The following is a 113105-nucleotide window of genomic DNA, read 5'->3' as shown; positions in this document are numbered from 1 at the left end:
CCAGGCAAACATCACTCAAGGCCCAACGCCGGGCATCAATCGCCATCTCGACCGGGCACACCCCCTGCATTCGAGCCGTGATGACGGCAATTCACCATTGAGGTTCCACATGTCAGTAGCATCCGGGTACGTCCACATCTCCCTCCGCAATCCCCAGGGCCGAGGTCCGCTGCGGCAGCAGCCCGCCGGGTTCCCCCGGCCCTACGCTCCCGCCTACGGCGCCCCCTCTTACGGCCAGCCCGCCTTCTCCGGGGCGGGGCCGGACCTGCCGGGCAACAGGTTCCCCGGAGCCGCCCGTGCAGAAGGTCAGCCGATGACCGCCCCAACCCCCGTTATTGCCCCGCAGGGCGTGCCCGGCCCTCAGCCGGTGGCCGCCGACACCGTGGCGCGGGGGTTTGTCATTTATGTGGGCCTGGATGAAGAGAGCGCAGCAGCCGCCGGCACCAGCCTCACCAAGCTGGCACAGGAGCTGCGGACCTACGCGCAGACGCTGGTCCCCAACGCGCAGAGCCACGCCGCCGTCGCCCTTGCTCCGGCTGCGGCCCCCGGCACCGACCTTGAAGTGGTGCGCCAGGCCCTCGGCGATCCCACCGTCAGCCGCCGGGCACGGGTCGAGCCCCCTGTGCCCGCTCCGCCGACGCCGGCTGCCCAGCGGCCCTCCGGCGTGCTGATCGACCTGTCCCGCCGCGAAGTGCACCTGGACGGCGAAACGCTGAACCTGACCTTCAAGGAATTCGAGCTGCTCAACTACCTGGTGGAGAACGGCAGCCGCACGGTCGGCCGTGAGGAGCTGCTCAGCGGGCTGTGGCGCAACGCCGAGGAAGTCCCCAACGAGCGCACCATCGATGTGCACATCCGCCGGCTGCGTTCCAAGCTGGGCCGGCTGGCCAACACGGTGCGCACCGTCCGCGGACAGGGTTACCGGTTCTATGAGCATCCCGAAGTGGTCGTCTGGGCCGCTCCGGAATACAGCATCTAGCCGGTGGCCGCCGGGGCAGCCGCAGCTGCCCCGGCGGTGCCCCCGCCCGATGCCGGCCGCCCGTACGACGCCGATAGACTGGCCGGATGGACGGCCAAACCAAGACGCTGATGCTGCTGCGCCATGCGAAGGCGGACTGGCCGCTGGGGGTGGACGATTTTGAACGTCCGCTCTCGGGCCGCGGACACCGGGACGCCCCGACGGCCGGCACCTGGATGATCGATAACGGGCACGTTCCGCACTACATCCTCTGCTCCTCGGCGCTGCGCACCCGGCAGACCTGCACCTGGGTGTGCCGGGAGCTGGGTGACAAAGCCCCCACCCCGCGCCTGGAAGGCCGGCTGTACGACGCCGACGCCGCCACGGTCCTCGCCGTGATCAACCACGTCCCGGAGACCGTGCGCACCCTGCTGGTGGTGGCGCACATGCCCGCCGTCCAGGAGGTCGCCATGCGGCTCGCGTCCGTGGACTCCGACGAGGAGCCGGTCATGGAACTGGCCACGCACTACCCGACGGCCGCCCTGACGGTGCTGCAGACCGACCGCCCGTGGGCGGAACTGGACGGCCGGGACGCCCGGGTCACCGACTTCGTGATCCCGCCCGGCCGCTGACGGGCACGGCTGTCCGCTTTCCAGGCGGCGCCGCCTAGAGACCGTATTTCTCCAGCAGCCTCAGCCACACCTCGCTGACCGTAGGGTAGGCGGGCACCGCGTGCCACAGTCGGTCCAGGGGCACCTGCCCCACCACGGCGATGGTCGCCGCATGCAGCAGTTCCGACACGCCCGGCCCGGCGAAGCACATGCCGAGGATCACGCGCCGGTCCTCATCGACCACCATCGAAGCCCAGCCGGAGTACTCCCGGCGCAGCAGGGCCGCGCCGGCGACGTCGATGTCCAGGGCCGTCTCGGACGCATTGAAGCCCGCGGCGCGCGCGGCCGACAGGTCGAGGCCCACCTGGGCCACCTCGGGATCGGTGAAAACCACCTGCGGCACCGCCCGCTCATCCGCGGTGGCCGCCTCGGCGCTCCAATCCGACGGGCCGCCCTGCAGCTTACCGCGGGCCCGGGCCGCGATCGCGGAGCCCGCAGCCCGCGCCTCGTACTTGCCCTGATGGGTCAGCAGCACCTTGCCGGCGGCGTCGCCGACGGCGTACAGCCAGTCCGTTCCGGCCGCGAGGCCGGACGGATCGGTGACCAGGACCCCGTGCCGGGGATCAGCCAGTTTCGGATCAGCGGGCAGCGCCCCGGTGTCCATCAGCTTCTCCAGGCCCAGCCCGGCGAGTGCAGGGGTCCGCCCCGTGGCCACCAGCAGCTTCTCGGTGAGGAGCGTGTCTCCGTCATCCAGCGCCAGGCTGATCCCGCGGCTCGTCTCCTGCACTCCGGTGGGGGAACACTGCAGGCGCAGGTCGACGCCGTCGGCCTCCAGTGCGGCCCTGACCAGTGCCCGCGCCGGTTCCGGAAAGGACCCGAGGATATCGTGCCGGGCAATGAGGGTGACCCGGGCGCCGAGCCGGGCCCAGGCCTGCGCCAGCTCGGTGCCGGCCACGCCGCCTCCCACCACGGCCAGGCTCTGCGGCACTTCCTGCGCGGAGGTGGCTTCCCGCGTGGTCCAGTAGTCGACGGTGTCCAGGCCCGGAATCGGGGGAGGGGTGGGATAGGAGCCGGTCGCCAGCACCACGGCGAAGCGGGCATGCAGGTGCACCACCTCGCCGTCGCCGGTGCGGACCTGAACGTCGCGGGGCGCCGTCAGCACTCCGGTGCCGCGGATGAGGCGGATCCCGGCTCCGCGAACCCAGTCCGCCTGGGAGGTGTCGTCCCAGTTGGAGGTGAAGCCGTTCCGCCGGGCCAGGACCTCCCTGACATCGAGGTCACCCGTCACGGCCTCGGCGGCACCGGGCAGGCTGCGCGCGGCGGCCAGCGCGGCGCCGGGATGCAGCAGCGCCTTGGAGGGCATGCACGCCCAGTAGGAGCATTCCCCGCCGATCAGGGAATTCTCCACGAGGACGGTGTCGAGCCCGGCGGCGGCCGTGCGTCCGGCGACGTTCTCGCCGACGGCGCCGCCGCCGATCACCACGACATCGACCCTGCTCCCGCTGCTGCTGTTGTCGGCATTCATGTCCCCGACCCTGCCAGCCGGGCGAAGGGCGGCACAAGGGAGGGGATGCAGGTGGATAACGAAAAACCCCGCCTGACTGGTGGAAACCAGTGCAGACGGGGTCTGTGTGGTGCGCGCGAAGGGATTCGAACCCCCAACCTTCTGATCCGTAGTCAGATGCTCTATCCGTTGAGCTACGCACGCATTCGGAATATTCTTCAATTTTCCGTTCCGGCGTCCGGTCTGTCAAAAACTTCCCGGGCCGCTCGGCCTTCATCAACTATACGGGGTTCTGGAACAAACACCTAATCGAGAGAGTGTGACCTGTGGAACTAGACCGGTCTATATGACCTTAGTCACACGAGCAGGGGCGGGGAGGGGGCGAAACCCCGGAATTTCAAGGAACGTGGAGGGGATCACGGGGCATTAGTAACACCTTTGTCTCAGCCGTCACAGGGCGGACAACTAGCATCGGAACACACCACTGACCCAACGAAGGGAAGAGTCATGGGCGATGACGCGCGTCAGCTAGTTCTCGATGAGGACGGCAAGAACGCTGCTCCGGCCGCGCCGGAGCGGACCACTGAGGGAGCCTCCGCTCCCACCACCCACCGTGCCCTGCTGGACTGGGTACGGGAAGTCGCCGAGCTGACGCAGCCGGACCGCGTGTACTGGGTCAACGGATCCGCAGAGGAAAACAAGGTGCTGACCGACGAGCTGGTCGAGTCCGGCACGCTGATCCGCCTGAACCAGGAGAAGTTCCCCAACTCCTTCGCGGCCTTCTCCGATCCCAAGGATGTGGCCCGCGTCGAGGAGCAGACCTTCATCTGCTCCGAAAAGGAAGAGGACGCAGGTTTCACCAACAACTGGATGGAACCGGCCAAGATGCGCGAGAAGCTCAAGGGCCTGTTCTCCGGCTCCATGCGCGGCCGCACCATGTACGTCATTCCGTTCGTCATGGGCCACCTCGAGGCCGACGATCCCAAGTTCGGTGTGGAGATCACCGACAGCGCCTACGTGGTCGCCTCCATGCGCATCATGGCCCGCATCGGCACCGACGTGCTGCGCAAGATGGAGGAGCTGGACGCGTTCTTCGTCCCCGCCCTGCACTCCGTGGGTGCGCCGCTGGCCGAGGGCGAGCAGGACGTGCCCTGGCCCTGCAGCGACGAGAAGTGGATCGTGCACTTCCCCGAGGACCGCTCCATCTGGTCCTACGGCTCCGGCTACGGCGGCAACGCCCTGCTCGGCAAGAAGTGCTACGCCCTGCGCATCGCCTCCGTCATGGCGCGCGACGAGGGCTGGCTGGCCGAGCACATGCTCATCCTGAAGCTCACCAGCCCCGAGCAGAAGAACTACTACATCTCCGCGGCCTTCCCGTCCGCCTGCGGCAAGACCAACCTGGCCCTGCTCGACCCGACGGTGGAAGGCTGGAAGGCCGAGACGCTGGGCGATGACATCACCTGGATGCGCTTCGGCAAGGACGGCGAACTGCGCGCCGTCAACCCGGAGGCGGGCCTGTTCGGCGTCGCCCCCGGCACCGGCTGGAGCACCAACCCCAACGCCATGCGTGCCATCGCCAAGGGCAACTCCATCTTCACCAACGTCGCGCTCACCGACGACGGCGGCGTCTGGTGGGAGGGTATGACCGACGAGGTGCCGGCACACCTGACGGACTGGCGCGGCAATGAGTGGACGCCCGACGCCGGCCACCCGGCCGCGCACCCGAACTCCCGGTTCTGCACCCCGATCGACCAGATCGACATGCTGGCCGAGGAGTACCACTCCCCGAACGGGGTGCCGATCTCGGCCATCCTGTTCGGCGGACGGCGCAAGACCACGGTTCCGCTGGTGACCCAGGCCCGCGACTGGGCCAGCGGCATCTTCATGGGCTCCACGCTCTCCTCCGAGACCACCGCGGCCGCCGCCGGCCAGGTCGGCGTCGTGCGCCGCGACCCGATGGCCATGCTGCCCTTCATCGGGTACGACGCCGGTGACTACCTGCGCCACTGGATCGAGCTCAGCAGCAAGGCCAACCAGGAGAAGCTGCCGAAGATCTTCCTGGTCAACTGGTTCCGCCGCACCGCCGACGGCGGCTTCGCCTGGCCCGGCTTCGGCGACAACTCCCGCGTCCTGAAGTGGGTCGTGGAGCGACTGGAAGGCAAGGCCGACGCCGTTGAAACCCCGATCGGCTACGTGCCCACCGGAGACGCGCTGGACCTGACCGGCCTGGACATGACCCCGGCCGACGTCGAGGTGGCCGTCCGCGTCGATCCGGAGGAATGGGGCGCCGAGCTCGCCGGAATCGAGGAGTGGTACGCCCAGTTCGGCGAATCCCTGCCTGAGCAGCTGAAGGACCGGCTGGCCGAACTGCGCGAGCGCTTCGCCGCCGCAGCGTAGCTTCGCCCGCCTGCCTGGTGGCCCCTGCCGGTTTCGGCAGGGGCCACCACCCGTTTAACCCCGGTGCCGGACGGGTGCCACGTGGTCTGTTTTTTAATCCGTTGTAAAAAACGTCGTCCGTTCCTACACTGATCCCACACCGCCGGATCAGCGAGGATCGGATGGACCAATGAAGCAGCCCCAGCGGAGCATCTACGACGCCGATCACGAGGCGTTCCGAGACATCGTCCACCACTTCGCCGAGAAGCACGGGCGCCCCAACGCCGAGCGGTGGGACGCTGAAGGCAAGGTCGACCGGTGGGTATTCGCCGAAGCCGCCGAAGCGGGCATCCTCGGCTTCGCCATTCCGGAGGAGTACGGCGGCGCCGGGATGGACGACTTCCGCTTCAACGCCGTGATGGGCGAGGAGCTCGCCCGCCATCCGGTCAGCTCCGGGCTGGCCTGCATCGCCCTGCAGAACGACATCGTGTTCCCCTACTTCCTGGACCTCACCACCGAGGAGCAGAAGCAGCGGTGGCTGCCCGGCATCGCGGCGGGCGAATCCGTCACCGCCGTCGCCATGACCGAGCCCGGCACCGGCAGCGACCTGGCCGGCATCCGCACCACCGCCGTGCGCGACGGCGACGCGTACGTCCTCAACGGCTCCAAGACCTTCATCTCCAACGGGCAGAACTGCGACCTGGTGGTGGTGGCCGCGCGCACCTCCCCGGATCGGCACCGCGGCCTGAGCCTGTTCGTGGTGGAGGCGGACAGCGAGGGCTTCTCCCGCGGACGGAACCTGGACAAAATCGGCCTGCACGCCCAGGACACCAGCGAACTGCACTTCACCGACGTCCGGGTGCCGGTGGAAAACCTGCTCGGCGAGGAAGGAGCAGGGTTCCCCGGACTGATGGCGAACCTGCCGCAGGAACGGCTGTCCATCGCGGCCGCGGCGGTGGCAGCCACCGAAGGAGTGCTCGAACGGACCCTTGACTACGTGAAGGAACGCACCGCCTTCGGCCGGCCGATCGGCTCCTTCCAGAACTCCCGGTTTATCCTCGCCGAAATCCGAACCGCCGTCCTGGTCAGCCGCACCTACATTGACGACTGCATCGCCCGCCACGTCGCCGGCGAGCTGGGCGCGGAGGAAGCCGCGGCCGCCAAATGGTGGTGCACCGAGCAGTACGTGGACGCCGTGAACCGCTGCCTGCAGCTGTTCGGCGGCTACGGCTACATGCGCGAATACCGCATCGCCCGGGACTTCGAGGATGCCCGGATCAGCACCATCTACGGCGGCACCACCGAAATCATGAAAGAGATCGTCGGCCGGAGCATGGGCCTGTAACCGCCCGTGCCACCTTCATCCCCCGCCACCAGCCGGAACCGGAGAACCGCACATGCCTGAAGACGTCTATATCTACGATGCGCTGCGGACCCCGCGCGGCAGGAACAAGGACGGCGCCCTGCACAGCGTCAAACCGGTGGACCTGGCCGCCGGCCTGCTCCGGGAAGTGCAGTCCCGCAATCCCGGCCTGGATCCGGAGGCGGTGGACGACGTCATCCTCGGCGTGGTCTCGCCCGTCGGGGAGCAGGGCGGCGACCTGCCGAGGGCGGCGGGGCTGGTCGCGGGACTGCCCGAGTCGGTGCCGGGCGTCCAGGTCAACCGGTTCTGCGCCTCGGGACTGGAAGCGGTGAACCTCGCCGCCTCCAAGGTGGCCAGCGGATGGGAGTCCCTGGTCCTGGCCGGCGGGGTGGAATCCATGTCCCGGGTGCCGCTCGGCTCCGACGGCGGCCCCTACGCGCAGGACCCGACCACGGCCTACGACAACTACTTCGTGCCGCAGGGGATCTCGGCCGACCTGATCGCCACGATCGAGGGCTTCAGCCGGGCGGACGTCGACGGGTTCGCCGCCCTGTCCCAGGACCGGGCGGCGAAGGCCTGGGCCAACGGGTGGTTCTCCCGGTCCGTGGTGCCCGTCCGGGACATCAACGGAGTGACCCTGCTGGCCGCCGACGAGCACATGCGCCCGGGAACCACGGTCGAGTCCCTGGCCCAGCTGCCGCCGGCCTTCGAAACGCTCGGCGGGCGCGGCGGCTTCGACGCGGTGGCGCTGCAGAAGTACCACGCCGTGGAGCGCATCCGGCACGTGCACACCGCCGGCAACTCCTCGGGCATCGTGGACGGCGCCGCGCTGCTGGCCATCGGCAGCGCGGCAGCGGGCCGTGCCGCGGGCATGGCCCCGCGGGCCCGCATCACCGCGACCGCCGTCGTCGGCAGCGAACCGACGATCATGCTCACCGGCCCCACCCCCGCCACCCGCAAGGTCCTGGCCAGGGCGGGCCTCGACGTCGGCGACATCGACCTGTTCGAACTCAACGAGGCGTTCGCCGCCGTCGTGCTCAAGTGGATGCGGGACCTGGCCATTCCCGCCGAGAAGGTCAACGTCAACGGCGGAGCGATCGCCATGGGCCATCCGCTCGGGGCCACCGGCGCCATCATCCTGGGCACGCTCCTCGACGAGCTGGAACGTCGTGACCTGCGCCGCGGCCTCGCCACCCTCTGCGTCGGTGCCGGGATGGGCATCGCCGCCATCATCGAGCGCGTCTGAGCAATGAAGGAGACTCCCATGCAGGACGGCAGCAGCACGGCGATCCACTGGCAGCGCGGCGACGACGGCGTCATCACCCTGACCATGGACGACCCGGACAGCAACGTCAACACCATGAACGACGCCTGGGCCGAGTCCCTGACCGCCGTCGTCGACCGGCTCGAGGCCGAGCGGGAGACCATCACCGGCGTCCTGCTGGCCTCGGCCAAGAACAGCTGGTTCGCCGGCGGAGACCTGAACCGGCTCAGCTCCGCCGATCCAGCCCGCTCCGCCGAACAGACGCAGCACATCAATGCGGTCAAGGCGGACCTGCGCCGGCTGGAGACCCTGGGCAGGCCGGTGGTGGCGGTCCTCAACGGCACCGCCCTGGGCGGCGGCCTGGAAATCGCCCTGGCCGCCCACCACCGGATCGCCGCGGACCTGCCGGGCGTCCGGTTCGGCCTGCCCGAAGTCAGCCTGGGCCTGCTGCCCGGCGGCGGCGGCATCAGCCGGACCGTACGGATGCTCGGGCTGCAGAAGGCCCTCACCGACGTGATCCTGCCGGCCCGGCGGTTCACCCCGCAACAGGCGCTCGAGCTGGGACTGATCGATGAGGTCGTGGACGCAGTGGAGGAACTGGAACCGGCGGCCCGCGCCTGGATCGCCGCCCACCCCGCCCCCACCAAACCTTGGGACGAAAAGGGCTTCCGGATACCCGGCGGCGGCCCGGCCGCCCCTTCCGTGGCGGCGATGCTTCCGGCGCTGCCGGCCAACCTGCGGCGCCGGCTCAAGGGCGCCCCGCTTCCGGCCCCGCGCGCGGCCCTCGCCGCCGCCGTCGAAGGCGCCTGGGTGGACTTCGACACGGCCTGCGCCATCGAGACCCGCTACCTGGTGCACCTGACCAACGGGCAGGTCGCCAAGAACATGATCTCCGCCTTCTTCTTCGACCTGCAGTCCATTTCCTCGGGCGCCAGCCGGCCGGCCGGCTACCCGCAGTTCACCGCGGCCAAGCTGGGTGTCCTGGGCGCCGGAATGATGGGCGCCGCCATCGCCTATGTGGCCGCGAAGGCGGGCATCGACGTCGTCCTGCGCGATGTCAGCCTCGACGCCGCCGCGAAAGGCAAGCAGTACGCGGAGGGCCTCGAGGCGAAGGCCGTCGCCGCCGGGCGCACCAGCGCCGAAGCTTCGGCGGCGCTGCTCGCTCGAATCCGCCCCAGCACGGACCCGGCGGACCTGGCCGGCGCGGACATCGTCATCGAGGCGGTGTTCGAAAGCCCGGAAGTGAAAATGCAGGTGTTCCGGGAGATCGAAGACCTGGTTGCTCCGGACGCGGTGCTGGGCTCGAACACCTCCACCCTGCCGATCACCCTGCTTTCCGAAGCAGTGAAGCGGCGCAGCGACTTCATCGGCATCCACTTCTTCTCACCCGTGGACAAGATGCCGCTGGTGGAGATCGTGCGCGGCCGGCACACCTCCGACGAGGTCCTGGCGAAGGTCTTCGACTTCGTCCTGCAGATCCGCAAGACGCCGATCGTGGTTAACGACGGCCGCGGGTTCTTCACCTCCAGGGTTATCGGCACCTTCATCTCCGAGGCGGTTGCCGCGGTCGGTGAAGGCGTCGAACCAAGCAGTGTGGAGCAGGCGGCGCTGCAGGCCGGCTACCCGGCCGGGGCGCTGGCCCTGCTCGATGAGCTGACACTGAGCCTGACCCAGCGGATTCGGCGGGAAACCCGGACGGCGGAGGAAGCCGAGGGAAAGCGGTGGCAGGCGCACCCCGCCGAGACCGTCATCGACCGGATGGTGGACGGGCTGGGCCGCCGCGGGCGCTCCACCGGCGCCGGTTTCTATGACTACGACGACGACGGCCGGCGGGTGGGCCTCTGGCCCGGGCTGCGCACCGAGTTCGGCTCAGGCAGCCGCGAGATCCCGCTGATCGACCTGCAGGAACGGATGCTGTTCGCCGAGGCGCTGGAGACCGTGCGCTGCTTCGACGCCGGCGTGCTGGACAGCGCCGCCGACGCCAACATCGGCTCGCTGTACGGCATCGGCTTCCCGGCCTGGACCGGCGGGGTGGTGCGCTACATGCACCAATACCCCGGCGGGCTGCCCGGCTTCGTGGCCCGTGCCCGCGACCTGGCGGAGAAGTACGGCAGCCGTTTCACGCCGCCGACATCACTGCTGGAACAGGCCGACGCCCCGCCCATTCCGGCATAGCTTACGACGACGGACAGGACAGACCATGCTGAGCACACGATTCACCCGGACCTTCGGGATTGAGCACCCGGTGGTGCAGGGCGGCATGATGTGGGTGGGCCGCGCCGAGCTGGCCGCGGCCGTCAGCGAAGCCGGCGGCCTGGGCATGATCACCGCCCTGACCCAGCCCACCCCGGCGGACCTGGTCCGAGAAATTGAGCGCGCGCGGGCTTTGACGGACAAGCCGTTCGGGGTGAACCTGACCATCCTGCCCTCCATCTCCCCGCCGCCCTACGACGAGTACCGCCGGGCGATCGTCGACGCCGGCGTCACCATCGTGGAAACCGCCGGTTCCAATCCCGAGCCGCACATGGAGATGTTCCGGGACCGCGGCGTGCGGGTCATCCACAAATGCACCAGCGTCCGGCACGCGCTCAAGGCCCAGGCGGTGGGCGTGGATGCGGTGAGCATCGACGGCTTCGAATGCGCGGGCCATCCCGGCGAAGATGACATTCCCGGCCTGGTCCTGGTGCCGGCCGCCGCCGATGCGCTGGAGATTCCGTTCATCGCCTCCGGCGGGTTCGCCGACGGCCGGGGACTGGCCGCCGCCCTGGTGCTGGGCGCCGACGGCATCAACATGGGCACCCGTTTCATGTGCACCGAAGAGTCCCCGATCAGCCCTGCCGTCAAGGACCGGATCGTCGCGGCGGACGAGCGGGACACCGAACTGATCTTCCGGACCCTGAACAACACGGCACGGGTCGCCGCCAACAGCGTGAGCCGCGAAGTGGTGCGCGTCCTGAACGACGGCGGGGACTTCCCGGCGGTACGCGAACTGGTGGCCGGCGCCCGCGGCCGGCGGGTCTTCGAGACCGGCGACGTCGAGGCAGGGATCTGGAGCGTGGGCATGGCGCAGGGACTCATCCACGACATCCCGGCGGCGGGAGAGGTGGTCCGCCGGGTTGTACAGCAGGCCGAGGCCGTGCTGCGCGAACGGCTGGCCCTGTTCGTTCCCGGGGTCAGCGCCTGAGCCGGCCCGCTCAGGCCTGATCGCCGGCACCACCGGCACCGAACGACGCCGGGTTGCCCATGCCGTAACGGACCATGTCCTGCGAGGCCTTCACCAGGTCCTCCAGCGATCGGGTGTGCGGATTCCACCACTCCGCGGCCCAGTTCATCGACCCCAGCAGCAGCAGCCTGGAGACGTTCACGTCGAGGCCCGGCCGCAGCTCGCCCGCCTCCGCCGCCTGCCGCAGCAGCCCGGTCCAGATCCGGCTGTACGCCGCCTCCTCCGCCGCCGGGCGGGTGCGCAGCTGCTCCGGCACCTGCCCCGCATTGCGGATGGACGCGGTGGTGTAGTCCGAGATCTGCAGTTCGTAGCGCAGGTGGGCCTCCACCGCGGCCAGGATGCGCTCCATAGCCGACGCGGAAGCCGGCAGCCCGGCCAGGACCCCGCGGACGTGCTGATGGACCCGGAACACCCCCACCCACATGACCTCCTCGATCAGCCCGTCGCGGGAGGGGAAGTAATAGTAGATGGCCGGAGCCTGCACGCCGGCCTGGGCGGCGACGTCGGTCAGCCGGGTTCCGGCATAGCCCTTGCGGCTGAGCACGTGCGCGGCGGCGTCGAGGATGCGCTCGCGGGTGAGGGAGGACTTCTTGGCCGGTCCGGCGTCGGAGGAAAGGCTCACGGAGGAATCCACATCTGCTTCAGGGGCGTTCTTCCTCCGAATCTAGCCCCTACCGCTCCGAATCCGGCATACCGCCCCGGCGCGGCCCGCCGCAGCGGTGCACCGGGTTTCGGGGCACCCTTGTCCGGGTGCGGCGCCGGCCGTACCCTCGGACCCAGCCTGTGAACGGCGGTTAACATCCAAGGTGCCGCCGTCCGCCTCGCAAGGAACATCCCCGACACAGGAGCGGCCCCATGAGCAGCACAGCGCAGAGCATCCCGTCCCCCCTCGAAGCCACCGCACCGGCCCCCGCGGCCGGCCGCAGCGACGGACCCCGCGCGGTGGCACCCGCCGTCGCCCGGGCGGCCGAAGCGGCCCGATGGTGGCGGGAGAAGGGCTTCGCGGGGCGGAAGGAACTGCTGCAGGCCTGGAAGACCGCGATTGCCGACGACGCCGACGAGCTCGCGGCGGTCATGGCGGCGGAGACCGGCAAGCCCGTGGACGACGCAGTCCTCGAGATCATGCTCGCCCTGGGCCACCTGGACTGGGCCTCAAGGCACGCCGGGCGGGTACTGCGCCGGCGGATGCGCCCCGCCGGCCTGGTCGCCGCGAACCAGCTCGCCACGCTGGGCTACGAGCCGTACGGCGTCGTCGGCGTCATCGGCCCGTGGAACTATCCCCTGTACACCCCGATGGGCTCCATCGCCTACGCCCTGGCCGCCGGCAACGCGGTGGTCTTCAAACCCAGCGACCTGACGCCCGGAACAGCGTTGTGGATCGAGCGGAAATGGCAGCAGATCGGCCGCGGCCAGCGGGTCTTCCAAGTGGTCACCGGGGGAGGGGAAACGGGGCGGGAACTGACCCGCTCCGGCTGCGACAAGATTGCCTTCACCGGCTCCACGGCCACCGCGAAGCAGGTGATGGCCGCCTGCGCCGAAACGCTCACGCCGCTGGTGGCCGAGTGCGGCGGCAAGGACGCCATGCTCGTTACCGCCGACGCCGACCTGGAGGCCGCGGCCTCCGCCGCGGTTTTCGGGGCCATGGGCAATGCCGGACAGACGTGCGCGGGAGTCGAGCGCGTCTACGTGGACCGGGCCGTATACGAGCCGTTCCTGGATCTGATGGTGTCGAAAAGCCGGGGCCTGGTGGCCGGAGCGGGGACCGGAGCGGACTACGGGCCGATGACCCTCCCCGCCCAGGTGGACGTCGTGGCCGGGCACATCAACGCCGCGCTCGAAGCCGGCGGACGCGCGGTGCTGGGCGGCCCCGACTCCGTCCGGGAGGACCGGACGATCGAGGCCGTCGTGCTGACCGGGGTTCCGGAAAGCAGTGAGGCGGTGCGCCGGGAGACCTTCGGCCCCGTCGTCGTCGTGAATCCGGTGGAGGACATGGATGAAGCCGTGGACCGGGCGAACGCGACCAGCTACGGGCTGGGCGCCTCCATCTTCAGCGGCAGCCGGGCCGCCGCCCGGAGTCTGGCCGCGCGGCTCGAGGCCGGGGTGGTGACGGTGAATTCCGTGCTGGGCTTCGCCGCCATCGGTGCGCTGCCGTTCGGCGGCGTCAAGGACTCCGGATTCGGGCGGATCCACGGGGCGGACGGGCTGCGGGAGTTCAGCGTGCCCAAGGCGATGACCGAGCAGCTCTTCTCCCCGCCCCTGGACCTGCTGCGGATGCGCCGGCCGGAGCGGGACATGAGGATCGCCCGCACCATGCTCGGCCTGCTGCACGGCAGCCGGCGCCGCCGGACCGGCCCACGCTGACGTCCGGCGGCCGGGGCGGCTGCGGCGCCCTGTCGTCCGGCGTGCCGTGGTCAGCCGGGAACTCCCAGCGCCTGCAGGATCAGGCCGGTGATCCGTTCCCGGTTGGCCGCTGACTGGTCAAAACGGGTGAAGCGGCCCAGATCGGCGGTCATGTTCAAGGCGCCGTGAACCAGGAAGCGGACCTCCGCCGCCCCGAGCTCCGGGCGCAGCCGGGCCAGGAGCCCGACCCAGATACGGATGTGCCGGCGCTGCAGGATCCGCAGCTGGGCCCGTTCCGCCTCGGAAAGGTTAAGGGCGTCCGCAAAGTAGACGAACATCAGTTCGTGATGGGCGAAGGTGTGCCGCACGTAGGCGCCGATGAGGGCCACCAGCGCCTCCTCCGGGCCGTGCGCGGGAGCCAGCGCCTCGGCGGTGGCCGCGGCCAGCCGGTCCGCGGCCCGGTGGCAGGCATGCAGCAGCAGGGCGGACTTCCCGGGAAAGTGGCGGTACACGGCTGAGGCCGTCACCCCAGCGGCGGCTCCCACCTCTTCGATGCCGGCCTCCCGGTAGCCCTTCCGGTAGAACAGCCGCACAGCCTGCGTGAGCAGCAGTTCCTTCCGCGGCGGGGCGGGCGGTGCCTCCGTCGAGCCGGCGGAAGCGCCGGCCGTGCCGGCCCCGTTGGAACGGCCCGGTTCCCCGAACCTGCCGGAGCCGTACCGCTGGTTCCCGCCGCCGCATTCCTCATCCGGTGGGGGAAAACGCAGCACCGCTGCCGCCGATGCGCGCAGGACGGCTTCGATCCGGCGCGGAGCCAGCACCGTGTGGTGGGCGGTGATGCTGGCGATCATGCCGAAGGCCCCGACGGCCAGGAAGCGGGCCTGCGACTCGGTGAGCTGCGGCCGGACGGCGGTCAGCGGTACCAGCACGCGGCGGGTCAGCTCGTCGAACCGGGCCCACAGCCGGGCGTGGTCGGCGGCGCTGAGATAGCGGGCTTCGTGCCGATAGATGCTGCCGGTGCCGCGGTTGGCCAGGGTCACGGCGATCACGGCGTCCACCAGGTGCTCCAGCCGTTCCTCGGGGCCGGCAGCCGCCGGCAGCGCGTCCTCGGCCGTGGCGTCCAGGAGCTGCTGCACCATCTGCAGCGCGGCTTCCAGGAAGAGCTGGTACTTGCCCGAATAGTGCCGGTAGAGCGCCGGTGCAGAGATGCCGACCTCGGCGGCGATCTCCTCCATGCTCACCCCGTGGTAGCCGCGCTCGCTGAAGGCCAGCGCCGCGGCCCGGGCGATGAGCAGGCGGCGGTTCCTGGGCCGTGCGGCCCGGACCGCGGGCGGTTCCGGGACGGCACGGGGTTTTGCGGGCAGCGGCATGCGCCCCAGCCTAGCCCGCCGAAGAGGCCGGGAATACCTGCCCGCAGAGGTGAATCACGGTTAACAAAAGGGGCTGACGCCGCGGGGCTTTTCCTGCATACTGATCCGACAATCCGTCTGCGGCCGCGCCCGGCCGGCCCCATACACCGCCGTATGAAAGGGATCGCGATGACTACCAGCGCCGCCCCGACCGAATCCGTGCCCGCCGGCATCGGATCCCGGTACCGCCGCAGTCACTGGATGAACCAGATCGCCGGCCACGCCCGCATGAAACCCGACGCCACCGCCTTCCGGTTCATGGGAGACACCGTGACCTGGCGCCAGGTGCATGAACGGTCGACGGCGTTTGCCGCCGCCCTGCAGCGGCGCGGCGTGCAGTTCGGGGACCGGGTGCTGCTGCTGACCCTGAACCGGCCGGAAACGGCGGAGGCCGTGTTCGGGATCAACCAGCTGGGGGCCATGGCGGTGCCGGTCAACGTCCGGCTCTCGCCGCCGGAGCTGGCCTACATCTTCGACGATGCCGACGCCGATGTCCTGGTGGTCGAATCGGTCCTGCTTCCACTGGCGGCGGCCGTCGCGGCCATCACGTCGCGCATCACACGGATGATCGTCGTCGGCGGGCCGGCGGGGGACGGCGCCGAGGCCTTCGACGACCTCGTCGGGGAAGACCCGGAGGGCTATGAACCGCCGGATGTTCCCGAGGACACCACGGCGCTGATCATGTACACCTCGGGCACCACCGGCCGGCCCAAGGGCGCCATGCTGGACCACCTGAACCTGCAGGCCCAGTCGCTGACCTGCATCCGGTCCAACGCCGTGTTCACGGAGGACGACGTCGCGTTCCTTACGGCGCCCATGTTCCACATCGCCGGCTTCGGTTCGATCGCCCCGAACTTCCTGCTCGGCATTCCCACCGTGATCCACCCGCTGGGTGCCTTCAACCCCGCGGCCATCATCGACGCCTGGGAGCAGGAGCGCGCCACCGTCGTCTTCAACGTGCCCACGCAGTGGCAGATGATCTGCGCCCAGCCGGGGCTGAAGGACCGGGACCTGGCCCTGCGGGTCGTCAGCTGGGGCGCCGCACCGGCGTCGGACAGTGTCCTGCAGGCCATGGAGGAGTCCTTTCCGAATGCGATGAACGTGGCGGTGTTCGGGCAGACCGAGATGTCACCGATCACCTGCGTGCTGCGGGGAACCGATTCCCGCCGCAAGCTGGGCTCCGTGGGGCAGCCCATTCCCACCATGCAGTACCGGATCGTGGATCCGGCGATGAACGATGTGGCGACCGGCGAGGTCGGAGAGATCGTCTACCGCGGCCCCAACATGATGAGCGGCTACTGGCGCAAGCCCGCGGAAACGGCGGAGGCCTTCGCGGGCGGCTGGTTCCACTCCGGTGACCTGGTGCGCCAGGACGCGGACGGCTTCATCTGGGTGGTGGACCGGGTCAAGGACATGATCATCTCCGGCGGGGAGAACATCTACTGCATGGAGATCGAAAACGCGCTCTTCGCGCATCCCGCCGTGCAGGAGGCCGCGGTCTACGGCCGGCCCAACGAGAAGTGGGGCGAGGTCCCGGTTGCGGCGGTGGTGCTCGCGCCCGGGGCGTCGCTGACGGCCGACGAGCTGTCCGCCTGGCTCGACGGCCGGCTGGCGCGGTTCAAGCACCCGAAGGACCTGGTGTTCGTGGATGAGCTGCCGCGCAATGCCGGCGGCAAGGTCGTCAAGAACCAGCTGCGCAGCGTTCCCGCCGCCCCGGATTCGCTCCGGCAGCCGGCGGGGTAGGCCCCGGAACGCGCGGAAGCCTGCGGCAGCCGTGCCGGTGCACGGTGCCGCAGGCTTCGGCGCGGGTTCGGTCAGTCCTCGGGATCGGCCCAGATCCGCGGGTCGCCGGATTCCCACTGCGGGTCGGCGAAGGTCCATTCGCCGTCCTGCTCGGAGTACGGCTGGACGGCGCCGATGCAGACGCCGGCGGAGTGTTCAGTGACCACGTGGATGCCGTCGGTCTGCTCCTCGGGCAGGTGCACGTCGGAGAAGACCGCGACGGCGCGGTACTGGTCGCGCTGCTCCAGCAGGACGGTGTAGAGGTCCCCGATCATGGCGTCGGCGTCGAGCTCCTCGTCGCTCTCCTCGGGGGAGACCGCGATCATCCGCAGCTCGCCGTCCTCCTTCTGCACGGCCAGGGCCGCCGGCAGGAACGCACCCACCGCCTCCAGCTGCTCCTGGGCTACCCCCAGGGCGGTGCCCACCAGGGCGTTGAGGTCCTCCTGGACCTGGTCGTCTTCCACCTCGCCGTTCAGCTCGGGATCGGCCATTCTCAGCTCCTTACCAGTTTGAGGACACGGTCGCGGACCTGCTCCATGGTGGGCAGGTCCTCCGCCTCCGCGTTCAGCCGCAGGAACGGCTCCGTGTTGGAGGGGCGCAGGTTGAACCACCACTTTCCGTCATCGGAAGTGAAAGTCAACCCGTCGGTGGCGTCGATGCTCACGCCCTCACGTTCAAATTCGCCGCGTACCCGGGCCACCGCCGCGGGAACGTCCTCCACCACCGAGTTGATCTCCCCGGAGGCGAAGTACGGCTCGTATTCGCGGGCCAGGTCCGAAAGCGCCCGGGGCTGCTCGCCCAGGGCGGCCAGCACGTGCATGGCCGCCAGCATGCCGGTGTCGGCGTTGTAGAAGTCGCGGAAGTAGTAGTGGGCCGAGTGCTCCCCGCCGAAGATCGCCTGCTCGCTGGCCATGACGGCCTTGATGAAGGAGTGGCCCACGCGGGTGCTCACGGCCCTGCCGCCCTCACGCGCGACCAGCTCGGGCACGGCGCGGGAGGTGATGCAGTTGTGGATGACCACCGGGGTCTGCTCGCCGGCGGCCCGCGCCCGGCCGATCTCGCGGCGGGCCACCAGGGCGGTGATCGCCGAGGGGCTGACCGGCTCGCCCTTTTCGTCGATGACGAAGCAGCGGTCGGCGTCGCCGTCGAAGGCCAGCCCGATGTCCGCGCCGTGGGCGACGACGGCAGCCTGCAGGTCCCGCAGGTTTTCCGGCTCGAGCGGGTTGGCCGGATGGTTGGGGAAGGAACCGTCAAGTTCGAAGTACAGCGGCACGATGTCCAGCGGCAGCGCGGGCAGGATGGTGTCGCCCAGGACGGCGGGGGTGGTCATCCCGGCCATGCCGTTGCCGGCGTCTACCACGACCATCAGCGGCCGGATCCCGGACAGGTCGACCAGGCTGCGCAGATAGCCGGCGTAGTCGGCCAGGATGTCCCGGACGCTGATCGTGCCGCGGACGGCGGCGGCGGGGATGCTGCCCTCGGCCAGGTAGTGCTCGGCACGGGCCTGGATGTCCTTGAGCCCGGAATCGGCGGAGATCGGCACGGCACCGGCGCGCGCCATCTTGATGCCGTTGTACTGGGCCGGGTTGTGGCTGGCGGTGAAGGTCACGCCGGGCATGTCCAGCACGCCGCAGGCGTAGTACAGCTCATCGGTGGAGATCAGGTCCAGGAGCAGGACGTTCGCGCCGCGGGCGGTGGCGCCGTCGGCGAAATCCTTGATGAACTCCGGGGAGGAGGGGCGCATGTCCCCGCCCACCAGGACGGTCTGTCCCTGAAGGCCCAGCACGTCCACGAAGGCCGCGCCGACGGCCCGGACGCTGTCCGGGGTGATGGTCTCGCCCACCACGCCGCGCACGTCGTAGGCCTTGAAGGATGCCGAGAGGTCGATTGCACTGTTCACCTGATGCAGTCTATAGGCCCGGTTCCGTGCCACGCCCGGCGCGCCCGCCGGCCCGCCGCCCCGGGGCACGCCTGCGGCAGCCGTCCACAGCCGGACCTGGACCGGGACGAAACTGTCAGGCGGGGCTGGAATAGTGGATGGCATGGACACCGCCGAGGACACTGCAGGAAACGAACACGCCGGAGCCGATCCCGCCGCTCCTAACCCGGCCGCGGCCGGCCCGCAGCTGCGTGCGGAGGCCGTCACCCGGCTGCGGGCGCTGGTCGGCAACGACTCCGCCGACTTCCACCCCGGCCAGTACGAGGCCATCGAGGCACTGGTCCAGGGCGGCCGGCGGGCGCTGGTGGTGCAGCGCACGGGCTGGGGCAAGTCCGCCGTCTACTTCGTGGCCAGCCTGCTGCTGCGGGCCCGCGGGGCGGGCCCCACCCTGATCGTCTCCCCGCTGCTGGCCCTGATGCGGGATCAGGTGGCCGCCGCCGAACGGGCCGGGGTGCGGGCGGCGGCGATCAACTCCGCCAACCAGCTCGAATGGCAGGACATCTCCGCCCGCCTGGCAGCCGACGACGTCGACGTCCTCCTCGTCTCCCCGGAGCGGCTGAACAACCCGTCCTTCCGTGAGCAGCACCTGCCCGAGCTGATCGCCCGGTCCGGGCTGCTGGTGATCGATGAGGCGCACTGCATCTCCGACTGGGGCCACGACTTCCGTCCGGACTACCGGCGGATCCGCAGCCTGATCGAGCAGCTGCCCGCCACGGTGCCGGTGCTGGCCACCACCGCCACGGCCAACTCCCGCGTGGTGGCGGACGTGGAGGAGCAGCTGGCCGCCGGCGGCGAAGACGTCTACACCATCCGCGGCGCCCTGGCCCGGGATTCGCTGCGGCTCGGTGTACTCCGGCTGCCCAACCCGCGGGCGCGGCTGGCCTGGCTGCTTACCCACCTCGGGGACCTTCCGGGCAGCGGCATCATCTACACGCTCACCGTCTCCGCCGCCGAAGACACCGCCCGGCTGCTGCAGAAGGCCGGGCATCGGGTGCTGTCCTACACCGGCCGCACCGACCCCGCCGAGCGGGAGGCCGCAGAAGCGGCCCTGAAGGCCAACGAGGTCAAGGCGCTGGTGGCCACCAGCGCCCTGGGCATGGGCTTCGACAAGCCGGACCTGGGCTTCGTGGTGCACCTGGGGGCGCCGTCGTCGCCGGTGGCCTACTACCAGCAGGTCGGCCGCGCCGGCCGCGGCACCCCGAACGCCGACGTCCTGCTGCTGCCCGGAGCCGAGGACAAGGACATCTGGGAGTACTTCGCCACCGCGTCCATGCCCGCCGAACAGCCCGCCAACGCGGTCCTGGCGGAGCTGGCCGGCGGGGCGGTCCTGTCCACCGCCGCTCTGGAGACCCGGGTCGACCTGAAGCGCTCGCCGCTGGAGCTGCTGCTGAAGGTGCTCGCCGTGGACGGTGCGGTGGAGAAGGTGGGCGGCGGCTGGCAGGCCACCGGGCGTCCCTGGCACTACGACCGGGAACGTTATGAGCGGATCTCCGCGGCCCGGGTCCGCGAGCAGCAGGCCATGCTGGACTACGAAACCACCGCCGGCTGCCGGATGGAGTTCCTCTCCCGCCAGCTCGATGATCCGGCGGCGGCGCCGTGCGGGCGCTGCGACAACTGCGCCGGCGCCTGGTTCTCCGACGCCGTGGCCGACGACGCCCGGCAGGATGCCGCGCAGGCGCTCGAGAAGGTGGGGGTGGAGATCGACCCTCGCGGCATGTATCCCACCGGCATGGACCGGCTGGGCATTCCGGCCAAGGGCAAGATCAAGCCCGACGCCGTGGTGCAGCCCGGCCGCGCCCTGGCCCGGCTCACCGACCTCGGCTGGGGCGGCCGGCTCAGGGAGCTGTTCGCCCCGGGCGCCCCGGACACCGAAGTGGACCGGGCCCTGGTGCAGGGCTGCGTCCAGGTACTGGCGCAGTGGGGCTGGGCCGAGCGCCCCGTCGCGGTCGTGAGCATCCCGTCCCGGTCCCGGCCGGCCCTGGTCGGCTCGCTGGCCCGGGGCATCTCGGAGCTCGGCCGGCTGCCTTACCTCGGGGAGCTGCAGGCTGTGAACGGCGGGCCGCAGGGCTCCTCCGGGGGCAACAGCGCCTTCCGGCTGGCCGCGGTGTGGGAGCGGTTCGCGGTGCCGGCGGGCGGCGCGGAATGGTTCGCCGCCAACCCGGGGCCGGTGCTGCTCGTGGACGACTTCGCAGACAGCCGATGGACCCTTACCGAAGCCGGGCGGGTGCTGCGGCAGGCCGGAGCCTCCGCGGTGCTGCCGTTTGTCCTGGCGCTGAAAGCCTAGGCAGTCGGCTGCCCCCGGCCCCGCCGGCCAGGACAGGCCGGGCTACCGGCCGCGGTAGATCGGGGCCCGCCGCCCGGCAAAGGCCTCGGCAGCCTCCGCGAAGTCGGCGCTGGGCAGGAAGGCGCTGTTCCACACCTGTACGTAGTCCAGTCCGGCCTGCACCTGGGGGCCGACCCGCTGGTTCAACACCTGCTTGACGCCCTGCACCACCAGCGGCGGATTGGCGGCCACCGACGCGGCGAGCTCCCGGCCCCGGGAGAGGACATCCTCGGCCGTTTCGGTGATCAGGCCGAGGGTGAGCGCCCGGGCGGCGTCGAAATCCTCCCCGGTGAGGGCCAGGTGGCGGGTTGGCCCCTCGCCGATGATGTCCGGCAGCCGCTGGAGTGACCCCAGGTCGGCCACGATGGCCACTTTGACCTCCCTGATGCTGAATTTCGCCGCCGGGGAGGCGATGCGGATGTCTGCGGCGGCGATGACATCCACCCCGCCGCCAATGCACCAGCCGTCCACGGCGGCGATCACCGGCTTGGCGCACCGGGCCACCGAGGTGACGGCGTCCTGCAGGGCGGCGATCCGCCGCCGGAACTCCTCGCGCTGCCGGGCGTCCGGCGGGCCGGAACGCAGGGCAGGCGCAAAGACCGGAGCCATCGCGGCCAGGTCGAGCCCGTAGCTGAAGTTGCCGCCGGAACCGTGGACCAGCACCGCGCGGACGTCCTCGTCGGCGCTGATCCGGTCGAAGACCAGCGGCAGCTCGGCCCAGAAGTCCGGCCCCATGGCGTTGCCCGGTCCGGGACCCAGCAGCTGCACCTCGGCCACGCCCGCGGCCACGGACACCCGCAGGGCACGCAGTGCTTCCCCGTCCTCCCGGCGAAGGCAGGCACCGGGCCCGACGGCGGGACCCTGATCGGCGGGCAGCGGCGGCGGCAGAGAGGACATGGAGAGCTCCAGGGTCGTTCCGCGCCGACGAGGCGGCAGCGGGAAGCGGGCAGACGGCGGACCGGCGGCCCGCACGGTGGAACGTCCGGCGGTGGCCGGATGTGGGACAGCTTACCCACGGCCCGGCCTGGACCGGACCGCCTCGGGCGGGGAGCGCGCCGCCGGGAGGCGGAGCCGGGCCGCCGTAACCAAACTGTGGCGGGACAATCGCCTCCGGAAGGGCCGGACGGGCGCCTGCGGCCGCCAACCGCTACTAGGATCGAAGTATGGAGTTTGTCGTGATCGTCCTGTTCGTTGCTGCGATCCTGCTTGTGAATTTCCTGATGGATCGGGCGCGGAAGAAGCGGCACGAGAGCCCGGCCGCCGACCCGCGGCCCGAGGCGGGCGCCCAGGCCGCAGGGCAGGTCCAGAAGCCGAAGCTCCCGGCCGGCGCGTCGGCGCAGACAGCCCGTGAAGCCGCCCGGCTGCTGGAGCCCGAGCAGCACCGGCAGGTATACGCCGCCATCGCCCAGGGACAGGCTGTCAAGGCCGTCAAGCTCTACGCCCAGTTCACTGGCTCCGGGCTGCGTGCCGCCAGCGTGGCGGTCACCAGCCTGGCTGCCCATCCGCAGCCGCAGCCGCAGAACCGGGCGGACCAGCCGCCGGCGTCCTCGCCGGACAGCGCCGCCCGTGCAGGGACCGGCGCGGCTGCCCCGCCTGCCGGCGCCGATGTTCCCGCTGCAGAGCCCGCCTCGGCTGACCGCCCGGCACCGGAGCCGCCCCGTCCGGGCGCAACAGGCGAGCCGGACGCCGGGCGCGGAGCGGATCCAGCCAAGCCGCACCCGGATGCCCCGCTTCCGGACGACGCCGAGATCAGCCGATGGGCGCAGAACCTGCGGCCTGAAGACTTTTAGCCCTCCCTGACTGTCAACTTCAGTGGTGGCTTAATCAACCCGGGCAGGGTACCGTCGCCCTATTAGGCGCTGCCGCGAACGGCAGCCACCACTTGGATAACTGTGGGCCGGGCCTCAGACCGGCGTTATTTCTTATCCTGCAATCGTCAGGAACCTGTTTGACCCAAACCCCCATTTCGCCCATCCCTGCGCACGGCCCCGTCGGGCCGGGATCGGCGTATCCGTTGATCCTGCAGTGCCTCGACTACACCGTGGATCTCCGCCCGGCGGGTGAGCATGTGTCCGGCGCAGGTCATCCCGGTCCGGCTGCAGCCCTCCCTGCCGAGGTGCACCTGGAGGCGGTGGCCATGGCCGAAGCAGCCGTCGAGTCCGCGGAGTGGGAACTTGACCGGGCCCGGCATGACCGGGAGCAGGCACTGCTTGCCGCCAGGCTGGCCGGGGCGCTGGACCACGGAGACACGCTTCCCTAGGCTTTTCCCGCCCTGGCCCGGGGCCTCCGGGCCGGCTGGCCGAGGTGAACTCATCTGCGACGCAGCCTCCGGCCGCTTTGCCGGGCACGCAGCCGCTTAAACATGAAGGAAGGCCCCCGGTTTCCCGGGGGCCTTCCTTTGTCTGGCGGAGACGGGGGGATTTGAACCCCCGGCGGGCTTTAGGCCCGCACTTCATTAGCAGTGAAGCCCATTCGGCCGCTCTGGCACGTCTCCAGTTGCCGCCGGCGCAAGTTGCCAGCCTGTCCAGCCTACCCGCAGATCGGGCTGAAGGCCAAAACGTCGCTACCGGGCTCCCGCCAGGCCTCCCGTGAGGGCTTCCCACAGGAATTCGTAGGACATGGCATGCATCCGGGCCGCCTGCCGGTTGTCCGCCGCGCCGGCGTGGCCGCCTTCCAGCGCTTCATGGAACCACACCCTGTCCACGCCGAGGGCCTCCATGCGGGCGGCCATCTTGCGGGCCTGCACCGGCCCCACCCGGTCATCGCTGGTGGCGGTCCAGATGAGCGTCGGCGGATAGTCGGTGCCGGGCCTGAGCAGATGGTAGGGAGAGAACGTGCGGATGAACTCCCACTGTTCCGGCTCGTCCGGATCTCCGTACTCCGCGATCCACGAATACCCGGCGGAGAGCTTGGTGTAGCGGCGCATGTCCAGCAGCGGAACTCCGCAGGAGACGGCGCCGAACAGGTGCGGGTAGGTGGTCAGCATATTGCCGACCAGCAGGCCGCCGTTGCTGCGTCCGGTGCAGCCCAGATGCTCCCTGGACGTCACCTTCCGGCGGATCAGGTCCTCGGCCACGGCGGCGAAGTCCTCGTAGGCGCGGTGCCGGTTGGCCTGCAGCGCTGCCCGGTGCCAGTCCGGCCCGTATTCGCCGCCGCCGCGAATATTCGCCAGGACATACACGCCGCGGCGTTCGAGGCCGTCGCGCCCGGTCGTGCGGCGTTCGAGCCAGCCGCGGCCCACCACGCCGCTGTACGCAGGGGTCAGTGAGGCTTCGAAGCCTCCGTAACCGTTGAGCAGGGTGGGGTTGGCGCCGTCGAGCACCAGGCTGCGCGGCGCGACCTGGAAGTAGGGCACCCGGGTTCCGTCTGCGGACTCCGCGAAGTGCTGTTCCACCGTGTAGTCGGCGGTGTCGAAGTAGGCGGGGGAAGTGCGGATGATCTCCGGCTCGGCGGCGTCGGCGCCCAGGGCCCCGCGGGAGAGGGTGGAAGGGGTGAGGAACCCGGTGCTGACCAGCCAGTAGTCGTTGCCGGCGGCCTCGTCCTCGTCGTCAACCGCGTAGGCGTCCACGCTGTGCAGCGGCGGGCAGGCCTCCAGCGTGCGGGCCCGCCACCCCGAGGCCGGGTCGATGACCTGGATGTCGCTGCTGACGTTGCGCAGCAGGTTCAGCAGCAGGAAGTCCCGGGTCCAGCTCCAGGACTGCAGGGAGGTTTCCGGATCGGGCCGGAACAGGACCTGCAGGTCACGGTCTCCGGCCAGGAAGGCCTCCAGATCCGCGGCCAGCAGTGATCCGGCGGGATGGACGGTGCCCCCGGCCTCCCAGTCGGTGCGCGGACGCATCAGCAGCCACTGCCGGTGCAGGTCGACCGTAACGTCCTCCGGCACCTCGATCCGCACCCACCCGCCGTCGCGGCGCAGGAAGCTGCGGCTGCGGTAGAAGTCGATGATGTCCACGGCGATGTCCCGCTCAAACCCGGGGGTCTGGTCCCGCGCCACGTACGCCATCATGTGATCGGCCGGGACGTCGAACTCCAGCTCGGCGCTGTCCAGCGCCTGCCCGCGGCGCAGCAGCCGCGCGGTGCGCGGATACGACGAGGTGGTCATGGAGCCCGGCCCGAAGTCGGTGCCCACGTGCAGGGCGTCCGGGCCCGCCCAGCTGACCTGGCTCTTGGCGGTGGGAATGTCGAAGCCGCCGGGCACGAAGCCGAGGTCCTCGACGTCGAACTCCCGGTACCGGGAGGCGTCGCCGCCGTCGGGGGAGAGGACCACCAGGGCGCGGCGGTAGGGCCCGCCGTCGGCCGGGTGCAGGAACCGGGCCCCGCCCCAGACCCATTCGGTGCCTTCGCTGCGGCTGAGTTCGTCGATGTCGAGCAGCACCTGCCACTGCGGGGAGCCGTCACGGTAGCTCTGCCAGTCGGTGCGCCGCCACAGGCCGCGGGGATGCTCGCCGTCGCGCCAGAAGTTGTAGTACCAGTCCCCGCGCTTGGCGACCATGGGAATCCGGTCACTGGAGTCGAGGACCTCGAGCAGGCGCTGCTCGGTCCGCTCGAATCCGGTGCGGGAGAGCAGCTGTTCGGTCCGCTCGTTGCGGCTGCGCACCCAGTCGAGCTGGCGGTCGCCGTGGATGTCCTCCAGCCAGAGGAATTCATCCTCGGCTGCCTGGTCTGCTGCGGGGCCGGTCGGTGTGCTCATGTGCCCATCCTAGGGGCGCCGGCGGCCGCTCCGGACGAGCCTGCGTCCGTGCCGGCGGCGGCCGACGACGCTGTGGCGGCGGATACCCTAGGAGCATGGAGAACACGCAGATCACCCGGATCGCCGTCGTCGGCGCCGGACCGCGGGGACTCTCCGTGGTGGACCGCCTGCTCTCCCGGCGCCGGGTGCTGCCCGAGGCGGCGCGGCCCGCCCTGCGGATAGTCCTGGTGGACCCTTACGACCCCGGGCCCGGCCATGTCTGGCGCACCGACCAGTCCCGGCTGTTCCTGATGAACACGCCTGCCCTGTTTCCCACCGTGGTGCCGGCCGGGCCCACCGCCGCGGAGATGCCGCCGTCGCCGGCCGGGCTGTCCTTTGACGGATGGCGGGAGCTGATGCGCTCGGCCCCGGCCCCGCAGCTCAGCGACGGAGACCGGGCGGAGCTCGCCGGGCTCACCTCCGCCGACTTCCCCAGCCGCGCCCTGTACGGCCGCTACCTGCAGTGGACCTGGCACCGGCTGCTCGACGCCGCCCGGGCCGGCGGCGTCGAACTGCGCCACGAACGGGCCGAGGCGCTGCACCTGCAGCGGCGGGGCGCCGGGTTCACCGTGGAGCTGTCCGGCGGCGCGCAGCTTGACGCCGACGCCGTCGTGCTCGCCCTGGGGCACGTGCCGGCGGACCTGAGCGCGGAGCAGGAGCGGCTGCGGGCCGCAGCGCAGCGGCACGGCCTGGACTACTTTCCGCCCGCGGTTCCGGGCGACGTCGACTTTTCCCGGCTGCCCGAGGGCGAACCGGTGCTGGTGCGCGGGCTCGGCCTGAACTTCTTCGACCTGATGGTGCAGGTCACCGAAGGCCGCGGGGGCCGTTTCCTGCCCACCGGCCACGGCCCGGGCCGTGCCCTGCGCTACGAGGCCTCCGGGCGGGAACCGCTGCTGCTGGCCGCTTCCCGCCGCGGCACGCCCTACCGGGCCAAGGCGCTGCTGGACAGCTACATCCCCCGCAGCGTCCGGCTGCGGTACCTGGCCCGGGAGGCCGCGTCGCGGCTGACCCGGCGCGGCCTGAACCCGGGTTTCGACCATGACCTCTGGCCGCTGCTGCACCGGGATGCGGTCTGGGCCTACTACGGCACGCTGGCCCGGGTCCGGCCCGGGGTCCTGCGCGGCGGTGCTTCGGACTTCCTCACCGAGCTGCAGGCCGCGCTGGATGTTCCCGGCCCCGCCTGGGACGCCGCCAAGGAGGACGTGCTCGGGCGGTATGTACCGGACGCCCACCGCACCAACCTCGAGGCCCTCGCCCAGCCGCTGGGCCGCCGGCCCTACGCCGGCGCCGAGGAGCTCGACGCCGCGGTGCTGGCGTATCTCGAGGACGACGCCGCGGGCTCGGCCGCCGGGGAGGACGACCCGCTGAAGATGGCGATCGGCGCGTTCAACGCCGGCCGCAGCGTCCTGAAGGAAGTGGTGGCCGACGGCGGCCTGGCCGAGGAATCCTGGCTCGCCGAGCTGCGTGGCTGGTTCGAGCCGCTGGTCGAAGGCCTGGCCAGCGGGCCCCCGCCGCAGCGGATCGAGCAGCTGGCCGCGCTGACCCGCGCCGGGCTGGTGCACTTCGTCGGCCCGGACCCGCGGTTCGACGTCGACGAGGCCGCCGGGCTGTTCACCGCGGCGTCGCCCTGGGTCGGCACCCGGCACACCGCCCGTGTGCTGCTGGAGGCGATGATGCCGCCCAACCGGGTCGAGCGCACCGGCAGCCCGCTGCTCGGCTCGCTGCTGCGGGACGGGCTGGCCCGGCCCAAGGTGATGATGTCCGCCGCCGGCACCCCGGTGCTGACCCCCGGCCTTGATGTCACGCCGCCGCCGTACCGGCCGGTGGGTGTCAGCGGCGAACCGCAGCAGAACCTGTACGTGCTGGGCCTGCAGCTGTCCTCGGTGCAGTGGGGTACCGCGATCGCCGCGGAGGCCGGGGCGCCGGCCGCCGCCGGCTCACGCACCCTGCGCGACGCCGACGACATCGCCGCCGCGCTGCTGGCCGGTGCCGATGGCGGACAGGCGCAGCAGGAAGCCGACGCCGCCGGCCGACACGGGTCCGCGTCGCTGACCGTTTCCTGACGGGCGGGGCCGCCTGGTCCGAACGTACGACGGCGGCCCGCTCCCTTCGGGGGAACGGGCCGCCGTCGTCATGTGCTGCCGGTGTGGTGCCGGTGGCTAGATCGGGTACTGGCGCGGAGTGCGCTGGATGGTGATGGTGTGGTCGGTGGTGAATTCCTCCAGCGCCCACTCGCCGTTGAAGCGGCCGAGCCCGGAGTTCTTCTCTCCGCCGAACGCGATGTGCGACTCGTCCTGGACGGTGATGTCGTTGACGTGGGTCATGCCGGCGCGCATGCGCTTGGCGAACTCGACGCCGCGGTCCAGGTCGGAGGTGAACACGGCGCTGGAGAGGCCGAGATCGGTGTCGTTGGCCAGGGCCAGGGCGTGCTCGGCGTCGTCGGCGCGCTGGATGCCGGCGATCGGGCCGAAGATCTCCTCCCGGGCCAGCTCCATGTCGTTGGTGACATCGGCGAACACGTACGGGGAGAGGACCTGTCCGTCCACGGAGCCCTCGACGACCAGCCGGGCGCCTTCCTCCTGCGCGAGGCGGATCTTCTCCTGCAGGCCTTCGAGCTGGCCGGCGTTGATGATCGGGCCCACCACGTTCTGCGGGTCGGTCGGGTCGCCGGCCTTGATGCCGCGCACATGGGCGGCGAACTTCTCGACGAACTCGTCGTAGACCGGGGCCTCGACGATGATCCGGTTGATCGCCATGCAGATCTGGCCCTGGTGCAGGAACTTGCCCATCGCCGCGGCCCGGACGGCCTGGTCGACGTCCGCATCGGCGAGCACCACGAACGGGCCGTTGCCGCCCAGTTCCAGCGCCACGTGCTTGAGCGTGGCGCCGCTGGCAGCCAGGGCACCGACGTTCTTGCCCACCGGAGTGGAGCCGGTGAAGGAGATCAGCTTCGGCACCGGGTGCTCCACGAATGCGTCGCCGATCTCCGAACCGGAGCCGACGACGACGCTCAGCACGCCGGCGGGCAGGCCGGCCTCCTCGAACACCTTGGCCAGGATCAGCCCGCCGGTCACGGGGGTGTCGCTGGCCGGCTTCAGGACGACGGCGTTGCCGAGGGCCAGCGCCGGCGCCACCGAGCGCTCGGAAAGGTGCAGCGGGAAGTTCCAGGGGCTGATGACCCCGACGACGCCGAGCGGGCCGCGGTACACGCGGGCTTCCTTGCCGGGCACGTCGGAGTCGAGGATGCGGCCGCTGACGCGGTGCGGGAAGGTGGCCGACTCGCGGGTGATCGCGATGGCGGAGTCCACCTCGATGTTCGACTTCAGCACCGTGGAACCGGACTCGGCGGCCAGCCAGGCGATGATCTCGTCCCGGCGCTCGTCGAGGATTTCGGCGGCGCGCTCGATGACCTTGCGGCGGGCGGCGGGGGGCTGCGCCGCCCACTGCTTCTGCGCTTCGGCGGCGGCGGTGTACGCCTCGTGGAGGTCCTCGCGGGAGGCCTGGCGCATGGTGAGCAGGTCCTGCCCGGTGAAGGGGTTGGTGTCGGTGAGGACCTTCTCCGAGCGGCCTTCACGCCACTGTCCGCCGATGAACTGCTCAGCGGGAATCCAGCCGGTCTCTGCCGGGTTGGTCGATGCGACCTGGGTTGTCATGAGCCATCTCCTTGTGGGGTTGGGTAACGGCCTGTGGTCGTGTCAACCCGCGGGGCGGGCGCGGCATTCCCACTGAACTCATCCCCCCGGTGAGCAGGGAGGCGGGGTGCGCCTCCAGGCCTGGTATCTATTCTGCCAGTGCGGATGCGACGCGGATCATGCCGGCCAGTTCCGGTGCATGGGTCGCAGGCCACCAGTGGCCGGCGTCGACCGCCGTGAAGCGGGCCAGCGGCGCGAAGTCCATGACGCCCTGGTTCAGCCGGGGCGACAGGAACGGATCCCGCAGCGGAACCACCACGTGCACCGGAACCTGGACGGGCGCGTCCCGCACGGCATCTGTGGGAGCGCCGGCCATGTTCGCCCGGTACAGGGCCAGCCCGCGCTGCGGGTTGCGGCGGACCGGCCGCCCGGAAAACCGCTCGTACAGCCGCGCCCCGAGAGCCGAAAAGAGCAGTTCAGGCAGCCCCGGGATCTGGAAACCGGCGACGTAGGAGCTGCGCAGGGCCTGCTGGAGGGCGTCGGGCCAGCCCCTGGGTGTCCGCAGCCGCTGCGCAAACCAGCGCCGGAAGTGCAGCAGGTCCGGGCCGGAGATGCTGGTGTAGTCCAGCAACCGGCCGGGTGCGCGCGGGTCCCGGGCGGCGGCCCAGCCCTGGATGGAGCCCCAGTCGTGGCCGACCAGGTGCACCGGACCGGCGGCCGCGGCGTCCAGGACGGCGTAGAGGTCCTCCACGAGCAGCGGCAGCCGGAACGCTGCCAGTTCCGTCCCGGTGGTCCGGGAGTCTCCGGCGTTGCGCGTGTCGTAGCTGATGACGTGGTGGTCGGCGGCCAGTTCGTGGATCACCGGGCCCCACATGGTGTGGTCGTCCGGATAGCCGTGCACCAGGAGCACCTCCGGTACGTCCGGGCCCGGGTCGGGACCGTATTCGAAGACGGCCAGGTCGGCCCCAGGGCCGGCGACGCGCCGTCGTCGTTCGCTGGGATGCAGGGGAACCTCTTGAGGCAGGGACGCGGGATCAGTCATGGCGGGCCTTTCTTCCGATGAGGCGGGGGAAGCCGGCCGCGGGCAGCAGCCGCCGGGCGGTTCCGGTGAGATAGTCGCGCAGCTGGGCGGTGTCCGGCAGCAGCGCGCGCTTGTTGACGGGCACCGCCCGCAGCGTGTTCTCCCGCGGCAGGGCCGACGCCGGTGCGTGCGGCAGCGGTGTCTCCTGCCGGACCTGGTGGGGCGCTGCGGCGGAGGGGCGGACGTCGAAGTCGAAGATCGCCGTCGGGATGTAGACGGTGGCGCAGGCGTTGGGGAAGTCCACCACCCCGGAGAGCCGCCCCTCGACCGGTGCCGCGCCCAGCAGCAGATAGGCCTGCTCGGGGGAGTAACCGAAGCTGGTCAGGTAGTCGATGGCGTGCAGGCAGGCCTGCTGGTAGGCCAGCCGGGCATCGAGGTACTTCTGCCGGCCGTGCCCGGTGACGGAGATGCCGGAGAAGGAGATCCACTCCTCGTAGCGCGGCTCCGGATCCCCGGGCAGGAAGGCGGGGGAGTCCTCGAGGTGGTAGGTGCGCATTCCGGACGGAATGACGTCGACGTGCAGGTCGATCCAGCCGCCCATCTCGATCGCCCCGCAGAGGGTGACCTCGCCGTCGCCCTGGCAGTAGTGCAGGTCGCCGACCGAGAGCATGCCCCCGTCCACGTACACCGGATAGAAGATGCGGGTGCCGCGGGTGAGGTTCTTGATGTCCTGGTTGCCGCCGTTCTCCCTGGGCGGCGCGGTCTGGGCGGCGGTGACGGAGACCGCTGCGGCTCGCTCGCGCGGCGTCCCGCCGAGCAGCGCGCCTTCGGCCAGCGGGGGCAGCGCCAGCGGCGGCACCCGCAGCGGGTTCCGGGCGGTGAGCGCGGCCTCCCGCCGGTTCCAGCGGCGCAGCAGCTGCTCCGAGGGGGCGGTGCCCATCACACCGGGATGGATCTTCGACTGCAGCCGCACCTCGGGAATGTGGCGGGAAACGGCCGCTCCGTCCCGGAAGTCCCAGACGGCCTTGTAGGCGTCGGGGAACCGCTCGGTCAGCAGCCCGCCGCCGTTGGTGCGGGGAAAGATGCCGGTGTAGCCCCAGCCCTCGCCCGCCAGGCGGCCCGGCGCGCCTTCCGAGATCGGGCCGACGTCGACAATGTCAACCACCAGCAGGTCCCCGGGTTTGGCGCCGGCGACTTCGAAGGGGCCGCTGAGCTGGTGCCCGGTGTGGAACGGTGCGGTGAGCACATCGTCGGCGGAGTCGTCGTTGCGGATGTGCCCGTCGAACCACTCCCGGCAGTCGACCCGGAACGTTTCGCCGGGCCGGACGGTGGCCACCGGGGGAATGCCTGGATGCCACCGGTTGTGGCCGGGCCGGTCCTGGTCCCGGAACGGTTTGGAGTTGTCGAGGGGAAACAGGGTCTCGGGCATCGGCTGCTCCTGATGCTGGCTCGCTGGCTGCTGTCGATGGTCGGCGGGCAGGCGCCGGGACGGGTGTCCCGGAGGGACGCCGGCGGTGGGGGGCCGCAGCGCCGTACCTGAATTATCAGTGTGCTTACCATATCCCGAAGCGGCGTGCCCGGGACAGGCGGCCGGCCCGGGCACGCCGGTGCTAAGCTCGGGCCCTGAGTTCAGAAGGCAGCTCACCGGTCCCCCTGGGAGGCCCCGCCATGCCTGCTTATCCACCGTTTTCGGACTCCCCGATCCGTACCTTCGGCGTCGAGGAGGAACTGCTCCTTGTCGACGCCCGCAGCTATGAGCCGGTCCCCGTGGCTCAGGAGGCGGTGCACGCCGCCGTTGCCGGTCCCGGGGCAGAGGGCTTCGATCTGACGCTGGAAGTGCAGCAGGAACAGATCGAAATTGCCGGCCCGCCGCAGATCAGCCTGGCCGCACAGCTGGACTCCATCCGCAGGGGCCGTGCGCTCGCCGATGCCGCCGCCGCCCTGGTGGGTGCCCGGACCGTGGCGGTAGCCACGGCCCCCGGGATCCTGCGCCCGCACCTGGTTCCGCACCAGCGCTATCGTCGGATGCAGGAGCGTTTCGGCCTGCTGCTTCAGGAACAGCTGACCTGCGGGTTCCATGTGCATGTGGGGATCAGCTCGCAGGATGAGGGCATCGCGGCACTCGACCGGATCCGCCATTGGCTGCCGGTGCTGCTGGCGCTCAGCGGCAACTCCCCGTTCTGGAACGGCCGCGACTCCGGCTACAGCAGCTACCGCTACCAGGCCTGGAGCCGCTGGCCGACTGCGGGCCCGCCGCCGCTGTTCGGCTCACCCGCGGCTTACGACCGGCACGTCGAGCTGCTCATGGCCTCTGCCGTGCCGCTGGACAAGGGCATGATGTACTTCGATGCGCGCCTGTCCCGGCACGTGCCCACGCTGGAGGTGCGGATAGCCGACGTGTGCATGGACGCCGGGCATGCGGCAGGCATTGCCGGGCTGGTCCGCGGGCTGGTGGAAACAGCCATCCGGGCCTGGCGCTCCGGCTCCGATCCGCTGGCCGTCAGCGCGGCCGAACTGCAGATCTGGTCCTGGCAGGCGAGCCGCGCCGGCGTCGGCGGGCAGCTGATCAGCCCTTCCACCGGGCGCCCGGCGCCGGCGGGCGACGTGGTGGCGCAGCTGCTGGACGAAGTCCGGCCCGTGCTGGCTGAATGGGCGGAGGACACCGCCGTTGAAGCGATTGTGGCCGGGATCCTGCGAGACGGCACCGGCGCAGTGCGGCAGCTGGCCGCCCACGGCCGGCGGGAGGACCCCGCCGACGTGCTCGAGGATGCCGTCCGCGCCACACACGAGATCGATCCGGCGCCCCTCCAGCCGGGTGCGGCATAGGGGCGCACGACGGCGGAGCCTGAAAGGGGCACCGAGCCGCGGCGCGGCGGCAAGCTGTTGTGTGTGTGTGCATACCCGGCCCGCGCACCGTGGACCACGGACGATCCGGGCCCTACCCTGCTGACTGAGTCGACACCTGCGAAAGGGGAAGCCACATGCGCCTGGCCAAGACAATTCTCTACGTCGAGGACGCGGAGCAGTCGGTGCGGTTCATGGAACGCGCCTTCGGACTCACCACCCGGGTGGCCATGGGCGCCGACTACGGCGAACTGCAAACCGGGGACACAGCGCTCGCCTTTGCCTCGTACAGCACGGGGGAGAGGCATCTGCCCGAAGGCCTTGCAGCAGGAGCCTCCGCCGCAATGTCCTGCGAGGTGGCGCTGACGGTGGACGACGTGCCGGCGGCCTTCCGGCAGGCGGTCGCCGCCGGGGCGACACCGCTGCAGGAACCGGAGGAGATGCCCTGGGGGCAGGTGGTCTCCCACCTGCGCTGCCCGGACGGCACCTTCGTGGACTTGAGCAGCCCGGCGGCTTCCTAAGGCGGGACGGTCAGCCTGCCAGGGAGTACGACAGCTCCACGCCTCCCGGTCCGCCGTCGGCACCCATGAAGGTGACCTGGCGGAGCCGGCCGGGGTCGATGTCCTCGCGCGCTTCCACCGCCTCGAGCAGGGCGGCCAGGGCCGGGTGCGGCCCGGCCGGGTCCTCGGCGCCGCCGGCAGCGGCATCCACGCCCGCGGGAGGCCAACGCAGGAACAGCTCATCGCGGTCGGGAAGCGTGCCGGGAGCGAGGAGGGCCCCGATACCGGCCAGCTCCGACCCGCCCGCCCAGTTCCTGCCCTCCGGTTCCCGGGCCACGGGCCAGCAGCAGGTGAGGAACCGGTCGGCGCCCGGCCGGCCGGCCCGGCCCGGCCCGCCGAACGAGAGCCAGAAGGGGCCGGTGGGCGGGTTGTCCTCGGCGTCAAGCCGCTCCCACAGTTCGGTGAGCACGCCGCCGACCGCCTCGTCCAGGATGTCGGGGTCCTCGTCCGATTCCGGAACGCGGAGGACGGCGGCGGCGTAGGGCTGCGCGGCGGCACGGCGCTGTTCCACCGGCAGCGGCGTCGTGAGGCGTTCATACAGGGTCCGGGCTGCTGCAGCTGCCGCGTCCTGGCTGCGCCGCTCGGCCTGGATGTCCGCCAGCCGGGCGCGCGAGAAGCCCGGTGAAGGCCTCACGTACGTCGTTGCCGGCAAGTTCGCCCAGCGGAACGCCGACGTCGCGCAGCGCCTTCAGCAGCAGCCCTTCGCGCAGCTGGGCGGCGGCATAGCGGCGGTAGCCGGACTGCGGGTCCACCTCGGCCGGCTTCAGGATGCCGCGTTCGTCGTAGAGGTGAAGTGCCTTGACGGTGAGGCCGGTGGCCTGGGCGAACTCTCCCACACCCATCATCTGTCTGTTCCTCCTGCTGGTTCCGCCGGCATGGCTGCCGCTGATGTCGATACTGCGGCCTCCCCCTGCGGGAGGGTCAAACGACGCCCTTAACCTGACGGTGCCGCCGGAAGCAGGGCTTCCGGCGGCACCGTCACTGCCTGGACTACCGGCCGCTGACGCAGACCAGATAGCGGGCGTAGTCAATGGCGTAGCGGAGCCAGCCGATCACGTCCCACCAGTGCCGCGGCTTGGACGGAGCTAGGCAGACCGGTCCGGGCTGCTCGGCCTGTTCCACGGTCACCGGCAGGCTCACCGTGGTGCCCGACGGGTCGGCCGTCAGGACCAGGGTCCCCGCACCGGCCGCCGTCGACGCCGGCAGGGTGAGCGTGACGGTGGCGCTGCCGGCCGTGACCGGCGTGCTGCCCAGCGCCCTGGTGGTTCCCGCGGCGTCGACGAAGCTGGCCGCCAGCGAGGTGTTGGCCGGGCTGCCGAGCGAGGTCAGGTCGAGCCGGCCCACCGAGAAGGTGCTGGATGCACCGGCGGTGAGCGCCGTCGGGGCGCCCTGGACCTGCACGCCCTGGCGCGCGAAGTCCGGGGAGACCGGGCTGTTGGCCTGCAGGTAGCTGATCCACGCGTCCCGGTCGATCAGCCCGGTGTCGCGGACGTCGGTTCCCTCGCGGAAGACGGTGAAGTTGTCCCCGCCCTGGGCCAGGAAGCTGAACGTGCCGATCCGGTAGGAGCGGCCGGTGTCCAGCGGCTCGCCGTTGACGGTGACCGTCTGGATTCGGGAGCCGGCTGGCTGGTCCGGATCGAAGGTGTAGGTCACGTTGTCGGACAGGCCCAGGGCCAGGAAGGGCCGGGAGCTCCCTTCGGGCTGCCACTGCTGCTCCAGCATCGTCTTGACCTGCGCCCCGGTGAGCGTGGTGGTCCAGAGGTTGTTGACGAACGGAAGCACCGCGTTGGCCTCGGCGTAGGTGATGACGCCGTCCTCGCCGTAGTAGAGCTCGGCGCGCAGTCCGCCGGGGTTGGTGACGCCGATTTCGGCGGCGCCGCGCTCCGGTGCGGCCAGCGAGGCCAGCAGCGAGTCGGCCACCAGGTTGCCCAGGGTGGACTCGGCGCTGCGGTCGTCGCGGTTGCCGCCGTTGAAGGCGGTGGTGATGTCGGCGGTCACCGAGCCGATCGGCTGGTTCCCCACCTCGGCCGCGTAGGCCAGGGCGGCGTCGACGATGCGCTGGACCTCGGCCACCGCCGGGTAGGCGGCGACCAGTTCCGCGGCGGGTGCCGCGGTCCGTGCCACGTTGCCCGCGGTGTAGGAGAGGACCTCATCGGTCTCTTCGTTGTACTCGAGGCGGATCTGCCCGATGAACTCACCGTAGGAGCCGGTCTGGACCACCGGGCGGGTCTTGCCGTCCGCACCGGGCACCGGGGCGTCCCACGCGTACTGCTTGTGCGTGTGGCCGGTGTAGATCGCGTCGACGAGCGGGCTGGTTTCGGTGACGATCCCGGCGAAGGCGCCGCCGCCGGCGACCTCCTCTTCCAGGGTGGCGCCGTCGGGGGTGCCCGCGCCGGCACCCTCGTGGTACTCGGCGATGATGACGTCGGCCAGGCCGTCGGCGGCCAGCTGCTCCGCCACCCGGTTGACTGCCTCCACCGGGTCCCCGAACTCCAGGTCGGCGATGCCGCCGGGGCTGACCAGGGCCCCGGTCTCCTCAGTCACGGCGCCGATCACGGCGACGTCGACGCCGTTGACGTCCAGGATCGTGTACTCGGGCAGGGCCGGGGTGTCCGTACCCTTCCGGTACACGTTCGCGCCGAGGTAGCTGAAGTCCGACGCCGGCACGACCCTGTCGGTCAGGTCGGCGAAGCCGCCGTCGAATTCGTGGTTGCCCACCGCGGAGGCGCGCAGCCCGAGCGCGTTCAGCACGTCGAGGGTCGGCTGGTCCTGCTGCACCGAGGAGGCGAAGAGGGACGCGCCGATGTTGTCGCCGGCCGAGAGGAACAGCGAGCTGCCCTCGGGCGAGGCGGCCTTGAGCTGTTCGACCGTGCCCGCGAAGTTCACGGTGTTCGCGTCGATCCGCCCGTGGAAATCGTTGATGTTCAGCAGGTTCAGCTCGGTGGTCTCCGCCTCGGCCGGGCTCAGGTCCAGGCCGACGAGGATCGGATCGTGGTCAGAGGACCGGTAGGGATTTGGGGCGTGGAAATCGGTGACGTTGTAGTTGTACCGGCTGTACTCCAGGGCCAGCGGCTCCACCGAGTTGATGTTCCAGATGTCGGTGCCGGTGACGTCCTCGGCGGCCGCCGGTGACGCCAGCACATGGTCCAGGGAGCCGACCATGCCGCCGAAGGCGTAGGAGTGCTTGCCGGTGCCCTGGCCCAGGTTGACGTAGCCGGCGTCGGTGAACACCTGCATCGGATCCTCGGCGGCGTAGGAGTTGAAGTCGCCCAGCAGGAAAACCCGCTCGGTGCCGGCGTCGGCCGCCACCGAGTCGGCGAAGTCGGCGACGGCGCGCGCCTGCCGCACCCGGTCGGCGTTCCAGCCGCCCTGCCCGGTGTCGGCGTTCTCGCCCGAGTCCGGAGCCGAGCCTTTGGACTTGAAGTGGTTCGCGATCGCCACGAAGCTCTCGCTGTCCGCCCCACCGGCGGGCTTGAAGGCCTGGGCCAGCGGCTCGCGGGCGTTGGAGAACACGGATTCGTCGTTGAGGATGACGGACTCGCCCACGGGCTCGGCGGCGGCCGTGCGGTAAATGAAGGCCGTGCGGATGACGTCCTCATCGTCCGGCAGGTCCGCCGGTGAACGGACGTAGTCCCAGGTCCCGGGGGCGGCCTCGTTCAGGGCCGCCGTGAGGTGGGCCAGTGCCGCATCGCGGTCCTTGCCGAGCGCGGCGGAGTTTTCGATCTCCATCAGCCCGACGACGTCGGCCCCGAGCGCGTTGATCGCGGACACGATCTTGGCCTGCTGGCGTTCAAGGCTGGCCTCGTTCGCCGCGCCGCGCGCATCGCAGCCGCCGCGGACGGTCACCGGGGTGCCGGCGCGGTCGTTGTAGTAGGTGCAGCCGGCGAGCTGGTCTCCGGTGGTGCTGAAGTAGTTGAGCACGTTGAACGAGGCGAGCTTCAGGTTCCCGCCCACGCTCTGCGGCGCCGCGGTGCGGGTGTCCTCGAACACCGCCGGCTGCACGGCCGCGGCATTGGCGGGCGTGAGCTCGGTCAGCGGCTGGAACTTCCAGGCGCTGTTGCGGTAGTCCAGGATCACGCTCGTGGTGAAGGTGGCGGCCGCGCCGATGCGCAGCGGATCCTCCGTCGTCAGGTAGGGCAGCGGCTTGCCCTGGTTGGCGGCGGACAGGAAGTTGGTGGAGGCCCCGTCGTCGAGCTTGACGGCCTTCGCCGCGTTGGCGGCGACCACGGCGGCGTGCTCGGGCGATCCGACGGGCGCGACGGCGGTGGGCTGGACCAGCGGGTCGGTTCCGGCGGCGAGCCCGATCTCCGCGTACTGGTTCAGCGTGTAGTTGTCGGTGACGGTGAACTCGCCCTGCGGCGCCAGCAGCATGCCTTCGAGGGCTTCGCGCTGGGCTTCTTCAGCCGGCCAGCTAACGGCTGCCGGCTTGACTTCGGGAGCGGGCTCGGTGAGCTTGCTCATGCCGCCTGCGGCGACGGTGAGTTGGGTCAGCCCGTAGTACTCGCCGACGGTGCCGCTCACCTGGACGTAGTCGCCGACGGCGACCTGCCCCGCCGTGGCGGCGGAGAAGATGAACAGGCCGTGCGAGGCGGCATGGTCCGGGCCCAGGTCGCCCCCGGTGCCCGGTGTCTGGATGTAGTACCCGTTGAAGCCGCCGGTCGGGTACACGGCGGTGACCTTGCCCCGGGTCGTGGCCTGGGCGCCGACCAGGGCACTGGCCTCGCCGGTGCCCTGGATGTCGGCGATGGCGACGACGTCGGCCGGTTCAGTCGGCGTGGGCGTGGGCGTGGGTTCCGGCTCCGGTTCAGGCTCGGTGCCGGCGCCGGCGGTGTTGGTCGGTGTCACCGTGCTGCTCAGCGTGAAGTCGGCGGCGTTGTTGTCCGAGTCCACGGCGCCGGTGCGGTTCAGCGACCTCGGGTCGGAGTTGCCGGAGGGCACGCCGGCGGCCGCTGTCTCGAAGGTGTTGGAGGTGCCGTAGCCCAGCAGGTCCACCACGCCGGGCCGGGCGGTCACCGAGCCGGTGGGCAGCGGATTCACCGCCGTGGGCTGGCTGGCAAGCACGAGCGTTCCGGCGCTGCCCGAGAAGCTGGCACCGATGGTCGCGTCGGCGGCCGGCAGCGGGACGCCGTTGGAGCCGTTGCTCGCACCCTGGACCAGGTAGTAGCCGCCGGGCTCGATGCTGCCGGACAGCCGGGCGACGCCGGTGGGGGCCGCCGTCGTGCCCGCCGCCCGGTACTGCAGCGACCAGCCGTCAAGGCTGACCGGAGCGTCGGTGGGGTTGTGCAGCTCGACGAACTTGTGGGTGAACGGAGCGTTGGCGCTGCCTCCGCTCAGATACGCCTCATTGATGATGACGCCGTCCGCCGGCTCGGCCGCGGCGGCCGGCACCGCCGCCAGCGGCGCGGCGAGCAGGCCCGCCGACAGGGCGGTGCCCAGGACAGCCTTCCAGGATGAAGGTCTCATGCCTCATGCTCCTCAGCGGTCCCCGGACCGCGGTTGCGTTGCCGCGGTGTGCGGCAGGATACGAGTGGTGTTGCAAAGGGAATAGTACGGATAGTAGGTGACACTCGTTACACGCAGATGTCCGGCGGGGGAACGGAGGGCGGCAGCGGGGCCGCTTTCGGGCGTGGGATACTGGCCGCAGGCGGCCGGGGCGGCCGTTTGCGGCCGTGCCGGCAGGAGCGCGGCCGGCGACCCGGGAGCGGTGGAGAGGCAGTGCACACAACAGCAGGACAGGCCGGCAGCCGGCACGAGGTCCGTTCCCACCGCCTCGCCGACGGGCGGCAGGCGCTGTTCTTCACCGATCCCGGCCACGCTCCCGTTGACCACATTGAAGACCCACGGGCGCTGGATCCGCGGGCGGGCGGCGGGGAGCTGCGCTTCGACCGGCTCACGGGCGAGTGGGTGGCCGTCGCTGCGCACCGCCAGGCCCGCACCTACCTGCCCCCGGCGGACCAGTGCCCGCTCTGCCCCTCCCGCGACGGCCGGCAGACCGAGATCCCGGCCTCGGACTTCGACGTCGTGGTGTTCGAGAACCGCTTCCCCTCGCTCGGCCCGGATCTGGGGGAGCTGCCCGAAGCGGCGGACGACGACGCCGGCCGGAGCCTGTGGGGCGTTCCGGCTCCCGCCGTCGGGCGCTGCGAAGTGGTGGTCTTTACCTCCGACCACCACGGGTCCTTCGCCCGGCTGGGCGCGGACCGGGCCCGGACCGTGGTGGAGGCCTGGGCGCAGCGCACGGAGTCCCTCTCCGCGCTGCCGGGCATCCGCCACGTGTTTCCGTTCGAGAACCGCGGGCAGGACATCGGGGTGACCCTGCATCACCCGCACGGCCAGATCTACGCCTATCCGTACCCTGCCCCGTACGCGGCGCGCCTGGCGGAGCGGTCGCGGCGGCACCTGGCGGACACCGGACGCCCGCTGATGGGCGAACTGCTGCGCAGCGAGAGCGAGGCCGGCGACCGGATGGTCCTGCAGGGTGGGCACTTTTCCGCCTACGTGCCTTACGCCGCCCGCTGGCCGCTGGAGGTCCACCTGGTGCCGCACCGGCAGGTGCCGGACCTGGCGGCCCTGTCGGCCGCCGAGCGGGACGAGCTCGCGGTCCTCTATCCGGACCTGCTCGCCCGGCTGGACCGGCTGTATCCGACGCCGACCCCGTACATCGCGGCCTGGCACCAGGCCCCGGTCAACGGCGCGGACCGCGAAGCCGGCTGGCTGCACCTGCAGCTGACCAGCCCGCGCCGCGCCGAGGACAAGCTGAAGTTCCTGGCCGGGTCCGAGACCGCGATGGGCGCCTTCATCAACGACGTACCCGCAGAGAAGGCCGCGGCGCGCCTGCGGGAGGCAGCCCGATGACCGCCTCACACCCGGCGGCCGACGCCGGACACCTCCGCCGCTCCCGCCTGGCCGGCGCCTTCACCGAGGAATACGGCACCGCCCCCGACGGCCTCTGGCGCGCGCCCGGCCGCGTCAACCTCATCGGCGAGCACACGGACTACAACGACGGCTTCGTGCTGCCGTTCGCGATTGACCGCTCGGTGCTGGCCGCAGTGCGGCTGCGTCCGGACGGTGGCACGGTGCGGCTCGCCTCCACCTATTCCCCTGACCGCTCCGGCCTCTCCCGCAGCAGCTTCGATCCCGCCGCGCTGGCCCCGGGCACGGTCCCCGGATGGGGCGCCTATCCGGCCGGCGTCGTGCACGCCCTGCAGGCCGCCGGCCACCAGGTGCCCGGCTTCGACCTGCTGCTGGACTCCACCGTCCCCGTTGGCGCCGGGCTGTCCTCCTCGCACGCCGTGGAGGTGGCGGCCGCCGTCGCGCTGAACGAGCTGCTGGGCCTGGACCTGTCCGCACCCGAACTTGTCCGGCTCACCCAGCGGGCGGAGAACGACTTCGTGGGCGCCCCCACCGGCATCATGGACCAGTCCGCCTCGCTGATGGGCAGCCGCGGCCGTGCGCTCTTCCTCGACTGCCAGACCCTGTCCGGGCAGGCCGTTCCGCTGCCGCTCGCCGAGCAGGGCCTGACGGTCCTGGTCATTGACACCCGGATCTCGCACTCGCATACTGACGGCGGCTACGGGGCCCGCCGGGCCGCCTGCGACGCCGCAGCGGCGGCCTTCGGGGTGCCCTCACTGCGGCAGCTGCCCGCGGAAGCGGACCTGTCCCGGCTGGATTCCACCACTGCGGCGCGGGTGCAGCACGTCCTGGCCGAGAACGAGCGCGTCCTGGCGGCCGTCCGGGCGCTGCAGGAGGGGCGGATCCGCGACGTCGGCCCCCTGCTTACCGACAGCCACCGGTCCCTGCGCGACCTGTATGAGGTGTCGTGCCCGGAGCTGGATGCCGCCGTCGACGCCGCGCTCGCCGGCGGCGCCCTCGGCGCCCGGATGACCGGCGGTGGATTTGGCGGCTCCGCCATCGCCCTGCTCGAGGAGGAGGCGGTGGACGTGGTTGCGGCCGCGGTGCAGGCTGAGTTCGCCGCACACGGCTTCGCGGCACCTGCGCTGTTCTCCGTGCTGCCCGCAGACGGCGCCGGCCGGGCCTGAACTGCCCTCAACCGCTTCCGCCCCCAAGGGAGCCGCTGTCATCTGTGGGCACAGCACGACGGCGCCCCGGCCGAAGCCGGAGCGCCGTCGTGCTGTGAAGCGGCGGGGATCAGTTCAGGGCGCCGCGCAGCGATCCTGTGGTCGTCGCACCGGAGGAGGTGGTCAGGTAGCAGAGGATTTCGCGGTCACCGCCGAAATTCCAGGACTCGGGCGTGGGAGTCATGTAGGCGATGGAGATATCGGACAGATCCGGGGCGGTGGGCGATTCGAAGTTTTCCCCGATGTACCCGGTGAGTTCGTTGGCGCAGAACTCCTCGCCGGCAGCCGTAACGGCTTCTTCGCCCGGGTAGGCGCCCGGATCCATGTCATAGGCGGCGAAAACCTCGGCAGTGTGCGGCTGGTCGCACGGAACGAGGTCGACGTCGCCGATTTCCTCTCCGGTCGTTTCATCCAGAATGCAGTCACCGACGTTGAGCTCGGTGGAGTGCACGACCTCCGGGTCAACGGCTTCGACGGTCTCCTCGGCGTCGTCGTCCTCGACGGCGGCGGGTTCGGCGGAAGCAGCTGCGGCAGTCTCCGGCGCCGAGGCGTCCTCGTCTCCGGTGCCGGGAGCGACGGCGCAGCTGGACAGCAGGCCGGCCAGCATTGCGGTAAGAATCAGGTTCCGTGCCCGGACGGCTCGGGATGCGGACGGATTCATTTAATTTCTCCTCAGGAAGTGGTTCGCTTTAGTGGCCGGTACCCCCAACAATGGGCCTCAAACCACCCGAATACCCTACCGGAATATTTCGGCAGTCCCCTTATGTTGCATGCCGGGAAAGCAGGAACCAAGAATTCCATGCAATTGAATGAATGCGGGCTGCCTGCCGGTTAAACGAAACGGCGCCCCCGCGCTGAGGCGGGGGCGCCGTCGTGACTGGCGGAAGGTAAGGGATTCGAACCCTTGAGACGGGGTTACCGCCCACTGGTTTTCAAGACCAGCTCCATCGGCCGCTCGGACAACCTTCCCCACTAGTAGTCTGGCAGATAGCCACGGCCGGCCAAAATCTATCAGCGCCCGAGGAGAAGCATGAAAGCCATCGGAATCACCGCCCCCGGAGGACCCGGAAACCTGCAGCTCACGGAGGCGGCCGATCCGGTTCCCCAGCCGGGTGAAGTGGTCATCGAGGTCGCGGCGGCGGGCCTGAACCGCGCCGATGTGCTCCAGCGGCAGGGCAACTACCCGGTGCCCCCGGGAGCCAGCCCCTATCCCGGCCTGGAGGTTTCCGGGCGCATCGGCGCCGTGGGGGACGGAGTGTCCCAGCTGCAGGTCGGCCAGGAGGTCGTGGCCCTGCTGGCCGGCGGCGGGTACGCCGAGAAGGTTGCGGTCCCGGCGGGGCAGGTGCTGTCGGTGCCGGAGGGCGTGGACCTGGTGACGGCGGCGGCACTGCCCGAGACGGCGGCCACCGTCTATTCCAACCTCTTCATGGAGGCGGACGTCCAGCCCGGAGACTTCGTACTCATCCACGGGGCGGCCGGCGGCATCGGCACCATGGCCATCCAGATGGTCGCCGCCTTCGGCGCGGTGCCCATGGCGACCGCAGGCTCGGCGGTGAAACTGGCCCTGGCCGCGGAGCTGGGCGCCGAAACGCTGATCAACTACCGCGAACAGGACTTCGTGGACGCGGTCCGGGAAGCCACCGGCGGACACGGGGCCGACGCCATCCTCGACGTCGTCGGCGCCAAGTACCTGCAGCGGAACCTCGACGCCCTGGCCACCGGCGGGCGCCTGGTGGTCATCGGGCTGCAGGGCGGCACCCGCGCCGAGCTCGACCTCAACGCCCTGATGCGCAAGCGGGCCGGGATCATCGGCACGACCCTGCGCTCGCGGCCGGTGGAGGAGAAGAGCGCCATCATGGCCGCCCTGCAGCGCAGCGTGTGGCCGCTGGTGGAGGCAGGGCAGGTCCGCGCCCTGGTGGACCGGACGTTCCCGCTGGCCGAGGCAGCCGCCGCCCATGAGTACTTCGACTCGGGCGAGCACAAGGGCAAAATCCTCCTCACCGTCTAGCGGCGGGCGGCGCCCCGGTGCCGGAGGGCGACGTCGGCGGACCGCTTCGGATCCAACCCGGCGCGCGACGCGGGCGCCTCCTATGCCGTACGTCACATTCCCGATGCTAGCGTCTGATGGGCAGGGCCGGTCCCTGCCCATCACCGCGGCCTCCACTGGGCCGCAGGACGCATACCAAAGGGGAAAACATGAGCGCGAAGCAACGGCGCCGCGACGGTGCAGCCGCCGGCGACGCCGCCGTCCTGGAACAGGACCCGAACCTGCCCCCGGTGGCCGTCGACCCCGAGGCCGAGGCCGCCGCCAAACGCTGGACTCCGGGGAAAATTGCCCTCTGGACGGGCATTGCCCTGCTCGGCGGGATCAGCTGGACCATGCTGGCGATCGTCCGCGGCGAGACGGTCAACGCCATCTGGTTCGTCTTTGCCGCCGTCTGCACCTACCTCATCGGCTACCGCTTCTACTCGAAGCTGATTGAGCGCAAGCTCCTGAAGCCCGATGACCGGCGTGCCACTCCCGCCGAGTACAACGCCGACGGCAAGGACTTCGCAGCCACCGACCGCCGCGTCCTCTACGGCCACCACTTCGCCGCCATCGCCGGTGCCGGGCCCCTGGTCGGGCCCGTGCTCGCCGCGCAGATGGGGTACCTGCCGGGCACCATCTGGATCATCGTCGGCGTGGTCCTCGCCGGTGCCGTCCAGGACTACCTGGTGATGTTCTTCTCGATGCGCCGCGGCGGCCGTTCCCTGGGCCAGATGGCCCGCGAGGAGCTCGGCGTCATCGGCGGCACCGCCGCCCTGCTGGCCACCCTGGCCATCATGATCATCATCGTCGCGATCCTGGCCCTGGTCGTCGTCAACGCCCTCGGCGAAAGCCCGTGGGGCGTCTTCTCCGTGGCGATGACCATTCCCATCGCCCTGTTCATGGGCGTGTACCTGCGCTACCTGCGGCCGGGCAAGGTCACCGAGGTGTCCATCATCGGCTTCGTGCTGCTGATGGCCGCCATCATCGGCGGCGGCTGGATCGCCGAGTCCCCGCTGGCCGAGTTCTTCACCCTGGACCGGACCACCATCGCCTGGGGCATCATCATCTACGGCTTCATTGCCGCCGTCCTGCCCGTCTGGCTGCTGCTGGCTCCGCGGGACTACCTCTCCACGTTCATGAAGATCGGCACCATCGTCATGCTCGCCGTGGCCATCATCGTGGTCCGGCCGGAGATCGCCGTGCCCGCGGTGAGCGAGTTCGCCTCGCGCGACGACGGACCGGTGGTCGCCGGCCCGCTCTTCCCGTTCCTGTTCGTCACCATCGCGTGCGGCGCCCTGTCCGGCTTCCACGCCCTGATCTCCTCGGGCACGACGCCGAAGATGATCGAAAAGGAACGCCAGACCCGGTTCATCGGCTACGGCGGCATGCTCATGGAGTCCTTCGTGGCGATCATGGCCCTGGTCGCCGCCATCTCGATCGACCGCGGCATCTACTTCGCGATGAACTCCTCCGCCGCAGCCACCGGCGGCACCGTGGAGGGCGCCGTCGCCTTCGTGAACTCGCTGGGCCTGGCCGGAGTGAACCTGACCCCGGACATGCTCACCTCCTTGGCCTCCGACGTCGGCGAGGAGTCGGTGGTCTCGCGCACCGGCGGCGCGCCCACACTCGCCGTCGGCCTGGCGTACATCATGCAGAGCTTCATCGGCGGCCCGGCCATGATGGCCTTCTGGTACCACTTCGCCATCATGTTCGAGGCGCTGTTCATCCTGACCGCGGTCGACGCCGGCACCCGCGTCGCCCGCTTCATGCTGCAGGATTCCATCGGCAACTTCGTGCCGAAGTTCCGGGACACCGGCTGGCGGACCGGAGCCTGGATCTGCACGGCGGTGATGGTGGCAGGCTGGGGATCGATCCTGATCCTGGGCGTCACCGACCCGCTGGGCGGCATCAACACGTTCTTCCCGTTGTTCGGCATCGCCAACCAGCTGCTGGCCGCCATCGCCCTGGCCGTCTGCCTGGCGATCCTGGCGAAGAAGAACGCCTTCAAATGGCTGTGGATCGTGGGCCTGCCGCTGGCCTTCGCCGCGGTGGTGACCATCACGGCATCGATGTACAAGATCTTCTCGCCGGTGCCGGCGGTGGGGTACTGGGCGCAGCACAACGCCTTCAAGGCGGCGCTGGAGCGGGGGGAGACGAGCTTCGGCACCGCCAAGAGCGTGGAGGCGATGGAGGCGGTGGTCCGCAACACCTTCGTCCAGGGCACCCTGTCCATCGTGTTCGTGACGCTGGCCATCATCGTGATCATCACCGCCATCCTGGCCAGCATCCGGTCCTACCGCTCCGGCGGGGCGCCGAGCGCGGAAACGCCGCCGGTGGCCTCCCGGATGTTCGCGCCGGCGGGATTCTTCGCCACCCCGGTGGAGAAGGAAATCATGGCTCAGTGGGGCACGCTGCCCGAGGAGCAGCGCAGGACGGCGGGAGCGGGGCATTGATGGCCGGCGGCACCGCTCCGTCCGGGATCCTGGGCGGACTGCGCGGATTCGTGCGGTTCTTCCGCGACGTCATGGGTGAGGACGCCTACCGCAAGTACCGGGCGCATCACGAGGCCACCGGCTGCGGAGCGGCTCCCATGAGCGAGCGTGAGTTCTGGAAGGACCGGTTCGACCGGCAGGACGCGAACCCGGGCGGACGCTGCTGCTGACCGGCGGCAGGCAGGCGAAGGGCGGCGTCCCACACCGGGGTGCCGCCCTTCGGCGTTCGTAACCCGGCCTTGACATCCGCCATGCAGCGGCTGCTTTCCTTGACTGATGGGAATCTTCCGCAAAGACGACAACGAGCTGCCCTCCGACGAGCACCTGCTGGACGACATCAGCGTCCCCCACGAAGACTTGGGCGCAGAGGATGACCACCTCGCCCAGGACATCAACCGCCCCGAGGAGGACCAGGTGGCCGGCCCGGAGTTCGACGACCGGCACTACACCGCCGGCCAGCTGAACGCCGGGCAGCAGGTCGCCGGGCTCAGCCCGGACGGAGAGTATGCGCGCAACCGCGAAGAAGAGCTCGAAAACTGACCGCGGCATCCCGGCCTCTGCCCCCTGCATGAGAGCATTAAGTCATGAGTGACCAGACCGAATCCGCCTCGTCCACCGGGCCGGTTCCCGCCGACGCCGCGGCTGACGCGCCCCGGGACCCGACGTCGGTCTCCGGGACGGGGGAGCCGGGCGGGCCGGAGGGCGCCGGCGGGAACGGGCCGGTCGCGGAGGCCGGCGACGGCGCCGTGGTCCCGGAAGCCGGCGGGTCCCGCGATGGCGGACCGGCCAGGCTCAAGGACCTGGTGGACGAACCCGCCAAGGTCATGCGGATCGGCACCATGATCAAGCAGCTGCTGGAAGAGGTGCGGAACGCTCCGCTGGACGACGCGGCCCGGAACCGGCTGGCCGAGATCCATGAGCGCTCCCTCAAGGAGTTGAAGGATGGACTGGCCCCTGAACTGGTCAGCGAACTGCAGCGCATCAACCTGCCCTTCCTCGATGACACGGTCCCCACCGACGCCGAGCTGCGGATCGCCCAGGCCCAGCTGGTCGGCTGGCTGGAAGGCCTCTTCCGCGGTATCCAGACCGCCATCGCCGCGCAGCAGACAGCCAACCAGCAACTCGCCTCCCGCCTGCAGCTGCGCCAGCTGCCGCCGGGCACCGTGCTGGCCCCGGGCGTCATTGTCGGCGAGGACGGCGAACCCCGCCGCGCAGGCGGACCCGGACAGCAGCCCCGCGCGGCCCGCAGCGCCGAACCCCAGTCCGGCCCCGGCCAGTACCTTTAGGTCATGGCACTGTTTGCAGCCGCCCGGAGGGGGCGGAAGGACGACGTCGAACTCGGGCGGGGAGTGTGGCGGCGTGCCCACGACCGTTTCACCCGAGGCCTGGACCGGTATCACCAGATGCTCGAAGGGGTGGAGGACGACGCCCTGTACAACGAGCTGGCGCTGGTGGCCAACACTCTTTCGGACCTGTTGCCCCGGGTCCGGCAGGCCTGCGCCCAGGCGCAGAAGCTGCACCCCAGCGACGGCCAGGACATCCCCGGGGCGCTGATCAGCGTGCACCGGGCCCTGTCCCGCAGCGGCAATTCGCTCGCCGCGACCGCCGAGGCGGCCGCCATGTCCCGGCTGGAGGGCGAGCGGTGGGGCATTGCCTCCGCGGGCCTGGAGAACGTGCGGCGTCGGGCGGCGCTGGTCGTCCGGGACGTCGAAGAGGCCGAAGCGCTGCTGTCCGCCGCCTCCTGAGCCCGCGGGAACGGACGATCGTTCGCGGGGAGCAAACAACGGCCGGCATGGCCCTGGCCGGCCATCGGCTGCTGCAAGGATGGGTCCCATGACAACATCACCATTCGTGACCCTCAACGACGGCAACACCATCCCCCAGCTCGGCTACGGCGTGTGGCGGGTGGAGGACAAGGTCGCCGAGGAGGTCGTCGGCAAGGCCTTCAAGGTCGGCTACCGGCACATCGACACCGCCCGCATCTACGGGAACGAGGAGGGCGTGGGCCGGGCGATCGCCGCGTCCGGCCTGGACCGCGACGAGCTGTTCATCACCACCAAGGTCTGGAACGCGGACCAGGGCTACGAGTCCACGATCGCCGCCTTCGAGGCGTCCATGGAGCGGCTGGGCCTGGAGACCCTGGACCTGTACCTGATCCACTGGCTGCAGCCGAAGCAGGGCAAGTACGTCGACACGTGGAAGGCGATGATCGAGCTGCAGAAGCGCGGCCGGGTGAAGTCCATCGGCGTCTGCAACTTCACCAAGGAAGCCCTGCAGGAGCTGATCGACGAAACCGGCGTCACCCCGGTGCTGAACCAGGTGGAAACCCACCCGTACTTCAACCAGGCGGACCTGCGCGCCTTTGAGGCGGAACACAACATCCTGCACGAGTCCTGGTCCCCGCTGGGCTCCGGTGAGGGCCTGCTCGAGGACCCGCAGCTGAAGGAGATCGCCGCCAAGTACGACGGCGCGACCCCCGCCCAGGTCGTCCTCGCCTGGCACCTGGCGCTGGGGAACATCGTGATCCCCAAGTCGGTCACCGAGTCCCGCATCGCCGAGAACTGGAAGGCGCTGGACCTGACCCTCTCCGATGAGGACGTCCAAGCGATCACCGTGATGGACAAGGGCCCGGAGGGCCGTATCGCCGCCGACCCCGCGGTCTCCGACTTCCAGTAGGCGGACCGCCGCGGGCAGCCGCAGGACCTGGCGGCCATGTGCCGTTCCCTCGCAGGCGGGGTTCCGTCAGGCGGCTGCGAAGTCCTCGAGGGACGCGCGCAGCGGCCAGTCCTGGCCTTCCAGGATGAGCTGGGCGCACTGCCCCGTGGAGGAGTTCAGCACGATCGGCGCCAGCAGGTTCACGGTGGTACCGGACAGTGCCGGGTTGGCGACCACCAGAACCCATGCCTCGGAGGGTTCCCGCAGGCCCAGCATGCGCTGCTGCTCGTCGGAAATCCGCGGCGCGTAGCCGGGCAGGTACGCGCCGGCGTCGAGCAGGAACAGCCGGGAAACGCCGCTGCCCGGCTCCCGGGGCACGAGCGAGAACAGGCCGACGGCGCCGTCGACCTCCTCCAGCAGATAGTGCACCTGCGGCTCCAGGCCCGGAGGAGGCGTAACGAAGGTCAGCGGCTGGCTCATCGCAGGAAGTCCATCAGGGTCGGCTGCAGCACCCGGGCCGTGACGGCCAGGGCCGACTGATAGGCCACTTCCTGGAGCTTGAGGTCCATGATCACCTTGGCGGTGTCGAGGTCCTCGATGCCCGAGCGGCGGGTCTCCAGCGCCACGGCCTGCTCCATGTTCTGCTCCTCGGCGCTCAGCGTGCGGGCATGCCGGACGCCGACCTCGGTGTGGACGGTCAGCACGGCGTTGATGCGGGCGTCAAGGTCGGGGGAGAGGGCAGCGCCGGTGCCGTTGCCGCGCAGGTCCGCCGCCAGGTCATCGAGCAGCTTGAAGACCGAGGAGTCGCCCTCCCCGAAGACCGTGGTTCCGTCCACGTCCACGCGGACACTGGTGTGCACGTCGACGCGGCGCTCGACCGGTCCGTGCTTGTCGGCCTCGGTGGCCCCGGTGTAGGCGTATGAGTCGGCGGTGAAGGCATGGCCGGCGTCGGAGTTGCCGGCGAAGACGGTGCGGCCCAGATACGTGGTGTTCGCCTGGCCCAGAAGGTCCTGCTTCAGGCCCTCGATCTCCGTGGCAATGGCGCCCCGGTCGGCCGGGCTCAGGGCAGCGCCGCCGGCGGTCACCGCGAGGTCCTTGACCCGGCGCAGGATGTCGGTCGTGTTCGCCAGGGCCTGGTCCGCGGTAACCAGCCAGCCGCCGGCGTCGGAAATGTTCGCCTTGTGCTGCGCGTTGGCGCGGATCTCGGCGCGCACCTTCATGGCATCCGCGGTGCCGGTGGGGTTGTCCGAGGGGCGGGTGATGGCCGCCGAGGTGGTGGCCTGCTCCTGCAGCTTGGCCAGGCGTGAGAGGTTCGCCTGCAGGTTCGCCTGGGCGCTGCGCGCCATCGTGGCGTTGGTGGTGCGGGTGATCACGGGCCTTACCTTCCGACGATTCCGGTGCGGTTGATCAGGGTGTCCAGCATCTCGTCGATGGCGGTCATGACCCGGGCCGCACCCTGATAGGCGTGCTGGTAGGCCAGCAGATTGACGTTTTCCTCGTCCAGGTCCACGGAGGCGTTCGCCAGCTGTGCGTCCTGGGCACCGACGGCGGCCACCGAGGCCAGGTTGGCCTGCTGCAGTTCGGTGCGGGTGGCAGTACCGGTGGAGGTGACGAACGACGCCCAGAGCTTGTCCGCGCTGTCCAGCTTGGAGATTGCATCGGCCACCGAGGTGTCCAGGGCGCCCTTGCCTGCCGCGCCGGCGGCGATGCCGGAGGCGTCGTCCGGCACCACGGCGAGCGAGCGGGCTGGGTCGGCGGGATCGTAGCTGAAGAAGGCGAGGCCGGTGTTGCCCTCGGTGGTGTGGCCGGTGCGGTGCAGGTCGTTGACCGAATCGGCGAGCCCGCGGGCGACGGCGTTGTAGGACTCAGCGGCCGCGGCCAGTCCGCCGCCGGCGCGGGAGGAGGCCAGCATGGAGACCGCTCCGCCCATTTCCCCGCCCACGGCGGCGCGGGCATCCAGCCCGTCGCCGCGGTGGGACCAGGTGACCACCGGTCCGGTGCCGGCGCCCATGGTGCGGTCCCCGGAGACCTCGAGGCGGCGGGCCGAGTCTCCGGATACCAGCGCGTTGCCGTCCACGAGGACGTCCACCATGCCGTCGCGGGATTCGCGGACGGTGGCGCCGGACAGGGCGGACAGCGTGGTGATGGCGGCGCTGCGCTGGTCCAGCAGCTCGTTGGCGTTGCCGCCGGCGGCCAGGGTCGAGCGGATCTGCGCGTTCAGGTCGGCCACCTGCCCGGCGGCGGCGTTCAGTTCACTTGTCATGTCCTGCAGGTCTGCGTGCAGGGAGTTCCACTGGGCGGCCACGTCGTCGTACCCGGTGCGCAGCTTGACCGCCAGTTCCTGGGCCTGGTCGATGACGACGGCGGCGGAGGTGTTGTCGCCGGGCTTGCTGACGACGCCCTGCCAGGCGGCGGAGAATTCCTGCAGCGAGGCGGAGAGGCCGTTCTTGCCCGGCTCCTTGAGGCTCTGCTCCAGGGCGGCAAAGGCATTGGCGCGGACCGCCGTGAAGCCCGCAACCGCTGCGGTGGAGCGGACCCTGGTATCCAGCTGCAGGCTGCCCAGGCGGGCGATGCCGTCCACCCCGACGCCCTGACCCACCGAGATGCCGGCGGGGAAACGGCCGACTTGGGCCAGTGCCGGGGCGGCCGACGTCGTCACCCGCTGCCGGGTGTAGCCGGGGGTGTTCACGTTGGCGACGTTCTGGCCCACGACGTCCAAGCCCCGACGTGCTGCGACGAGTCCGGAGTAGGCCGAGTTGAGGCCGCTGAAGGTGCTCATGAAGGAAGGGGTCCTTTGCTGCTGATCAGATCTGCTGGTCTACGAAGCGGGCGCCGGTGCTGCCGACGGCGGTGGCGCCGTTGGCCGTATAGGTTGCGCCCCCGGAGGTGGTGCCGGCGAGGGTTTCCTGCGCTGACCGGGCCGCGGCGCGCAGGAACTGCTCATTCATGTCGCGCAGTTCACGGATTTTTGATGTGAGTTCCGTCATGGCCTGCAGGTGGGCAGTGAAGATCTCCGCCCAGGGCCCGGCAGGGGCGGCGTCGGCAAGCTCACGCAGGGTTGCATCTTCACTGACGTGCCATTCACGGGCCAGCGCGGCAACGGTGACGGTACGGCTGAGTTCCGCGGCGCGCAGGCGCTCCAGCACCTGCTCCACCTCGCGGGTGGCGTGCTGCAGCCACCGGCTCCGGCCGGATGTCAGCAGCAGTTGTTCCTCTTCGAGCTTGAAGACGAGGAGTTCCAGCAGTTCGCGCTCTTCCCATAGAAGTGCGGACAACCTCTGGGCAACCATGCCTCGCTCACCTCCCGTTTTCGTGTCGGCAAGCGCTTCCGGTATGAACGTTTTTGCCTTGCCCTGCACTATCGGCCTTCCCACCCCCAATGTTAGTGGTATCTTTTGCGTGTTGCTTCGGAGCGGCGAAGTATAGTAAGGGTCCTTAGGATTCTGCAAAAGGAAGGTCTCAGCTTCCTGTCGCTCGCGGTGCAACAAGTCGTGCTGGGGGACGAGGCGTGGGGGTCCGTTAATTGAATCGTATTGAGCGCAACCAACTGGTTGTCGAAAATCTGCCGCTGGTTGGTTACCTCGTCTCGGAGGTGTGCGCCAAGGCGACTCATCTGTGCCGCGACGACCTGGCGTCGGTCGGTGCCATTGCGCTGATCACCTCTGCCGATTCCTTCAACCCTGATCTGGGCGTTCCGTTCGGCGCTTACGCCCGGCGCCGCATTGTCGGTGCCTTTGCCGATGAGATGCGGGCCAGTGACTGGGCCACCCGTTCGGCGCGGCGCCGTATCAAGGAGACCCTGGCCGTCCGCGAGACGCTTACGGGCGCGCTCGGCCGGACGCCGAGCGTCGACGAGATCGCCGCCGCCATGGGCGTGGACCGCGGAGTCGCGGAGGATGCCCTCGCCGACGCCGCCCGAACCGTGTCCAGCCTGGACGAGGGCGGGATCGACTTCATCGCCTCCGCCCTGCCGTCCCCGGAGGGTTCCGCCCTCGCCGCGGAGGGCCACGGCTACCTGAAGGCCGCCGTGGAGGCACTGCCGGAGAAGATGCGGTACATCGTGGAGCAGGTCTACTTCCACGAGCGCTCCGTCAAGGACCTGGCCGCCGAGCTGGGCGCCACCCACTCCGCCGTGTCGCAGCAGCGCGCCGAGGCGGTGCGCCTGCTCCGCGACGGCTTGGCCGCGCATTACGCCGACGACGACAACGCCGCACCCGAGGTCACCTCCCGGGTGTCCCCGGCGCGGCGGGCGGCCTACCTGGCCGCAATGGCCGAGCGGAGCATCGGCGGCCTGACCCGGCATGCGGCCGCCGCCGGAGGCGGCTACGGGTCGCTGAACCCCGCCTCCTGACGCCGGAAAACCGGGGTGGTCACCGCCCCGCGGAAATTTCTTTGACGGATTGCTAACAGCCGCCGGGCCGGCGCCGATAACACTCGGTGGAGGCCCACGGACGGGCCGCTGCAAGTACCCGAATCACGGAGGAATTTCCCATGGGTTTCACTATCGCCACCAACACCTCGTCGCTGAACGCGATGCGCAACCTCAACCTGAACCAGGCCAACCAGGCAAAGTCGGTGGAGCGCCTGTCCAGCGGCCTGCGCATCAACCGCGCCGCTGACGACGCCGCCGGCTTGGCCATCTCGGAAGGCCTGAAAAACCAGGTCTCCGGGCTGACCCAGGCCGGCCGCAATGCCCAGGACGGCATCAGCCTCATTCAGACTGCTGAAGGTGCGCTGACCGAGGTCCACAACATCCTGAACCGCATGCGTGACCTGACTGTGCAGGCTGCCAATGATACGAACAACACCGAGTCACGTACCGCAATCAAGTCCGAAGTTGACGAACTGAAGTCGGAGCTGGACCGCATCGCCACCTCCACCAACTTCAACGGCATCCAGCTGCTGGGCCCGGGCGCAGGCGAAGGGGAGAATGCAAACCCGCAGGCTGCCACGCTGAAGATTCAGGTAGGCGCAGGCGCCAACGAGACGATCGAGATCACGCAGGCGGACGTCGCCGGCACGCTGGAAACGCTCGCTGAAGGGCTGACCACCCTCGCAACACAGGAAGGCGCTGCCACGGCGACTGCTGCCCTGGACGAGGCCATCAAGACCACTTCCGACCAGCGTGCCGATCTGGGTGCCCAGCAGAACCGCCTGGAGTCCGCCGCACGTTCCATTGCGGTGTCCGTGGAGAACCTCTCGGCCGCCAACTCCCGTATCCGTGACACGGACATGGCACAGGAAATGGGCAACTTCACCAAGTCGCAGATCCTCTCGCAGGCCGCCACCGCCATGCTGGCGCAGGCCAACCAGATGAACTCCGGCGTGATGCAGCTCCTGCAGTAATACGCTCCACGTAGTACCGGCAGGTGAAAAGCTCCGGCGGCGGGAACACTGAATTGGACCTCACACGTCCGCCGCCGGGGCATCCGCCCGCCTAAACTCCGCAGTACCCGAATAACCCGATTTCCCCGCCCCTTCCAGGAGAGCACCCGCATGGCACTCGGCATTGACGGCCTCATCAGCGGCATCGACACCACCGCCATGATCAAGCAGCTCATGGAAATCGAGGCCCGCCCCCAGGTCCAGCTCAAGGACCGGGCCGCAGGCACCCGCACCATGGTCAGCGCCCTGCAGGGGCTGAACACCCGGATCGCGGCCCTCGCCGAGAAGGCCGCCGGCACGGCCAAGCCCGCCGGCACCGACCTCTACACCGCCGTCGTCAGCTCCGACAAGGCCACCGCAGCCGTCACCACCGGCGCCGCCGCAGGATCCCTGGACTTCCAGGTCGCCCAGACCGCCCGCGCCCAGGTCTCCCTCTCCGCCGCGCTGTCCGCCTGGCCCGACGGCGCCGCGCTCTCCATCTCCGCCGCCGGCGACATCACCACCATCGACACCGCCAACAAGTCCCTCGACGAGGTGGTCAGCGAGGTCAACAAGGCCAACCTCGGCGTCGCCGCCGTCAAGATCGCCGCCGGCTCGGTGGACGGCGTCCAGCAGTACCGGATCCAGTTCACCGCGACCAAGACCGGCACTGACGGCGCCTTCGAAGCCAGCCTGGACGGCGCCCCGCTGCAGGAACTGCACGCGGCGCGGGACGCCCGGATCACCCTGTGGGCCGGCACGCCCGCCGCGCAGGACCTCACCTCCTCCACCAACACCTTCACGGCGTTGATGCCCGGAGTCGACCTCACCCTGGCCGCCGACGCCCCGGCCGGCGCCACCGCCACCATGGCCGTAAGCCGGGACGATGCCGCGATCAGCAAGGTCGCCCAGGACCTGGTCGCGTCGCTGGCCGACGCCTTCGACTACATCAACCGCAACAGCGCCGTCACCGTCACCACCACCAACGGCACCACCGGCGCCTCCGGCGGCCTGTTCACCGGCGACTCCGGCGTCCGGGACATCAAGCGCCTCCTGATGGACGCGGCCACCGGCCCGCTGGACGGTGTCTCGCCGTCCGCCATCGGCATCGAACTCACCAAGTACGGGACCGTCGAGTTCAACGCGGAGAAGTTCGCCGAGGCCCTGGCCGCCGATCCGGCCAAGACGCAGGACATGCTGCGCGCCGTCGCGGACCGCGTTGCCGCCGCCGGCACCACGGCCTCCGACAAGTACGACGGCATGCTCACCAAGCGGATCCAGGGCCAGGAATCCACACTGCGGGAACTGACCACCCAGATCGAGGACTGGGACCGGCGCCTGGCCTCCCGGGAATCCACGCTCAAGCTCGTCTGGACCAACCTTGAGGTCAAGCTCAGCCAGCTGCAGAGCCAGCAGGACTGGCTCACCGGCCAGCTGGCCTCGCTCAACAACTCCGGCAGCAAGAAATGACCGTCGTGAACTATGGAATGCAGGCCAAGCGGGCCGAATACCTCAAGCAGTCGGTGCTTTCGGCGTCGCCGGCCCGGCTGCTGACCATGCTCTACGACCGGCTGCTGCTGGACCTTGGGCGCGCAGAGCTCGCACAGCAGGCGGGGGACTGGATCACCGCTTCGGAGAACCTGGTCCACGCCCAGGCGATCATTGCCGAGCTCAGCGGAACCCTGAAGACGGACGCCTGGGACGGCGCCGACAACCTGCAGGCCCTCTACGCCTTCGCGCTCACCACCATGGTGGAAGCCAACATCACCCGCAGCCCCGCCCTGACCCGGCAGTGCATCGACGTGCTCGAGCCGCTGCGCCAGGCCTGGCACGAAGCGTCCGCCCAGCAGCCCGCTGCCGGAGCGGTGACGACGAGCGGCGGTACCCTCGGTGTCGGCTGAACCTATGCCGACCGACGGCGGGACCGCTTCCGACCCGGCCGAGCTTGCCCGCTGGGACGCCGTGCTGACCCAGCTCGAGGACAACCTCGAGGCGTCCCTGGACGGCAGCACCCTCGCCGAGCAGGCCGAGGCGGTGGCCCGCGGCTGGCAGCCGCCACTGGACCTTGGCCCCCTCCCGCCCGAGCTGGCGGCCCGCGCCGTGCGCCTGGCCCAGGCGCAGCAGCGGGCCCTGAAGCATCTGCGCCGCGAAGCGCGCGTGGTGCGCAAGCAAGCCGAACTACTACGCACCGCCGCACCCACGGAGCGCGCCGTCTACCTCGACGTCGCCGGCTGACCGACCGGACAGCCCGCGGGGCGTGCCACGTCCTGTTCGATGCTCAGCAGACTGACTAACGGATACCTGCCCGGAAGTCAAAAAATACCTGCGTCATCTGCTTACCTGCTCGGTTTGCGGGCCGATAATCACGGACGAGCATGGATCGCTCGCTGAACAGGCCACGGATTGGCCGCTTTGTCCCTCTGTGAGAAGCGGGTTGGTTTCTGCTGTGTTCGATTCCGTGTCGTCCCTGGCCCTTCAAAGTGCCCTCAACGGGCTTTCGGCCCGTCAGCGCGCCATTGCGAACAACATCGCCAATGTGAACACGCCCGGCTACCGCGCCCAGCGCGTGAGTTTCGAGGCCGAGCTGGCCAAGTCGGTGCGCGCCGGCGACGGCGTCGTGGCGCCCACCACGGAACGCTCCCTGGAGCCCACCCGCCTCGACGGCAGCAACGTGAACCTCGACACCGAAACGCTCTCCAACATCGACACCGTGCTGCGCTTCCAGTTCGCCTCGCAGGCCGTCGGTGGAGAAGCCAACTCCCTGCGCACCGCCCTAAGGATGCAGTCATGACCTTCGACGCGATCGGCATCGCCGCCACCGGCCTGACCACCCACCGCAAGTGGCTGGACGCCGTCTCCGACAACCTCGCCAACCAGAACAACGTCTCCGCCACCGACGGCGCCGCCTTCCAGGCGCGCTACATCGTCGCCCGCGAGGGCGAGGGAACCAGCGGCGTCCACGTCTCCGGCGTGGAGTACGGCGATCCGGAGGGCCGCATGGTCCACGAACCCAACCATCCGCTCGCGGATGAGGACGGCTACGTGCGCTATCCCGACATCGACATGTCGGAGCAGATGGGCGCCCTCATCATGGCGCAGCGGGGCTACGAGGCCAACGCCGCCGTCGTCGACCGCGCCAAGGCCACCTACGAAGCAGCTCTGCAGATCGGACGCTCCTGATGCCCGTTCCCGCCCTTCCCGCCGTTTCCGGCGTCATGCCCACCGGGTACCTTCAGGACACGTCCGCCCCGGCGCCCGTCACCGACGGCAGCGAGTTCGCCGCTTCCCTCACCGGAGCGGTGGACAACCTTTCGCAGCTGCAGTCCGACTCCAAGACGCTGGCCGTCCAGGCCGTCACCGGCGACCTGGATGACATCCACAACGCCTCGATCGCCTCCGCCCGCACGCAGATGACCCTGGAACTGGTCGCGGCGGTGCGGAACAAGGGAGTTGAGGCCTTCAACGAGATCATGAGGATGCAGGCCTGATGGCATCGCGCATGGGTTCACTGACCACCCGGCTGGGCGAGACCGCCAAAGGCTTCTCCGTCGCGCAGAAGACGATCGCCCTGATCGGCGTGGCCGCGGTGGTGCTCGGGGCGGTCGCCCTGGGCAGCTGGCTCACCCGGCCCGCCTACACGCCGCTGTTCTCCGGGCTGCAGGCCTCGGACGCGAACTCGATCGTCGAGCAGCTGCAGGCCGACGGCGTGCCCTACGAGATCGTCGGCGGCGGCGGCACCATCCTCGTCCCCGAGGAGAACGTCTACGACCAGCGGCTGAAGGCCGCCGGCGCCGGGCTGCCGTCCGCCTCCTCCGGCGGCTACTCGCTGCTGGACGACATGGGCGTGACCTCCTCGGAGTTCCAGCAGAACGTCACCTACAAGCGCGCCCTCGAGGGGGAACTGGCCAGCACCATCGGCGCCCTCAAGGGCGTCCGTGCCGCCAGCGTGCAGCTGGCCCTGCCGGAGGACACCGTCTTCGTCTCCGAGCAGCGGGACCCGACGGCCAGCGTCTTCGTGGAAACCGAGAACGGCGTGAACCTCAGCTCCGACCAGGTCCAGGCGATCGTGCACCTGACCAGCGCCTCGATCGACGGCATGCCGGCCGAGAACGTGGCCGTCATCGATGCCGGGGGCAACGTCCTGTCCGCCGTCGGCGTGGGCGCCAGCGGCACCGGCAACCAGCAGGCCTCCGAATACGAACAGCGCATCGTCGCCTCGGTGCAGGCCATGCTGGACCAGGTGGTCGGGCCCGGGAACGCCACCGTGGCCGTCGCCGCGGACATGAGCTACGAATCCGCGAACCGGGTCGAGGAAACCTTCACCTCGCCGGAGAACACGCCCGCGCTGAACGAGTCCACCACCACCGAGGAGTACGCCGGCGGCGACGGCGGCACGGCGGCAGGAGTGCTGGGCCCCGACAACATCGCGGTGCCCGGCGGCGGGAACGAGGACGGCAGCTACACATCCGAATCCAGCACCCGCAACAACGCCGTCAACAAGGTCACCGAGACCCGGGAGATCCCGGCCGGCGCCCTGGCCCGGCAGACCGTCTCGGTGGCCCTGAACGCCGCCGCCGGCGCGGACCTGAACGTCGCCGACGTGCGCGCCCTGGTGTCCTCGGCCGCGGGCATCAACATTGAACGCGGCGACCAGCTCACCGTGGAAATGCTCAACTTCAACGACGCCGGCGCGCAGGCGGCGCAGGAGGCCCTGGCCGCGGCGGAAGCCGCCGAAGAGGCAGCCCAGCGCGCGGAACTGCTGCGCACCGGGATCCTCGCGGCCGGCATCGTGCTGGCCGTCATCCTCGCCCTGATCGCCTACGCCATGCGTTCACGCCGGCAGAACCGACAGGCCGTCGACCTCGGCGAACTGCCCGAACTGGATCCGCTGGCCCCGGCCACCAACCTGGCGCTCATGGGCAGCACGCCGCCCTCCACCACGGCCATCGAGCCGCCCGTGGACACCGCCGCCCTGCGGGCCCTCACGCCCCCGGACACCGACATCGAACGCAAGCGGGCCGAACTCGACGCGCTGGCCGCGCAGGATCCGGTCCGCACCGCGGACTACCTGCGCAACCTCATGGATGAGACCCGGGTATGAGCGAAACCACCGGAACCACCCTGGCCGAGGCGCCGGCCCGCAACGACGACGCCGCCCCCAAGCTGACCGGCACGCAGAAAGCCGCGCTGGTGCTCATGCAGATGGAGACCGCGCGCGCCGCGACGGTCATGCAGCAGCTGACCGAAGCCGAGGCGCAGGAGATCGCCGCCGAAATCGTGCGGATGCGCCGCGTGGACGCCTCCCTGGCCGAATCCGCCGTCAACGAGTTCTATGACATGACCGTCGAGGGCCGGCTCCGGGCGCACGGAGGCCGCGACGTCGCGATGGGCCTGCTCGAAGCCTCCTTCGGCACCGAACGGGCCAGCGGCGTCATGGACCGCCTCGCCTCCTCCATGGCCGGCAAGTCCTTCGAGTTCCTGGAACGCGCCGAACCTGCCCAGGTCGTGTCGCTGCTGGAGGGCGAACTGCCGCAGACCATTGCCCTGGTCCTGGCGCACATGCGCCCGCAGCGCGCCTCCGCCGTCCTGGGCGGGTTCACCGAGCGGATCCGGACCGACATTGCCCAGTGCATCGCCACCATGTCCCGGGCCACGCCCGAAGCCGTCCGGATCGTGGCCGAAACGCTCAAGGTCCGTGCGACCGCCGTCGGCGCCGCCCGTGACACCGCCGACGCCGTCGGCGGCATCCAGCCGTTGGTGGACATCATCAACCGGGCCGACGCCGCCACCGAGCGGGCCCTGCTGGAATCCCTCGAGGAACGGGACCCCGAGCTGGCGGAGGAAGTGCGCTCGCGCATGCTCACTTTCGCCGACCTGGTCAAGCTGGAGCGCCGCGACGTCCAGCTGGTGCTCCGCGGCATCGACGTCGGCACCCTGGCCCTGGCCATGAAGGGCGCCCCGGAAGCGGTGCTGGAAGCCATCCGGACCAACGTGTCCGAGCGCAACCGGCTCATGCTCGAAGACGAGGTCGCCAACTCCGGTCCGGCCCGCCTGTCGCAGGTCGAGGAGGCCCGCGCCACCATCGTGCGGGTGATCCGCGAGATGGAGGCCCAGGGGGCCATCACCATCCGCCATGCCGACGAGGACGAGTATGTCTACTGACGCCGTCTTCACCCGCCTGGACTACCCGTCGCTGCACCGCGACGAGGACACCGCGCAGGCCCGCGACCGGGCCCGCGCGGCCGGACACGCCGCCGGCTACGCCACCGGGCTGCGTGCGGCCGAGGACGAGACCCGGCGGCTGCGCGCCCGGCTGCAGGCCGAGCATGAGGCCGCCCAGGCCCAGCTGCGCGAGGACTTCGGGCTGGCGGCCGCCGCGCTGGCACAGGCGGCGGACCGGGTACGGTCCCTGGCCGTGCCGCAGGCCCGGCAGCTGCAGGAAGCCGCCGCCGTCGCCGCCCTCGAACTGGCTGAAGCGGTGCTGGGCCGGGAACTTGAAGCCTCCGACGCGTCCGCGCAGGCGGCCCTGCTGCGTGCCCTGGACACCGCCGAACCCGAGCTGATCCAGAGCGTACGGATGCATCCACGGGACCTGGAACTGCTCGGTGCGGCGGCGGAAGGGGCCGGGGTGCGCCTGGTGCCCGACGCCGGCCTCTCCCGCGGCGATGCGGTCGCGGAGTTCCCGGACGGCTACCTTGACGCGACCCTCGGCAGCGCACTGGCCCGTGCCCGCCGCGCCCTGCTGGGAGACGGAGCATGAGCGCCGGCGCCGCGGTGTCCCGGCGCGAACGCCGGCGCAGCGAAACCGCTGCCGCCGCCGAGTCCGGGCCCGTCCGCCCCTCCGTCGACTGGCGGCCCGGCGGCCAGGCCTTTGCGGCAGCGCTGCGGGCCGCGGCCCCGGAGCGGGTGGGCAGGGTCTCCTCCGTGCTGGGCCTGGGAGTCGAGGTCACCGGCCTGGAATGCGGCGTCGGCGAACTGGTCCGGATCGGATCTCCCGACACCGGGGTGGATGCCGAGGTCATGGCCGCTTCCCGTGGCTCCGTCAGCTGCATGCCGTTCGGCCGGCTCACCGGAATCACCGCCGGCACGCCCGTCCACGCGTACGGCTCCAGCCTGCTGGTGCCCACCGGGCCGGGCCTGTTCGGCAGGGTGCTGGATGGATTGGGCCGTCCCATCGACGGCAAGGGGCCCCTGGCGGCCGCGGCACGGGTGCCGCTGGACAACGACACGCCCCCGGCCATGCAGCGCCAGCGCATCACCGAACCGCTGCAGCTCGGGGTGCGGGTGCTGGACACCCTCACCACCGTCGGCCGCGGCCAGCGCATGGGCCTGTTTGCCGGCTCCGGGGTGGGCAAGTCCTCCCTGCTGTCCATGATCGCCCGCGGCACCGACGCGCAGGTCTCCGTGATTGCGCTGGTGGGCGAGCGCGGGCGTGAAGTGCGCGAGTTCCTTGAAGACGACCTCGGGCCGGAGGGGCTGGCCCGCTCCATCGTGGTGGTGTCCACCTCCGATGAACCGGCCCTGATGCGCCTGCGGGCGGCCTTCACCGCCACCCGCATCGCCGAGTCCTTCCGCGACGCGGGCGCCGACGTCGTGCTGATGATGGATTCCCTGACCCGCGTGGCCATGGCCCAGCGGGAGATCGGCCTGTCAGTCGGCGAGCCGCCGGCAACACGCGGATACCCGCCGTCGACCTTCTCGCTGCTTGCCCAGCTGCTCGAGCGCGCCGGCACCGGGGCAGCGGGCTCGGTGACCGGGCTGTACACGGTGCTGGTCGACGGCGACGACCACAACGAACCGATCGCCGACGCCGCCCGCTCCATCCTGGACGGGCACGTCGTTTTGGACCGCAGGCTGTCCATTTCGGGGCATTTCCCCTCGGTGGACGCCCTCGGCTCCATCTCGCGGGTTGCCTCGCGGGTGAACCCGCCGGAACGGACCCGCGCCGCCGCGGCCCTGCGCCGCGTGCTCGCCGCCCGCCGCGGAGCCCAGGACCTGATCGACGTCGGCGCCTACCAGCGCGGATCGAACCGGATGGTGGACGCCGCGGTGGACCACGAAAACGACATCAATGCCTTCCTGCAGCAGGGCATGGATGAACAGACTCCGGCCGACACGGCCTGGACGATGCTGCAGCAACTGACACGGACCTTGGGGGAGGGGTAAGCAATGGCACGTCAATTCCCGCTGGCCGGGCTGCTGCGCGTGCGCCGGCTGCAGGAGGAACAGGCCGCCGGCGGCCTCGCCGCCGCGAACCGGCGGCTGCGCGAGGCCGACGACGCGCGCACCGAAGCGTACGCCGCGCTGCACGACCTGCCCGCCGGCGCCGTCGACCGCGCCACCCTGACGGCGATTGCCGCGGCCCGCGCGTCGGCCCGCAGCATGCTGGCCGAGCTGGGTGCCGTGGAGGAGGCCCGGCGCGCCGAAGCCGACGCCGCACAGGAACAGTACCGGGCAGCGCGCGAACGCGCCGCCGTCCTGGGCAAGCTGGAGGACCGGCACGCCGGGCTGGCCGCCGCCGAGGAGCTGCGCGCCGAGCAGGTGGTGCTGGACGAACTGGCCGGCTCCCGGCACAACAGAGCGGAGGGCTGACCGATGTCCATGCCAGAGGCCCTGGGCCGTATCCAGGAAATCCGCAGCACCCTCGACCAGCTCGCCTCCGCGGCACCGGCCGCCCAGGCCGCGCCGTCGACGTCGTCCGGCTCCGCCGCGTCCTCAGCGGAGTTCGCCGCCGCCCTGGGCGCGCTCTCCGGCGGCACGCCCGCCGCCGGAGCGTCCGCCGCGGGCGGGACAGCCGGGGGCGGGGCAGCGCCGGGACAGGTGCTGGACGCCGTGCAGAAGTACCTCGGCCTGCCCTACATCTGGGGCGGCAACGACCCGTCCGTGGGCCTGGACTGCTCCTCCTTCGTGCAGAACGTCTTCAAGGACCTGGGCTACTCCCTGCCGCGCGTGACCTGGGACCAGATGAACGTGGGCACCAAGGTCGAGTCCATGGCCCAGGCGCAGCCCGGTGACCTGCTCTTCAGCCACGACGGCGGGCACGTCGCCATTTATCTGGGCGGCGGCAAGGCCGTGGACGCGCCCCAGCCGGGGCAGAGCATCCAGATCCGCGACGCCTGGGAAAACGACGGCAACCTGACCACCATCCGCCGCGTGCTGCCTGCAGCCGAGGCGACGGCGGCCCCGGCGGTCACCGATCTGGTGGCCTCGGCGCGGATGGCCCAGGCGGCCCTGCTCGGAGCCGGCGCATGAGCCTGAACGTGGCGGCCCCGCTTCCCCCGGCCGGGCCCGCCGCCCGCCCCCGCACCGCCGGCACGGCCGCCGACACCGGGGACAGCGCGCTGTTCGGCGCGGCGCTGGCCGCCGAGCTTGCAGGCACGGCCGGAACAACCGACGCCGGTTCCGCCCGGAACGCCGACGCCGGCAGCAGCTCCGCGGCCGACGGAGAGCCCGCCGCCGCGGCCCTGCCGGAACCGGTGCCCGGATCCGAGGCTGCCCGGCAGCCGGCAGAGGACCTCCGACCGATGGCCTTCGCGGCCGCACCGGAGGGACCGACCGACGGCGTCGTACCCGGGGCGAGCCTCACGCAGGAGGAACCGACCGGAGACACCGTACCCGGCACGAGCCACGCGCCGGAGGAGCCGGCCGACGCCGGCCTCCGGCATGGCACCGTTGCAGCTGCGGGCCCGACGGCGGCCGCTGCGGCTGCCGGCGCGGTCCCGGCCGCAGCCGGCGGGCCCGCGTCCGGAGCAGCCGCTCCGGGAGTGCCCGTCATGGACCGCATCCAGCTCGACGTGGTCCCCGCTATCGGCCCGGCCGCGGTCCCGGCGGCAGACCCGGAAGCCGCAGCCGTGGCGCCGGAACTGCGCATCACCGACCGCATCCGGCTTGACCTCGCCTCCGCCTCAGCACCCGCCGGAACCGCAGGACGCCGCGACACCCTCCCGACGTCGGCGCTGCCCGCCGCTGCGCCAACCGAGGGCGCTCCGTCCGCATCCGTTGTACCCGTGAGCACCGCCCCGGCGGCCACGGTAGCGGCGTCCGCTGCCGTTGCCGGCGCCACAGTGCCCGGAACGGCGGCTTCGCCGGCAGGTTCCGCCGGTGCGGCGCCGCCCGCCCAGGGCACTCCCGGCGTTGCAGCGACGGACCCCGCCGCCGCGCAGGCCGCACCGGAGCCGCCTGCTGCGCTCCCGCCGACCGCAACTGCGGCGCTTCCCGGCAACGGCCCGGCGCCGTCCGTACAGGCAGCAGCCGCGCCGGCTGCCCCGGCCGCCGCGCCGCCGTCAGCCCAGACGCCGCTGCAGCAGCAGATCGGCCAGCCGATCATCCGCCTCGCCCAGGCCGCACCGGGAGAGCACACGCTCATCCTGAAGCTCGCCCCCGAGAACCTGGGGCCGGTGACCGTGCGGGCGCAGGTGGGGCCGGAAGGGCTGCGGATCGAGCTGTTCGCCCCCAACGAGGCGGGCCGTGAAGCGGTCCGCGCCATCCTCGGCGAGCTTCGCCGCGACCTCGCGGGCACCGGAACAGCCGGGTCCCTCACCCTGTCCCAGCAGGACCGGCCGCCGGGTCAGCCCGGCCAGGACCAGCAGTCCGGAACCCGCGGCTGGGCCGGCGACAGCGACGGGCGGCGGGCCTTCGAGGCCCGCGGCGGCACAGCGGCCGGCGGCGGCCCTGCCCCGGATCCCCGAACCGCCGCTGCCCCCATTTCCCAGCTGCCGGGCCGTGCCGGCATCGATGTCCTGGCCTGAGAAGGAGAATCCCCATGCCCGTTGAAGCAGTCAACGCAGCCACCACGCTGCCGACGCAGCCCTCCCGCGCGCCCAAGCAGGTGATGGACAGCGAGGTCTTCATGCACCTGCTGGTCACGCAGCTGCGCAACCAGGACCCCAGTTCCCCGATGGACACCAACCAGATGATCTCCCAGACCACCCAGCTGGCCATGATGGAGCAGCTCACCACCATGGCCGGGCTGGATGAGGAGAACTTCTCGCTGCAGATGCGCACCTCCGCTGCCGCCCTGATCGACCAGGAAATCAGCTACCTCAACGCCGACGGCGTCGAAGTCACCGGCACCGCCCGGTCCGTCTCCTTCGCCGGGCCCGTACCCACCGTCAACGTCGACGGCGTCGACGTTCCGCTCGATGCCGTCACCGGCATCAACAAGGACACCACCCAGGACGCAGACGCGTCCGCCACCGCCTGACCCACTTCAGCCACCAGAAAGGCCCCCGCCATGCTTCGCTCCCTGTACTCGGGCATCTCCGGGCTCCGCTCCCACCAGACCATGCTCGACGTGACCGGCAACAACATCGCCAACGTCAACACCACGGGCTTCAAGTCCAACGCCGTCGTCTTCCAGGACACCCTGTCCCAGATGACCCAGGGCGGTGCCGCGCCCGCCGCCAACGCCGGCGGCCGCAACCCCGCGCAGGTGGGCCTGGGCGTGCAGGTTGCCGGCGTCACCACGAACTTCACCCAGGGCTCATCCCAGGCCACCGGCCGGGGAACCGACCTGATGATTTCCGGCGAAGGCTTCTTCGTCACCCGGCAGGGCAACCAGAACCTGTACACCCGCGCCGGCGCGTTCGACGTCGACGCGGCCGGCCGCCTCGTCACCACCGACGGCAGCATCCTGCAGGGCTGGAGCGCGGATAACGGGGTGGTGAACCAGGGCGCAGCCATCGGCGACATCATGCTGCCCGACGGCGCGGTCTCCCCGGCCCAGCCCACCACCACCGCGTCGCTGGGCGGCAACATGCCGTCCGAGACGGCAACCGGGGGCCAGCTGACCCGCGATATCAAGGCCTTTGACGCGCAGGGCCGGGAGACCAACGTGGCGGTCACCTTCACCCGCACCACCACCGGTTGGACGGCCACCGGCGCCGGTGGAACCCCCGTGAACCTGACCCTGAACGCCGACGGCACCCTTGAGGGCACCAAGACGCTGACCGCCGCCGCGGACGGCGTCAGCGTCACCGTGGACCTGTCCGCCGTCACCGGCTACGCCGGCGTGAACAACATGGCCGTCACCGCCTCCAACGGCGCACCGGCCGGCACCATCGAGTCCTTCGCCCTGTCCCCGGACGGCACCGTCATGGGCAGCTTCAGCAACGGCGACAAGATCGCCCTCGGCCGCATCGTGCTCGCCAGCTTCACCAACCCCGCCGGCCTGGAGAAGGCCGGCAACTCCTCCTACGCCGCCTCGGCCAACTCCGGCGAGGCCGTAATCGGCGCGCCGGGAGAAGCCGGCGTCGGCGGCCTGGTGTCCGGTGCCCTGGAGATGTCCAACGTGGACCTGTCGCAGGAGTTCACCAACCTGATCGTCGCCCAGCGCGGCTTCCAGGCCAACGCGCGCATCATCACCACCTCTGACGAGGTGCTGCAGGAGCTGACCAACCTCAAGCGCTGATCCGCCAGGCACATCAGCGGGGTCCGGCCGGTGCCGGGCCCCGCTGCCGCTTAACGGCCTAACGAAAACCGCCCCGGAGCCGAAAGTAGGAACGGAGGCCCGCCGGGGGCCTTCCTCCACACGGGACGGACCCATGATTGTTCTTACGCGGTTGAACGACGCACAGTTCGCGATCAACCCTGACCTCATCGAGCGGATCCAGGCGAACCCGGACACCACGCTGGTCATGGTGGACGGAGCGAAATACATCGTCACCGAATCCATGGACGAAGTCATCGCCAGGATTGCCGAGTGGCGCTCACGGATCATCCTGATGGCGCAGGAGGTGCCGCCCGTCCTCCACCGGCCCGGACCCGAGCTCGGCCTGGTGCCGCCGGTCGGCTCCACTCCCGATCCGCCCGGAAACGCCGCCGGCCGTCCCGTGCCCCTTCGCCCGAGGAACAAGTAATGGATCCAGCAACAATCGTCGGCCTGGTCCTGGCCTTCGGGGCCCTGTACGCCATGATCTTCCTTGAGGGTGCGCACGTCAGCTCCATCCTGCTGCCGGCGCCGATGATCCTGGTGCTGGTCGGCACCATCGCCGTCGGCGTCGCGGGCGTGACCCTCAAAGACGCGCTGCACGCCTTCAAGTCCCTGCCGCGCGCCTTCCTGGGCCGCACCCCCAAGCCCCAGGAGACCATCGACAACGTCGTCTCCCTCGCCGAAAAGGCCCGCAGCGAAGGCCTGCTGTCCCTGGAGCAGGACGCCGGGGAAACCCAGGACCCGTTCCTGCGCACCGCGCTGCAGAACATCGCCGACGGCACCGACGCCGAAGAGCTGCGCACCCTCCTTGAGGACGAAATCGCCAGCAAGGCCAATTCCGACAAGGTGGCCAGCAGGTTCTTCAACACGCTGGGCGGCTATGCCCCCACGGTGGGCATCATCGGCACCGTGGTGTCCCTGACCCACGTGTTGGAGAACCTCTCCCAGCCGGACGAGCTCGGCCACATGATCGCCGCCGCGTTCGTCGCCACCCTGTGGGGCCTGCTCTCGGCCAACTTCATCTGGCTGCCGCTCGGCAACCGGCTCAAGCGCCTCAGCGACCTGGAACTTGAGCAGATGAACCTGCTCATGGAGGGCATCCTCTCGGTGCAGGCGGGTAGCCAGCCGCGCCTGCTCAACGAAAGGCTGCGCGCCATGGTCCCGGCCCATGCGCTGTCCGCCGACAGCGAGCAGCAGGCGGCATGAGCCAGCGGCGCCGGCGCCGCCCGGAGGAAGAGGAAGAGCACCCGGACGAACGGTGGATGGCGTCCTACATGGACATGGTCACCGTGCTGATGTGCATGTTCATCGTGCTGTACGCGATGTCCACGGTCGACCAGGAGAAGTTCGAGCAGTTGAAGTCCTCCCTGGCCACCGGCTTCGGGCAGGTGGAGACCGCGACGGTGGACACCGCCGTCGGCGTCGTGGTGCCCCCGGAGATGGTCGACGATACCGAGACCCTCGAACCCGACGCCGTGGAGGCCGCGGCGAAGGAGATTGAAGAGCTCACCGAGCTCAAGGAACGCATGGAGCTGGGCCTCGAGGAACGCGGCATGGCCAGCCACGTCCGTTTCGAAATCGACGAGCGGGGCCTGACCATCCGCCTGGTCAGTTCCGAGATGTTCTTCGAACCGGACCGGGCCGCGCTGACCGCTGACGCGGTGTCCGTCCTGGACACCATCGGCCCGATCCTCTCGCCCACCGACTACCGGGTCTCCGTCGAAGGGCACACCGCCCAGGTCCGCCAGCTCACGGACGAGGCCCTGGACTGGGAACTTTCCTCCTCGCGGGCCGTGAACGTGCTGCGCTACCTGTCCGAGCCCGGCGGCGTGGACTACACCCGGCTGCAGGCCGTGGGCCTTGGCGAATCCCGGCCGCTGACCGGCGGGACCACCGCAGAGGAACTGGCCATGAACCGCCGGGTGGACATCATCGTGCTCTCCGGCGAAAGCGAGCAGGTCCGCCAGCTGATTCCCGGGCTGCTGGAGGAACAGCAGGCCGGAACCGGCTGACCTGCGCTGCTGCTAACGCGGCGGGCCCGGCTGCCGATAGTGGCGCCCGTGACGGTCCACCAGCACGACTCTCCCGCAGTGCGCCCGAAATCGGGTGCCGATGCGGCGGAGCTTTACGATTTCAGCAGGCCCACCACCCTTGCCCGCGATCATGCGCGGGTCCTGGAGATGGCCTTTGACACGTTTGCCCGGCAATGGGGCACCCAGCTCACCGCGAAGGTGAGGGTGCTGTCCCAGGTGACAAGCCAGCAGGTGCAGACGCTCAGCTACGACGAGTATGCCTCGAGCCTGCCGGACAACACCGGCATGGTGCTCTTCGACATCCCCAACGTGTCCGCCAAGGCGGTGATCCAGTTCCCGATGGCGGCAGCGCTGTCGTGGGTCGGCCACATGCTCGGCGGCACCGGGACCATGGAGATCCCGGAGCGCAAGTTCACGCATATCGAGCAGGCACTGCTCGGACGGATCATGGACGATGCCCTTGAGGATCTGCACTACTCGCTGGGCAGCCTCCTGGCCGCGCCCATGACGGCGGCCTCAATCCAGTACAACTCGCAGTTCGCCCAGGCCGCCGCTTCCGGCGACCCGATGCTGGTGGCGACCTTCGAGATGGTGGTGGGGGAGACGACGGCGCCCGCGTCGGTGGCGATTCCGGCCGAGGCCGTGCTCCCGCAGCTGGGGCCGGTGGTGCCGTCCTCGTCCGAGGCGACCCCGGCCGAGCTGATCCAGGGGCACCTTGCCACGACCCCGGTGGACGTCTCGCTGCAGATGGAACCGATCCGGGTCAAGCCCGGCATGGTCCTGAACCTGGCCGAGGGCGACGTCCTGCGGCTTCTGCACCCGGGACACCGTCCGCTCAATGTCACCGTCGACGGGCACATCGTGGCCCAGGCAGCCGTAGGAGCCAGCGGATCCCGCCTGGCCGGCGTCATCGTCAGCACCGAGGAGAACCATTAAAATGAGCACCACCCAGGCCATGCACAGCGAAGCCGCGTCCTCTCTCGTGCAGCTGCTGCCCACCCAGTTTCCGCTCGAGGCCGTTCCGGCCTCCGGCGCCGTCATCCCGGCCGAGGCGCTGCAGGAGGCCGTCACGGCGTCCTACGTCGGATCCGCGTCCGTCGACGTGGCCCTCGTCCTGCCCGCCTCGGAGCCGGTCTCCACCCTGGCCGGCACCGACTCCGCGCTGGTCTCCACCGCCGACGTCCTGCGCCCGGCCATCGAAGCCGCCGTCGGGACCCTGGGCCCCGGCGTCCTGGGCGACACCCGTGTGGAGGACGCCGCGGCCCTGTTCGCACACCCCTCCACCTCCGTCTATGAGCTGCGGGCGGCCGCCGGCGGCACCGCCGGCTGGTTCGCCATCCGCAGCCGCGAGGACGCTGCTCCGGCCGCCGCCCCGGCGGAGACCTCCGTCGTCGGCAAGCTGGGCCGGATCAGCAACGTCGAAATGGCCCTGACCGTGGAGATCGGCCGCACCCGGATGGCCGTCCGCGACGTGCTGAACCTCGAACCGGGCCGGGTCATCGAGCTGGACCGCTCCGCCGGGGCTCCGGCCGACATCCTGCTCAACGGCCGGCTGATCGCCAACGGAGAGATCGTGGTTCTGGACCAGGACTACGCCGTGCGCATCACCAAGATCCTCGACGTCGCCGAAGGGCTCGCGTAGCCATGGAGACCGGCTTACTGGGACTTCGGGTCCTGGTCTCGCTGGGGGTTGTCCTTGCGCTGCTGTGGTGGCTGTCCCGCCGGGTTGCCGCCCGCACCGGCGGCACCGGGGACGCCGCGCCCGTCCGCGTCCTCAGCCGCCAGGCCATCAGCCCGAAGGCGTCCGTGGTGGTGGTCGAGGCCGAAGGCCAGCGGTTCATGCTCGGCGTGACCGAGGCCTCGGTCAGCGTCCTCAACGCGACTCCGATGGAAGACGCCGCAGACTCGGACGGCCCGGAGGCCGGCGACGGCGGGTTCGCCGCGTCGCTGGCGGCTGCGGGCGGTACGGCCGAGGCCCTGCCCAGCCGTCGTGACCTGCGCCGGAGCGAACCGGGGGAAGGCACCTCCATGCTGGCCGGGTCCATCCTCTCCCCGCAGACCTGGCGGCAGTCGGCCGCGGCGCTGCGCGGACGGCAGCGGTGACCGGGGCGCACAGCCGCGCCCGGGCGCTGCGCGCCGCCGCTGCCGCCGCAGTCCTGCTGCTGGTGCTGCTCGCGGCGCAGCTCGCCGGGGCGGCCGCCGGGCACGCGGTGACCCTCGATCCGGCCCCGCCGGCTCCCCCGCAGGATCCTGCGGATCCCGACGCCGGGCAGGGCGGGCTCTCGATCGACATCTTCGGCGCCGACGGCGGGCCGTCGACCACCGTCACCGCGCTGATCGGCATCACCCTGCTGTCGGTGGCTCCCGCGCTGCTGCTGATGCTCACCAGCTTCACGAAGATCTTCGTGGTGCTGGCGATCACCCGCAACGCGCTCTCGCTGCCCAGCATCCCGCCCAATCAGGTCCTTGCGGGCCTGGCCCTGTTCCTGTCGCTGTTCATCATGGCTCCGGTGGTGGGGGAGATCAACACGATCGCCGTCCAGCCGTACCTGAACGGCGAGACCACGTTCGACGGCGCCCTCAACGCGGGCGCGGGCCCGCTGCAGCAGTTCATGCTCGCCCACACCCGCGACGAGGACATCGCGCTGATGACCCGCGCCGCGGACCGGCCGAACCCGGAGTCCCCGCAGGACGTTCCGCTGACCACGCTGATCCCGGCGTTCATGATCTCGGAACTGCGCTCGGCGTTCATCATCGGCTTCGTCATCTTCATCCCGTTCCTGGTCATCGACCTGGTCGTCTCGGCCGCGCTGATGTCCATGGGCATGATGATGCTGCCGCCGGTCATGATCTCCCTGCCGTTCAAGATCCTGCTCTTCGTGCTGGTGGACGGCTGGTCGCTGATCATCACCTCCCTCATCAACAGCTATCAGGTCACCGGGGGCGGCTGATGGATACCAACGCCGTTCTCGACATCGGCCTGCAGGGCCTGTGGGTGGCAGCCAAGCTCTCCGCCCCGGTGCTGCTCACCGCCCTGGCCATCGGCTTCGCCGTGTCCCTGGTGCAGTCCATCACCCAGATCCAGGAGGTCACGCTCTCCTTCGTGCCCAAGGCGGTCGGCGTGGCGATCGCCCTGCTGGTGTGCGGGCACTGGATGATCTCCGAAATGGTGGCCTTCACCCAGGAGCTGTTCGCCAGGATTCCCTCCCTGCTCGGCGGGGGCTGATGTGTCCATCACCCTTGACCAGGCCTGGATCGAAGCGGTGATGCTGGCCTCCGTGCGGATGGTGGCCTTCCTGGTCATCGCCCCGCCCTTCTCCTACAACGCCTTCCCGATCCGGGTGAAGGCGATGCTCGGCATCGGCCTGGCCCTCGCCGTCGCCCCGGCCGCCGCCGACGGCTACGAGCTGCAGGGCACCGCCGACTACTTCACGGCGCTGGTGCTGGAGATCCTGGTCGGCGGGCTGCTCGGCTTCCTGGTCATGGTGGTCTTCGCAGCCATCCAATCCGCCGGGTACCTGATCGACCTCTTCGGCGGCTTCTCCCTAGCCCAGGCCTTCGACCCGCAGTCCATGGTCAACGGCGCGCAGTTCACCCGCCTGTTCCAGCTCACCGCCCTGGCCCTGCTGTTCGCGTCGGACGGCTACCAGCTGGTCATCGCCGGCCTCGTCCGCAGCTTCACCGCCCTGCCGCTGGGCGGCGGCGTGGACCTGGCCGAACCGGCCCAGGCGCTGATCGCCGCAGCCACCCAGATGTTCCTGGCCGCCGTGCAGATCGCCGGCCCGCTGCTGGTGGTGCTGTTCCTGGCCGACGCCGGCCTGGGCCTGCTGACCAGGGTCGCGCCGCAGCTGAACGCCTTCGCGCTGGGCTTCCCGCTGAAGATCCTGCTCACCCTGACCCTGGCCTCCGTGGTGTTCCTGGCCCTGCCCCGCATTGTGTCCGCCCTCGCGCAGGACGCCTTTGAAGCCGTGACGGGGGTGGGCGGCTGATGGCAGAGCAGGACTCCGGCGAACGGAGCGAGCAGGCGACCCCGAAACGGATGAAGGAGGTCCGGTCCAAGGGCCAGCTGTCCAGGTCCCAGGACCTGACCGCCTGGATCGGCGTCGGCGCGGCCGCGCTGATGCTCCCCGGGACCCTGGAACGCGGGTCGCAGGCCGGCACCGACAGCCTGTTCCGGGCTGCGGAGATCGCCGCGTCCCCGGACCCCGAGGCAGCGCTGCGGATCTTCCAGGACAGCCTCTCGGCCATGATCGGCGTCCTCGGGCCGCTGCTGGCCGTGGTCGCCGTCGCGGTCCTGGCCGCGGCGGCGCTGCAGGGCGGCATCCATTTCAAGAAGTTCAAGGGCGAGTACCAGCAATTCGACCTCGTCAAGGGCGTCAAACGCACCTTCGGCGGCCAGGCCCTGTGGCAGGGGGCGAAGGCGCTGCTGAAGACCGCAGCCCTGGGCCTGGTGCTGTACATGGTCGTGCAGGGGCTGATGCCGGTGCTGATGACGGCCGGCGGTTTGCCGGTCTCGGCGCTGCTCGACGCCGCCGGCGGCGGGGTCGCGTCGCTGCTGCAGGCGGCCGTCGCGGCCGGGCTGATCCTCGCCGCGGCCGACATCCTCGTGGTGATGCGCCGCAACCGCAAGAAGACCCGGATGACCAAGAAGGAAGTCCGGGACGAAAACAAGAACAGCGAAGGCGATCCGCTGATCCGCTCCCAGCGGCGGGCCCGGCAGCTGGCCGGCAGCCGCAACCGGATGATCGCCGCGGTCGGCGACGCCGACGTCGTCGTGGTGAACCCCACGCACGTCGCTGTGGCGCTGAAGTACGAACCCGGCCGCTCCGCCCCCCGGGTCACGGCGAAGGGGGCCGGCATCATCGCCGCCCGCATCCGCGAGGAGGCGGAGAAGCACCGGGTCCCCATGGTCCGGGACGTGCCGCTGGCCCGGACCCTGCACTCGGCCTGCGAGGTGGGACAGGAGATCCCGCCCGACCTGTACAACGCCGTCGCCCGCCTGCTGGCCTTCGTCATGGCGCTGAAACGGCGCGGCGCGGCAGCCGGCGTCCACACCATGGAACCCGCACCGGGCCTGATGCCCGCTCCCTCCGAACCCCGACATAAGGCAGCATCGTGAAAAACCGCAACCTGCTCAAGCTCGCCGTCCCGGTGGGCGTCATCGGCATCATCCTGCTCCTGGTGGTCCCGATCCCGGCGGCCCTGCTGGACGTGCTGATCATCATCAACATCCTGCTGGCGCTGGTGATCCTGCTGACGACGATGTTCGTCCGCAAGCCGCTGGACTTCTCGGTGTTTCCCTCGCTGCTGCTGGTCGCCACCCTGTTCCGGCTCGGCCTGAACGTGGCGTCCACCCGGCTGGTCCTCGGCGACGGCTACGCCGGGCAGGTCATTGAGGCGTTCGGGCACGTGGCGGTGGGTGGGTCCCTGATCATCGGCGCGGTCATCTTCCTGATCCTGATCGTCATCCAGTTCGTCGTCGTGACCAAGGGCGCCGAACGCGTGGCCGAGGTCGGCGCCCGGTTCACCCTGGACGCCATGCCCGGCAAGCAGATGGCCATCGACGCCGACCTCAACGCGGGGCTGATCAGCGACTCCGAGGCCCGGGAGCGCCGGGCGCAGGTGTCGGCGGAGGCGGACTTCTACGGTGCGATGGACGGCGCCTCCAAGTTCGTCAAGGGCGACGCGATCGCCGGGCTGATCATCATCATCATCAACGTTGTCGGCGGGATCGCCATCGGCATGCTGCAGCGCGGCATGTCCGTCGGTGAGGCCGTGAACACCTACAGCCTCCTGACCATCGGCGACGGGCTCGTCACCCAGATCCCCGCCCTGCTGATGGCCGTGTCGACCGGCATGATCGTCACCCGCTCCAACGCCGAGGCCGACATGGGCTCGACGGCGGGGGACCAGCTCAGCCAGTCCCGCAATGCCCTGATGATCGCCGGAGCGGCCGCGCTGGTCATGGCCCTCATCCCCGGCATGCCGAAGCTTCCCTTCATCGTGGTGGGCGGGCTGCTGATCTTTGCCTCGCAGCGGGTCAAGGCCCGCGACCAAGCTGTCGAGGAGGAACAGCGGGCGGCGGAGGCCGGGACGGCGGCCCCTTCGGGGGACACGACGGAGGACCTGATCGAGCAGATGCGGGTACACGCGCTGGAGATCCTCCTGGCTCCGGACCTCGTGGACGTGGTGACCGGGGGACCGGATGACCTGCTGGCCAGGGTGAAGGCACTGCGTCGGAAGATTGCACTGGAACTGGGCGTGGTGGTGCCGCCCGTGCGGACCCGCGATTCGGTGGAGCTGCCGCCGTCGACGTACGTGATCCGCATTGCCGGCGTCGAGGCCGGGCGCGGCGAGGCCCCGCAGGGCAAGGTCCTGGCCCTGGGCGACTTCCTCGAGTCCCTGCCGGGCACCGCCACGGTGGAGCCGGTCTTCGGGCTGGCCGGCAAGTGGGTCCCCGGAGAGATGCGCCATGCGGCGGAAATGGCCGGCGCCACGGTGATCGACCGTGTCTCCGTCCTGGTCACACACCTGTCCGCAGTGATCACGGCCAACGCCGCCCGGCTGCTCTCCCGCGAGGATGTGCGGGTGCTGACGGAAGGGGTCAAGCAGGTCAACCCGTCCGCGGTGGAGGAGCTGGTGCCGGGCGTACTGTCGCTGGCCGAGGTGCAGCGGGTGCTGCAGGGCCTGCTGGCCGAGCGGGTCGCCATCAACGACCTGCCGCGCATCTACGAGTCCCTGCTGCTGCGCGCCAAGGTGTCCACGGATCCCGAAGGGCTGATCGAGGCCGCCCGCCAGGCGCTCGGCCCGGCCCTGGCCGCCCCGCATCTGGACGGCACGGTGCTGCGCGTCATCATGCTGGATCCCGCCCTCGAGCAGTCGATGCTGGAGGCGCTGCGCCCCTCCGAGCAGGGTAACCAGATCCTGATGGACCCGAACCGGATGGAGGCGGTGGTGCGGAATCTGTTGGCTACAGTGGCCACAGCGGAAAACACCGGTTCCAGTGCCGTCCTGGTCTGCGCGCCGGCGCTGCGGGCGGCGGTGCGCCGCCTGGTCGGCGCCCAGGCCCAGGGGCTTCCGGTCCTGTCCTATCAGGAGGCGACCGCAGGAAACGTGAACATCGAGACAGTGGGAGTGGTTCGTGGAACCGAGACGATTTCAGCTTGAGGGACCGTCCCTTGATGCGCTGAAAAAGAGGGTCTTCGACGAACACGGCCCCCGTGCCCGGATCATCGCCGCGGAGAAGGTCAGCGTCGGAGGCATCGGCGGTTTCCTGGCACGCCACCACTATGAGGTGACGGTGGAGCTTCCGCCCCGCGGGCGGCGCGCCGCGGACGTCCCCCCGGACGGATACCCGGCGTCCGTGGCCCCGCGGCAGGCCGGAGCGGGGATCAGCGAGCTGCTGGCCCGGGCCGAGGCCGCCGAAGGCGCCCCCCGCCGGAACGCTTCCATCGAGGAACGTGCCGCGGTCAGCGTCTCGACGGACAGCCACGCCTTCGCTGACCTGATGGACCGGCTCACCCACAGCACCGGCGCGGACCCGGTGCCCATGGTACCCCCGCCCGTCGCCGCGGTCCCGCTTCCGGCGGCGGAGCGCGCCGCCCTGCCGCTGCCGCCGGTCCCGCTGGCGGGCGCCGGCGACCTGGTGCTCGTCGTCGGGCTGGGCGCGGATCCGCTGGCGGTCTGTGAGTCGATGGCCGCCGCTGGGGGAGCAGGTGCGGCGGCCATCCGCAGTGCCGGAGCCCTGGAGGACACCTCCTATGGGCGGGCCGCTGACCGCAGGAGCGCCGCAACGGCGCGCGCGGCCGGCGTGCTGGCAGACCATGCGATCTACCTGGCCTACGGGTTGGGCCGCGGTGAGGAGCTGTCCCGGCATGCGACGCTGATCGGCGCGCTCGCCCCGGACCAGGTCTGGGCGGCGGTGGACGCCGGCCGGAAGGCGGAGGACACCGCGGCCTGGGTGGCCGCCGTCCGCCGCACCGCCGACGTGACGGCCGTGGCCGTGGAGGGGCTGGCGGCGACCGCCACTCCGCACACGGTGAACGGCCTGGGACTGCCCATCGGCTGGGTGGACGGCGGGCCGTCCTCCTCGGTCATGCTGTGAGGCGGTAGAGTGATCCAATGCTGGTGCTGACACGCAAATCCGGAGAGCAGGTCATGATCGGTGACGACATCGTCGTCACGATCCTCGAGACCCGCGGAGACGGCATCCGGATCGGCATCGATGCTCCCCGCGGCGTGAAGATCCAGCGCAGCGAGGTGGTCCGTGCGGTGGAGGAAGCGAACGTCGCCGCCGCCGAGGCCGGCCCCGACGCCGAGGAGCGCATGAAGGCGTTCCTGGCTGCGGCCCGCCCCGCGGCCCGCAGGCCCGACGCCGAGTAGGCCAGGACGCCGGCCGACACCCCGCCCCCCGACGTCGAAGCCCCCAAGACGACGGAAAGCCCCGCTGCGTCCACAGGACGCGGCGGGGCTTTCCGCTTGGTGCCGGCCTTAGCCCGCGGCGCCCGTACGCTGCTTACGGCCTGAAGGGAACAGCCGAAGCAGCGTGAAGCGCTCCCGAGCCGGGGCCACCGGCCGTCCGCCCGCAACCCGGTGGACCGGCTGCTTCGGCTGGACGGAGCCGAAGTATTCTGCCAGGAGCCGCCGTTCGTGGTTGCTGCAGCGAAGGCCGGGGTAACGGTAGCTGCGGATGATCCACCGTGACCCGAGCTCTCCGGGACGGGTGTCGTCCGCCCAGTTGGGAACCAGCCGCCTGCCGCATTCGCTGCACGGGGCAGGAGTGTAGGAATCGCGCTGCACCTCGGTGTAGCGCTTGATCATCAGGCCGTTGCCGGCTGCTTCTGCACTCACTGTCTCAGTCCCCCTGCTGTTGCTGCGTACTCGTGCCTGTGGCGGCTGAGACGACGATATCGACGGCGGGTCAAGGAAAGTGCAGGGCGGGCGCACGGCTGGCCCAGCTTTTGCTCAAGGAAGGCTCAAGAGGGCTTGAGGAAGGGCTGCACCGGGGCAACGCAAAAGGCCCCGAACCCAAGGGTTCGGGGCCTGCCCGGGGCCTCCTGCCGGAATCGAACCGGCGACCTTCTCATTACGAGTGAGACGCTCTACCAACTGAGCTAAGGAGGCCTGCATCATCCGGCACGGGCCGGAATCCACAAGGGACAACTCTATACGGAGCCGGCCGGGGCGGTCAAAAGGACTGCTCGGCGGTTACCGGCAGACCGTGCCGTCCTCAGGCACCGTGCCGTCGATGAAGTAGTCGTCCACGGCGTCGGCGATGCAGTCGCTGCCGCGTCCGTAGGCGGTGTGCCCCTCGCCTTCCCACGTCAGCAGCACGCCGGAGTCCAGCTGCTCCGCCAACGCCACCGACCACTCATACGGCGTGGCGGGGTCGCCGGTGGTCCCGACAACGAGGATCGGCGCGGCGCCCTCGGCGTTGATTTGATGCGGGGTCCCGACGGGTTCATGGGGCCAGGCCGCGCAGGTCAACCCGCCGTAGCCGAGGTAGCTGCCCAGGGTGGGCGAGGCCTCCACGAGCTCGCGGGCGTCCTCGCGCATCTGCTCAGGATCCGTCTCCATCGGGTAGTCCAGGCAGTTGATGGCGTTGAAGGCGACCGTGCTGTTGGTTTCGTAGCTGCCGTCCTCGTTGCGGTCGGCGCTGAGGTCGGAGAGGTAGAGCATCAGGTCGGGGTTGCCGTCCAAAGCATCGGACAGGGCCTGGGTCAGCACCGGCCAGTTGGCGTCGTTGTAGAGCGGAAGGATGAACCCGCTGACGAACATGGACGCCGTGACCGTTCGGCCGTCGCCGGCGACCAGCGGGCTGGCCTCAATTTTTGCGAACAGGTCCGCGATCGCCTGGACGCCGTCGTCGACGTCGCCGGGAAGCGGGCAGGCGCTGCCCGTCTGGCAGTCCGCGACGTAGGTGCGGATGGCCTGTTCGAAACCCGCGGCCTGCCCGAGGGTGATCTCCTCGTTGGAGGCGGCGGGATCCAGGCCGGCGTCCAGCACCAGCCGGCCGACGCGCTCCGGGAACAGCTCGGCGTAGGTGGCGCCGAGGAACGTTCCGTAGGAGAAGCCCAGGTAGTTCAGCTCCGGGTCGCCGGCCAGCGCGCGGAGGATGTCCATGTCGCGGGCAGCGGAGCCGGTGTCCACGTGCCCGAGCAGGGCGCCGGTGTTCTCGGCGCACTTATCGGCAAGCTCGGCGGCGCTGGCCTGCGCGGCGGCCAGGCCCTCCTCCGTCTCCGGATCGAAGGACTCGGCGCGCGCCTCGTCCATTTCCTCGTCGGTGAGGCATTCGATCGGGGTGGAACGTCCGACGCCGCGGGGATCGAAGCCGAGGATGTTGTACTCGCCCCGCAGCCGGTCGGTGGTGACCTGCTCGAGGGTTTCCTCCACGGTGGTGTAGCCGCTTCCGCCGGGCCCGCCGGGATTGATGAGGATGGTGCCGCGGGGCGTGCCGTCCGCTTCGGCCATGATGACGCTCAGGTCGATGCGTTCGCCTTCCGGCTCGTCATAGCTCAGCGGAACTTCCACCGTGGCGCAGCGGAACTCTCCGCAGTCGGCCCAGTCGACGTCCTGGCTGTAGTAGTCCCGCAGTTCGTCCGGCACGTCCCCCACGGCGGCGGGATCGCCGGGCCGAGGTGCGTTCCCCGGGCTGCCGGCGGGGGCGACGGCACAGCCCGCGGAGGCCAGCAGCGCCACGGCGAGGGCAGCGCCGGCGGCCCTGCGTCGTAAACGGGGGTGGAAGGTCATGCGCGGTTCCTCCGGCGGTCGGGACAGGTCGGGATGCGGTGTCAGAGCAGGCTCAGCGCCATGGCCTCGATGGCCAGCAGCGGTTGGACGTTGGTGGTAACCAGGCGGCGCCGCACGGCGTTGATCTCCTCCATGCGGGCGAGCGTCTGCTCCGGTGAGCCCTTGCCGGCGAACTCCTCCAGCTCGGCGCGCAGCCCGGCGTTGACCAGGTCGGTGCCGCCGGCGTCCAGCTGGAGCAGCAGCACGTCGCGGTAGAAGGAAAGCAGGTCGGTGAGGGCACGGTCAAAGTAGTCGTTCTTCGAACGCTTGGCCCGCCGCGCCTGGTCCTCCTCGAGGCGCTTGACCTGGCTGCGCAGCGCGGCCGGGACCGTGCCGCCGGGCTCGACGCCGAGGGAGGACAGGAGCGCGTCGCGTTCGGCGGCGTCGCGTTCCTCGAAGGAGGCCTGCGCCTCCGCCTCGGCCAGCGCCACCAGGTCCGCGGCGGCCTTCATCGCCCCGGGAACGCTGCGCAGCGACAGCGGCAGCCGGACAATCCGGTCGCGGCGCTCCCGGGCCCCGCTGTCGGTGGCCAGCCGCTTGGCGATGCCGATGTGGGACTGGGCGGCGCGTGCCGCCTGCCGCGCGAGCTCCGGATCGATTCCGTCCCGGCGCACCAGCAGATCGGCGACGTCGTCCGCCGGGGGCAGGCGCAGGCCCACGGCCCGGCAGCGGGACCGGATGGTCACCAGCACATCGCCCGGGCTGGGTGCACACAGCAGCCAGACGGTCCGGGGCGGCGGTTCCTCGATGGCCTTGAGCAGCACGTTGGTGCTGCGCTCCTGCATGCGGTCGGCGTCCTCCACGATGATGACCCGCCAACGTCCCGTGGACGGGCGGTCCTGGGCCCGGCGGACCAGGTCGCGGGCCTCGTCAATGCTGATGGTGACCTTCTCCGTGGTCACGGAGGTCACGTCGGCGTGTGAGCCGGCCAGCGCCGTGCGGCAGGCGCGGCAGCTGCCGCAGCCCCGCGCGGCAAGGTCCTCCTGCTCACACAGCAGGGCGGCGGCAAAGGCGCGCGCGGCGTTGGAGCGCCCCGATCCGGGCGGGCCGGTGAACAGCCACGCATGGTTGGGCCGCTCCTGCGCCGCTGCCCTGCGCAGCTGCTCGACCACCGGTGCCTGGCCCTGCAGGTCGTCCCAGACGCTCATGCCGGCAGCTCCGCGACCCGTGCTGCGATCCGCCGGGCCAGGTCCTGCTGCGGCAGGGCGGCATCCAGCACCAGGTACCGGGCGGGATCGCGCCCGGCCAACTCCAGGAAGGCCTGCCGGATGCTGCGGTGGAACTCGTCGGGCTCGGACTCCAGGCGGTCCTCGGCCGCCTGGCCGGAGGTGCGCCGTGTCCGGCCGGTGCGGGGATCGACGTCGAGCAGGATGGTCAGATCCGGCAGCAGCCCGTCGGTGCCCCACTCGTTGAGCCGGCGGACGACGTCGGTGCCGAGGCCGCGCCCGGCGCCCTGGTAGGCGACGGAGCTGTCAATGAACCGGTCGCAGATGACCACCTCTCCACGCGCCAGGGCGGGGGCGATCACCTGCTGGACGTGGGCGGCGCGCGACGCGGCGAACAGCAGCGCCTCGGTGCGCGCGTCGATGTCGCCCTGACCGTGCTCCAGCACGAGGGAACGGAGTTTCTCGCCGATCGGGGTGCCGCCCGGCTCGCGGGTGCGCAGGACGACGCGGTCCTGCGCCTGCAGCGCGGCGGCAAGCAGACCGGCCTGGGTGGACTTCCCGGCGCCGTCGCCGCCTTCGAAGGCAATGAAGAGTCCGCGGGCGGAAGGTCTGGGAGTGCTCACCCGCCTAGCCTACCCAGTTCCCCTGACAGCAGGCTGGGCCTCAGCCTGCCGGGAGGCGGCGGAAGGCCCGGGGACGCGGGCGGGAGTCGGGCGGGAAACGGCGGGGTCCCGAACGGCGGCGCGTCCGGGTCACCTCCCGGGAACGCCGCGGACCGGAGAGGCGGCCGACGTCGGCTCCGCCAGTCGGCGAAGCAGCCCGGACAACGGCACCGAACGGCGGGCCTCCCGCCGGCGCCAGCCTTCGGCGACGTCCACCTGGGCGGTGCCCAAGGCCTCGCTGAGCTGGGGAGCGATGACGCCCACATGCAGCCCCTGGCGGGAGCCGTAGCTGCGCAGGGCGATGGTGCCGCCGTCCGGGTCCACGTACCGGACATCCATCCCGGTGATGCGGATCGTACCGCCGTCGAACACCGTCTCGGTTTCGTGGCTCCAGTGCCGCACCAGGGGCTGCGGCCGGTCCAGTCCGGCCAGGAAGGGCAGGCCGTCGAGGTCCAGCCGTGCGGTCTCCCGGGGGCCGAGCCCGGCCTCGACCCCGCCCAGGTCCTCCCGCCGCCCGGCGGTGCCCAGCCGGACGCGGATCCGGACGGAGACCGGTGTCCGGTTGGCCAGTTCCAGCCCGGTGTCGGTCAGGACGGCGAGGATGGTGTCGGCCGCCGACACGGCGTACCCGGCGGGGCGTGCGCGGTCCGGCTCCGGCAGATCGAGGGGCGCCGCGGCGGCGACCACCAGGCGGTCCGCCTCCACGGCCTCAAGCAGAGGCGCGGATTCGGCCGGGGAGACCAAGACCGCGCTCAGCGGTTGCAGGCCGGATGCACCGGCGAAGGCCGGACCGGCCGTCTCGGCCCAGGACACCGCCTGGGGCGCGAGGGCGGCGGGCTGGAGGGACGCCGCCGGGCCCGGGGCGGGCAGATGGACGAGCAGCCCGGTGTGCCCGCTCCGCGATGGCGCGCCGGTTACGTCCGCCAGCCAGGCCGGCGGATCGATGGGCGTTCCGGTCACGAGCACCGAGCCGGACGCGGCGGCCAGGTCCGCGGCGTCGGCCAGCCGTTCCCCGGTGGCTGCGGCGTGTACGGGAACCCCCAGCCCGGCAAGCAGGCGCCCGGGCGCACCCGTGCGGGACGGTCCCGTTACATCCACCCTGGAGGCATACCGGGCCACCCGCTGCAGCCCGGCGCGCGTCAGCGATCCGTCATCAAAGACGACCGTGGGAACTCGGGACTGGGGCGGGTGAACGGCCATCACGGTGCTCCTTTCAGGGCCGGTCAATCCGGGTGGGCCGGTCCGGCCGGGCCGGGCCGGGTGCAGCCCGGCCTAGGTGTTGTCCAGCCGCAGCCTGATCTTCAGCAGCGCCGCATAGACGCTTTCCCGCTGGCGGAGGTAAGCGGCAATGGCTTCGGGGTCGGCGTCGTCCGCCAGCGGCACCGCGCCGAGGACGAACACGACATACCGGCGTCCGACGGCGTTCCCGGTCCAGTCGTCGCTGACCGGGTGGCGAACCCAGACATCACCGCCGACGCAGAACTCGACCTGCCTGGCCCGCAGCGACACGTACATCACGTCCGTTCCCAGCGGCAGGATGTCACCTTCGGCATCCAGGCGCTTGAGTCCCAGGTCCTGCGCCGCGGTAGCCAGGTTCCGACCGGCCTCGGGGGAGAAAGGGTGCAGCAGCGCGTAGGAGGTGCGTTCCTCAAACGGGTTCAGGGCCGACCACATGGTCATCCCGAAATCGATCCCGGGGACCAGGGCGGAGGCAGAGGCGGATTCCATGCGCCCGAGGCTAGTTCCCCGCCCGGGCGAGCAGAACCCGTGCCGGCCAATTGGGCCGTTCCGGAGCGGTGAACGCCCCGGTGGATATACACCGGCAGGCCCCGCCCCTAGCGTTGAAGATGCAGGCCGCCACAGCGCCGGAGGCATCCGCGCAGCGGGACGGAACCCTTCCGCGGCAGGACACTCGACGGCGGCAGACACTCAGAAGGCGGCTCACCGCATCGAGTGAAGGGTCATCTCATGACAGACACCACCAAAGCGGAACCCCAGGCCGGGCAGAGCAGCACCTCCTCCGATTCGGTTCCCCAGCCCATCCGGGAGAGCGACGGCTACGGCTGGATCGACCTCGGCCCACGGGATATCTGGCGGGACCAGGAGAACCCGGACATGCTGGTCCCGCCGGCCAGGGATGCCGGCACCCTGCCGAACTGCAAGTTCAGCTTCTCCGACGCGCACATGCGCCTGCAGCCCGGCGGATGGACCCGTGAGGTCACCAGCCGCGAACTGCCCATCTCCACCGAGCTCGCCGGCGTCGACATGGCCCTCGAACCGGGCGCCTACCGCGAGCTGCACTGGCACAAGGAGACGGAGTGGGGCTTCATGCTCACGGGCAACGCCCGGGTCACCGCCATTGACGAGAAGGGGCGGTACTTCATCGACGACGTCGTGGCCGGAGACCTGTGGAACTTCGAGGCGGGGCTGCCGCACTCCATCCAGGGCCTGGACCAGGGCTGCGAGTTCCTGTTGGTCTTCAGCGACGGGGACTTCTCGGAGTGGAACACGTTCCTGCTCAGTGACTGGTTTGTCCGGGTTCCCGACGACGTCCTCGCGGCGAACCTGAAGAAGACCGAGGCGGAGATTTCCCCGTTCCCCAAGTCGGAGAAGTACATCTTCAAGGGCACAGTGCCGGGCCCGATCTCCGAATCGGCCCGCCCGACGCCGGAGGGCCCGGTTCCGGAGATGTTCAGCTTCCACATGGAGAACGCCGTACCGATCGAATCCGAAGCCGGCCGGGTACGGATCGTAGACGTCAACAACTTCCCTGCCTCGAAGACGATCGCCGCAGGCTTCGTGGAGATCGAGCCGGGCGGCATGCGGGAGCTGCACTGGCACCCCAAGCGGTCTGAATGGCAGTACTTCGTGCAGGGCAAGGCGCGGATGAGCATCTTCGACTCCTCCGGAACAGCGCGCACGTTCAACTACCAGGCCGGCGACGTGGGGTTCGTGCCTCAGGTGGCGGGGCACTATGTGCAGAACATCGGCGACGAGAAGGTGATCTACCTGGAGCTGTTCCGCGATCCGGAGTACTCCGAGGTCTCGCTGAACAAGTGGCTGGCCTCCACCCCGGCCCTCAACGTGGCCGAACACCTGAACGTGAGCCCTGAGTTCGTGGAGTCGCTGCCGCTGAACGAGGAGCCGTCGCCGGTCATCTGGTACGACCAGTCAAAGGCCAAGCGGGGCTGACCCGTGGCCCGGATCCTGGTTGTCTTTTCCAGCCTGTTCGGAGCCAACGCAGACCTCGCCGCCATTGTCCGTCCGGTGCTCACCGGCCTGGGCGCCCAGGTGCGGATCCGCGGCGTCAGGCAGCTGGTCCTCAGCGACGCGCTGGCGCCGGCCGCGCGGGCCACGCTGGTCACCGGGGAGGACCTGGAGTGGGCTGACGGATTCATCCTCACGTCGTCGGTGCACACCGGACTGCTCTCGGCGTCCATGAAGGCGTTCATCGACGAGCACCATGACGCGGCGGAGACCGGCGCCTTCGTGGACAAGACCTTCACCGCAATGGCGACCGGCGCCTATCAGCACGCCGGGCAGGAACGCGTGGTGGACGAGCTGAACGCCGTGGGCGCCATCTGGGGGTGCGTGCTGGTTCCGCCGTCCGGGGCGGACGCCGCAGTGAACAACCTCAACGGCAACCCCTGGGGCTTGACCTTCACGCTCCGGCACGGCCGGATCGAGGAACGCCAGGCCAGGCAGCCGCTGCGCTCGCATCTGACGAGGTTCATCCACCTGACCAACGCGCTGGTTCCCGCCCGCTCCTCCGAGCCCAGTCCGCCGTCGGGCGGCCGGCTGGTCCCGGGCGGCCGCGGGTCCGCCGGCCGGGAAACCGGAACCGGCCGGGAAACCGGAGCCGGCCGGGAAACCGAAACCGGCAAGGACAAGGAAGGACGTTCCATGCCCAGTCCCAGCAACCCCCTGCGGGTGGCCGACGTGTTCGACCGGCTTTCTCCGCGCCCCTCCGGCTCCGGCGACGGCTCCAGCGGTTCACCGGGCGGATCCGGCACCGCGGGAACCGGCGCCGGCGGCTATTCGCCCACGCACCCGCTGCGCGTGGCGGACGTGTTCGAGCAGCTTGGCTCCCGCGGTACCCCGCCGCGCCGCGGGCCGGGCGGATCAGGCTCCGGCAGCCCGGGACACCCCGGCGGGCGGCGGGGGCGAAGCGGAGGACACTCCCCGCAGAATCCGCTGCGCGCAACGGACGTGTTCTGACCCCATCGGAAAGAAGCCCCCATGAGCGCCGCCCCGCACCAGCCCTCGGATGTGCAGTACGTCCGCAAGCACCCGGAAGTCATCCGCTTCCCGCTGATGGAGGAACCGTTCATCGGATTCCTCCTGGCCTTCCTGGCCGGCCTGCTCAACGCCTGGACCTTCGGGCACGCCAACACCTTTGCCACGGTCCAGTCGGGGAACGTGGTCTCCAGCGGCTATTACCTGGTGGAAGGAGACTGGGAACGGTTCACGCCGGCGATCGTGTCGGTGGTCTGCTTCGGCGTCGGATCGGCGCTGTCCGGGATCCTGATGACCGCTTTCCTGCGCAGCGGCCGGTCCTTCACCCCGGCCATGCTGTTCGCGATCTTCGGCCTGCTCGTTGTCCTGACCCTGCTGGCGGCCCTGACGGACACGGATCCGCGCTGGATCGCCTTCGCCGTCAGCTTCGTGGCCGGCGGCGTGGGCAACGCGTTCCACAAGAACCACGGGATGCTCTACGGGGCTGTCGCCGTGACCTTCGTGGTGCAGATGGCCTTCAACTTCCTCATGCAGTCGGCCTTGTCCAAAAAGGGCATCAACGGGGAGCCGAACCTGTTCTGGTCCGGCGTGTTCTTCCTCGTCCTGCTTGGCTTCTGCGCCGGCGGGGGCCTCGGCTACCTGGCCGACCGATGGTTCGACGGCGCGTCCATGGCCTTCGCCGCACTGCTCGCCCTGGTGCTGGCCATCGTGGCGCTGACCCGCCCGCGGGACCCCGATCCGACCCCGGGCGGCAGCTTCGTCTAGCGGATTCCTCCAACGCGCCGCGCGGCGCGTAACACGCCGCGGTGCTTCGCCCGGCCCGGGCCGCCGGCGGGACGCTGCCCCTGCCGGCCGATACGCTGGGCCTATGAGCGCAGAGACCACATCCCCCCACGGCGTCTTATCCCCGGAAACGGTGGTGGTCGCCGCCGGCCGGCCGGCCGCCGGACAGGATGCGGCGGTGAATCCGCCGATCGTGCTGACCTCCACCTACCGCGGCACCGGGCCCGCGGACCCCGGGGACCGGATCTACGGCCGCTACTCCAATCCCACCTGGGATCCCTTCGAGGAAGCCCTGGCCCGGCTGGAATCCGCTCGGGAGCCGGCGCTCGTCTTTTCCTCCGGCCTGGCCGCGATCGCCGCCGCGCTGTCCCTGGTGCCCGCCGGCGGTGTTCTGGTCATGCCCCGCAACAGCTACGCCGGTTCGCTGGCGCTGGCCGCCGAACAGGCCGAAGCCGGCCGCTTCACGCTGCGCACGGTCGACATTGCCGACACACCCGCCGCCGTGGCCGCGCTCGAAGGCGCGGACCTGCTCTGGATCGAGAGCCCCACCAACCCCATGCTCGAGGTGGCGGAGATCCGTGTTCTCGCCGACGCCGCGCATGCCGCCGGAGCGCTGGTGGTCGCCGACAACACCTTCGCCACCCCGCTGGTCACCCGCCCGCTGGAGCTGGGCGCCGACGTCGTCGTCCACTCCGTGACCAAGTACCTGTCCGGGCATTCCGACGTCGTGCTGGGCGCCGCCGTCACCTCGGACGAGGCGCTGCGGGCCCGGCTGGCCGCCCACCGCACCCTGCACGGCGCGGTCGCCGGCCCCTTCGAGGTCTGGCTGGCGCTGCGCGGACTGCGGACCCTGGCACTGCGCATGCAGCGTTCCCAGGAGAACGCCGGCGAGCTGGCCCGCCGGCTGGCCACCCACCCCGCCGTGGCCGCGGTGCGGTATCCGGGCCTGCCGGAGGACCCCGGGCACGACCGGGCTGCGGCCCAGATGGATGGGTTCGGCGCCATCGTCTGCATCGAGGTGGCCGCCGGCGCGGCCGCCGCGGAGAAGATGACGGAGGCCGTGTCGCTGTGGGTGCCGGCCACGTCGCTGGGCGGTGTGGAGTCGCTCATCGAACGCCGCCGCCGCCAGCCGGGAGAGCCGAAAACGGTTCCGGAGAACCTCCTGCGCCTCTCGGTGGGCATCGAGCACATGGAGGACCTCTGGGCTGACCTCGACCAGGCGCTGGCACGGTAGGCTGATCCCTGTGGAACTCGTTCTCATCTTCCAGGGCCTGCTGTACCGAGCGCTGGCCTTCGTGGCCCTGGGCATTGAGCTCTGGGCGTTCATCGACTGCGTCCGCCGCCGCCCGTCCGACTTCGAGCGCGCCTTCAAGCGCACCAAGACCTTCTGGACCGCGCTGACGGCCGGCGCCGCGGCCGTGGGCGTGCTGGGCGCCCTGAGCGGCGGCGTCGGGCTGCTCCTGTTCCAGCTGGCCGCCGTGATTGCGGCCTGCGTCTACCTCGCGGACGTCCGCCCCGCCCTGAACGAGCCACGCCGGGGTTCCGGGCCGTACGGCCCCTGGTAACACCGGGCCCGACGGTCCGATCCCTGCGCCGGTGTAATCAGCGCGGGGCGACGGCGCTCCACGCCACCGTGATCTCGCCCAGCCGCCAGCGGGCGGGCCCCGTCAGCAGGGGCCAGCCCTGCGCGTGCAGGGCACGGCACATGCCCAGCCACCGCTGGCGGCTCCCATAGGCGGCGAGCGGCGCGCTGGCCAGCCAGGCCTGGTCCATTGCGTGCAGGAACGCGTGCACCCGCTCGCCGGGCACGTTGCGATGGATCAGCGCCTTCGGGAGCCGCTCGGCGACGTCGGACGGGCGCTCGAACGCGGAGAACCGCAGCGAAATGCTCAGCGACAGGGGCCCGTCCGGGCCGATCTCGGCCCAGGTGGCCCGCCGGCCGATCTCGTCGCAGGTGCCGTCCACGAAGATGCCGCCCGGCGCGAGCCGGGACCGCACCAGGTCCCAGTGCGCGGCGTACTCGCTTTCGTCGTATTGGCGCAGCACGTTGAAGGCCCGCACCATCACCGGCCGCCGGCCGCCCAGCGGCAGCTCGAAACCGCCCTGGCGGAAGCTCAGCCCCGCGCGCTCCAACGGCTTGGCGGTCCGCACCCGTTCCGGATCGATCTCGATCCCCACCACGTCCACGTCAGCCCGTACGGCGCCCAGCCGGGCATGCAGTTCGACGGCGGTGGCGGGGGAGGCCCCGTAGCCCAGGTCCACGATCAGTGGGTCGGCCGCGCGGCGCAGCCGCCACCCGTGCGGGCCGGCCAGCCAGCGGTCCACCCGTCGCAGCCGGTTGGGGTTGGTGGTCCCCCTGGTGAGGCTTCCGACGGGTTTGGGCGATTTTGGCACGGATCAATTTTAGTGGCGTTCCGGGAGTGCTCGGTTCACGGGCCAAGGTTACGGATCCGCCTCCCGGCGGCCATGTGGGCTCAGTTACGATGCTGATATGACCTACAAACTGATCCTTCTGCGCCACGGCCAGAGCGAGTGGAATGAAAAGAACCTGTTCACCGGCTGGGTGGACGTGGATCTGACGGACCTGGGCCGGGCCGAGGCCCTCCGCGGCGGCGAGCTGCTGGTGGAGGCGGATCTGCTGCCGGACGTCGTCCACACCTCGCGGCTCAAGCGCGCCATCAACACCGCCAACCTGGCGCTGGGCGCGGCGGACCGGATCTGGATCGACGTCAAGCGCAGCTGGCGGCTCAACGAGCGCCACTACGGCGCGCTTCAGGGCAAGGACAAGGCCCAGACCCTGGCGGAGTACGGCGAAGAGCAGTTCATGGAGTGGCGCCGCTCCTATGACACCCCGCCGCCGCCGCTGCCGGACGACAGCGACTTCTCCCAGGCCCACGATCCGCGCTACGCGGACCTGGGCGGCGACGTGCCGCGGACCGAGTGCCTCAAGGACGTGCTCGAGCGCTTCCTGCCGTACTGGGAGAACGAGATCACGCAGGACATCCGGGCCGGCAAGACGGTGCTGATCGCCGCGCACGGCAACTCCCTGCGGGCGCTGGTGAAGCACCTGGACGGCATCAGCGACACCGACATTGCGGCCCTGAACATTCCCACCGGAATCCCGCTGGTGTACGAGCTGGACGAGAACCTGGTGCCGGTCAAGCCCGGCGGCACCTACCTCGATCCCGAGGCCGCCGCCGCCTCCATCCAGGCGGTTGCCAACCAGGGCCGCAAGTAGCACCGGCCCTGCCGAACGGCGAAGGGGGAGGACACCGCACGGTGTCCTCCCCCTTCGCCGTTTCCGGGCTGTCCGCCCGGGCGTGCTGCTAGGCGCCGCTTTCCGCCGTGGCCTGCCACTCACCGGTCACCAGGTAGTTGACCTTGCGCGTCACGGAAACACCGTGGTCGGCAAACCGCTCGAAGTAGCGGCTGGCGAGGGTGATGTCCACGGTGCTCACGGCCGAGACGTTCCAGTCGGCGGAGGCGACGGCCTTGAAGACACCGGCGTGCAGTTCATTGATGCGGGTGTTCGCCGCGTAGATTTCCTTGCTCAGCTCCAGGTTGCGTGTGTCGAGCAGCTCGGAGAGCAGTTCGGCGATCCGGATGTCCAGCCGGGCCATCTCCCGGAAGGTCCCGGCGAGATTGTCGGGAACCACGTTCGCCGGGTAGCGCAACCGGGCGAGCTGGGCGATGTGCCGGGCGAGGTCGCCCATCCGCTCCAGCGAGGCGCTCATGCGCAGCGACCCAACGATCATGCGCAGGTCGCTGGCCACCGGCCCCTGCAGGGCGAGCACGTCGATGGCGCGCTCGTCGAGGTCGTTCTGCAGGAAATCGATCCTCGCATCGGCGGCGATCACCTCCTGGGCCAGTTCGGTATCAGCCTCCTCGAACGCCATCACAGCCTTCTGCATGGCTTCCGCAACCAGCTGCGAGATCTGGGTCAGCTCCTCGCCGATCTGGTGGAGTTCGGCCTGAAATACCTTCCGCACTTGCTGCGTCCTTTCGGTGGGGCTATCCGCTCGCGGCCGGGCCGCAGGCCGCGTTCCGGGCCTATGGGCAGGATCGCAGCTGCAGGTGAACCGCGGGGTCTCTCAAGATGAACGTTAGTTTAACGTTTGGTCCGATGCCACCGCGCACCGGGCCGGGACCGGGCGGTGCGGCCTAAGCTGGAAGCGTGAATCCTGTCTTGCTGGGCCTGATCGCGGGCATCCTCGGCCTGGCCGTCGGCGTTTTTGGCATGCTCGGCTACATCACCAGCGAGCGACGGCGCCGGGACCTGGCCGATGTGCCGGAACCGACGCTCCCCGAGGGCGCCGCGGAGGTCCTGTCCGTCGTCGGCCGCGGGTACATCGTGGTGGATGCCATCGACGGGGTGGTCCGCGCCAGCCCCGGCGCGTATGCCTTCGGGCTGGTGCGCGGGCACACGGTGACCAACCCCGACCTGCTGGAACTGACCGCGCTGGTCCGCCGCGACGGAGTGATCGAGGAACGCCGCCTGGAACTGGCCCGCGGCACGGTACCGGGCCACGGCGACACCATCCTGCAGGTGCGCGTGGCGATGCTGGGCGAGGAGTACGTGCTGATCCTGGTGGAGGACCGCACCGCAGCGGTTCGCACCGAGGAGGTCCGGAACGATTTCGTGGCCAACGTCTCGCATGAGCTGAAGACGCCGGTCGGTGCGGTTTCTCTGCTGGCCGAGGCGCTGGCCGACGCCGCCGGCGACGAGGAGGCGGTCCGCCGGTTCGCCGGAAAGCTGGGGCGTGAGTCCCGGCGGCTGAGCGCCCTCGTGCAGGACATCATCCAGCTGTCCCGGCTGCAGGGCGCCGACGTGGTGGACCGTGCGGAACCGGTGGACGTGAACCGGTTGGTGGCGGATGCGATCGAGGCCAACCGGCTCTCGGCCGAGCTCAAGGGCATTACCGTCGTGGCAGGGGGCGAGGTGTCCGGCAAGGTCTACGCTGATGCGCCGATGCTGACGACGGCTTTCCGCAACCTGATCGACAACGCCGTCCGGTACTCGCCGGAGGGCAGCCGGGTGGGCGTGGGCCTGCGCTCCCGGGACGGGCTTGCGCAGGTCACCGTTACCGACCAGGGGCCGGGAATCGCGCCGGAAGAACAGGAACGGGTGTTCGAGCGGTTCTACCGCATCGATGAGGCACGTTCCCGGCATACCGGCGGAACCGGCCTGGGCCTGAGCATTGTGAAGCATGTGGTGGCCAATCACGGCGGCGAGGTGAGCCTGTGGTCCCAGCCGGGGCAGGGGTCGACCTTCACCGTCCGGCTGCCTGAGATGGACGCCGAGGAAGAGGTCCCCGGCGGTGAGGGCGGCCCGCACACCGGCCGCCGGCAAGGAGCGGATGCTTGAGCAGGATCCTGATCGTGGAGGACGAGGAGTCCTTCAGCGACCCGCTGTCCTACCTCCTGGGGCGCGAAGGGTTTGACGTCACGGTGGTCGAGGACGGCCTCGAAGCCGTCGCCGAGTTCGACCGCAGCGGCGCGGACCTGGTGCTGCTGGACCTGATGCTGCCCGGGCTGTCCGGCACGGAGGTGTGCCGGCAGCTGAGGCTGCGCTCGGACGTCCCGGTGATCATGCTGACCGCCCGCGACGCCGAGGTGGACAAGGTGGTCGGCCTGGAGCTGGGGGCGGACGACTACGTCACCAAGCCGTATTCCTCACGGGAGCTGCTGGCCCGGATCCGTGCCGTCCTGCGCCGGCGCAGCGACGCCGCCGAGTTCCTGCCTGCCGCGGTGCAGGCCGGCCCGGTGCGGATGGATGTTGACCGCCACGTGGTGAGCATCGACGGCAGGCCCGTCCAGCTCCCGCTGAAGGAGTTCGAGCTGCTGGAGATGCTGCTGCGCAACGCCGGCCGGGTGCTGACCCGCGGCCAGCTGATCGAGCGGGTGTGGGGCGCGGACTACGTCGGCGACACGAAGACCCTCGACGTACATGTGAAGCGGCTGCGGGCCAAGATCGAGCCGGATCCCGGCTCCCCGCGGCACCTGGTGACCGTCCGCGGCCTGGGCTACAAGTTCGAGCCCTAGGCCGCAGCCCCGGCGTCGGGGCGGCCTGGAACGGCCCCGGACGCGCGAAGGGCGCCGCCGGAAGATCCGGCGGCGCCCTTCGCGTATGCAGGAGGCGGCAGGCTCAGCCCTGGTCGGCCGTGCCGGTGTCGATGCCGGTCTGGTCGCCGGTCTCGGTGGGCTCCATGGTGGCCGTGCCCATGTCGGTGGGCTCGGTGACCTCGGGGGTGGGGGAGGGCACGTAGTCGGCGTACTCCTCGAGCGAGGCATTGACCACCGGAATGTTCAGTTCGGTGCTTTCGGAGCCGATGTCGGCCTGGCCCTTGAGGCCGGTGCCGGGGAGGACCTCGACGGAGGCGACCAGAACTTCGGCATCGGGGGCGTCCTCGAAGACGACCTTGCCGCCGGCCGGGATGGTCCAGGACAGGTCGGACTCGCCGACCTCGAGGTCCAGGGTCACAGTTTCGGTGCCGCCGTTCACCAGGGTGCCGAGCAGGCGCCCGGGATCGCCGTCGCCGTTGCTGGCGACCATGATGTTGCGCAGCTGCAGGTCGCCCAGGTTCTCGACGATGCCGTCGGAGGGGGAGTACGGCTGGGTGGTTGCCTGATCGTTCACGGCGCTGCAGCCGGACGCGGCCAGCATGGACAGCGCGACGACGCCGACGGCAGCGGCGCACTGCGTGCGGCTCTTCAGTGTGAATCTCACAGCACAAACTCCTGGGGTGTTGCGGTCGAGGAGACCGGGGGCTTCCGTTTGCCCATAGCCTATCGGCTCGGCGCCGGAATCGTGGACTCCGCTGCGGCCTCCCCGGCGTCGATGACGGCGCGGGGCGGCATCAGCGGGGCTCGGGGCTGCGATGGACAGGCGGCCCGCGGGCCGCTTCCCGCCGGGCGGGAACGGCTGGTGCCGATCCCTTCCAGGGGCGCCGGCAAAGGGGGAAAAACCGGCACGGGAAGCGGAATAATACCTAGTAACAGCGGGAGGACCTACCTGACCTGCGAAAACTCTTCTCGGCGTGTCGCCTGCATGCTAGACTTGGTCGCGGGAAAGGGGAAAATCCACATGGTTTTTGAGGTTGGCGAAACAGTAGTTTACCCTCACCACGGTGCTGCGAAGATCGAAGAGATCAAGATGCGAACCATCAAGGGCGAAGAGAAAATGTATCTCAAGCTCAAGGTGGCCCAGGGTGATCTGACCATTGAAGTACCGGCTGAGAACGTCGACCTCGTAGGTGTACGGGATGTCGTGGGCAAGGAAGGCCTCGAGCACGTTTTCGACGTCCTTCGCGCCGAGCTCACGGAGGAACCGACCAACTGGTCCCGGCGTTACAAGGCGAACCTGGAGAAGCTCGCTTCCGGCGACGTCGTCAAGGTTGCGGAGGTGGTTCGCGACCTTTGGCGCCGTGACCACGACCGCGGCCTGTCCGCAGGCGAGAAGCGGATGCTTGCCAAGGCCCGGCAGATCCTGATCTCCGAGCTGGCCCTGGCGGAGAAGACTGACGAAGACCACGCTGCGGCTGTCCTGGACGAAGTCCTGGCCAGCTAGGAGCAACTGCACGACGGAAGGCCGGTCCATTGCGGACCGGCCTTCCGTGCGTCCGGGGGCGGGAGAAGATCGTGCGGCGGTAGGCTGGAGGGCGTGTCTTCCCCAGTATCTGCCCAGCGCATCGGCGTGATCGTGGTCGCCGGCGGGTCCGGGCAGCGCCTCGGTTACGGCGTCCCCAAGGCCCAGGTTCCGGTCGCCGGCATCCCCATGCTTGCCCGCGCCCTGGCCGGGGTGCTCGAGTCCGGGATTGCCTCCGCCGTCGCCGTCGCGGTTCCCGCCGGTGACACCGTGCTCCGCGGCATCTGCGCGGCGGCGGGGTTCGGCGTCCCCGTCGCCGTGGTGGACGGCGGAGCGACGCGCTCCGAATCCGTCAACGCCGCACTGGCCGCCCTCCCGCAGGACCTCGACGCGGTCCTGGTGCACGACGCGGCCCGGGCGCTGACGCCCCCACAGGTGTTCCACCGGGTGGCCGCCGCGTTGGCCGCCGGCGCCGCAGCGGTGATCCCGGCGGTTCCCGTGGTCGACACCGTCAAGCAGGCCGCCCCGGCCGCCGCCCCGCCCCCGAACGGCCAGGGTGCCCACGACAGCTCCGCCGGAGCCGACAGTCTTGCCCCCGACCGGCTGGAGCGCGTTGCGGCCACCCCGGACCGGTCCCGCCTGCGCGCAGTCCAGACCCCGCAGGGTTTCGACGCTGCGCTGCTGCGCCGGGCCCACTCCGGTGCCGGGCCCGATCCGGAGGCGGCCACCGACGACGCGATGCTTGTTGAAGCGCTGGGCGCCGCCGTGCACCTGGTCCCCGGCGCGGAGGAGTCGCTGAAGATCACCACGCCGCTGGACCTGCTGCTCGCCGAGGCGCTGCTCGCCCGCGGCCTGCCCACCGCCGGCCGGCAGCCCGGCCCGAAGCCTTCCACCCCCGATCAGGAGTCCCGATGAGCAAGCTGCCCCGAACCGGCGTCGGCGTCGATGTCCACGCCTTCGCTTCCGACGAGGCGTCCCGCCCGCTCTGGGTCGCAGGCCTGCTCTGGGAAGGGGAGCGCGGCCTGGCCGGGCACTCCGACGGCGACCCTGTCGCCCACGCCGCCGCCGACGCGCTGTTCTCCGCCGCCGGGCTGGGGGACCTGGGCACCCACTTCGGCACCGACCGGCCGGAGTACGCCGGCGCCTCGGGGCTGCAGCTGCTGGGCGAAGCCGCCCGGATCGTCCGGGAGGCAGGCTTCGAGATCGGCAACATCGCGGTTCAGCTGATCGGCAACCGGCCCAAGTTCTCCCCGCGCCGGGCCGAAGCGGAAGCGGTGCTCAGCGAGGCGGCAGGCGCGCCGGTCAGCGTCTCCGCCACCACCACCGACGGGCTCGGATTTACCGGCCGCGGCGAAGGCATCGCCGCCGTCGCCACCGCGCTGGTCGCCGCCCGGGGCTGACGGCGGACGGCGGGACCGCCGGACGGCCCTGCCCGCGTCTACCGGCAGGCACCTTGGGCTCACCTGACAGTTGCTAGCCTAGAGCGGTGAGCTTGAGATTCTATGACACGGCAACCGCGCAGGTTCGGGACTTCACCCCGCTGGTGGAGGGCAACGTCGGCCTCTACTACTGCGGCGCCACCGTGCAGGGGATGCCCCATGTGGGTCACATCCGCTCCGCGATCACCTTCGACCAGCTGACCCGCTGGCTGCGTTTCCGCGGCTACCGGGTCACCGTGGTGCGCAACGTGACGGACATTGACGACAAGATACTCGCCAAGTCCGCCGACTCCATCGGGGCCGCCGAGGCGCCCGGCGTCGTTCCGGATGAACCGTGGTGGGCGCTGGCCTACCGGTTCGAGCAGGAATTCGCGAAGGCCTACGACACGCTCGGCGTCCAGCGCCCTACCTACGAACCACGCGCCACCGGCCACATCCCCGAAATGCACGCACTCATCCAGCGGCTGATCGAGCGTGGACACGCCTACCCGGCCCCTGACGGATCCGGAGACGTCTACTTCGATGTCCGCTCCTGGGACAAGTACGGCTCCCTGACCCGCCAGAACATCGACGATATGCAGGCCGCGCCCGACGCCGACCCGCGCGGCAAGCGCGATCCGCGGGACTTCGCACTGTGGAAGGGCTGCAAGGAGGGCGAGCCGGAGACCGCCGCCTGGGACAGCCCCTGGGGGCGGGGCCGGCCGGGCTGGCACCTGGAGTGCTCGGCCATGGTGACCAGGTACCTGGGAACCGAGTTCGACATCCACGGCGGCGGGCTGGACCTGCGCTTCCCACACCACGAGAACGAAATGGCGCAGTCCCAGGCCGCCGGCCACGGGTTCGCCAACTTCTGGATGCACAACGGGATGGTCACCTTCGAAGGCGAGAAGATGTCCAAGTCCGTCGGCAACACCATCAGCCCTGCGGAAATGCTGGCGCAGGCCTCGCCGCGGGTGGTCCGCTACTACCTCGGCCAGGCGCACTACCGCTCCACCCTGGACTACCGGCCCACCTCACTGCAGGAGGCTGCGGCCGCCGTCGAACGCATTGATGGGTTCATCACCAAAGCCCGGGCCAAGGTCAGCGGCTCGGCCGGCGTCGCACAGCCTGCGGAGGAGTCCATGCCCGCGGCCTTCGCGGAGGCGATGGATGATGACCTCAACGTCCCGCAGGCGCTGGCCGTGCTGCACGAGACGGTGCGCGCCGGCAACACCGCCCTGGCCGCCGGTGACGCGGCGGGAACCGAAGCGGCCCTGAACGCCGTGCTCGCCATGACGGCGGTCCTGGGCCTCGACGACGCGGGCACGGCTGCAGCGGCATCGGCCGGACCGGAGCGGGCTGCGCTCGATGCGCTGGTGCAGGCGCGCCTCCAGGAACGGGCCGAAGCCCGGGCCCAGCGGGACTGGGCACGGGCGGACGCCATCCGCGACGCGCTCTCCGCCGCCGGGATCGTGGTCGAGGACACCGCCGACGGTGCCACCTGGAGCGTCGACGCCTCCTGAACGCTCTTCCGGCGGTGTGTCCGGAGGGGCCTTCCGGGACCTGCGGGCCGGCCGCCACCCGCCGCGCTCCGGCCGCCGGGCAGGCTGCGTAAACTGGAAGTACTGCTTTTTTCTCTACCTAAGGTGAATTCATGGCCAACAAGGGACGTCCCGGCGCTGTGCGCAAGAACAAAAAGGGACCCACCACGGGCACCGGCGGTCACGGCCGCAAGGCTCTGGAAGGCAAGGGACCCACCCCCAAGGCGGAGGATCGGCCGTACCACAAGGCTTACCGCGCCAAGCAGCTCTCCGACCGCAGCGCTGCCAAGCACGCCGGCGGACGCCAGGGCACCAACGTCCGCGGCAAGGTCGCTGAGGAGGTCGTCACCGGGCGCAACTCCGTCCTCGAGGCGCTGCGGGCCGAGATCCCGGCTAAGGCGCTCTATGTCGGCGTGCGCATCGACATGGACGACCGGGTCCGTGAGGCGCTGAAGATCGCCTCCGAGCGGGGCCTTCCCGTTCTCGAGGCGCACAAGCCCGAACTGGACCGGATGACCAACGAGGCCGTGCACCAGGGCCTGGTCCTCCAGATCCCGCCCTACGACTACGCCGACCCGATCGACCTGGCCGAGGCCGCGCTGACGGCCTGGAAGAAGGGCCACGTCGCCCACGCCCCGCTGTTCGTGGCGCTGGACGGGATCACAGACCCGCGCAACCTGGGCGCGATCATCCGTTCCACCTCCGCCTTCAGCGGCAGCGGCGTCGTCATCCCGGAGCGCCGCTCCGTGGGCATGACCGCCTCCGCCTGGAAGACCAGCGCCGGCGCCGCGGTCCGCGTGCCGGTGGCCCGCGCCGGGAACCTGAACAACACCCTGAACACGTTCAAGAAGATGGGCATGTTCGTCCTCGGCCTGGACGGCGGCGGTGACGTTTCGTTGCCGGACCTGACCCTGGCGAAGGAACCCATCTGCATCGTCGTCGGTTCAGAGGGCAAGGGCCTGTCCCGGCTGGTCCGCGAGAACTGCGACCAGATCGTGTCCATTCCCATCGATTCGGCCATGGAGTCCCTGAACGCCTCGATGGCCGTGGGCATCACCCTGTACGAGGTGGCGCGGCAGCGCACGGCCTGACCGTGGCGGGCCGGCCACACTAGCGGCGAGAGGCAGCATGGCGGAACCAACGGTTGGCGACCCGATCCGCGCGGACTACCCGCGCGGATCCTCCCTGCCCTTTCCGCTGGGCGTGCGCAGCGGCCTGCCGCAGCTGCCCGACGGCGGCACCAACGTCTCGGTGTTCGCACCCGGGCTGGTGGCCGTCGACGTGCTCTGGGAGGCTGACGGCCGCTGGCACCGCCGCCACCTCGCGGACGGGCACGCAGGCATCCACCACGCCCCCGTGCCCGGACTGCGGTACGGCGCGCGGTACGGATTCTGGCCCCAGGGGCAGGACCTGCCGGGGGAGCCCGGCTCCTTCCAGCTGCTGATCGACCCCTATGCCCGGGGAATCGAAACCGCGCCCGGACCCGACGGCAGCCCGCTGCTGTTTTCGGTGCACACGTCCCCGAAGTTCGACTGGGGCGGCGCCCCCAGGCCGCACGTGCCGTGGCGCAGCAGCGTCATCTACGAGGCCCACGTCAAGGGCCTGACCATGCTGCATCCCGAGGTGCCCCCGGAACTGCGCGGCACCTATGCCGGGCTGGCCCATCCGGCCGTGACCGGGTACCTGCGGGACCTGGGCGTCACCGCCGTCGAGCTGCTGCCCATCCACTTCCACACGGATGAACCGCACCTGAAGGAACTGGGCCTGACCAACTACTGGGGATACAACACCGCCGGGTTCTTCGCACCGCACGACACGTACGCCACCGAGGAAGCCAGACGCCGGGGCGCCCAGGGAGTTCAGGACGAGGTCAAGGCCATGGTCCGGGACCTGCACCGCGCCGGCCTCGAGGTGATCCTGGACGTCGTCTACAACCACACCGCCGAAGGACAACAAGGCGAACCGGCGCTGAGCTTCCGCGGCTTGGGGGAGTCCACCTACTACCGGCACGATCACGAGGGCCGGTACTTCGATGTCACCGGCTGCGGCAACACACTGGACTTCAGCGAGCCGCGGGTGGTGCAGCTGGCTCTCGATTCCCTCCGCTGCTGGGTGAACGAGTACCACGTGGACGGCTTCAGGTTCGACCTGGCGCCCGCCCTGGCCCGCGGCTCCAACCACCGCTACGACCGCCGGCATCCCTTCCTGGTCGCCTGTGCCGCCGACGAGACGCTCCAGTCGGTCAAGCTGATCTCCGAGCCCTGGGACATCGGGCCCGACGGCTGGCAGACGGGCAATTTTCCGCCCGGCTGGGCGGATTGGAACGACAGGTTCCGGGACAGTGTCCGCGACTTCTGGATCGCCGACCAGGGGGCGCTGGACGGCGGCGGGCGGGGCGGATCGGTGGCCCGCATCGCCGGGGCCCTGGCCGGTTCCGCGGACCTGTTCGCGAATTCCGGCCGCACGCCGCTGGCCTCGCTGAACTTCGTCACGGCACATGACGGATTCACCCTGCGGGACCTGACCAGCTACAACGGCAAGCACAACGAAGCCAACGGCGAAGGCAACCGCGACGGCAGCGACTCCAACCGAAGCTGGAACCACGGCGTCGAAGGAGCGTCGGAGGACCCGGCAATCCGGCAGCGCCGGCTGCAGACCGCCCGCAACGTCATGGCGACCCTGGCCTTTGCCGTCGGCGTACCCATGCTCACCGCCGGCGATGAGTTCGGCCGGACCCAGCACGGCAACAACAACGCCTACAGCCAGGACAACGAGATTTCCTGGGTGGACTGGAACCTGGACGAGGAAGGGCAGGCGCTGCTCAGGGACACCCGCAGGCTGCTGCGGCTCCGGGAGCAGTACCTGCGGACGCAGCCGTTCCGGTTCCCTGCCGACAGCGGATCCTCGCACCTGCTGTGGTTCGATGCGGCCGGCCAGCCGATGGTGCCGGAAAAGTGGGAAGACCCGGAAAACCGGGTGCTGCAGCTCGTCATCGCCGCGGCCAGCGGGGAACTGGCCGGGCTCCTGGTGCTCAACGGGCATCTCCAGGAACGGCAGATTACCCTGCCTGACGCCTCGATCCTGCAATCCTCCGGCGCGGACCTCGGTCCCGGCCGCCGCTACGAGCCGCTGTTCTGCACGGCGTCCGCCGCCGACCGGCGTGGCTCGCGGCTGGCCGGCGGCGACCGGGAACGTGTTCCGGGAAACTCCCTCACGGTCTACAAGCTCAGCGGCGGAGCCTCAGACTAGCCCGGCAGGTTCTGTGCCAGGTACACCAGCGCGTCGCGCACGTACCGGGCACCGGCCTCGAACTCACGGGTGTAGTTCGCCCCGAACCGTTCGTCGGACACGTACATTTCCGCCAGCCCGATAAGCATCTGCGGATTCGGCCGCCGGTTTCCGCTCCCCGCCCCGATCCACTGCGCGTGTCGTGCGGCGGTGTCCTGGCTTTCCGTGCTGTCCGGCGGCAGGCCGCGGCGCTGCAGGTCGTCCCAGGCGTCCTGCAGAGCGGCGTGCTCGGCGTGGAAGCCCTCCTTCTGCCCGGCATCGAGGGACCGCCACCAGCGGTCGGACTCCTGGTATGCCTGCTCTCCCCAGCGTTCCACCACCTCGCCGCGGTAACGGGTGTGGTCGAAGCCATGGAACATTTCCTCCGCCATGATGTCCTTTCCGCTGCTCAGCGCGTCGAGGGTGGCCCGGAGGGCCCGGATCTGGTCCTGCAGCCGGCGCCGTTCCCCGTTCAGCAGCTCCAGATGCTCGGCCAGGGCGGCTGCGTCGTCCTGCTGCCCTTCCAAGATGCTGCGGATCTGCGGCAGCCCCAGGCCCAGCCCGCGCAGCAGCAGGATCCGCTGCAGGCGCACCATCTCCCCGCTGTGTCAACATCAAGCCCCGGCGGGGCGGAACGTTCCCTAGCTGAGAGCCGGGATCCTCGGCACGTGCTGCTCCTCGGCCCGGCCGCCCGCATCCAGCACCCGGCAGATCCGCTTGACCGGACGGAGCGTAACCACCGAGTCGAGAATCTCGATGCCGGGCACCCGTTCCTGGATGGATTGCTCAACGTCCAAGACATCGGCGGCGGACCGCATCCACATGGCCACAAGGAAATTCGCCCGCCCGGTGATGGAGGCGACCATCTGGGTACGGGGATCCTCGGCCAGCAGGGACGCAGCGGCGTGGTGGTCGGCGGCATTCAGGCGGGTGGCCCACAGAACGTTCAGAGGCATGCCCGTCAGCGGCTGGGAAAGGTCGCAGCGGATCTGGAACTCTCCGCTGGCGAGGACCTTCTGCAGGTAACGGCGGGCCGTGGCCGGGTGCAGCCCGGTTGCCCGTGCCACATCGGCAGCGGAGGCACGGCCGTTGCGCATCAGGATTTCCATCACCGGCAGGTGTTCCTCCTGCAGGACGGCCTGCTGGCCCTGGGCCTGCGGCGTGGCTCCCAACGCCTGCGCCCGGGCCAGCTGCTCCGGGGCAAGGACATTCAGCGTCCACTGCCGGCCCGCGGTATGAAGCCGGGTGCACAGCCCTATCCGTGCATGCCTGACGCCCGGAGCGCCCGTGATGCTCTCCTCCAGCAGACGGGTGAGCGACGAATGGTCCTCGCCGGCGACGAGCAGGCTCAGATCCGGTTCCCCGGAGCAAATGTCCAAAGCGACCACTTCGGGTAGGGCGGACAGGGCCTTTACCGCCTGTGCCTGCCGTCCAGGCCGGCACAACAGCGAGACGAAAGCCAATCCCTCGGGCGCGGTGGAGACGTTCGGCAGGGCGCCGAGCCAGACGGTGCCCGAGTCCCGCAGCCGCTCCCACCGGGCGGCCAGCGTTGTCGGGTGTACGCCGAGGATCTCTCCGGCATCGCCCCAGGCAATCCGGGGCGCCACCTGAAGGACGTTGACCAGGGCAAGGTCCAGTTCGGACAACTCAGGACCAGCGCTTCGCTCAGGCATTCTTCCCTCCGGTTCGTCTGGCGACGATCCTACTCGTCGCCGCGCGCAGCACCGGACAAGAGGCCCTGGAACCTGGGGAAACCCGTAACAGGGCCCGGGAGCAGGCAAATGTGGGGACCGGAGAGGTCAGGCGTTGGCCACCAGGCCCAGCTCGGCCTTGGACGCGAGCCCCGCATGGTCCGGCAGCACCCGGACGGTATACCCGAACGGTCCCGCCTGCTCAATGGAGATCACCCCGGAGAACAGGTGCCGGCCCGAGCCCAGATCCTGGGCTTCCTCAAGTTCAAGCACGGAGTGGTCGGTGAGCTGGTCGTTCTCCAGGGCCCTGCCGTAGACCACCTCCACGCTGACGTCGGAGGGACGCAGCGACCCGAGGTTGACGTAGGCCTGCACCGTCAGCTGGTCACCGATCTGCGGCTCGTCCGTGATGCCGATCGAATCCACGTGCTCCACGCCGACTCCGGACCAGCCGTCCCGGACCCGCACGATCCACGCCGCGAGCTCCCTGGCCGCCTGATGGTGGTCGGCGGCGACGGCGCGCCCGGAGGAGCAGGCCGGCCGGTAGAGCCGGTTCACGTAGTCCCGCAGCATCCGGTTGGCGGAGACATTGGGCCCCAGCTCCGCCAGGGTGTGCTTGACCATCTCCAGCCACTCCCGCGGAGGGCCCTCCGGGCTGGGATCGGACGGGCCGGCCGCGCCGGCAGCCATGGGCGGGGTCCCCCCGTAGAACAGGCGGGTCACCTGGTTCTCCAGCAGGTCGTACAGCGCGGCGGCCTCGATGTCATCGCGCTGGTCGGGGCTGTAGACCTCCCGGGTCTCGGGGCCGTCCGTCGGGTTGGCCGAGGGAATCGCCCACCCGTTGTCGCCGTCGTACATCTCGTCCCACCAGCCGTCGAGCACCGACAGGTTCAGGCCGCCGTTGATGGCCGCCTTCATTCCCGAGGTACCGGAGGCCTCCAACGGGCGCAGCGGGTTGTTGAGCCACACGTCGCAGCCGGGGAACAGGGTCCGGGCCATGGCGATGTCGTAGTTGGGCAGGAACACGATCCGGTGCCGGATGGCGGGGTCATCGGTGAACTGCACCAGGTCCTGGATCATCCGCTTGCCCTGCTCGTCGGCGGGGTGGGACTTGCCGGCGATGACGATCTGGACGGGATGCGTGGGATGCAGCAGCAGCTTCTTCAGCCGCGCCGGGTCCCGCAGCATGAGCGTCAGCCGCTTGTACGTCGGCACGCGCCGGGCGAACCCGATGGTCAGCACGTCCGGATCCAGCACGGAATCGGTCCAGCCCAGTTCAGCGTCCGCGGCTCCGCGCTTGCGCCAGGCGGCACGGACCCGGCGGCGCACGTCGTCAATCAGGTTCTGGCGCAGCCGGCGCCGCAGCGCCCACAGGTCATCGTCGGAGATTTCATACGCCCGCCCCCAGTCACGGTCGTGCACGGCGGCCACGCCGAACTTCTCCGCGGCGAGGGCGGTCAGCTCGGGATCCACCCAAGTGGGCACATGGACGCCGTTGGTGACCGAGGTGATGGGTACCTCGGACGCGTCAAAGCCCGGCCACAGGCCGGCAAACATACGCCGGGAAACCTCGCCGTGCAGCTTCGCCACACCGTTCGCCCGCTGGGCCAGGCGGAGCCCCATGACCGCCATGTTGAACTTGGAGGGATCCCCGCCGTCATAGTTCTCGGCTCCGAGGGCGAGGATCTTGTCGGTGGGCACCGACTGCGCCAGTCCGGCGGCGAAGAAGTGGCGGATCTGCGCCTGCTCGAACCGGTCGATGCCGGCCGGCACCGGGGTGTGCGTGGTGAACACCGTGGAGGCGCGGGTGACGGTCAACGCCTCGTCCCAGCTCATGCCCGCATCCATCAGCTCGCGGATCCGCTCCACCCCGAGGAACCCGGCGTGGCCCTCATTGCTGTGGAACACCTCGGGAGCCGGCGCACCGGTCAGCCGCTGGAAGGTGCGCAGCGCCTTCACCCCGCCCATGCCCAGCAGCAGCTCCTGCTGCAGCCGGTGGTCGCCGCCGCCGCCGTACAGCCGGTCGGTGACCCCGCGCGCCGCGTCGTCGTTCCCGGAGACGTCGGAGTCCAGCAGGAGCAGGGGCACCCGGCCGACGTCGGCACGCCAGATCTGCGCCATCAGCCGCCGCGAGTTAGGCAGCGGCAGGCTGATCCGGGCCGGCGTTCCGTCCTCCTCGCGCAGCAGCGTCAGAGGCAGCCCGTTGGGGTCGAGCACCGGGTAGGTTTCCTGCTGCCAGCCGTCCCGCGAGAGCGACTGCTTGAAGTAGCCGGCCTGGTAGAGCAGGCCGACGCCGACCAGCGGCACCCCCAGATCGGAGGCCGACTTCAGATGGTCGCCGGCCAGGATGCCGAGGCCGCCGGAGTACTGCGGCAGCACGGCGCTGATGCCGTACTCGGGGGAGAAGTAGGCGATGGAACGCGGAGCGTCCTCGCCGAGGGACTGATACCAGCGCGGCGCCGTGAGATAGCGGTCCAGGTCCTGGCCCAGCTCCTGGATCCGCCCGGCCAGACCGGAGTCGCGGGCCATCCGTTCCAGGCTTTCCCTGCTCAGGGACCCCAGGAATTTCAGCGGATCATGTCCGCTTGCCGCCCAGGCCTGCGGGTCAAGGTCCCGGAACAGCTCCGCGGTGGGCCGGTGCCAGGACCAGCGCAGGTTGGCCGCGAGTTTCGAAAGCGGGGCAATGCTCTGCGGCAGGACAGTGCGTACGGTGAATCTGCGTATGGCCTTCACCCCGGAAAGGCTAGCGCACGGCACGCCGGGTCTGGAGGGCGAAAGCGTTAACTGCGGGTAAATCCTGCCGATCCGTTCACATTGCCGCAGATCAGGGCCCAAGTGGCGAAAGTACGCTGGCTTAGCATTTCGGCCTGTTTGTCGCTAACGTCTTGTCTGTGACCGCTCATAGTGCCTCGCCAGCCCGTGAACAGACCGCCAGGGAACTCCGGTTCGGCCGGATTCCCGTGATGAATGTGTCTCCCGTAGTGGAGTGCGGCCGTTTTCCCGCCAAAGCCATCCCCGGGGAGGACCTGGTGGTCGGAGCCACCGTGTTCCGGGAGGGCCACGACCTGGTCGGAGCCAGCGTGGCGCTGTACGGCCCGGACGGGAACCTGGCTGCCCGGACCCGGCTGAAGCCCAAGGGCATCGGGCTGGACCGGTGGGAAGGACTGATGCGCCCCACCAGTGAGGGCGACTGGACCTTCGCCGTCGAAGGCTGGGCCGACGTCTACGGCACCTGGCACCACAACGCCGAGGTGAAGATTGCCGCCGGCGTCGACGTCGAGCTGATGCTGGCGGAAGGCGCCGTGATCTTCGAAGCCGCGGCAGCGGAGCGGCCCCCGGAGGAGGCCCGTGTGCTGGCCCAGGCCGCTGCGGCGCTCGCCGACACGGCGCTGCCGGTGGACCAGCGGTTTGCCGCAGCCGCCGCGCCCGCCGTCACCGAGGTGCTGGAACGCAATCCGATCCGGGACCTGGTGACGAGCTCGCCTCGGTTCCCGATCAAGGTGGAGCGTGAGCGCGCCGGACGCGGCTCCTGGTACGAGTTCTTCCCCCGCTCCGAGGGCGCCGTGCTGGACCCGGGCACCCGTGAGTGGACCAGCGGCACCTTTCGCTCCGCCGCACGCTCCCTGGACCGGGTGGCGGCAATGGGGTTCGACGTTATCTACCTGCCGCCCGTGCACCCCATCGGTACCACGCACCGCAAGGGGCCGAACAACACGCTCGTGGCCGGCGCGCAGGATCCGGGATCTCCGTGGGCGATCGGCGCACCCGAAGGCGGACACGACGCGATCCACCCCGATCTGGGCACCTTTGAGGACTTTGACCACTTCGTCTCGCGGGCCCGGGAACTGGGCCTTGAGGTGGCGCTGGACCTGGCGCTGCAGGCCTCCCCGGACCACCCCTGGGTCACCGAGCATCCGGAGTGGTTCACCACGCGCGTAGACGGCACGATCGCCTATGCGGAGAATCCCCCCAAGAAGTACCAGGACATCTATCCGCTGAACTTCGACAACGATTACGAGGGCCTCTCCCGGGAAATCCTGCGGATCGTGCTGATGTGGATCAGCCACGGGGTGAAGATCTTCCGGGTGGACAATCCCCATACCAAGCCGCTGCGCTTCTGGGAGTGGCTGATCGGCACCGTCAACGAGCAGCACCCCGACGTCGTGTTCCTTGCCGAGGCCTTCACCCGGCCGCCCATGATGCACGCCCTCGGGATGGCGGGGTTCCAGCAGTCCTACACCTACTTCACCTGGCGGAACACCCGCGGCGAGCTCGAGGAGTACTTCAACGAGGTCTCGCATGAAAGCTCGGCGTTCTTCCGCCCGAACTTCTTTGTCAACACTCCGGACATCCTGACCGAGTTCCTGCAGTACGGCGGCCCGCCCGCCTTCAAGATCCGCGCGGTCCTGGCCGCCACCGCGAGCCCGCTGTGGGGCGTGTACGCCGGCTACGAGTTGTACGAGCACGTGGCCCGTCCCGGCGCGGAGGAGTACATCGACAACGAAAAGTTCGAGTACAAGCAGCGCGACTTCGCGCTGGCGGAGGCCGAGGGCCGCAGCCTCGCGCCCTACCTGACCCGCCTCAACGAGATCCGGCGGCTGCATCCGGCCCTGGGGGACCTGCAGAACCTCACGGTGCAGACCACCACCGACGAGGCGACCGTCGCATACTCGAAGCACAAGCAGACCCGCCCGGGCGACCCGACCAGCAAGGACACGCTGATCATCGTCGTCAACACGGACCCGCACAGCGCACGCGAGTGCACAGTGACCCTGGACCTCGATTCCCTGCACCTGGATCCGGAGGACTTCAACGAAGACGGAACCTTCTGGGTGGACGACCTGATCAGCGGCAACAGCTGGAGGTGGGGACAATACAACTATGTGCGCCTTGATGCGCACTACGAACCCGCCCACATCCTGTCCGTACGGAGGAGCTCCTAGTGCCCAACCCGTTCCAGCTGCACGCACCGGGCCTGACCAACGATCCGAACTGGTACCGCAAGGCCGTCTTCTACGAAGTCCTTGTCCGCGGTTTCCGTGACTCCAACGGAGACGGAAACGGGGACTTCAGCGGCCTGATATCCCAGCTGGACTACCTGCAGTGGCTCGGCGTGGACTGCCTTTGGCTTCCGCCGTTCTTCAAGTCGCCGCTGCGCGACGGCGGCTACGACATTTCCGACTACTACGACGTGCTGGATGAGTTCGGCACCATCAGCGACTTCAAGCGCCTGGTGGCCGAGGCCCACGCCCGCGGCGTCCGGGTGATCATCGACCTGCCCCTGAACCACACCTCGGACAAGCACCCCTGGTTCGAGGAATCCCGCAACGATCCCGACGGGCCCTACGGCGACTTCTATGTCTGGTCCGACACCGACGAAAAGTACAAGGACGCCCGGATCATCTTCGTCGACACCGAAGAGTCCAACTGGGCGTTCGACCCCGTGCGCCGGCAGTTCTACTGGCACCGGTTCTTCAGCCACCAGCCCGACCTGAACTTTGAGAACCCCAAGGTCGTCGAGGCGGTGTTCGACGTCGTCCGCTTCTGGCTGGACCAGGGCATCGACGGATTCCGGGCGGATGCCATCCCCTACCTCTTCGAAGAGGACGGAACCAACTGCGAGAACCTGCCCGCCACGCACCGGTTCCTCAAGGACCTGCGGACCATGGTCGATGAGAACTACCCGGGCCGGGTCATCATCGCCGAGGCGAACCAGATGCCGCATGAAGTGGTGGAGTACTTCGGCGACGAGACCGGACCGGAATGCCACATGTGCTTCCACTTCCCGATCATGCCGCGGCTGTTCTACGCCCTCAGGGACCAGAAAGCCGCGCCGATCGTGCAGACCATGGAGGAAACCCCGGCGATCCCGACGGGCAGCCAGTGGGGCACCTTCCTGCGCAACCACGATGAGCTGACCCTTGAAATGGTCACCAACGAGGAACGCCAGGCGATGCTGGGCTGGTACGCCCCGGATCCCCGGATGCGGGCGAACATCGGTATCCGGCGGCGGCTGGCTCCGCTGCTGGACAACTCCAGGGCCGAGATCGAGCTGATCCACGCGCTGCTGCTGTCGCTGCCGGGAAGTCCCTTCCTGTACTACGGCGACGAGATCGGCATGGGCGACAACATCTGGCTGGAGGACCGGGATGCCTCCCGTACCCCCATGCAGTGGAACCCCGACCGCAACGCCGGGTTCTCCACCGCCGATCCGGGCAAGCTGTACCTGCCGGTGGTCCAGTCGCTGGTCTACCACTACAACCACGTCAACGTGGAGGCCCAGCTGGCCAGCTCGAGCTCGCTGCTGCAGTGGGTGCGGCAGATGATCATGGTGCGGCGGACCCACCCGGCGTTCGGGCTCGGCAGCTACCGGAACGTGCCCACCGACGCGGAATCGGTGCTCGCCTTCCTGCGGGAGCTGCCCGAGGACAATCCCGAGGGTGAGCCCGGCGAGACGATGTTCTGCATCTTCAACCTCTCCCAGCACCCGGTGGCCACCACGGTCAACCTGCCCGAGTTCGCCGGCCGGGGCCTGCGGGATGCCTTTGGCGGCATGCCGTTCCCGGCATTTGGCGAGGACGGCACGCTGACGATCACCCTGGGCAGCCATGACTTCTTCTGGCTGCGGCTGCGTTCGGCCAAGTCGAACATGGCGTCCCCGCATACCGAAGCAATTCCGCTGGTGACCGTATCGGAGGCCTCGAAGAAATGAGCCAGCTCACGCCCGCCCTGCCCGAACTGCTTACTGCCTGGCTGCCTCGGCAGCGGTGGTTTCCGGGCAGGGGGCGTGAGCTGACGCTCAGCCGCGTGGGCGGGGTGCGCCTGGAGGACCCGGCGGGTGTGGCCGGGCTCGAGGTGCACCTGATCGCGCTGCAGTCCGCCGAGGGCACCGACGTGGTGTCCGTGCCGGTGACGGTTTACGGGGAGAGCGTCCCGGAGCTTGAGGAGCACCTCATTGGCCGGGCCACCCATGCGACGCTGGGGGAGCGCTGGCTGTATGACGGCACCGCCGATCCGGTGCTGGTCACGGCCTGGCTGGAGCTGATGCGCTCCCAATCCGGAACTGCCGATGAGCGCACCAGCGGAGTGGCCGAGGCCGGCTTCCCGGACTGGCCGCCGTTCGTCAGTCCGTTGCCCACCAAGGTGCTGCGCGGCGAGCAGTCCAACACCTCAGTGGTGGTCGGCACCGAGCGCGGGGAGCTGATCCTCAAGTTCTTCCGGGTCCTTGCCGCCGGGGAGAGCCCCGACGTGGTGGTGGGTGCCCGGCTTACCGAGATCGGTTCCCGCGATGTTCCGGAGACCCTCGGCTGGGTTACCGGCAGCTGGCAGGACCCGCACGGCGGGGACTGGGTGTCCGGCCAGCTGGCCGTGCTGCGCGAGTTCATTCCCGGCAGCCGCGATGCCTGGCGGCTGGCCTCCGCCGCCGCCCTGGAGGGGCGGGACTTCACCGGCCAGGCCGAGGAACTGGGCGCCGTCACCGGGCGGATCCACCGGCAGCTGGCCCGGGCCTTCGAGACGCACGCCCCTGATGCGGCGGAGCGGCGGGCCTTCCTGCAGGCGCTGGCCGACCGGATCCGCTGGGCCTGGAGCGAGGCGGGCCCCGACGTCGGCGGCTACGACGCCGACGTCCAGGACCTGGTCCGCCGGGTGGAGGCTCTGCAGTCCCTGCCCGACCTGCAGCGGATCCACGCCGACTACCACCTCGGCCAGGTCCTGTGGTCCGCGGACCGCGGCTGGACGGTACTGGACTTCGAGGGCGAGCCGCTGCGCCCCGCCGCCGAGCGGAGTGTCCCCGACGCCCCGCTGCGCGACGTCGTGGGCATGCTCCGTTCAATTGACTACGCAGCCTCCGTCGCGGTGATGGCGGAGGAGGGCGGCGGCAGCGCCGAGGAGCGCCGCAGGCGGGCCGCGCGCTGGGCCGAGGAGGCCAGCGACGCCTTCGTGCGCGGCTACGAGAAGGAAACCGGCACGCAGATCAACCGTCGCGACCCCCTCTACCTCGCGCTTTTGCTGGACAAGGCGCTGTATGAGGTGGTGTACGAGATCCGCAACCGGCCGCAGTGGCGTCAGGTGCCGGTGGCCGCCGTCCGCCGCATCCTCGACGCGGAGCGGAGTCTCCGCGGCAAGCAGCAGGCAGATGAACCAATGAGTCAGGAAGAGGGCACCGTGAACAAGGGCACCAAGGGTACGGAACCGGAACGGGCAACCGGCACGGCAGCTGAACTGCCGGCGGTGCCCGACGACGCGGCTGTGCGCCTTCCCGGTGCGGGCCAGGCGGCCCTGCCGGCGGTGCCCGACGACGCCGCGCTTGGTTCCCAGGGCGCCGATGAGGCGGCGCTGTCAGAGACACCCGGCGATGGACCGGCGTCGGCCCCGAACACCGGAAGCCGGGCCGGCGACGGCGCGGGCGAGGCACCCGAAGCGAACACCACCGAGCCGCTGGCGGTCTCCGAAGACCTCCTGCAGGCCGTCTCCGAGGGCCGCTACCACCAGCCGCACGCGGTGCTGGGCGCGCACCTCGATGACCACGGCAACGTGACCATCCGGACGCTGCGGCCGCTGGCCGAGACCGTCACCGCGATCACCCCGGAGGGGCGCGTGCCGCTGCGCCATGAGTGGAACGGCATCTGGGTGGGCACGGTGCCCGCCGCCAGCCCGGGCCACGTTCCCGACTACCGGATCGAGGCCGCATATCAGGGCGGCGGAACCCATCTGTTCGACGACCCCTACCGGTTCTTCCCCACCCTGGGTGAAATCGACCTGCACCTGATCGGCGAGGGCCGCCACGAGAAGCTCTGGACCGTCCTGGGAGCGAATCCGCACCACTACAAGTCCGTGCTCGGCGACATCGACGGGGTCAGCTTCGCGGTCTGGGCGCCCAACGCGCGGGCCGTCAGGGTGACCGGCGATTTCAACGGCTGGAACGGCGCGCTGAACGCCATGCGGTCGCTGGGCAGCTCCGGCGTCTGGGAACTGTTCATCCCCGGGGTGCCCGACGGCGCCCGTTACAAGTTCCAGATCCTCGGCGCCGACGGCGTCTGGCGGGAGAAGGCGGATCCGCTGGCCAAGGGCAGCGAGGTGCCGCCCCTGACGGCGTCACGGGTGGTCGAGTCCGGGTACCGGTTCGGCGACTCGGACTGGATGGAGGCCCGCGCCCGCCGGGATCCGCACAACGCGCCGATGAGCGTGTATGAGGTGCACTTGGGCTCGTGGCGCCCGGGGCTCGACTACCGCGAGCTCGCGGAGCAGCTGGTGGAGTACGTGACGTGGCAGGGCTTCACGCATGTGGAGTTCATGCCGGTGGCCGAGCACCCCTTCGGCGGCTCCTGGGGCTACCAGGTCACCTCCTACTTCGCTCCCACGTCCCGTTTCGGGCACCCGGACGACTTCCGCTACCTGGTGGACAAGCTGCACCAGGCCGGCATCGGCGTCCTGCTGGACTGGGTTCCCGCGCACTTCCCCAAGGATGAATGGGCGCTGGCAAAGTTCGACGGGCAGCCGCTCTACGAAAGCGCCGACCCGCTGCGCGGGGAGCAGCCGGACTGGGGCACCCTGATCTTCGATTACGGGCGCCGCGAGGTACGCAACTTCCTGGTCGCCAATGCGGTGTACTGGCTGGAGGAATTCCACATCGACGGCCTGCGCGTGGACGCCGTGGCCTCCATGCTCTACCTCGACTACTCCCGTCCCGAGGGCCAGTGGCGGCCCAACGAATTCGGCGGCCGGGAAAACCTCGAAGCCATCTCCTTCCTGCAGGAGGTCAACGCCACCGTCTACCGGCGGGTACCCGGCATCGTGATGATCGCCGAGGAATCCACGGCGTTCCCCGGGGTCACCCGGCCGACCAATACCGGCGGGCTCGGGTTCGGGCTGAAGTGGAACATGGGCTGGATGCACGACACCCTCCAGTACATGTCGGAGGATCCGATCAACCGGGTCTACCACCACGCCAAGCTCACCTTCTCGCTGGTGTACGCGTACACCGAAAACTTCCTGCTGCCGATCAGCCATGACGAGGTGGTCCATGGCAAGGGTTCGCTGCTGCGCAAGATGCCGGGAGACCGGTGGCAGCAGCTGGCGAACCTGCGCGCGTACCTCGCTTTCCAATGGGCGCACCCCGGCAAGCAGCTGATCTTCATGGGCACCGAGTTCGGCCAGGAAGCCGAATGGTCCGAGCAGTACGGGCTGGACTGGTACCTCGCCGATACGCCCCAGCACCGGGGCGTGCAGCTGCTGGTCCGCCAGCTCAACGGGATCTACCGCGAAACCCCGGCGCTGTACGCGCGGGACAACGAGCCCGCCGGCTTCCAGTGGATCGAGGAGAACGACGGCGCACGCAACGCCCTGTCCTTTATCCGCTGGGATACGCAGGGCAACCCGCTGGTGTGCATCGCGAACTTCGCCGGCGCCCCGCACGAGAACTTCCGCCTCGGCCTGCCCTGGGCCGGGGAATGGGACGAAGTGCTGAACACCGATGCCGCGGAGTTCGGGGGCTCCGGGGTGGGGAACATGGGCGTCGTGACCGCCGAGGAAGGACCCTGCAACGGACAGCCCGCCCACGCGACGGTGACCGTACCGCCCCTGGGCGTCCTGTACCTGGCGCCCCGGAAGGCCGGCGTCCCTGAGGCCGAAAGGCCGGCAGCCAAGGCCGTGGAGTAAGGCGAATCGCTGGCAGATCGGCCCCCTGCCGGCCCGGCAGGGGGGTGGTTTCCCACCGCCCCAAAACCGTGGTATCATTGATTCCCGCGCCGAACGAGCGAATCGCTTGAACCGGAGAGCAGCCGCCCACCGCACCGTCGGAGGGTCGGAAGCCCGGGTTGACGAAGAGCCGGAAGGTGTGTAAGCTAGAAAAGTTGCTCCGGAGCGAGGCAGCCGAGAAGTTCCCCAGGGAACACGCGGTTGGTGGTGCCGGGAGCACCTGTTGTTTGAGAACTCAATAGTGTGCCAAGTTTATTGATACCAATTATTTTGATTGGTTATTTGGCCGGTTTGCCGCACCCCCGTGCGGTGGGATC

101 protein-coding genes and 4 tRNA genes are annotated in these 113105 nt (G+C 70.3%); 71 read left to right on the top strand and 34 right to left on the bottom strand.

Annotated features, from left to right (window positions below; genetic code table 11):
- Window positions 1-109 precede the first annotated feature (109 nt).
- A complete protein-coding gene (locus tag AC5RUW_RS13425; RefSeq protein WP_494008261.1) occupies window positions 110-979 on the top strand; it encodes a winged helix-turn-helix domain-containing protein in 870 nt (289 codons plus the stop codon).
- 86 nt (window positions 980-1065) lie between these two features.
- On the top strand, window positions 1066-1590 hold the full coding sequence (locus tag AC5RUW_RS13420; RefSeq protein WP_494008262.1) for a SixA phosphatase family protein: 525 nt from the start codon (window positions 1066-1068) through the stop codon (window positions 1588-1590).
- A gap of 34 nt (window positions 1591-1624) precedes the next feature.
- On the opposite strand, the gene AC5RUW_RS13415 is transcribed toward AC5RUW_RS13420, so the two are convergent.
- Window positions 1625-3094, bottom strand: coding sequence for a dihydrolipoyl dehydrogenase family protein (locus tag AC5RUW_RS13415; RefSeq protein WP_494161151.1), 1470 nt, complete (start codon window positions 3092-3094; stop codon window positions 1625-1627).
- Between the two features lie 107 nt (window positions 3095-3201).
- A tRNA-Arg gene (locus AC5RUW_RS13410) sits at window positions 3202-3277 on the bottom strand.
- Window positions 3278-3580: 303 nt separating this feature from the next.
- On the opposite strand from AC5RUW_RS13410, the gene AC5RUW_RS13405 reads away from it, so the two are divergent.
- The 5 genes from AC5RUW_RS13405 (at window position 3581) to AC5RUW_RS13385 (ending at window position 11260) form a co-directional block, all read left to right on the top strand.
- Window positions 3581-5470, top strand: a complete 1890-nt coding sequence (locus tag AC5RUW_RS13405) for a phosphoenolpyruvate carboxykinase (GTP) (protein ID WP_494008264.1) — start codon at window positions 3581-3583, stop codon at window positions 5468-5470.
- A gap of 169 nt (window positions 5471-5639) precedes the next feature.
- Window positions 5640-6794 (top strand): acyl-CoA dehydrogenase family protein, encoded by a 1155-nt coding sequence (locus AC5RUW_RS13400; RefSeq protein WP_494008265.1) that lies wholly within the window; start codon window positions 5640-5642, stop codon window positions 6792-6794.
- Between the two features lie 52 nt (window positions 6795-6846).
- Window positions 6847-8058, top strand: coding sequence for an acetyl-CoA C-acetyltransferase (locus tag AC5RUW_RS13395; protein ID WP_494008266.1), 1212 nt, complete (start codon window positions 6847-6849; stop codon window positions 8056-8058).
- Window positions 8059-8076: 18 nt separating this feature from the next.
- Complete coding sequence (locus tag AC5RUW_RS13390) at window positions 8077-10251, top strand: 3-hydroxyacyl-CoA dehydrogenase NAD-binding domain-containing protein (protein WP_494161150.1); 2175 nt, start codon at window positions 8077-8079, stop codon at window positions 10249-10251.
- A 25-nt stretch (window positions 10252-10276) separates the two neighbouring features.
- On the top strand, window positions 10277-11260 hold the full coding sequence (locus AC5RUW_RS13385) for an NAD(P)H-dependent flavin oxidoreductase (RefSeq protein ID WP_494161149.1): 984 nt from the start codon (window positions 10277-10279) through the stop codon (window positions 11258-11260).
- A 10-nt stretch (window positions 11261-11270) separates the two neighbouring features.
- Here the strand turns inward: AC5RUW_RS13385 and AC5RUW_RS13380 are convergent, their stop codons facing one another.
- On the bottom strand, window positions 11271-11921 hold the full coding sequence (locus AC5RUW_RS13380; RefSeq protein WP_494161148.1) for a TetR/AcrR family transcriptional regulator: 651 nt from the start codon (window positions 11919-11921) through the stop codon (window positions 11271-11273).
- 233 nt (window positions 11922-12154) lie between these two features.
- On the opposite strand from AC5RUW_RS13380, the gene AC5RUW_RS13375 reads away from it, so the two are divergent.
- Window positions 12155-13660, top strand: a complete 1506-nt coding sequence (locus tag AC5RUW_RS13375; RefSeq protein ID WP_494161147.1) for an aldehyde dehydrogenase family protein — start codon at window positions 12155-12157, stop codon at window positions 13658-13660.
- A gap of 50 nt (window positions 13661-13710) precedes the next feature.
- Here the strand turns inward: AC5RUW_RS13375 and AC5RUW_RS13370 are convergent, their stop codons facing one another.
- Window positions 13711-15006 (bottom strand): TetR/AcrR family transcriptional regulator, encoded by a 1296-nt coding sequence (locus AC5RUW_RS13370; protein WP_494161146.1) that lies wholly within the window; start codon window positions 15004-15006, stop codon window positions 13711-13713.
- A 168-nt stretch (window positions 15007-15174) separates the two neighbouring features.
- Between AC5RUW_RS13370 and AC5RUW_RS13365 the strand changes: the two genes are divergently transcribed.
- Window positions 15175-16788 (top strand): long-chain-fatty-acid--CoA ligase, encoded by a 1614-nt coding sequence (locus tag AC5RUW_RS13365; protein WP_494161145.1) that lies wholly within the window; start codon window positions 15175-15177, stop codon window positions 16786-16788.
- A gap of 71 nt (window positions 16789-16859) precedes the next feature.
- On the opposite strand, the gene AC5RUW_RS13360 is transcribed toward AC5RUW_RS13365, so the two are convergent.
- Both AC5RUW_RS13360 and AC5RUW_RS13355 read right to left on the bottom strand, forming a co-directional pair.
- Window positions 16860-17318, bottom strand: coding sequence for a hypothetical protein (locus AC5RUW_RS13360; protein WP_494008273.1), 459 nt, complete (start codon window positions 17316-17318; stop codon window positions 16860-16862).
- 2 nt (window positions 17319-17320) lie between these two features.
- Window positions 17321-18727 (bottom strand): phosphomannomutase/phosphoglucomutase, encoded by a 1407-nt coding sequence (locus AC5RUW_RS13355; RefSeq protein ID WP_494161144.1) that lies wholly within the window; start codon window positions 18725-18727, stop codon window positions 17321-17323.
- A gap of 142 nt (window positions 18728-18869) precedes the next feature.
- On the opposite strand from AC5RUW_RS13355, the gene AC5RUW_RS13350 reads away from it, so the two are divergent.
- Entirely contained in the window at window positions 18870-21050 is a 2181-nt protein-coding gene (locus AC5RUW_RS13350; RefSeq protein WP_494008275.1) for a RecQ family ATP-dependent DNA helicase, read from the top strand.
- Between the two features lie 42 nt (window positions 21051-21092).
- Here AC5RUW_RS13350 and AC5RUW_RS13345 read toward each other — a convergent pair whose 3' ends face one another.
- Window positions 21093-21986 (bottom strand): crotonase/enoyl-CoA hydratase family protein, encoded by an 894-nt coding sequence (locus AC5RUW_RS13345; RefSeq protein WP_494008276.1) that lies wholly within the window; start codon window positions 21984-21986, stop codon window positions 21093-21095.
- 266 nt (window positions 21987-22252) lie between these two features.
- On the opposite strand from AC5RUW_RS13345, the gene AC5RUW_RS13340 reads away from it, so the two are divergent.
- Both AC5RUW_RS13340 and AC5RUW_RS13335 read left to right on the top strand, forming a co-directional pair.
- Window positions 22253-22879, top strand: coding sequence for a hypothetical protein (locus AC5RUW_RS13340; protein WP_494008277.1), 627 nt, complete (start codon window positions 22253-22255; stop codon window positions 22877-22879).
- Window positions 22880-23037: 158 nt separating this feature from the next.
- A complete protein-coding gene (locus AC5RUW_RS13335; RefSeq protein ID WP_494008278.1) occupies window positions 23038-23349 on the top strand; it encodes a hypothetical protein in 312 nt (103 codons plus the stop codon).
- A gap of 143 nt (window positions 23350-23492) precedes the next feature.
- Here the strand turns inward: AC5RUW_RS13335 and AC5RUW_RS13330 are convergent.
- Both AC5RUW_RS13330 and AC5RUW_RS13325 read right to left on the bottom strand, forming a co-directional pair.
- Window positions 23493-23583, bottom strand: a tRNA-Ser gene (locus tag AC5RUW_RS13330).
- Window positions 23584-23652: 69 nt separating this feature from the next.
- A complete protein-coding gene (locus tag AC5RUW_RS13325; RefSeq protein WP_494161143.1) occupies window positions 23653-25779 on the bottom strand; it encodes a prolyl oligopeptidase family serine peptidase in 2127 nt (708 codons plus the stop codon).
- Between the two features lie 95 nt (window positions 25780-25874).
- Between AC5RUW_RS13325 and AC5RUW_RS13320 the strand changes: the two genes are divergently transcribed.
- Window positions 25875-27881: an FAD/NAD(P)-binding protein gene (locus AC5RUW_RS13320; protein WP_494161142.1), complete on the top strand. Its 2007-nt coding sequence runs from the start codon at window positions 25875-25877 to the stop codon at window positions 27879-27881.
- A 96-nt stretch (window positions 27882-27977) separates the two neighbouring features.
- Here AC5RUW_RS13320 and AC5RUW_RS13315 read toward each other — a convergent pair whose 3' ends face one another.
- From AC5RUW_RS13315 to fmdA, 3 genes are all read right to left on the bottom strand, one after another.
- A complete protein-coding gene (locus tag AC5RUW_RS13315) occupies window positions 27978-29471 on the bottom strand; it encodes an aldehyde dehydrogenase family protein (protein WP_494161141.1) in 1494 nt (497 codons plus the stop codon).
- Between the two features lie 127 nt (window positions 29472-29598).
- Window positions 29599-30492 carry an alpha/beta fold hydrolase gene (locus tag AC5RUW_RS13310; protein ID WP_494161140.1) on the bottom strand — a complete coding sequence of 298 codons (894 nt, stop codon included), beginning with the start codon at window positions 30490-30492 and terminating at the stop codon, window positions 29599-29601.
- Window positions 30485-31900, bottom strand: coding sequence for a formamidase (gene fmdA, locus AC5RUW_RS13305; protein WP_494161139.1), 1416 nt, complete (start codon window positions 31898-31900; stop codon window positions 30485-30487). The genes AC5RUW_RS13310 and fmdA overlap by 8 nt, the downstream gene beginning before the upstream one ends.
- A gap of 239 nt (window positions 31901-32139) precedes the next feature.
- Here fmdA and AC5RUW_RS13300 point away from each other — a divergent pair, with 239 nt between their 5' ends.
- Together AC5RUW_RS13300 and AC5RUW_RS13295 are read left to right on the top strand one after the other, a co-directional pair.
- Window positions 32140-33297, top strand: a complete 1158-nt coding sequence (locus AC5RUW_RS13300; RefSeq protein WP_494161138.1) for a glutamate--cysteine ligase — start codon at window positions 32140-32142, stop codon at window positions 33295-33297.
- Window positions 33298-33452: 155 nt separating this feature from the next.
- Window positions 33453-33836 (top strand): VOC family protein, encoded by a 384-nt coding sequence (locus AC5RUW_RS13295; protein WP_494161137.1) that lies wholly within the window; start codon window positions 33453-33455, stop codon window positions 33834-33836.
- Between the two features lie 10 nt (window positions 33837-33846).
- Here AC5RUW_RS13295 and AC5RUW_RS13290 read toward each other — a convergent pair whose 3' ends face one another.
- The 3 genes from AC5RUW_RS13290 to AC5RUW_RS13280 all read right to left on the bottom strand — a co-directional run bounded on the left by AC5RUW_RS13290 (window position 33847) and on the right by AC5RUW_RS13280 (window position 39338).
- The gene (locus AC5RUW_RS13290; RefSeq protein ID WP_494161136.1) at window positions 33847-34509 is read right to left on the bottom strand and encodes a hypothetical protein; all 663 of its coding nucleotides are present in this window, start codon (window positions 34507-34509) and stop codon (window positions 33847-33849) included.
- Window positions 34409-34720: a MerR family DNA-binding transcriptional regulator gene (locus AC5RUW_RS13285; protein WP_494161135.1), complete on the bottom strand. Its 312-nt coding sequence runs from the start codon at window positions 34718-34720 to the stop codon at window positions 34409-34411. Before AC5RUW_RS13285 ends, AC5RUW_RS13290 begins: the two co-directional genes overlap by 101 nt.
- Before the next feature lie 145 nt (window positions 34721-34865).
- Complete coding sequence (locus AC5RUW_RS13280) at window positions 34866-39338, bottom strand: ExeM/NucH family extracellular endonuclease (RefSeq protein WP_494161134.1); 4473 nt, start codon at window positions 39336-39338, stop codon at window positions 34866-34868.
- Between the two features lie 252 nt (window positions 39339-39590).
- Here AC5RUW_RS13280 and galT point away from each other — a divergent pair, with 252 nt between their 5' ends.
- Window positions 39591-40727: a galactose-1-phosphate uridylyltransferase gene (galT, locus tag AC5RUW_RS13275; protein ID WP_494161133.1), complete on the top strand. Its 1137-nt coding sequence runs from the start codon at window positions 39591-39593 to the stop codon at window positions 40725-40727.
- Window positions 40724-41911: a galactokinase gene (gene galK / locus AC5RUW_RS13270; RefSeq protein WP_494161132.1), complete on the top strand. Its 1188-nt coding sequence runs from the start codon at window positions 40724-40726 to the stop codon at window positions 41909-41911. Before galT ends, galK begins: the two co-directional genes overlap by 4 nt.
- Window positions 41912-42020: 109 nt before the next feature.
- Here galK and AC5RUW_RS13265 read toward each other — a convergent pair whose 3' ends face one another.
- Together AC5RUW_RS13265 and AC5RUW_RS13260 are read right to left on the bottom strand one after the other, a co-directional pair.
- Window positions 42021-42611 carry a septum formation family protein gene (locus AC5RUW_RS13265; RefSeq protein WP_494161131.1) on the bottom strand — a complete coding sequence of 197 codons (591 nt, stop codon included), beginning with the start codon at window positions 42609-42611 and terminating at the stop codon, window positions 42021-42023.
- A gap of 217 nt (window positions 42612-42828) precedes the next feature.
- A tRNA-Ser gene (locus AC5RUW_RS13260) sits at window positions 42829-42919 on the bottom strand.
- Between the two features lie 61 nt (window positions 42920-42980).
- Between AC5RUW_RS13260 and AC5RUW_RS13255 the strand changes: the two genes are divergently transcribed.
- From AC5RUW_RS13255 to AC5RUW_RS13225, 7 genes are all read left to right on the top strand, one after another.
- The gene (locus AC5RUW_RS13255; protein WP_494161130.1) at window positions 42981-43958 is read left to right on the top strand and encodes an NAD(P)H-quinone oxidoreductase; all 978 of its coding nucleotides are present in this window, start codon (window positions 42981-42983) and stop codon (window positions 43956-43958) included.
- Window positions 43959-44146: 188 nt separating this feature from the next.
- Window positions 44147-46432, top strand: a complete 2286-nt coding sequence (locus tag AC5RUW_RS13250) for a carbon starvation CstA family protein (RefSeq protein WP_494161129.1) — start codon at window positions 44147-44149, stop codon at window positions 46430-46432.
- The gene (locus AC5RUW_RS13245; RefSeq protein WP_494161128.1) at window positions 46432-46641 is read left to right on the top strand and encodes a YbdD/YjiX family protein; all 210 of its coding nucleotides are present in this window, start codon (window positions 46432-46434) and stop codon (window positions 46639-46641) included. Before AC5RUW_RS13250 ends, AC5RUW_RS13245 begins: the two co-directional genes overlap by 1 nt.
- Window positions 46642-46747: 106 nt before the next feature.
- A complete protein-coding gene (locus tag AC5RUW_RS13240; protein ID WP_494161127.1) occupies window positions 46748-47011 on the top strand; it encodes a hypothetical protein in 264 nt (87 codons plus the stop codon).
- A gap of 44 nt (window positions 47012-47055) precedes the next feature.
- Entirely contained in the window at window positions 47056-47757 is a 702-nt protein-coding gene (locus AC5RUW_RS13235; RefSeq protein ID WP_494161126.1) for a bacterial proteasome activator family protein, read from the top strand.
- A gap of 3 nt (window positions 47758-47760) precedes the next feature.
- Window positions 47761-48216 carry a hypothetical protein gene (locus tag AC5RUW_RS13230; RefSeq protein ID WP_494008298.1) on the top strand — a complete coding sequence of 152 codons (456 nt, stop codon included), beginning with the start codon at window positions 47761-47763 and terminating at the stop codon, window positions 48214-48216.
- Window positions 48217-48304: 88 nt separating this feature from the next.
- Entirely contained in the window at window positions 48305-49147 is an 843-nt protein-coding gene (locus AC5RUW_RS13225) for an aldo/keto reductase (RefSeq protein ID WP_494161125.1), read from the top strand.
- Between the two features lie 66 nt (window positions 49148-49213).
- Here AC5RUW_RS13225 and AC5RUW_RS13220 read toward each other — a convergent pair whose 3' ends face one another.
- From AC5RUW_RS13220 to AC5RUW_RS13205, 4 genes are read right to left on the bottom strand one after another with little or no spacing between them, the layout of a single operon-like run.
- Entirely contained in the window at window positions 49214-49606 is a 393-nt protein-coding gene (locus AC5RUW_RS13220) for a flagellar assembly protein FliW (protein WP_494008300.1), read from the bottom strand.
- Window positions 49603-50499, bottom strand: a complete 897-nt coding sequence (flgL, locus tag AC5RUW_RS13215; RefSeq protein ID WP_494161124.1) for a flagellar hook-associated protein FlgL — start codon at window positions 50497-50499, stop codon at window positions 49603-49605. The genes AC5RUW_RS13220 and flgL overlap by 4 nt, the downstream gene beginning before the upstream one ends.
- A 5-nt stretch (window positions 50500-50504) precedes the next feature.
- Window positions 50505-51905, bottom strand: coding sequence for a flagellar hook-associated protein FlgK (gene flgK, locus AC5RUW_RS13210; protein WP_494161123.1), 1401 nt, complete (start codon window positions 51903-51905; stop codon window positions 50505-50507).
- Window positions 51906-51930: 25 nt separating this feature from the next.
- Complete coding sequence (locus AC5RUW_RS13205; protein WP_494161122.1) at window positions 51931-52485, bottom strand: flagellar protein FlgN; 555 nt, start codon at window positions 52483-52485, stop codon at window positions 51931-51933.
- Between the two features lie 164 nt (window positions 52486-52649).
- Here AC5RUW_RS13205 and AC5RUW_RS13200 point away from each other — a divergent pair, with 164 nt between their 5' ends.
- The 30 genes from AC5RUW_RS13200 to csrA all read left to right on the top strand — a co-directional run bounded on the left by AC5RUW_RS13200 (window position 52650) and on the right by csrA (window position 77335).
- The gene (locus tag AC5RUW_RS13200; protein ID WP_494161121.1) at window positions 52650-53477 is read left to right on the top strand and encodes a sigma-70 family RNA polymerase sigma factor; all 828 of its coding nucleotides are present in this window, start codon (window positions 52650-52652) and stop codon (window positions 53475-53477) included.
- 140 nt (window positions 53478-53617) lie between these two features.
- Window positions 53618-54472 carry a flagellin N-terminal helical domain-containing protein gene (locus tag AC5RUW_RS13195; RefSeq protein ID WP_494161120.1) on the top strand — a complete coding sequence of 285 codons (855 nt, stop codon included), beginning with the start codon at window positions 53618-53620 and terminating at the stop codon, window positions 54470-54472.
- Window positions 54473-54622: 150 nt separating this feature from the next.
- Window positions 54623-55960, top strand: a complete 1338-nt coding sequence (gene fliD / locus AC5RUW_RS13190; RefSeq protein WP_494161119.1) for a flagellar filament capping protein FliD — start codon at window positions 54623-54625, stop codon at window positions 55958-55960.
- Window positions 55957-56391: a flagellar export chaperone FliS gene (gene fliS / locus AC5RUW_RS13185; RefSeq protein ID WP_494161118.1), complete on the top strand. Its 435-nt coding sequence runs from the start codon at window positions 55957-55959 to the stop codon at window positions 56389-56391. Before fliD ends, fliS begins: the two co-directional genes overlap by 4 nt.
- A gap of 4 nt (window positions 56392-56395) precedes the next feature.
- Window positions 56396-56725 carry a hypothetical protein gene (locus tag AC5RUW_RS13180; RefSeq protein WP_494008308.1) on the top strand — a complete coding sequence of 110 codons (330 nt, stop codon included), beginning with the start codon at window positions 56396-56398 and terminating at the stop codon, window positions 56723-56725.
- A gap of 211 nt (window positions 56726-56936) precedes the next feature.
- On the top strand, window positions 56937-57281 hold the full coding sequence (flgB, locus tag AC5RUW_RS13175; protein ID WP_494008309.1) for a flagellar basal body rod protein FlgB: 345 nt from the start codon (window positions 56937-56939) through the stop codon (window positions 57279-57281).
- Window positions 57278-57670 (top strand): flagellar basal body rod protein FlgC, encoded by a 393-nt coding sequence (locus AC5RUW_RS13170; RefSeq protein ID WP_494008310.1) that lies wholly within the window; start codon window positions 57278-57280, stop codon window positions 57668-57670. Before flgB ends, AC5RUW_RS13170 begins: the two co-directional genes overlap by 4 nt.
- Complete coding sequence (fliE, locus tag AC5RUW_RS13165; protein ID WP_494008311.1) at window positions 57670-57978, top strand: flagellar hook-basal body complex protein FliE; 309 nt, start codon at window positions 57670-57672, stop codon at window positions 57976-57978. The genes AC5RUW_RS13170 and fliE overlap by 1 nt, the downstream gene beginning before the upstream one ends.
- A complete protein-coding gene (gene fliF, locus AC5RUW_RS13160) occupies window positions 57978-59591 on the top strand; it encodes a flagellar basal-body MS-ring/collar protein FliF (protein ID WP_494008312.1) in 1614 nt (537 codons plus the stop codon). The genes fliE and fliF overlap by 1 nt, the downstream gene beginning before the upstream one ends.
- A 95-nt stretch (window positions 59592-59686) precedes the next feature.
- Complete coding sequence (gene fliG, locus AC5RUW_RS13155; RefSeq protein ID WP_494161295.1) at window positions 59687-60652, top strand: flagellar motor switch protein FliG; 966 nt, start codon at window positions 59687-59689, stop codon at window positions 60650-60652.
- Window positions 60642-61250 carry a FliH/SctL family protein gene (locus tag AC5RUW_RS13150; protein WP_494161117.1) on the top strand — a complete coding sequence of 203 codons (609 nt, stop codon included), beginning with the start codon at window positions 60642-60644 and terminating at the stop codon, window positions 61248-61250. Before fliG ends, AC5RUW_RS13150 begins: the two co-directional genes overlap by 11 nt.
- Window positions 61247-62656, top strand: a complete 1410-nt coding sequence (locus AC5RUW_RS13145; protein ID WP_494161116.1) for a FliI/YscN family ATPase — start codon at window positions 61247-61249, stop codon at window positions 62654-62656. Before AC5RUW_RS13150 ends, AC5RUW_RS13145 begins: the two co-directional genes overlap by 4 nt.
- A gap of 3 nt (window positions 62657-62659) precedes the next feature.
- On the top strand, window positions 62660-63082 hold the full coding sequence (locus tag AC5RUW_RS13140; protein ID WP_494161115.1) for a flagellar FliJ family protein: 423 nt from the start codon (window positions 62660-62662) through the stop codon (window positions 63080-63082).
- Between the two features lie 3 nt (window positions 63083-63085).
- Window positions 63086-63742 (top strand): C40 family peptidase, encoded by a 657-nt coding sequence (locus AC5RUW_RS13135; RefSeq protein WP_494161114.1) that lies wholly within the window; start codon window positions 63086-63088, stop codon window positions 63740-63742.
- Window positions 63739-65238 (top strand): flagellar hook-length control protein FliK, encoded by a 1500-nt coding sequence (locus tag AC5RUW_RS13130; protein WP_494161113.1) that lies wholly within the window; start codon window positions 63739-63741, stop codon window positions 65236-65238. Before AC5RUW_RS13135 ends, AC5RUW_RS13130 begins: the two co-directional genes overlap by 4 nt.
- 14 nt (window positions 65239-65252) lie before the next feature.
- Complete coding sequence (locus AC5RUW_RS13125) at window positions 65253-65693, top strand: flagellar hook assembly protein FlgD (RefSeq protein ID WP_494161112.1); 441 nt, start codon at window positions 65253-65255, stop codon at window positions 65691-65693.
- Window positions 65694-65723: 30 nt separating this feature from the next.
- Window positions 65724-66899, top strand: coding sequence for a flagellar hook protein FlgE (locus AC5RUW_RS13120; protein ID WP_494161111.1), 1176 nt, complete (start codon window positions 65724-65726; stop codon window positions 66897-66899).
- 133 nt (window positions 66900-67032) lie between these two features.
- Window positions 67033-67347 (top strand): flagellar FlbD family protein, encoded by a 315-nt coding sequence (locus AC5RUW_RS13115; protein ID WP_494161110.1) that lies wholly within the window; start codon window positions 67033-67035, stop codon window positions 67345-67347.
- Entirely contained in the window at window positions 67347-68126 is a 780-nt protein-coding gene (locus tag AC5RUW_RS13110) for a motility protein A (RefSeq protein ID WP_494008322.1), read from the top strand. Before AC5RUW_RS13115 ends, AC5RUW_RS13110 begins: the two co-directional genes overlap by 1 nt.
- Complete coding sequence (locus tag AC5RUW_RS13105) at window positions 68123-68932, top strand: OmpA/MotB family protein (protein ID WP_494161109.1); 810 nt, start codon at window positions 68123-68125, stop codon at window positions 68930-68932. Before AC5RUW_RS13110 ends, AC5RUW_RS13105 begins: the two co-directional genes overlap by 4 nt.
- A gap of 48 nt (window positions 68933-68980) precedes the next feature.
- A complete protein-coding gene (locus tag AC5RUW_RS13100) occupies window positions 68981-69889 on the top strand; it encodes a flagellar motor switch protein FliM (RefSeq protein WP_494008324.1) in 909 nt (302 codons plus the stop codon).
- A 1-nt stretch (window position 69890) separates the two neighbouring features.
- A complete protein-coding gene (gene fliN, locus AC5RUW_RS13095; RefSeq protein ID WP_494161108.1) occupies window positions 69891-70595 on the top strand; it encodes a flagellar motor switch protein FliN in 705 nt (234 codons plus the stop codon).
- A gap of 2 nt (window positions 70596-70597) precedes the next feature.
- Window positions 70598-71056, top strand: coding sequence for a FliO/MopB family protein (locus tag AC5RUW_RS13090; RefSeq protein ID WP_494161107.1), 459 nt, complete (start codon window positions 70598-70600; stop codon window positions 71054-71056).
- On the top strand, window positions 71053-71904 hold the full coding sequence (gene fliP, locus AC5RUW_RS13085) for a flagellar type III secretion system pore protein FliP (protein WP_494161106.1): 852 nt from the start codon (window positions 71053-71055) through the stop codon (window positions 71902-71904). The genes AC5RUW_RS13090 and fliP overlap by 4 nt, the downstream gene beginning before the upstream one ends.
- Entirely contained in the window at window positions 71904-72179 is a 276-nt protein-coding gene (gene fliQ / locus AC5RUW_RS13080) for a flagellar biosynthesis protein FliQ (protein ID WP_494008328.1), read from the top strand. Before fliP ends, fliQ begins: the two co-directional genes overlap by 1 nt.
- Before the next feature lies 1 nt (window position 72180).
- Window positions 72181-72942 (top strand): flagellar biosynthetic protein FliR, encoded by a 762-nt coding sequence (fliR, locus tag AC5RUW_RS13075; protein ID WP_494161105.1) that lies wholly within the window; start codon window positions 72181-72183, stop codon window positions 72940-72942.
- Window positions 72942-74072, top strand: a complete 1131-nt coding sequence (locus tag AC5RUW_RS13070) for an EscU/YscU/HrcU family type III secretion system export apparatus switch protein (protein ID WP_494161104.1) — start codon at window positions 72942-72944, stop codon at window positions 74070-74072. Before fliR ends, AC5RUW_RS13070 begins: the two co-directional genes overlap by 1 nt.
- Window positions 74069-76120 carry a flagellar biosynthesis protein FlhA gene (locus AC5RUW_RS13065; protein ID WP_494161103.1) on the top strand — a complete coding sequence of 684 codons (2052 nt, stop codon included), beginning with the start codon at window positions 74069-74071 and terminating at the stop codon, window positions 76118-76120. The genes AC5RUW_RS13070 and AC5RUW_RS13065 overlap by 4 nt, the downstream gene beginning before the upstream one ends.
- Window positions 76095-77057, top strand: a complete 963-nt coding sequence (locus AC5RUW_RS13060) for a hypothetical protein (protein WP_494161102.1) — start codon at window positions 76095-76097, stop codon at window positions 77055-77057. Before AC5RUW_RS13065 ends, AC5RUW_RS13060 begins: the two co-directional genes overlap by 26 nt.
- Window positions 77058-77074: 17 nt before the next feature.
- Window positions 77075-77335 carry a carbon storage regulator CsrA gene (gene csrA / locus AC5RUW_RS13055; protein ID WP_494161101.1) on the top strand — a complete coding sequence of 87 codons (261 nt, stop codon included), beginning with the start codon at window positions 77075-77077 and terminating at the stop codon, window positions 77333-77335.
- 108 nt (window positions 77336-77443) lie between these two features.
- On the opposite strand, the gene AC5RUW_RS13050 is transcribed toward csrA, so the two are convergent.
- The 7 genes from AC5RUW_RS13050 to AC5RUW_RS13020 form a co-directional block, all read right to left on the bottom strand.
- A complete protein-coding gene (locus AC5RUW_RS13050; protein WP_494161100.1) occupies window positions 77444-77803 on the bottom strand; it encodes a hypothetical protein in 360 nt (119 codons plus the stop codon).
- Window positions 77804-78003: 200 nt separating this feature from the next.
- Window positions 78004-78076: transfer RNA gene (locus AC5RUW_RS13045), tRNA-Thr, on the bottom strand.
- Between the two features lie 84 nt (window positions 78077-78160).
- On the bottom strand, window positions 78161-79702 hold the full coding sequence (locus AC5RUW_RS13040) for an alpha/beta hydrolase (RefSeq protein WP_494161099.1): 1542 nt from the start codon (window positions 79700-79702) through the stop codon (window positions 78161-78163).
- Between the two features lie 41 nt (window positions 79703-79743).
- Window positions 79744-80889 (bottom strand): DNA polymerase III subunit delta', encoded by a 1146-nt coding sequence (locus AC5RUW_RS13035; protein WP_494161098.1) that lies wholly within the window; start codon window positions 80887-80889, stop codon window positions 79744-79746.
- The gene (tmk, locus tag AC5RUW_RS13030; RefSeq protein WP_494161097.1) at window positions 80886-81530 is read right to left on the bottom strand and encodes a dTMP kinase; all 645 of its coding nucleotides are present in this window, start codon (window positions 81528-81530) and stop codon (window positions 80886-80888) included. The genes AC5RUW_RS13035 and tmk overlap by 4 nt, the downstream gene beginning before the upstream one ends.
- Before the next feature lie 129 nt (window positions 81531-81659).
- On the bottom strand, window positions 81660-82769 hold the full coding sequence (locus tag AC5RUW_RS13025; RefSeq protein ID WP_494161096.1) for a hypothetical protein: 1110 nt from the start codon (window positions 82767-82769) through the stop codon (window positions 81660-81662).
- Between the two features lie 72 nt (window positions 82770-82841).
- Entirely contained in the window at window positions 82842-83297 is a 456-nt protein-coding gene (locus AC5RUW_RS13020) for a hypothetical protein (RefSeq protein ID WP_494161095.1), read from the bottom strand.
- Between the two features lie 240 nt (window positions 83298-83537).
- Between AC5RUW_RS13020 and AC5RUW_RS13015 the strand changes: the two genes are divergently transcribed.
- The 5 genes from AC5RUW_RS13015 (at window position 83538) to AC5RUW_RS12995 (ending at window position 88153) form a co-directional block, all read left to right on the top strand.
- The gene (locus AC5RUW_RS13015) at window positions 83538-84761 is read left to right on the top strand and encodes a cupin domain-containing protein (protein WP_494161094.1); all 1224 of its coding nucleotides are present in this window, start codon (window positions 83538-83540) and stop codon (window positions 84759-84761) included.
- Window positions 84762-84764: 3 nt separating this feature from the next.
- Window positions 84765-85787 carry a flavodoxin family protein gene (locus AC5RUW_RS13010; protein ID WP_494161093.1) on the top strand — a complete coding sequence of 341 codons (1023 nt, stop codon included), beginning with the start codon at window positions 84765-84767 and terminating at the stop codon, window positions 85785-85787.
- 21 nt (window positions 85788-85808) lie between these two features.
- Entirely contained in the window at window positions 85809-86570 is a 762-nt protein-coding gene (locus AC5RUW_RS13005) for a YoaK family protein (RefSeq protein WP_494161092.1), read from the top strand.
- Between the two features lie 103 nt (window positions 86571-86673).
- Window positions 86674-87822 (top strand): trans-sulfuration enzyme family protein, encoded by a 1149-nt coding sequence (locus AC5RUW_RS13000; RefSeq protein ID WP_494161091.1) that lies wholly within the window; start codon window positions 86674-86676, stop codon window positions 87820-87822.
- 10 nt (window positions 87823-87832) lie between these two features.
- Window positions 87833-88153, top strand: a complete 321-nt coding sequence (locus AC5RUW_RS12995; protein ID WP_494161090.1) for a DUF2516 family protein — start codon at window positions 87833-87835, stop codon at window positions 88151-88153.
- A gap of 37 nt (window positions 88154-88190) precedes the next feature.
- Here the strand turns inward: AC5RUW_RS12995 and AC5RUW_RS12990 are convergent, their stop codons facing one another.
- Window positions 88191-88982 carry an O-methyltransferase gene (locus tag AC5RUW_RS12990; RefSeq protein WP_494161089.1) on the bottom strand — a complete coding sequence of 264 codons (792 nt, stop codon included), beginning with the start codon at window positions 88980-88982 and terminating at the stop codon, window positions 88191-88193.
- 97 nt (window positions 88983-89079) lie between these two features.
- Here AC5RUW_RS12990 and AC5RUW_RS12985 point away from each other — a divergent pair, with 97 nt between their 5' ends.
- On the top strand, window positions 89080-89826 hold the full coding sequence (locus AC5RUW_RS12985) for a phosphoglyceromutase (protein ID WP_494161088.1): 747 nt from the start codon (window positions 89080-89082) through the stop codon (window positions 89824-89826).
- 88 nt (window positions 89827-89914) lie between these two features.
- Here the strand turns inward: AC5RUW_RS12985 and phoU are convergent, their stop codons facing one another.
- Complete coding sequence (phoU, locus tag AC5RUW_RS12980) at window positions 89915-90577, bottom strand: phosphate signaling complex protein PhoU (protein ID WP_494161087.1); 663 nt, start codon at window positions 90575-90577, stop codon at window positions 89915-89917.
- Between the two features lie 185 nt (window positions 90578-90762).
- On the opposite strand from phoU, the gene AC5RUW_RS12975 reads away from it, so the two are divergent.
- Together AC5RUW_RS12975 and AC5RUW_RS12970 are read left to right on the top strand one after the other, a co-directional pair.
- Window positions 90763-91953, top strand: coding sequence for a sensor histidine kinase (locus tag AC5RUW_RS12975; RefSeq protein WP_494161086.1), 1191 nt, complete (start codon window positions 90763-90765; stop codon window positions 91951-91953).
- The gene (locus AC5RUW_RS12970; protein ID WP_494161085.1) at window positions 91950-92630 is read left to right on the top strand and encodes a winged helix-turn-helix domain-containing protein; all 681 of its coding nucleotides are present in this window, start codon (window positions 91950-91952) and stop codon (window positions 92628-92630) included. Before AC5RUW_RS12975 ends, AC5RUW_RS12970 begins: the two co-directional genes overlap by 4 nt.
- A 103-nt stretch (window positions 92631-92733) precedes the next feature.
- On the opposite strand, the gene AC5RUW_RS12965 is transcribed toward AC5RUW_RS12970, so the two are convergent.
- The gene (locus AC5RUW_RS12965; protein WP_494161084.1) at window positions 92734-93315 is read right to left on the bottom strand and encodes a hypothetical protein; all 582 of its coding nucleotides are present in this window, start codon (window positions 93313-93315) and stop codon (window positions 92734-92736) included.
- 357 nt (window positions 93316-93672) lie between these two features.
- On the opposite strand from AC5RUW_RS12965, the gene AC5RUW_RS12960 reads away from it, so the two are divergent.
- From AC5RUW_RS12960 to glgX, 6 genes are all read left to right on the top strand, one after another.
- A complete protein-coding gene (locus tag AC5RUW_RS12960; RefSeq protein WP_494008347.1) occupies window positions 93673-94155 on the top strand; it encodes a CarD family transcriptional regulator in 483 nt (160 codons plus the stop codon).
- Between the two features lie 93 nt (window positions 94156-94248).
- Window positions 94249-95088: an IspD/TarI family cytidylyltransferase gene (locus tag AC5RUW_RS12955; protein WP_494161083.1), complete on the top strand. Its 840-nt coding sequence runs from the start codon at window positions 94249-94251 to the stop codon at window positions 95086-95088.
- On the top strand, window positions 95085-95573 hold the full coding sequence (ispF, locus tag AC5RUW_RS12950) for a 2-C-methyl-D-erythritol 2,4-cyclodiphosphate synthase (protein WP_494161082.1): 489 nt from the start codon (window positions 95085-95087) through the stop codon (window positions 95571-95573). The genes AC5RUW_RS12955 and ispF overlap by 4 nt, the downstream gene beginning before the upstream one ends.
- 86 nt (window positions 95574-95659) lie before the next feature.
- Window positions 95660-97114, top strand: a complete 1455-nt coding sequence (cysS, locus tag AC5RUW_RS12945) for a cysteine--tRNA ligase (RefSeq protein ID WP_494161081.1) — start codon at window positions 95660-95662, stop codon at window positions 97112-97114.
- A 131-nt stretch (window positions 97115-97245) separates the two neighbouring features.
- The gene (gene rlmB / locus AC5RUW_RS12940) at window positions 97246-98223 is read left to right on the top strand and encodes a 23S rRNA (guanosine(2251)-2'-O)-methyltransferase RlmB (protein ID WP_494161080.1); all 978 of its coding nucleotides are present in this window, start codon (window positions 97246-97248) and stop codon (window positions 98221-98223) included.
- Window positions 98224-98260: 37 nt separating this feature from the next.
- On the top strand, window positions 98261-100381 hold the full coding sequence (glgX, locus tag AC5RUW_RS12935; RefSeq protein WP_494161079.1) for a glycogen debranching protein GlgX: 2121 nt from the start codon (window positions 98261-98263) through the stop codon (window positions 100379-100381).
- On the opposite strand, the gene AC5RUW_RS12930 is transcribed toward glgX, so the two are convergent.
- The 3 genes from AC5RUW_RS12930 to glgP all read right to left on the bottom strand — a co-directional run bounded on the left by AC5RUW_RS12930 (window position 100378) and on the right by glgP (window position 104823).
- Window positions 100378-100995, bottom strand: a complete 618-nt coding sequence (locus AC5RUW_RS12930; RefSeq protein ID WP_494161078.1) for a TipAS antibiotic-recognition domain-containing protein — start codon at window positions 100993-100995, stop codon at window positions 100378-100380. The genes glgX and AC5RUW_RS12930 overlap by 4 nt on opposite strands.
- A gap of 45 nt (window positions 100996-101040) precedes the next feature.
- A complete protein-coding gene (locus AC5RUW_RS12925) occupies window positions 101041-102072 on the bottom strand; it encodes an Lrp/AsnC family transcriptional regulator (RefSeq protein ID WP_494161077.1) in 1032 nt (343 codons plus the stop codon).
- A gap of 126 nt (window positions 102073-102198) precedes the next feature.
- Window positions 102199-104823, bottom strand: coding sequence for an alpha-glucan family phosphorylase (gene glgP / locus AC5RUW_RS12920; protein ID WP_494161076.1), 2625 nt, complete (start codon window positions 104821-104823; stop codon window positions 102199-102201).
- A 158-nt stretch (window positions 104824-104981) separates the two neighbouring features.
- Between glgP and AC5RUW_RS12915 the strand changes: the two genes are divergently transcribed.
- From AC5RUW_RS12915 to glgB, 3 genes are read left to right on the top strand one after another with little or no spacing between them, the layout of a single operon-like run.
- Entirely contained in the window at window positions 104982-107033 is a 2052-nt protein-coding gene (locus tag AC5RUW_RS12915) for an alpha-1,4-glucan--maltose-1-phosphate maltosyltransferase (RefSeq protein WP_494161075.1), read from the top strand.
- Window positions 107033-108802 carry a maltose alpha-D-glucosyltransferase gene (gene treS, locus AC5RUW_RS12910; protein WP_494161074.1) on the top strand — a complete coding sequence of 590 codons (1770 nt, stop codon included), beginning with the start codon at window positions 107033-107035 and terminating at the stop codon, window positions 108800-108802. Before AC5RUW_RS12915 ends, treS begins: the two co-directional genes overlap by 1 nt.
- Window positions 108799-112749, top strand: coding sequence for a 1,4-alpha-glucan branching protein GlgB (gene glgB, locus AC5RUW_RS12905; RefSeq protein ID WP_494161073.1), 3951 nt, complete (start codon window positions 108799-108801; stop codon window positions 112747-112749). Before treS ends, glgB begins: the two co-directional genes overlap by 4 nt.
- Window positions 112750-113105: the final 356 nt, after the last annotated feature.

This window comes from Arthrobacter sp. Y3222053, assembly GCF_059092805.1.
This window is presented reverse-complemented; position numbering and strand designations above follow the sequence as displayed.

Bases quoted from the DNA above. Each gene is read 5' to 3' on its own strand.
- AC5RUW_RS13425 (WP_494008261.1), top strand. From the start codon at position 110: ATGTCAGTAGCATCCGGGTACGTCCACATCTCCCTCCGCAATCCCCAG.
- AC5RUW_RS13195 (WP_494161120.1), top strand. From the start codon at position 53,618: ATGGGTTTCACTATCGCCACCAACACCTCGTCGCTGAACGCGATGCGC.
- AC5RUW_RS13360 (WP_494008273.1), bottom strand. From the start codon at position 17,318: ATGGCCGATCCCGAGCTGAACGGCGAGGTGGAAGACGACCAGGTCCAG.
- rlmB (WP_494161080.1), top strand. From the start codon at position 97,246: ATGGCCAACAAGGGACGTCCCGGCGCTGTGCGCAAGAACAAAAAGGGA.
- AC5RUW_RS13340 (WP_494008277.1), top strand. From the start codon at position 22,253: ATGGAGTTTGTCGTGATCGTCCTGTTCGTTGCTGCGATCCTGCTTGTG.
- AC5RUW_RS13225 (WP_494161125.1), top strand. From the start codon at position 48,305: ATGACAACATCACCATTCGTGACCCTCAACGACGGCAACACCATCCCC.
- AC5RUW_RS13090 (WP_494161107.1), top strand. From the start codon at position 70,598: ATGGAGACCGGCTTACTGGGACTTCGGGTCCTGGTCTCGCTGGGGGTT.
- fliG (WP_494161295.1), top strand. From the start codon at position 59,687: ATGCAGATGGAGACCGCGCGCGCCGCGACGGTCATGCAGCAGCTGACC.
- AC5RUW_RS13240 (WP_494161127.1), top strand. From the start codon at position 46,748: ATGGGAATCTTCCGCAAAGACGACAACGAGCTGCCCTCCGACGAGCAC.
- flgK (WP_494161123.1), bottom strand. From the start codon at position 51,905: ATGAGCACCTTCAGCGGCCTCAACTCGGCCTACTCCGGACTCGTCGCA.
- galK (WP_494161132.1), top strand. From the start codon at position 40,724: ATGACCGCCTCACACCCGGCGGCCGACGCCGGACACCTCCGCCGCTCC.
- ispF (WP_494161082.1), top strand. From the start codon at position 95,085: ATGAGCAAGCTGCCCCGAACCGGCGTCGGCGTCGATGTCCACGCCTTC.
- glgB (WP_494161073.1), top strand. From the start codon at position 108,799: ATGAGCCAGCTCACGCCCGCCCTGCCCGAACTGCTTACTGCCTGGCTG.
- AC5RUW_RS13245 (WP_494161128.1), top strand. From the start codon at position 46,432: ATGGCCGGCGGCACCGCTCCGTCCGGGATCCTGGGCGGACTGCGCGGA.
- AC5RUW_RS13300 (WP_494161138.1), top strand. From the start codon at position 32,140: ATGCCTGCTTATCCACCGTTTTCGGACTCCCCGATCCGTACCTTCGGC.
- AC5RUW_RS13005 (WP_494161092.1), top strand. From the start codon at position 85,809: ATGAGCGCCGCCCCGCACCAGCCCTCGGATGTGCAGTACGTCCGCAAG.
- AC5RUW_RS13400 (WP_494008265.1), top strand. From the start codon at position 5,640: ATGAAGCAGCCCCAGCGGAGCATCTACGACGCCGATCACGAGGCGTTC.
- AC5RUW_RS13145 (WP_494161116.1), top strand. From the start codon at position 61,247: ATGAGCGCCGGCGCCGCGGTGTCCCGGCGCGAACGCCGGCGCAGCGAA.
- AC5RUW_RS13135 (WP_494161114.1), top strand. From the start codon at position 63,086: ATGTCCATGCCAGAGGCCCTGGGCCGTATCCAGGAAATCCGCAGCACC.
- AC5RUW_RS13220 (WP_494008300.1), bottom strand. From the start codon at position 49,606: ATGAGCCAGCCGCTGACCTTCGTTACGCCTCCTCCGGGCCTGGAGCCG.
- AC5RUW_RS13295 (WP_494161137.1), top strand. From the start codon at position 33,453: ATGCGCCTGGCCAAGACAATTCTCTACGTCGAGGACGCGGAGCAGTCG.
- AC5RUW_RS12960 (WP_494008347.1), top strand. From the start codon at position 93,673: ATGGTTTTTGAGGTTGGCGAAACAGTAGTTTACCCTCACCACGGTGCT.
- AC5RUW_RS12925 (WP_494161077.1), bottom strand. From the start codon at position 102,072: ATGCCTGAGCGAAGCGCTGGTCCTGAGTTGTCCGAACTGGACCTTGCC.
- AC5RUW_RS13390 (WP_494161150.1), top strand. From the start codon at position 8,077: ATGCAGGACGGCAGCAGCACGGCGATCCACTGGCAGCGCGGCGACGAC.
- AC5RUW_RS13235 (WP_494161126.1), top strand. From the start codon at position 47,056: ATGAGTGACCAGACCGAATCCGCCTCGTCCACCGGGCCGGTTCCCGCC.
- AC5RUW_RS13395 (WP_494008266.1), top strand. From the start codon at position 6,847: ATGCCTGAAGACGTCTATATCTACGATGCGCTGCGGACCCCGCGCGGC.
- AC5RUW_RS13325 (WP_494161143.1), bottom strand. From the start codon at position 25,779: ATGAGCACACCGACCGGCCCCGCAGCAGACCAGGCAGCCGAGGATGAA.
- AC5RUW_RS13105 (WP_494161109.1), top strand. From the start codon at position 68,123: ATGAGCCAGCGGCGCCGGCGCCGCCCGGAGGAAGAGGAAGAGCACCCG.
- AC5RUW_RS13385 (WP_494161149.1), top strand. From the start codon at position 10,277: ATGCTGAGCACACGATTCACCCGGACCTTCGGGATTGAGCACCCGGTG.
- AC5RUW_RS13140 (WP_494161115.1), top strand. From the start codon at position 62,660: ATGGCACGTCAATTCCCGCTGGCCGGGCTGCTGCGCGTGCGCCGGCTG.
- AC5RUW_RS13315 (WP_494161141.1), bottom strand. From the start codon at position 29,471: ATGACAACCCAGGTCGCATCGACCAACCCGGCAGAGACCGGCTGGATT.
- csrA (WP_494161101.1), top strand. From the start codon at position 77,075: ATGCTGGTGCTGACACGCAAATCCGGAGAGCAGGTCATGATCGGTGAC.
- AC5RUW_RS13180 (WP_494008308.1), top strand. From the start codon at position 56,396: ATGCCGACCGACGGCGGGACCGCTTCCGACCCGGCCGAGCTTGCCCGC.
- AC5RUW_RS13025 (WP_494161096.1), bottom strand. From the start codon at position 82,769: ATGGCCGTTCACCCGCCCCAGTCCCGAGTTCCCACGGTCGTCTTTGAT.
- AC5RUW_RS13370 (WP_494161146.1), bottom strand. From the start codon at position 15,006: ATGCCGCTGCCCGCAAAACCCCGTGCCGTCCCGGAACCGCCCGCGGTC.
- AC5RUW_RS12930 (WP_494161078.1), bottom strand. From the start codon at position 100,995: ATGGTGCGCCTGCAGCGGATCCTGCTGCTGCGCGGGCTGGGCCTGGGG.
- AC5RUW_RS13250 (WP_494161129.1), top strand. From the start codon at position 44,147: ATGAGCGCGAAGCAACGGCGCCGCGACGGTGCAGCCGCCGGCGACGCC.
- fliN (WP_494161108.1), top strand. From the start codon at position 69,891: ATGAGCACCACCCAGGCCATGCACAGCGAAGCCGCGTCCTCTCTCGTG.
- fmdA (WP_494161139.1), bottom strand. From the start codon at position 31,900: ATGCCCGAGACCCTGTTTCCCCTCGACAACTCCAAACCGTTCCGGGAC.
- AC5RUW_RS13150 (WP_494161117.1), top strand. From the start codon at position 60,642: ATGTCTACTGACGCCGTCTTCACCCGCCTGGACTACCCGTCGCTGCAC.
- AC5RUW_RS13015 (WP_494161094.1), top strand. From the start codon at position 83,538: ATGACAGACACCACCAAAGCGGAACCCCAGGCCGGGCAGAGCAGCACC.
- AC5RUW_RS13115 (WP_494161110.1), top strand. From the start codon at position 67,033: ATGATTGTTCTTACGCGGTTGAACGACGCACAGTTCGCGATCAACCCT.
- AC5RUW_RS13405 (WP_494008264.1), top strand. From the start codon at position 3,581: ATGGGCGATGACGCGCGTCAGCTAGTTCTCGATGAGGACGGCAAGAAC.
- fliQ (WP_494008328.1), top strand. From the start codon at position 71,904: ATGGATACCAACGCCGTTCTCGACATCGGCCTGCAGGGCCTGTGGGTG.
- fliF (WP_494008312.1), top strand. From the start codon at position 57,978: ATGGCATCGCGCATGGGTTCACTGACCACCCGGCTGGGCGAGACCGCC.
- fliD (WP_494161119.1), top strand. From the start codon at position 54,623: ATGGCACTCGGCATTGACGGCCTCATCAGCGGCATCGACACCACCGCC.
- AC5RUW_RS13280 (WP_494161134.1), bottom strand. From the start codon at position 39,338: ATGAGACCTTCATCCTGGAAGGCTGTCCTGGGCACCGCCCTGTCGGCG.
- AC5RUW_RS13320 (WP_494161142.1), top strand. From the start codon at position 25,875: ATGGAGAACACGCAGATCACCCGGATCGCCGTCGTCGGCGCCGGACCG.
- AC5RUW_RS13110 (WP_494008322.1), top strand. From the start codon at position 67,347: ATGGATCCAGCAACAATCGTCGGCCTGGTCCTGGCCTTCGGGGCCCTG.
- fliS (WP_494161118.1), top strand. From the start codon at position 55,957: ATGACCGTCGTGAACTATGGAATGCAGGCCAAGCGGGCCGAATACCTC.
- AC5RUW_RS13170 (WP_494008310.1), top strand. From the start codon at position 57,278: ATGACCTTCGACGCGATCGGCATCGCCGCCACCGGCCTGACCACCCAC.
- AC5RUW_RS13365 (WP_494161145.1), top strand. From the start codon at position 15,175: ATGACTACCAGCGCCGCCCCGACCGAATCCGTGCCCGCCGGCATCGGA.
- AC5RUW_RS12985 (WP_494161088.1), top strand. From the start codon at position 89,080: ATGACCTACAAACTGATCCTTCTGCGCCACGGCCAGAGCGAGTGGAAT.
- AC5RUW_RS13070 (WP_494161104.1), top strand. From the start codon at position 72,942: ATGGCAGAGCAGGACTCCGGCGAACGGAGCGAGCAGGCGACCCCGAAA.
- AC5RUW_RS13120 (WP_494161111.1), top strand. From the start codon at position 65,724: ATGCTTCGCTCCCTGTACTCGGGCATCTCCGGGCTCCGCTCCCACCAG.
- AC5RUW_RS13345 (WP_494008276.1), bottom strand. From the start codon at position 21,986: ATGTCCTCTCTGCCGCCGCCGCTGCCCGCCGATCAGGGTCCCGCCGTC.
- AC5RUW_RS13350 (WP_494008275.1), top strand. From the start codon at position 18,870: ATGGACACCGCCGAGGACACTGCAGGAAACGAACACGCCGGAGCCGAT.
- AC5RUW_RS13125 (WP_494161112.1), top strand. From the start codon at position 65,253: ATGCCCGTTGAAGCAGTCAACGCAGCCACCACGCTGCCGACGCAGCCC.
- AC5RUW_RS13310 (WP_494161140.1), bottom strand. From the start codon at position 30,492: ATGACTGATCCCGCGTCCCTGCCTCAAGAGGTTCCCCTGCATCCCAGC.
- AC5RUW_RS13265 (WP_494161131.1), bottom strand. From the start codon at position 42,611: ATGAATCCGTCCGCATCCCGAGCCGTCCGGGCACGGAACCTGATTCTT.
- AC5RUW_RS13000 (WP_494161091.1), top strand. From the start codon at position 86,674: ATGAGCGCAGAGACCACATCCCCCCACGGCGTCTTATCCCCGGAAACG.
- AC5RUW_RS13285 (WP_494161135.1), bottom strand. From the start codon at position 34,720: ATGATGGGTGTGGGAGAGTTCGCCCAGGCCACCGGCCTCACCGTCAAG.
- AC5RUW_RS13020 (WP_494161095.1), bottom strand. From the start codon at position 83,297: ATGGAATCCGCCTCTGCCTCCGCCCTGGTCCCCGGGATCGATTTCGGG.
- fliE (WP_494008311.1), top strand. From the start codon at position 57,670: ATGCCCGTTCCCGCCCTTCCCGCCGTTTCCGGCGTCATGCCCACCGGG.
- AC5RUW_RS13420 (WP_494008262.1), top strand. From the start codon at position 1,066: ATGGACGGCCAAACCAAGACGCTGATGCTGCTGCGCCATGCGAAGGCG.
- AC5RUW_RS13130 (WP_494161113.1), top strand. From the start codon at position 63,739: ATGAGCCTGAACGTGGCGGCCCCGCTTCCCCCGGCCGGGCCCGCCGCC.
- AC5RUW_RS13255 (WP_494161130.1), top strand. From the start codon at position 42,981: ATGAAAGCCATCGGAATCACCGCCCCCGGAGGACCCGGAAACCTGCAG.
- glgX (WP_494161079.1), top strand. From the start codon at position 98,261: ATGGCGGAACCAACGGTTGGCGACCCGATCCGCGCGGACTACCCGCGC.
- AC5RUW_RS13035 (WP_494161098.1), bottom strand. From the start codon at position 80,889: ATGAGCGTCTGGGACGACCTGCAGGGCCAGGCACCGGTGGTCGAGCAG.
- AC5RUW_RS13040 (WP_494161099.1), bottom strand. From the start codon at position 79,702: ATGACCTTCCACCCCCGTTTACGACGCAGGGCCGCCGGCGCTGCCCTC.
- AC5RUW_RS13375 (WP_494161147.1), top strand. From the start codon at position 12,155: ATGAGCAGCACAGCGCAGAGCATCCCGTCCCCCCTCGAAGCCACCGCA.
- AC5RUW_RS13415 (WP_494161151.1), bottom strand. From the start codon at position 3,094: ATGAATGCCGACAACAGCAGCAGCGGGAGCAGGGTCGATGTCGTGGTG.
- AC5RUW_RS13230 (WP_494008298.1), top strand. From the start codon at position 47,761: ATGGCACTGTTTGCAGCCGCCCGGAGGGGGCGGAAGGACGACGTCGAA.